Below are 114,395 nucleotides of genomic sequence, written 5' to 3'. Positions count from 1 at the left end.
AGCGCCTGCGGGAAGAGATGTTGGCCAAGATTGCTGCCGGCGAGTGGACGCCCGGTGCGCCCATTCCGACCGAAGCGGAGCTGACCAAGCTCTATGGCGTGGCCATTGGCACGGTGCGCAAGGCGGTGGATACGCTGGTCAACGAAGGCTTGCTACTGCGCAGCCAGGGTCGCGGCACTTTCGTGCGGCGCCCCAACTTCGATGCCTCGCTGGCGCGCTTTTTCCGCCAGGTGGATGCCAGCGGTGGGCGCGAACTGCCAACCAGCCGGATCCTGTCCAAAACGCTGCAAAAGCCGTCGCAACGGGTAGCGAAGGCACTCGGGTTGGGCGAGGGTGAGCAGGTCGTGCATATGGAGCGCTTGCGCACGGTCGAAGGCCGCACGCTGTTTCATGAGGAAATCTGGCTGCCTGCCACGCGCTTCGGCGCGCTGATGGCGTTCGATTCCGAGCAGTTCGGCCCGCTGCTCTATCCGTTGTACGAGCAACAGTGCGGGCAGTGCATCGCCTCGGCCAAGGAGACCCTCACCGTTGGCGCTGCCGACACCACCATGGCGAAAACCCTCGCTATCGATGAGGGTGCTCCGATGGTGATCATCGAGCGCACGGCACTGGGCTACGATCGATCCGCGCTGGAGTATCGAATCTCCCGTGCGGCGGCCGAGGGGTTCCGCTATCAGATCGATATTTCCTGAATGGCAACCGGAGGCAGGGCCGATCGGCTATGCGGACTGTCCTGCGGCGCTTCGGCGCATTGGCCCTGCAAGCGGCCCGTAGCTGCCGCGCGCCTCGGGTACTAGAGCTGAGCGCCAACCGCGGTTTTATCGATCACCGACCAAACCTGCCGGATTTTCTCGTTGTGGAATTCGTAGAACACGTTTTCGCTGAAGGCGACCCTCTTGCCGTTGACCGGAAAGCCGAACAGCGTGCCTGTTGGCGTGCAATCGAACAGTAGCCGGCACGCCACGCGAGGCGGCTCGGCTACCAGCAGATCCACGTTGAAACGCAGATCCGGAATCGCCCGGAAGTCGTCCTCAAGCATTCTGCGATACCCGTTCAGCCCGACTGGTTGACCGTTGTACTGCACCTCGTCATCGACGAAACGGCCCAGCTCCGGCCAGTTCTGACTATTCAGACAGGCGATATAGCTGCGGTAGCGATCGGTGAGCTCGGCGCCGGTCATGGTTGCCCTCCAGGTTTCGTAGTGCGGCAGGCATGCAGGCTAGCCGCCCAGCCCGTAACCTCCCACGGGCTGGGTCTCGAAGCGCTCGCCGAAACCGCTGATGAGCGGCTTGCCGCGTGAAATGGCTTGCTGAACCGAGGGCAATGACAAAGAGGCCTGATGGCTGTGTTGGCTGTCCCACACCTCGGTCACCCAGATGGCATCAGGATCGGTCGGGTCTTGCGCTACCACATAGCTCAGGCAACCCGGCATGCCGCTGATACCCTCGATGAGAATGGCGATCAGCGCGTCACGCTGACCTGACACAACGTTAATCTTTGCTATCAGACCGTACATGGTTGTGGTTTCTTCACTGATGAACGAACGACTGAGCCTAGCAGAGCAGCTGCATTGGTCGGGGGCGTAGGGTGGAAAACGGCGAAGCCTTTTCCACGCGTCATTTCCAGCCCATCCCATCGCATGACGCAGGCGGCGAGCCGGCAGCTCCTGCGCCGATGTGGCGGGACAGCTCGCCACGTCGGGACGGACCTGCCAATCACTCGGCCTTGACCAGCCGCTCGACCGCGCGACGGGCCAACGGCGTGACCAGCAGCACCGCAGGAAAGGCGAACAGCCAGGCGGCCAGCCATGCGCTGATCCAGAGCCCGAAAAAGCCGGGCACCGGACCTGTCGCGCGCAGTGTCGAGATGCCGGATACCATCAGCGACATGAACCCGGAGAGCAGCAGGGCGAACAGCAGCGGGGCGTATCGACGGGCGATCATGGGCGTGCCTCCTGTTTCGCGGTGACTGACACCTGGCCGTGCAGGCGCAACAACGTTTCGGCAAAGTACTGTCCGAACATCCGCGCCGTCTTGATATCGCCCGGCGCGAAGGCATCGGCTGACGACTGCTTGTCCGCCTGAGCCATCAGCCCGGACCAGGAGCCCAGGCGATTGGCAGCCTCGTCATAAGGCACACCCTGATGCTGCTCCGGCAGGATCGGGTTACCCACCCAGAGCATCCCGTGCTGCATGCAGAAGGTGAACATCGACAGCAGTGTCGACTGCTTGTCACCGGCCGGTAGCGACGACACGGTGAAGCCAGCGGCCAACTTGCCGCGTAGCTGCTGCGTGCGCCACAGCGGTCCGGTGGCATCCATGAACGCCTTGACCGGTGCGGATACCCCGCCCAGGTACGTTGGCGAGCCGAGAATGAAACCGTCGAACGGCAGCACGGCGTCCGGCTCGGTGACAAGCGCTCCGGCCTCGAGCAGCTGTGCTTCGATACCGGGCACCTGGCCGATGCCTTCGACGATCGTTCGGGCGATATGCGCGGTGTGCCCTTTGGCGCTGTGGTAGATGACGGCGATCTGTTTCATGGCGTGTTCTCCTGCGGTTGTGTGTGAAGTCGTAAAGGTGGTTCGTTCAGCTCAGCCAGCCGGCGAGCGCGACGGCGGTCAGGTACAGACCGAGTCCGAACACGCCGTGGTTGGCCAGGCTGCGCAGGCAGTTCTTCAGGGGCGTGGGTGTCCGGCGCGCAGCGAAGCCCGACCCCATGGCAGGCTGAATGACGAACAAGGGCACCATGACGGTGGCGAGCCCCAGAGCCAGCGCAGGCAGCGGGGTGGGTTCGAAGGCCCACGCGTTGCCTTGCAGGGCGAGCAGCAGCGCGGCGAAGGCGATGCCGGTGGCGTAATGCAACAGCCAGCCGAAGGCCAGCTCGCCTCTGATCGGCGACGACTTGGCGATTGCCGCGTGCCTCCACTGGCCGTGCAGCAGATGGCCGCCCCAGCGTCCGATGAAGGCGAAGTTGAGGGTCACCACCCCCAGGCGGTTGAGGAGCATCAACCACAGATCCATGACCGCGGTGGCGCCGATACCGAGGCCGCAGGCCAGCATGAGTGAGTGGGTCAGAGTTGCCATGGGAACCTCCCGCTGATTGACCGAATGGTGTTTCGGCGCGACTCTACAAGTTCAAGTGAACTTGAGGTCAAGGGGCTCGCTCATGGATATTTCCGATGTGGCCAGGCGTACCGGTTTACCGGCGTCGGCGCTGCGCTTCTACGAAGAAAAGGGGCTGATCACTTCGCTCGGCCGGCCGGGCGAGCGACGGCGTTTCGCGCCGCAGGTGCTCGATCAGTTGGCGTTGATCGCACTCGGCCAGTCGGCCGGGTTCACCCTCGAGGAAATCCGCGCGATGTTCGCGCCCAACGGCAAACCCGACATCGACCGATCGATGCTCGCGGCCAAGGCCGATGAACTGGACGCGACCATCAGACGCCTTCGCGCCATGAGCAAAGGCCTGCGCCACGCCGCTGCCTGCCCGGCGCCCAGCCACGCCGAATGCCCCACCTTCCAGCGATTGCTGAAAGCGGCGGTGCCGGGAACGCTCAAGCGAGGGCGCGCCAAGCGCGCCTAGGCTTGCCCAGGCAGGGTCATTCGGTGCGGAAAAGCGGGGCGGGCAGGGCTACGGGAGAACGCACCGGCCGGTGCCTGGTGGATCTACAGAAATGATCGCCTCAGGGGGTGTCATCCTCGGATTCGGGGCTGATATCGAAGTGCAGAACCTCCTCGCGAGCGCCCAGCTTGGTGTAAAGCGCCACGGCCGGTTCATCACCATGGTCGGCCTGGATAAAGATGACGTAGGCGCCCAATTCCCTGGCCGTGTGTTGTAGCGCCCGTATCAACGCCGTGGCGACGCCGAGGCGCCTGTGGGATTGCGCGACTGCCAGGTCGTAGACATAGATCTCGCGTCTCGGCTGCTCGAACTTTGGCAGCACGTAGGCGGCCAGCCCTCCGATGACGCGATCATCGACAAATGCGGCGAGCGCAACGAAGGTATCGCTCGACAGCAGATCCCCCAGATAGGGCGTCGAGGGCTGGTCCGCGGTATAGGTGGGTATGTCGTCGAAAGCCTGCCCGAACATGGACAGCATACTGCGCATGTGCGGCACGTCGGCCGAGGTAAGCCTGCGCACGTTGATGGCTTGGGTCATGTCGATCGTCCCATGTTGCCTGACGTTCAGGGTGCATGGTTTACGCAAAGGCGGGCCGATGGCAATCCCGCTTCGGCTCGGAACAGGTCTCGCACCGTTACCTGACGCTCTACAGCCTGATCGTCATGCCGTTCGTGGATATCGCACGCAAATTGTTGCCAGCCAAGCGACCACTGGCGGCAGCACGCAGGGCGCCTGAGGTTTGACGGCAGCGGATCAATAGGGTTTGCGCTCCGCGCCAAAGTCGGGGCCGGAGCGGGTGTTGTTGCCTTTGGCCAGGCGGTCATAGAGCACCACATTGACCGTCGCCGCCAGGTTCATGCAGCCGTTGGTGGGGACTACGTCTTCGCACCAGTCGCGGATCTCCTTGCTGAGCGAGCCATCTTCGGCGCCGAAGATGTACAGCGCACGGTCCGGGTGCGTGTATTCGGGAAGGGCGCGAGCACCCTCGACCAGCTCCACGGCGACCGGCACGCAACCGAGCGGCAGGATCTTGCGCAGGTCATCGATGTTGATCAGTGGAATGTCCTGATGGACCTTCTTGGTGTCGGTGATGAAATCCTTGGCGCGGTCGTAGCGGGTGCCGGTGTAGAACACCGAGGCGGCGCCATAGCAGCCTGCCGCACGCATGATCGCCCCCACGTTGGAGGGCGATTTCGGGTTGCTCAGGCCGATGCAGGCATATCGTTTGTTGCTCACAAGGGAGGACTCGTGCGGAAAATGCGCGAGTATACGGGACCGCCCCGTGGTCGGCGGCTCCGCAGTACTGGCTCCGATCAGGGGATGAGTTTGCTGGCGCGTAATGTCGAGAACACATTGAAGAACGCCTCGTCACTCGCCTGGTAGTCCACGAAGCCCAGCTTTCGGCTCTTCGACATGTCCGTCACGACCTCGATGGGCCGCCCCAGATCGGCATCGGTGTGCCACGGCGAGATGAGTTTGTCGATGTCCGCTTCGGCCAGGCCGAACTGCTTCGACAGATCTTTCCAGACATCCGCGTCGCCCGCCATCTGCTGTTCCAGCGGCGCAGGGCCGTCGAACGGTGCCGCTTCGATGCCGAACCACTCGGCAATGCGCGACCACATCCATTGCCAGCGGAACACGTCGCCATTGACGATATTGAACGCCTGGTTGGCGGCCGCCGGTGTGGTCGAGGCCCAGCGCAAATGTCTGGCGAGCTGGCCTGCATCGGTCATGTCGGTCAGGCTGTTCCACTGGACGTCCGAGCCCGGAAAGCGGAATGGTCGACCGGTGAAGCGGCAGATCGACGCGTATACAGCCAGCGTGGTCGCCATGTTCATTGCATTGCCGACCGCGACACCGGTGATGGTGTGTGGCCGGTGGATGCTCCAGCTGAAGCCGTCACGCTCTGCTGCTGCAAACACCTCATCTTCCTGGGCGTAATAGAAGTTTTCCACGTCCAGACGACCCTGCTCCTCACGAAACGGCGTTTGTGGCAGCGAGCCCTTGCCGTAGGCTTCGAACGGGCCGAGGTAATGCTTGAGGCCGGTGACCAGCGCGACATGGCGTACCGAGCCGGCAGGGCGGACCGCTTCGAGCACGTTGCGGACCATCTGTGCGTTGACGCGGATATTCTCCGCCTCGCTGGCTTGGCGCGCCCAGGTCGTCAGAAACACGTGGGTAGGCGCGACCGCGCTTAGCTGCGATGCCAGCGTCGACGGGTCCAGCAGGTCCGCGCTGATCGGCGTCACGCCCGCTTCGGCATTCGGCCGCCGCGCCAGTCCGGCAACCGCCCAGCCCTCGTTGACCAGCAGGCGCGACACCGCGCTGCCAACGATTCCACTCGCGCCGACCACCAGTGCTTGATTTGTCATGTTCAGACCCCCACAAAACGAAACAGGCCTGCACCTTACCCACTCGAAAATGCCGATCCAAGTCGGCACCAAATGGTAACCATCCCCCATGCAACCGGGCTCTGACGAAGAACAATGGCGCGAAGACTGCGCGCCGCGGCGCGTGCTTGAGATCTTCTCGACCAAGTGGACCAGCATGATTCTGCACACGCTGCAGGCGCGGCACGACGGCATCGCCCGAAGTGGCGCGCTGCATCGAAGCCTGCCGGGCATTTCCAAGAAGATGCTGGTGCAGACCCTACGCGACCTGGAGTCGAGCGGGCTGATCGAGCGACATACGCTCGATACGGTACCGCCCGCGGTGAGCTATGCGCTCTCGCCGCTGGGCAAGCTCATGGTCCAACCCATCGAGATGATCTACGAATGGGCGAGGCAGAACTCAGCCGCCCTCGATCAGTTGCAGCCGAGGCCGACGTCCCGCAGGCGTGGGTAGGCCTCGGTAAAGCTGCACCGGCTTGGAACAGCTGAGGCCCGATCTGCTCTCAAGGAGAACGACAACCCGGAGACAATTCATGTCACTGCCCTTGCTGATCCGTAGTGCACTCGCCCTGGCGGCGTCAGCCGTCTATATCGACCATCGCAGCCGCAAGAGCGAGGAAGATCATCCGCCGACAGGCCGCTTCGTGGAAGTGGACGTCGTGCGGCTGCACTACATCGAGAAAGGGCAGGGCCGGCCGCTGGTGATGTTGCACGGCAACAGCTCCATGGCCGCCGATTTCGAGCTCAGTGGCCTGGTGGACATGGCGGCAACGCGGTATCGGGTCATCGTGTTCGACCGCCCGGGCTACGGTTACAGCGAGCGACCAGAAGACCGATGCTGGACGGCGACCGAACAGGCCCGTCTTTTCAGTCAGGCCTTTGCGGCAGTCGGGGCCGAGCGGCCGCTAGTGCTTGGGCATTCCTGGGGCGCCATGGTGGCCGTTGCCCTTGCGCTGGATTTCCCCGAGGCCATAGCCGGGTTGGTGCTGGAGTCCGGTTACTACTATCCGAGTGTTCCGCTGGCGTTGCCCCCGTCAATTCCTGTCATTGGCAACGTGCTGCGCTACGGCGTTTCGCCGCTGGTAGGCCGAGCCCTGTGGCCGGTTCTCCTCCGGCGAGTATTCGCTCCGGCCCCGGTGCCAGAGCAGTTCCGAAACTTTCCGATCTGGCGGGCGCTGCGCCCCTCGCAGCTTCAGGCGAGCCTGGCGGAACTGGCACTGACCAACGCATCGGCCGAGGCACTGGGCAAGCGTTATGGGCAGCTGGCGGCGCCGACGCTGATCATCGCCGGGCGCGGAGATCGGCTGGTAAACACCGAAGCCCATTCGGTGCGCTTGCATGCCGAGGTGCCCCACACCGAGCTACGTATCATCGACGGCCAGGGTCATATGCTGCACCACACGCGGCCGGATGCGATCCTCGAGGCGATTGACCGGGTAGCGGAAAAGGTCGATGCGCAGCGCGATGCGTCTTCTGATGAAGGGAAGGGTGCCACGCCCTGAGGAGGGCCCCCACCACTCTGGGGCGGGGGCAAGCCATAGCCAGATCCGCCAGTGGTGTGCTGGCGGCCGTCGGGCAATCAAAGCTGTGCGCCAGCCGCACCGGCGTGTTGCGTGCGGCTGGCGTGACGGTTACGGCAGCGAGGCGTCGCTAGTCGAGTACCACGGCGTGGCCTTCAAGCGGATTGATGTTGCCTTTGATCAGCGACTCGGCCAGCGATTGTGCCGCTTCCAGACCGGCGTGCTCGTTGACTTGCATCCAGGGCTGCTGCGCATCGCTTACCCGAGCGATAAACGCGAGCTGCGCCTCGTTGAAGCGGCGGGTTACCTCGGCTGCGCCCCAGTCGGCGTTGCGTTTCTTGATCTGATAAGGCGCAAAATAGGGCTGTGGCTGAGGACCACTTAGTGCCTGGTCGGGTTCTGCATAGTCCTGGTTCTGTGCCGATCCGGCATAACAGTCATAGACCAGGGAAGCCTTGAAATGCGCGTGGACCTGCTGTCGAAGTGTGGCGCTGCCTGAGAAGTCCACGTAGAGCGTCGGTACGCTCGGGTCAAGCGAGCTGAGTTGGTCGTAGCTGAGCGCTTGGCGATAGCAGCCGAGGGTTTGTACGAAGTCGGTATTACCGGAGGAGGTCAGGCCGAGCACCTGCACGGGCGGGTTGTCTTGCAGGCAGAACGCCGTGCCGTACGCCGTCTTGCTCGATGCGCTGGACATCACAATCTGCCGCGCACCGAAGAAGGCGTTGTCCTCCAGAAAGTCCGCCAGCATGAACGAGGTGATGAACAACGGACGCAGCAGCATCTGGTAGTTCTCATTCTCGGCTCGATAGGCCGCATCGGTGCTGATGCGTTGGTACTGGTTATAAGCCGATGTCAGCTCCAGTCGATGCTCCGCACCGTCGTAGAAACCGCGTTCGGACACGCGCACCGGCTGCATGACAATGTGGCTGGCGATCGGCCAGAAGCCATAGAAGCGCTCGCTCTTCGCCAGGCCCTCGACGTTGCTTTCAACGATCTCCGCGAATCCCCACGCGGGCATGTGAAACCAGTCGGCGTCGCCGGTCGGGAAGAAGTCCCAGTAGCGCAGGTGAGGGGTTTCGCCGAACGCTGCGTAGGTGACGTTGTTCGTGGTCAGGGCCAGGCGGCTGATCCGCAGCAGGACTTCGCCGGGCTTCAGCTCAGGCATCGGCTGGGTCTGAATGCGGGTCTGTTCCATGTCTTTCTTGTTGTTTTGCAACTGGCGGATGAGGCTCATCAATGGCACCTTTGCTTGGTAGTCGAGTACACCGACTCTAGCCTTTCCGTTTTGCCGCCGGGTTCGGATTTCATGAGCAAACCATTGCCGAGCGCCAAGCCGCTCAAGCGGCCTACTCAAGCGCGCGCCAAGTTTACGGTGCAGGCGATTTACGACAGTTATGTTCGGATCTGGCAGCGAGATGGCTGGTCTCGCCTGACCACCCGCGCCGTTGCACTGGAAGCTGGCGTGGCCATCGGCACCCTTTATGACTACTTCCCCAGCAAGCAAGCGCTGCATTCGGGATACGTGCGCTATTGCATCGAGCAATTGCTGGAGGCGATCGACGAACAGGCAGTTAAGCCGACTGCGATTGCCTGGACCCTGCGCGTCCAGCGCATGGTGCGAACGCTTGCTGGCGTTGATTCCCATCTGCCCTGGTTTCACCCGGACATGCTCGAACTGGAAACACTGGTTGCCGAGCCCAAGCACCAGCGCCGGGTATACGAGGACCTGTTGGGCGCCTGGCAGCGAGTGATCGACGCGGCGACCGACCTCCCGGTAAAGCCGGACGCCGCAACCCTGGAGGCGCTGCACCTATCAGTCTGGGGTGGGCGCCGCTACGCCATGCTGGTGCAACTTGAGCCAGCGCGTATGGAGGACTGGGCTGGCTGCATGGAGCAGCTATGTCTGCGCACGCTGGAAGGCCCGAGCGGCTCGGCCGGATAGCTGTCAGTAATGACTGAAGGCAGTAAAGAAGTGGGCTGCGGCTCGCGCCCGAACCCCGGACCGAGTGTTGTCATCATGGCTTGCCTTGCGGACATTTAGCGCTGTTATCAGAACGGTGTTTCCCCGCTAGAGAAATGAGTCGGCGCGTTATGGACAGCCGGCCGTTTGGGCAGCCGCTCAAAACTACCGCCTCGCACCTGAAACCGCATCTCCTTGCCGAGCTAGCCGTTGCGGCCATCTTGCCTACCGCCAAACGCGACGCTCACTGGCAATTGGCCGTCGCTTTTCCGGCTAATGGCGCCGCTAGATAGCCCGTAAGCTCAATCGAAGCGCTTTTCGCATCCGGCTCCGTCAAGGCGGGCGAGTCTGGCCGCAGGTTACGCAACGCCCGGATCGCGAAGCGACATTGCCAGCCACCGAGGACACCAACGTGACTACGATTGCGACGCGTGCTTGTACATGGAAGACATTGGCTCTGGCGGTTTGCCTGGGGCTCGGCCTGAACACCGCAACGGCGGCGCCGAGGCTGGATTTTTCCAGTGAGTACAACGCCGGCTCCATTCACGTCGAAGGCGACAGCTTCTTCATCCAGCAGGTCGAGGAACTGGCAGGCGACGATGTGGACATCACGCTGCACATGGGTGGCAGCCTGGGCTACAAATCACCCGATCACTTCTACGCCGTGGCGGACAATGCGGTTCAGATCGCCGATACGCTGGCGGCGTTCTTCGGTGGGGTGGACCCGATCCTGCTGCTGTCGTCACTGCCGTTCATCGTCGACAACATCGACGAGGCCAAGGCCCTCTACGACATCGCGCGTCCGGAATATGAAAAGGTCTTCGCCAAGAACGATCAGATCCTGCTCTATTCCTCGCCGTGGCCGCCTACCGGCATCTGGGCCAAGAAGCCCGTCGTCTCTGCCGAGAGCCTGAAGAACCTGAAAATCCGCACCTTCGACCGCACTGGCACGCAGGTCTTCAAGGAGGCGGGCGCCGCGTCCATCAGCCTGGCCTGGGGCGATGTCGTTCCGCAGCTGGCCACCGGCGGCATCGAAGCGGTGTTGACCTCGGCCGACCTCGGTGCGGCTGCCAGCTTCTGGGAGCAGCAGAGCGACTTCAGCGGCGTGCAGTACGCCGTGCCGCTGAACATGGTGCACATGAACAAGGACGCCTTCGACGAGCTGTCCGAGAAGGCGCAGGCGGCGATCCTCGAGGCGGCCAAACGCACTGAGGCGCGCAACTGGGAGGCGGTGCGTAGCCGTGTCGCGGCCAACTACGAGACGCTCGCCGAGCACAAGGTGGCGATCCACGATCCGATCCCGGACGACTTCCGCGCGTTCCTCGGCAACGCCGCCAAGCCGGCGGTCGCCGAGTGGCTGGAGGACACCGGTGAGCGAGGCCAGCAGGTGATGTCCGCCTTCGAGGCCTGGAAGGCCAAGCAGTGATCCGAATCCTGGCGCGCCTGTCGGGCGGGCTCAACCGTCTCGGCGCGGGCATCAGCATGCTGATCATCGTCTACATGCTGGGCCATATCCTCGCCGAGGTGGTGTTGCGCCTGTTCAGCCAGTCCACCTACGTGCTGGATGAATTCATCGGCTACGCCGTGGCCGCGATGATCTTTCTCAGCCTGCCGTACGCGCTGGAACAGGGCGGGCTGATCCGCGTGTCGATTCTGCTTGAGCGCCTGGCGCCGCGTTGGCGCTGGCCGCTGGAGCTGGCCGCCACGCTGGCCACGCTGGCGGCGTTCGGGCTGGTGGCGGCCATCTGGTTCAAGGGCGTGCAGCGCAGCTATCAGCGCAATCTGATCAGCGACACCATGGCGCAGACGCCGCTGTGGATTCCCGAATCGGCCGTGCTGGTCGGCCTTTGCATGCTCTGCCTGACGTTGTTGGTGCGCGCACTGGTGATACTGCAACAGCGCGGCGACTATCGCGCCTAAGGAGCAAGCATGGAGATGATCGTAGTCGCGCTGGGCGTCGTCGCGATCCTGCTCACCACCCTGGCGCTCGGCGTCTGGGTATTCGCCGCGCTGGCCCTGGCGGCCATTCTTTCACTGTGGGGCTTCGGCGGCTTCTGGTTCGAACGCATTGGCCTGATGATGTCGAAAATCCTCTTTCGCGCCAGTAATAGCTGGGAACTCGCGGCGATTCCCTTGTTTATCCTCATGGGCGAGCTGATCTTCCGCTCGGACATTTCGGAGCGTTTGTTCCGCGGCCTGGCACCCCTGACGCGTTACCTGCCGGGCGGGCTGTTGCACACCAATGTGTTCGGCTCGACGCTGTTCGCTTCGGTATGTGGCTCCAGTGCGGCAACCACCGCCACGGTGGGCAAGATCACCACCCGTGAGCTGGCGAACCGCGGCTACAACCGCGACCTGTCGCTCGGCTCGCTGGCCGGCGCGGGCAGTCTCGGGCTGCTGATTCCGCCGTCGATCATCATGATCGTCTATGGCGTGCAGGCCGAGGTGTCCATCATCAAGCTGTTCATGGCGGGCCTGCTGCCCGGCCTGATGATGGCGGCGCTGTTTTCGGCATTCATCATCATCCGCTCCGTTGCCAACGCCAAGGTTGCGCCTCGCGAACCTCGCGGCGACACCAGTCTGCTCTCCGCGCTGGGCCTGCTGATGCCGATCCTGCTGCTGATCGGCCTGGTCATCGGGGCCATCTACAGCGGCATCGCGACCCCGTCGGAGTCGGCCGCCATCGGCGTCACGGCTTCGCTGGTGCTGCTGGCGGCCGAGCGGCAATTGAGCGTCGCGCTGATCCTCGATGCGCTCAAAGGTACGCTGCTGACCTCCGCCATGGTCTGTAGCCTGCTGGTGGCGGCGGCGATGCTGTCGGCGGCCATGGCTTACCTGCATTTGCCCCGCGAGCTGGCAGCCTGGATCGCCGCCCAACAGCTATCGCCGGTGCTGCTCCTGCTGGCCATCGCGCTGTTCTATGTCCTGCTGGGGATGTTCCTCGACGGCATTTCGCTGACCGTCATGAGCTTGCCGATCACCCTGCCGGTGATCGTAGCCGCCGGCTACGATCCGATCTGGTTCGGCGTGTTCCTGGTGATCATGGTTGAACTCGGGCAGATAACCCCGCCGGTGGGCTTCAACCTGTTCGTCATCCAGTCGCTGTCCGGCGAGCCGATAGGCCGCGTGGCGATGGCGGCGCTGCCATTCTTCCTGCTGATGTGCCTGGCCGCCGCGCTGATCACCGGCTGGCCGCAAATCGCGCTGTGGCTGCCAGAGGTGCTGAGCGGATGACGAGGGGGCGTGGCCTGCGTTTGCGCTACCTGGCCTGCTGAAATATCGAGTCGCGCCGCAAATGAACAAGGGCAGCTATAGCTGCCCTTGTTCATCCCCGAGAGAGCCTGGCTTCGAAGTAACGATCGCTATCGAACAGCGCCGCGACATTTTTACAACGCGTACGGTGCGGTCGGCTCAGCGCGCTGGATGGTCGCCGATGAACTTGCTGAGGAACTGCCGTGTGCGCTCGTGCTGCGGTGCGCCGAACAGCTGCCTGGCGTCGCCTTGTTCGACGATCACCCCGTCGTCGATGAAGATCGCCCTGTCTGCCACGTCGCGGGCGAAGCTCATCTCGTGGGTGACGATGACCATGGTGCGCTTTTCCTCGGCCAGGCCGCGAATCGTGGTGAGCACTTCGCCGACCAGTTCCGGATCGAGCGCCGAGGTTGGTTCGTCGAACAGGATCACGTCCGGCTGCATGGCCAGCGCGCGGGCAATCGCCACGCGCTGTTGTTGACCGCCGGAGAGGCGCTTGGGGTAGGCGTCTTCCTTGCCAACCAGGCCGACCTTAGCCAGCAAATCGCGGCCGCGCTCAACGGCCTGGCTGCGCGGCTCTTTCTTCACCTGCACGGGGCCCTCGATGACGTTCTCGAGGGCGGTGCGGTGGGGAAACAGGTTGAAGTTCTGGAACACGAAACCGACGTGCTGGCGCAGCTGGCGGATCAGTCCTTGCTGCGCCTTGAGCGGTTTATCGGCATCGATGTGAATCTCACCGACGCTGATCTGCCCGCCGCTGGGTTGTTCCAGCAGGTTGAGACAGCGCAGCAGGGTGGTCTTGCCCGAACCGCTGGGGCCGATGATCGCCAGCACTTCGCCGGAGGCTATGTCGAGGTCGATGCCCTTGAGCACCTCCTGGCCCTTGAAGGACTTTTTCAGGTTGCGCACGGAAATCATCAGGCGTCCTGCTCGTGGCGGTTGACCCGGTCTTCCAGGCGACCCTGGAAGTACGCCAGCACGCTGGCGAGCAACCAGTAGATCAGCGCGGCGGCCAGGTACATGGTGAATATCTCGAAGGTGCGTGCGGTGATCAGCTGCGCCTGGCGGAACAGCTCGGGCACCTGGATGGTGGCGGCCAGGGCGGTGTCCTTGACCAGCGAGATGAAGCTGTTGCCCAGCGGCGGCAGGGCGGTGCGTGCGGCCTGCGGCAGGATGGCCCGATACAGCGTCTGCGCGCGGCTCATGCCGATACTGGCGGCCGCTTCCCACTGGCCACGGTCGATGGACGCGATAGCCGCGCGCAGGATCTCGGCGGTGTAGGCCGCCATGTTCAACGAGAAGCCGATCAGCGCGGCCGGCAGCGGATCGAGCTGAATGCCCAGTTGCGGCAGGCCGTAATAGATCATGAACAGCTGCACCAGCAGCGGCGTGCCGCGAAAGAACGACACGTAGATCCGCGCCAGCCACTGCAACGGCCAGTAGCCGTACAGCCGCAGCAGGGCCAGGCCGAAGCCCAGCAGCAGGCCGAAGAACATGCCGCCCAGGCTCAGCACCACGGTCCACCACGCGCCCTTGAGCAGGAAGGGCAGTGAGTGCAGCACCAGCTGCAGGCTGCTGTCGATCATTGCGTGACGTCAGCCCCGAACCATTTCTCGGAAAGCTGTTTCAGCGTGCCGTCGGCGCGCAGCTTGGCAATGGCCTCGTCGATGGCGGCGAGCAGCTGCGGGTTGCCCTTGCGCAGGGCGATGCCGGACTCCTGGCGAGAGAAGGCGTCACCGGCCACGGCCAGGCGATTGCCGGTTTTCTCGACCATCTCGAAGGCGGCCAGACGGTCGACCAGAATCACGTCGATGCGGCCGACGTTGAGGTCCTGGAACTTGGTCGGGTCGTCGTCGTAGGTGCGGATATCCGCCTGTGGCACGTTCTCCTTGAGCCACTGCTCGTAGTTGGTGCCGAGGCCGACGCCGACCTTCTTGCCGGCCAGGTCAGCCGAACTCTTGATGCTGTCCGCATCGGCCTTGCGGGTGAGTGCCTGGATGCCGGAGACGGTGTAGGGCGTAGAGAAATCGTACTTCTGCTTGCGTTCCTCGGAGATGGTCACCTGGTTGATTACCACATCCAGACGCTTGGATTCCAAGGCGGCGAGGATGCCGTCCCACTTGGTCGGCTGGAACTCGGCCTTGACCCCCAACTCCTTGGCCAGGGCGTTGGCGAGGTCGACTTCGAAGCCGGTCAACTGACCGCTTTCGTCCTGATAGTTGAAGGGTGGGTAGGTGCCTTCCAGGCCGACCTTGAGGGTGCCGTTGGCCTTGATCTCATCCAGCAGATCGGCGGCGAACACCGGCGTGAACAGGCTGGCACCGAGCAGCAGACTCAGGGTGCCGAGCAGGAAACGACGACGCAGAGTGATGAATTTCATGGAAGGCCTCTAGGTGGGCGGGGAAGTCGGTCAACTCTAAGGGTTGATCTTTATTCAATAAAATAATTAGAAATTATCTTTACCTTAGTTAAAGAAATATGGCGTGCGTTCAGAGTGCCCATGGATGATAGGCGAATAGCGCCGGCGCACCACCGGTATGCAGGAACAGCAGCGGACCCCGGCCGGGGAAGGCGCCGCGGGCAATACCGTCGAGCAAGCCGGCGAAGGCCTTGCCGGTGTACACCGGGTCGAGCAGCACGCCTTCCTGTTCGGCGAGCAGGCGGATTGCGGCCAGGGTGCCGGCATTCGGCTCGCCGTAGCGCGGGGCGAAATACTGGTCCCACAGCTCGATGTGCAGCCCTGCCGGCACATCGACGCCGAGCAGCTCGGCGGTGCGTTGCAGCAGGCCTTCGACCTTGGGCCGCTGAGTCGCATCCGGGCGCGATACGGTGACCCCGATCACTCGGCTGTCCGGCCGCGCGGATTCCAGCGCCAGCGCCAGGCCGCTGTGGGTCCCGGCGCTGCCGGAGGCGAGCAGCACCGCGGCGAAATCCTCGCCGCTGCTGTGCATTTGCTCGGCCAGCTCCAGGCCGGCGCGCACATAGCCCAGGGCGCCGAGCGCATTGGAGCCGCCGATGGGCACCACGTAAGGTTTGCGTCCGGCGTTGCGCAGGCGCTCGGCGGCGGCCAGTAGCAGCTCGTCGGCGTTATCCAGGTCGGCGGCCATTTCGATGTCGCATCCGAACAGGTCGAGCAGCAGGCGGTTGCCGTTGGTGAGGTAATTACCCTCGGCAGTGTCCAGCGGATTTTCCAACAGCGCCAGGCAACCCAGACCAAGCCTGGCTGCCAGCGCTGCGGTCTGGCGTACATGGTTGGACTGGATGGCGCCGGCGGTGACCAGCACATCCGCGCCCTGGGCCAGGGCATCGGCGCCCAGGTACTCGAGCTTGCGCGCCTTGTTGCCGCCAAGGGCTAGCGGCGTGAGATCGTCGCGCTTGATCCAGATATCTCGACCCAAGTGACGTGACAGACGCGGTAGGTGTTCCAGCGGCGTGGCGGCGGCAATCAGTTCAAGGCGAGGGAAGTGGGCGAGGGCGTCGGTGAGCATAGGAGCAGGCTTCTGCGCAGAGATGTGTGATCACTGTAGAAGGCAATTCGGCGTTGCCACAAGCCGATAACCAGCGATACGGCATTTTTAGAAGGGCAGTTGGAGCAGAGAGATGACTGGCGTCTTCAGGCTGCACAATCTGGTCGTTTGTTGACGCTAATGGGAGCCAGTTTCGACCAGAAGCGGACAGCGGCCCGCCGGGATGCCAAGATTCGAATCTCCCTGACATCCGCGCTGAGGACTGAATGGCAATCGAGATCAGGTCAGCTGTCAAAGATGATGCCGAGGCCATAAGCGAAGTCATTATCGCCGCGTTAAGAGCCACGAACGCCAAGGATTATTCTCAGGCTGTCATCGAGCAGGTCGAGAAGAGTTTTTCGCCGAGCGCTGTCGCAGCGTTGATCGCTAAGCGCATGGTTTTTGTCGCGCTAGCAGACAACAGGATCGTTGGAACCGCTAGTCTCGATGGCCAGGTTGTCAGGACTGTATTTGTTCGGCCGCAGTTGCACGGACAGGGTATTGGCCGCCAACTCATGAACACTGTCGAACAAACAGCGAAGCGGCAAGGGGTCGAGATCTTGTCAGTTCCGTCTTCGGTTACAGCTGAGCGCTTCTATCAGAAGCTCGGCTACTCGGCTGTACGCGAGACCTTCCACGGCGAGGAACGGACGATCGTGATGGAGCGTCGCTTGATGGATTCTGACTGAGCGTAAGCACTGAACTAAACGCCCGCGGCCGGCTGTAACAGCGTTTCGATTCATCACCGATGCGTATTGCTACTTGGCTTATATATACGGGCTGACGTGGCCGCCAAGCCCTCTGAACTATGTACGTCATGATTTCAGTACGTTCGATAACAGCCGGCGACTGGTGCGACTATCGAAATATACGTCTACGTGCGCTTCGCGACTCGCCAGATGCCTTTGGAAGCACCTACGAGGCGGAGGCGGTGAGGAATGATGATGCCTGGGAGTCCCGCATCGCTGATGCGATCGCTTCGGGAACAAGCCGAATTTTAGTCGCCCTGAATCAGCAAGAACTGTGCGGACTGGTCTGGTGCAAGCTGTCGGCGTCAGATCCCGAAGCAGCCGATATATTTCAAATGTGGGTAGCCCCTACCTCAAGAGGCTCTGGTGCAGGCCGTGCCTTGCTCGAGGAGGCGCTTACGTGGGCCAGGGGCACCGGAGCCCGTCGTGTTCGACTGGATGTCGCCGCCTCTAACAGTCGTGCCATGCGTCTTTATAAGTCCTGTGGATTCCGCCCCGCGGGGCCATTGGAGCCGCTACGGGATGGATCCGATCTCGTGGTGCAGCCGATGGAATTGGTGTTTTAGTTTGTCCGCTTTTGCCGAAGGTGAGCGTCCTTGGCCATAAGCAGTCCAGCGCAGACGAATTCAAGCGCGATTCTGTATTGTGAAAGTACGATTAGTGGTGGTGCGAATTGGTTCAACGTTGGATTGACGTGATGCCGTACCAGCATAGATATTTAATCCTGAAGTCCCCACACTGATGTGCATTATGCGAATGCTTGCGCTTGGAATGCTGTTGCTCACACCCCTCGCTTTTGCCTGGGATGGCATCGATCAGGAAAGTGGTGCCGATATCGAGATTGATGCGGGAAACCTTGTCCGCGAAGGCGAAGCGATCGACTACTACGACTACAACTCAGGCAATTACCATTCCGGCAACGTCGAGTCGATGGAGAGCAACGGCGATGGTACCGTTGATGTAGAGGTCTACGACGAAACCAGCGGTGAATACCGTACGTTCGAGATGGATGAGGACTGACATTCAGCCCACCCTCATCACTTAAACATGAGAAGAGCAGATGCTTAGGCCGGGAGCCACTCTTCATTTCGAGCAACAGAAGTCTTGGCCATAACCAGTTCTTTGACGCGCTCCATTTCCGCTTCTTGTGCATCGGTCAAAGGGGAGAGCGGCTCGTTGATGGGATCTGTCCATGCCAGCTCACGTGTCGATGGGCGGAGCATGACATTCGTGAGGTTAGCGTCGACCACGCCATCTATAGAAGGCAGGCAGTTAGCAGCAAGCAACAGAGTCGTCAGTAGGGGGGCGAACTCTTCGTACACAGAGGTAGCGGCTTCGCAATCAGTCATGAACTGTGGGCGATCATGGGGCACCACATTTGACTCCCCATTGGTGAGCGAAAGCAGAACCTCATCGAGGCGAGTGCCCTGAGGACTCTCGGGGGCAATCGGTTCCAACCATTCGACCTGGGCCAGCCAGTAATAGAGTTCTTCATCCTCATCAAACGGAGCTATCGGGCCGAAGTCCTTGATCACATGCACCACCGAGGGATTGCCTTTGGCCGACTGCTCTGCAAGAAATACATGGCATTTACCATCGATACTGAGGCGATACAGATTGCCGTTACGCTGGAACAGCATCGCTGATGATCCATGCTTAAAGTACTCGGCGCCGCGAAGCGGCTCCTGGGACATCACATAGTCGAAGTAGGGGCCGGAAAAAAGCTGGGGCATGATGGCGTGATCCTTGTGTTTTTGTACCACCAGCGCCTTAAGCGCTGGTTAGGGTCGCGATGCGTTGTTGGAGGTTTTCCAGTTCATCGACAAAGCACGTTTCTCTATCCTTGAGTCGTTGAACACGGCACTGCGAAGGTTGCTTGCAGCCTTCTGTATTTGGGCTGCAGTTCTTACAGAAAAGCGCCTTTGCATCCTCGGTCTGTTCTTTGGCTATACGCAGCGCCATGCGCAAGGTGCGTCGCTTGAGCGACAGCACCAACACCAACGGCCAATTAAAGAAGTGGCGCATCACAACCAGCCCTTGTCGCGCAGGCCTGCAACCTTCGCGAGCAACTGGGCGCGAGCTGCATCGAGTTTGTCAGGATTGGTTTTGATGGAGAGGTCGGCGCGATCCTTCTTGCCGAGAAAGTAGTTGATGCGCTCCATGCTGGCCGGGGAGGGGTGCGGCAAGCCAGACAGAACCTGCTCACCCTTCACCAATCCTTTGCTCTGCAGGTGTTCGAATGCTGCGCTTACCTTCTCGCCCAAGGGGACAAAAAGGCAGTTCGCGCTCAATGCTTTCACCTCTTCTGCCAGATACGTATCGACCTGATGGCGCAGGGATGGGGCGGTCAGCATTTTGGGGGTGCCGTTGTAATTCCCACCGTTGATGAACACTGGGTAGCGCAAGGCCGAGGTGTAATGCACCAGGTGGATATGTGTGTCGAACAGGTGGGCGCAGCTGTTGATCCCTAGCAGGTCAGCAATACCGACCGAGTCGAGCAGGTTAATCAGGTTCTTGCGCATTGCACCGGCAAAGCTGGCCGTTTCCTTCGCCTTGCGCTTGGCTTCCTCGCTGGGGGTGCCGGCGTTGAGCAGGCGACGTGCCTCTTTCAGAGCCACCACCGCTTGATGCATGCCAGGCGTGATACCGCAGATGGTGATGCGAGCTTGCGTGTTGATATAGTCGAAGGGCGCGTAGAACGTCTGCAGGCTTCCTTCTGAGGACAGCAACAAGTCCTTGGGCAGCTCGGAACCGCTCAGGGCAACGGCGTTATTGGACAGCAGCGGCGTGAATTTTTCAAAAAGGCTCATGTTCATTCCTTGATTAGCGTTTGCGGTTTAGCAGGCGACGTTCAGCGGCGTGGGTGGGTACATCCCGCCGAGTGCGTTTATGGGATTTCGTTGGCTTAAGACGTGCGTCTCGGTAACCCGCCGTAATGACTACCTCTTCGGTGATCACTGCGTAGATGTTGCGACTGTGCAGGGCGAGCTCCAGATCGCTCGAGTCCACGTCTTTGAGCAACTGCAGATAGCTATCCCTGTCAAAATGGAACAGGCAAACTCCGCGATTGTGGCTTTCTTCGCCGTAGCAGAGCAGCCAATCCAACTGCTTGGAGCTGATCAGCCTTTCCTGGCAGCGTTGTTCGGCGTGTTTAGTGAGGATCATGGCGTCACCTCACACAAACTGAGTTGCTATGAACAGCCGGCGGCCATTCAGCCAACGCAGAGCTTCGTGCGAGTCGACGACAGTCCGAGCGCCTTTCTTGCTAGTCACTAGGCGATCTTCAACCTTGGGCTGTGCGGCATTGCGCACTGCTTTCTCAGTCATCCCGGCCAGGAAGGCGATGTCGTTGAGGGTCAGGTAGCCCTCGGCTGTATTTCGCAGGATCTCGGGTAGAGCGTTGTAGGCAACATCCTCATGAATGTCGCAGTCCAGTCTTGCTCTTACCGATGCAAGCTTGAACACCTGTTCCAACCTGAGAGGCAGAGAGTTCACGGAGTGAAACTCGGCATCCCAACGAGCCTGATTGATGAAGGATGCAAAATCCAACCAGTCATGATCTTCCAATTCGATGCCGCCTGACTTCAGCTGCCCATTAACTGCGTAGTCAAAGCAGCGCTCGGCGATGCTCAAGAAGCGTGTGGATCCATCCAGGACCCGATCGAGTTCATTTACATCGCACCTGTACTTCTCTGCTTCAGCTTCCAGATGGCCGCGGTAAGCCGCTGCGACCTCTTTCTCTAGGTCTGAGCGGAGAATCCTGAGATTGGGTGTTGCATAGTGGCAAAGCTGGTCTTCAAGTCGAATTGAAATTTCGTCGTCGATTTTTTCTTTGCTGCGCATGGCGAGCACTCCAGTGGGCGTGCTCACAGCATAGTGCCTAGAATATGATAATTTCAATAGAATATATGGTGTTCGCATAGGAATATTGCGAAGAGGTCAATTCAATGCCCAAGATGGCTTGCCGCCCCTAGTACGGTGACGGACGGATCAGTGCGATTAGAGCAGTCGAAGAACGCCAACAAGGTGCGAGTGATGAGCGTCGATATGGCGATTGACTGCGGCCCACAAGTCAACCCGGAACGTATTCGTGCGCAGCTCGAAGGTGGCGCCATCATGGGGCTGAGCATGGCGCTGAGTGGCGAGATCCCTTTTGGGAATGGGCGTGTAACCCAAAGCAACTTCCACGACTACGAAGTGCTGCCCCATAACGCATCTCCGCGAACGAGCCGTACCCATCTAGTTAACGACGACCACAACCTACCACCTAGTGGTGTAGGCGTACCCCCAGTGCCGCCAGTGGCACCGGCGCTATGCAATGTCATCTTTGCTGCAACCGGCAAACAGGTGCGTAGCTTGCCTGTGCGCACTGTGGGGTGAGTATTCTCTGATTGTGAGCATGAGGCAGGCTAAGAAAGTCACGCGCTGCTTGATCAGTCTTAGCTGAGGAGCTGAGACGAAAGGAGTCGACAAGCCACGTCAACGAAGGGCTGCTCTTGGCCGAAAGCAGACTATGCAATTCAACGATCCCACCTCCAGAAGCTGAAGGGTTTACACCGCCAGCCAGGTCCGAGCGCGGCGCTAACGCTGTCCCTTGGCTCTGCGCTCCGTGGTGGGGGTAGGGTGCTTATGTCTAATAGCGGCCCCGTATACAGCGCAGCTCGTCGGGTTTATAAATTCTCCGCGCTAGTTGGGCTCAACATTTGCTCCATCTACCGATAACGACAAGAAACCATCACTGCATTCCGCGTCCTGCGGTTGCAGCAGCAGGTCAACCCGGCCAGGTACGGTCGGTTTACTGACGACTCGCCTCTTTTGGATATCGATGCGATCGGAGCACTTCTATGTGCTGTGAGGGATCACTGCGCCCGTGCGAAACGTTATTCGCTCCACCGGATGCCGGCCGCAGGCCAGGCGTGACCTAGACCCGATCGCAGACGAATCAATGAAGCACCTGACCCCGACTAAGCTGACCCTTGCCCTCGTGACCGCGCTGAGCCTGACGGCTTGCTCGAGCATCGAGCCGCGTCCTTTCACCGAACAGGCGCTGGCCGAGCAGGGGCGCGCTGACCTCAGCACCGCCCAGGCGGATGTCGAGCCGATTGTCGGCGCGCTGTCGCTCGATCAGGCGCTGGCTCGCGCGCTCAAGTACAACCTCGATCGTCGTGCGCGGATGATGGAGCAGGCGCTGGCCTTCCAGCAGCTCGACGTGGCCCGCTACGACATGCTGCCCAAGCTGCTTGCACAAGCCGGCTACACCTCGCGCAACAACGACAAGATCAGCCAGAGCCGCAACGCCGAGGATGGCTCGCTCTCCGAATCGCGCTTCATCTCTCAGGAGCGTGACCACACCGTCAGCTCGCTGGGCCTGAGCTGGAACATGCTGGACCTCGGCATGGGCTACTACGGCGCGCGCCAACAGGCCGACCGGGTGCTGATCGCCAGCGAGAAACGCCGCAAGGCCATGCACCTGCTCATGCAGGACGTACGCACCGCCTTCTGGCGTGCTGTCAGCGCGCAGAAACTGCAGGCCGACGTGCATGCCGCGACCCTGATGGCCGAGGAAGCGCTCGCCGATGCGCGCCAGGCCGAGGCTGAGCGCCTGCGCAACCCGCTCGACTCGCTGCGCTACCAGCGTCAGGTGCTGGAAAACCTGCGCCTGCTCGAAGCCATCGAGCAGGAGCTGTCCACCGCGCAGACCGAGCTGGCGGCGCTGATCAACGCGCCGATCGGCCAACCGATTACCCTGGTCGAGCCCGAGTTCGCCCTCGATCGCGTAGCGCTCGAAGTGCCGGTCGCGACCATGGAAGAAGTCGCCATGACTGCCAATGCGGACGTGCGTGAGCAGCACTACAACGCCCGCATCGCCCGTGAAGAGACGCGCAAGACTCTGGTACGCCTGTTTCCGAGCCTGAACTTCAGCTATGGCGTGAACTACGACACCGACAGCTACCTGGTGAACCGCCAGTGGAACGAGGCCGGCGTGCAGCTCTCGTTCAACCTGTTCAACCTGCTCACCGGCCCGACGCAAATGAAGCTGGCCGAAGCCGGCGTCATGCTCGCCGACCAGCGGCGCGTCTCGGCGCAGATGGCCGTGCTCGCGCAGGTCCACCTGGCTCGCCAGCAGCTGCTCAACGCCCAGCACCAGTTCGAGCGCGCCGATGCCATCTGGCAGATCGACCACCGCATCAGCGAGCACATGGACAATCGCGAGGCGATCCAGGTACAGAGCAAGCTCGACCGCGTCGCCAACCAGACGACCGCCATTCTGAGTTTGCTGCGCCGATATCAGGCGCTGGCGCAAGCGCAGACCGCCGAGGCGCGGTTGCAGGCAACCCTGGGCGTGGAGCCGGAAATCGGCAGCGTCAGCGACCAGTCGCTCGGTGCCCTGACCAACTCGCTGACCGCCAGCCATGGTGGCTGGGATCAACTGGCCGCACGCGCAGCCAAGGACGGCTCGCAATGAAAACCTCGACCCTCATCGCCATGCTTGTCGCGATAGGCGCCGCGTCTGCGCAGGCACAAGAGGCGGCGGACGCACCTTCGCGTGCCGGCTTCGATCGCCAGGAGATCCGTGCCCAGCTGCTACCCCGCCAGTTCACTACCCTGGCCGCGGAAATCGGCGCCAAGGTCAACAAACTGACGGTGCCGGAGGGCGGCGCGTTCAAAGCCGGCCAGGCATTGGTCAGCTTCGATTGCAGCGTGCAGCAGGCCATGCTGCAAAAGGCCCGCGCGGAGCTGAACGCCGCCGAGGCCACCGACAAGGCGAACAAGCGCCTGGCCGAACTCAACTCGATCGGCCAGCTGGAAGTGGACCTCGGCCATGCCGGGCGCCAGAAGGCCGTCGCCGAAGTCGGTGCGCAGCAGGCGGTGCTCGGCAAGTGCACCATCGCCGCGCCCTTCGCCGGGCGCATCGCCGAGCAGAAAGTCCGTGAGCAGCAATTCGTCCAGCCCGGCCAGCCCTTGCTGGATATCCTCGACGACAGCGTGCTGGAACTCGAATTCCTGGTGCCCTCGGCCTGGCTCGTCTGGCTGCGTAATGGCCAGACCTTCGAAGTGGAAATCGATGAAACCGGCAAGCGTTACCCCGCACGCTTCGAACGCATTGGGGCGCGTATCGACCCGGTCAGCCAGTCGGTGAAGGTCGCCGCGGCCATTGATGGACGCTTCCCCGAACTGATAGCGGGCATGAGTGGCCGCGTCATGGTCAACGCACCGACGCTCTAACCGAACCCAACTGCATACCTGCACCCGAGCCGCCAGCACAGAGGTCCGCCATGGACGATCACCGCACACCGAGTCATAACGCCCGCCGCAGCCTGGTGGCACGCCGCCCTCAGCTCATGGCGCTCGAGCAACGTTTCGTTTTCGACGGTGCAGGTGCCGCTGAAGTCGCGGATGCCGTCACCAGCCCGGCGCATGCCGAACCGGCCGCTGCGCCGGAAAAACCGGCTGTGGTCGAGCGCGTCGATGTGCAATTGCCAGCGCCAGACGCGTCGGCAGCCGTCGAAGCGCCCAATCTGTTCCGGCCCGCGACGGGCGACGCCACCGTTCGTGAAGCCTCGCAGAAGGCCTCCGAGCAGATCCGCCAGTTCCTCGCGCAGGCCAGCGATGCGCAGCTGTTCGAGCTGTTCCACGGTGACCAGGCCGAGCCCGGCGAAGCCTGGGCCGCCGAGCTCGATAACCTGCGCACCGCGATCGGCAACGGCTCGCTGGAGATCGGTGTCAGCCTGCTGGACAACGCCGAGATCCAGGGCGCGCTGGCAGCCTACGCCGCGCAGGGCCCGGACGGCGAACCGGTGATCTACCTCAACCGCGACTGGCTCGGCGTGCTCGATGCCACGCAGTTCACGAAACTCCTGGTCGAGGAATACGGCCATCACCTCGATCATCTACTCAACCCGGGCGGCGACACGGCGGGCGATGAAGGGCAGCGCTTCGCCGCCGAGGTCAATGGCGACGACACCAGCGGGCTCGGGTTCGCCGCGGATGATGACCACGGCACGCTCGCGGTCGAAGGCCATTCGACGGATGTCGAATTCGCCACCCTGACCTTTGCCAATGCCTACAAGGTCAACACCGCTACCACCCCGGCGGGCAAAGAAGCCAACAGCCACGACTACATCAACACCTCGCTCGGCCAGGTGCAGGTCACCGACGCCACCAACAGCCGCTTCTTCAGTGGTAACGACGTCTCGGCCACGGCGCTGACCATTGGCGCGAACACCTACTACGGCTGGATCAGCCGACCGATCAAGAGCAACGGTGTGGTGCGCGGCTTCTATTTCTGGACCGACGCCGACTTCAACTCCCTTGCCGCCGCCCAGGCTGACGGCAACCAGGATGGCGACAGCAACGTCGCGGACAACCAGGGCTTCCTGCTGGTGGTCGACCAGGCCTGGTTCAACAGCGTCGGCTGGAAGAACCAGGCGCTGAACATCAAGAACGTGGGCTCCTCGTCCGACCGCGTCGATTCGGCGCTCAACAGCTTTGTCGGCGCTCCGGTAGCGCCCGCTGCCAACGCCGACGTCGCCAACGGCACGCCTGGCTCCGCAGGCGGCGCGGCGGTGGAGGCGGGCGGCATCAACAACGGCAGCGCTGGCAGCGCCGCCATTGGCAACGTGCTGACCAACGACACCTCCGGCGACAGCAAGACGGTGACCGCGGTAGGCGCTAGCGCTGCAAGCCAGACCGTGAGCGCGACCACGACGTCTGCCAACGGTACGGCGGTTAGCGGCCTCTACGGCACGCTGACCCTCGGCGCCGACGGCAGTTATCGCTATGTGGTGAACGACGCCAACGCGCAGGTCCAGGCGCTGCGCAGCGCCAGCGACACGCTGGTCGATACCTTTACCTATCGCATGACCGACGCCTCCGGCGCGACGGCCACCAACACGCTCAGCGTGACCATCCAGGGCGCCAACGACGCGCCGGTGGCAGGCAACGACTACAACGTGGCGAAGGAGTCGATTGCGACCTCGGGCCAGTACACCAGTACCGACACGAGCGGCAGCCTGGCGAAAGGCGATGTGCTGGCGAACGACACGGATGTGGATCGCGGTGATACGAAGACGATTGCAGACCTGACAGGCAGCGCCGTGGTCGGCGCCGTGAGCACGACGACAACCGCTGCAACGCTGGTCTTCACACCTGGCACTACCTTCAATCCGATCGGCAACGGCGACAAGGCTTGGCTTCTGGTCAACGGGACCTACCGTGCAATGTTCAGCAGCACCGGTGCCCAGATAACCGCAACCAGCGGCTATGACAGCACTGCACGAACCATTTCGCTAAGTGCAACGCCTGCAACCTATTACGACGGAGGCAGCCACGTTGCGATCGCCACCCTAGATGGGCAAAAGATCGGATTCAAAACCACCAACGACACGACAACCACCGGCACCAGCGCGATGAAGATCGGTGACGTCGCGACGTCGCAAAGTACCGGCACATCCACCATCACCTTGACGCCAAGCAGCACAACCGGGCTGATTGCGACGGGAATGCTTGTATCCGGCACCGGTGTCCAGGCTGATACCTACGTACAAAGCGTGACGTATGACGCTGCCGGCAAGCCTACGTCCATCGTGCTCAACAAGACCATGACCGGCTCGGCGAACACTACGCTGTCGTTCTACGCTGCGACCGGCACGACGCTCACCGGCCAGTACGGCTCGCTCTTGCTCAACGCCGACGGCAGTTACACCTACACGCCGACCGCCAACAACACTGCGCTCAGCGAGGGCCAGTCGGGCACCGAGCAGTTCCAGTACCAGATGCGCGATGCCAGCGGCGCGACCAGCAGCGCCACGCTGTTCATCACCGTCTACGGCTCGGGTAGCAACGACCCGGACGCCGTCGCCGACACCGCGCTGGCCACCGAAGCGGGCGGCACCGCCAACGCTACCGGCGCAGTCAATCCGACCGGCAACCTGCTGACCAACGACCGCAACGGCGCCAATCTGGTCGTCTTGGCCCGCGCTACCGACAGCAGCACCGGCACCGCCATCGGTACCAACACCGTGCTGGTCGGCCGCTACGGCACCCTGACGCTGAGCAGCAACGGCAGCTACAGCTATGTCGTCGACAACAGCAACCCCACCGTGCAGGCGCTGCGTGACAGCAGTGCCACGCTGAGCGACACCTTTCTCTACTCCGTCGAGAACGGCCAGACCGCCAACGGCGTGCGCCTGCAGGACACGGCCACCCTCACCGTGACGATCCGTGGCGCCAACGACGCCCCGGTCGCCGGCGACAGCAGCGCCAGCGCCCTCGAAGCCGGCGGCGTGAGCAACGGCACGGCCGGCTACAACCCGAGCGGTAACGTGCTCAATGCCGTGACCGACGTCGATGATGTCCGCAGTGAACTGCGCGTCACCGCCGTGCGCACCGGCGGTGTGGAAGGCAGCGGCAGCGCCGGCACGGTCGGCAGCGCACTGGCCGGCCAGTACGGCTCGCTGACCCTCAATGCCGACGGCAGCTGGACCTATACCGTCAATAACAACAACCCCACCGTCCAGGCGCTCAGCCTCGGGCAGACGCTGACCGAACGCTTCAACTACACAGTCACCGATCGCTCCGGCACCGGGCTGTCGGACATGGCCGTGCTGACCCTGACCATCGACGGCGCCGCTGACACCGTCGCGGTCAACAGCGTGTTCGTCAACGAAGCCTCGCCTTATGCCGTGTTTACTGTCAGCGGCAGCACCGGTGTGGCTGTCAGCCTGTCGCTCAGCGACAGCGCCGGCCTGCCCGCCAGCGATACCCGCGCCACCCTCGGCAGGGACCTGGGCACAACCCTGGAGTACTACAACGGCAGCGCCTGGGTGGGCTACACACCGGGCAGCCAGGTTGTCATCCCGAGTGGCGACAAGCTCCTGGTTCGCGTAGCGATCAAGCAGGACAACGTTCATGAAGGCAACGAATCCTTCACCCTGACTGCCACCACGGCGAGCGGCAGCAGCGTTGGCTTCGGCACTATCAACGATGAGGGCGAAGGCGACCGGTACACCGGCAGCAACACCAGCGGCACGCCGGACAGCGGTGGCAGCCTCGACGATGATCGGCCAACGCTGAGCGTGTCCAGCCCGGCATTGATCGAAGGCGACTACGCCGAATTTACGGTCAGCGTGGACAAGCCGAGCAGCACGCCGATCAGCTTCAGCCCAACCCTGGTGAGCGGCACCGCCACGGTTGGCACTGACACTGGCACCCAGCTCGAGTGGTTCGACGGCAACAACTGGTTGCCGGTAACCGGACCGGTCAGCATCGAGGCCGGCAACCTTACGGTGAGCCTGCGCATCGCCACGCTGGACGACAGCGTGGTCGAGCCCGACGAGACCTTCAGCCTGCGCACCGGCCCGGTCTCCGGCACCGTGACCAACCTCGGCGGCGCCGAGGGCACCGCGACCGTTATCGACAATGACGTTGCCGCGCCGAACAACCAGGCGCCAGTGGCCGTCAACGACAGCCTCATTGCCAACGAAGACACGCCGGTGACCTACACCGCCGCGCAGCTGCTGGGCAACGACAGCGATCCTGACCACAACCCCATCACCATCGCCTCGGTCAGTAACGGCACCGGTGGGAGCGTCGTGCTCAACCCGGACGGCACCGTCACCTTCATCCCCGATGCCAACTTCAACGGCATCGCGACCTTCACCTATACCGTCACCGATGGCAGCCTGACCTCCAACTCCGCCACGGTCACCGTGACCGTCGCCGCCGTGGCCGATCCGGCCGTGATCGGCGGTACCGACACCGATTCGGTCACTGAAGACCTGAACGTCAACGGCCTGGGCAACCTGACCACCGGCGGCACCCTGACCGTGACCGATCCGGACGCAGGCGAGGCGGGCTTCTCCGGCACCGTGACCCCGGCAAACGGCACCCTCGGCAGCCTGACCATCACCTCGACCGGCACCTGGACCTACAGCGTGCCGAACACACTCGTGCAGTACCTCAAGGCCGGCGAGACCAAGACCGAAACTTTCACCGTGCGCTCGATCGACGGCACCCAACACACGGTCACCGTCACCGTAAACGGCGTCAGCGATACCGCGCAGATCGGCGGTACCGACATCGGCTCCGTTACCGAAGACCTGAACGTCAACGGCCAGGGCAACCTGACCACTGGCGGCACCCTGACCGTGACCGATCCTGACGCGGGCGAGGCGGGCTTCTCCGGCACCGTCACGCCGGCAAACGGCACCCTCGGCACCTTGACCATCGCGCCGAACGGTACCTGGACCTATAGCGTGCCGAACACGCTGGTGCAATACCTCAAGGCCGGCGAGACCAAGACTGAGACCTTTATCGTCCAAAGCATCGACGGCACGCCGCACACCGTGACGGTGACCGTAAATGGCGTCAGCGACGTTGCGCAGATCGGCGGTGCCGGCACCGGTTCCGTTACCGAAGACCTGAACGTCAACGGCCAGGGCAACCTGACCATCGGCGGCACCTTGATCGTGACTGATCCGGATGCGGGCGAGGCGGGCTTCTCCGGCACCGTCAGGCCCGCAAACGGCACCCTCGGCACCTTGACCATCGCGCCGAACGGCACCTGGACCTACAGCGTGCCGAACACGCTCGTGCAGTACCTCAAGGCCGGCGAGACCAAGACCGAAGCCTTCACCGTGCGATCGATCGACGGCACCCAACACACGGTCACCGTCACCGTAAATGGCGTCAGCGACGTTGCACAGATCGGCGGCACCGACACCGGTTCGGTCACCGAAGACCTGAACGTCAACGGCCAGGGCAACCTGACCACTGGCGGCACCTTGACCGTGACTGATCCGGACGCAGGGGAGGCGGGCTTCACCGGCACCGTGACCCCGGCAAACGGCACCCTCGGCAGCCTGACCATCGCGCCGAACGGCACCTGGACCTACAGCGTGCCGAACACGCTGGTGCAGTACCTCAAGGCCGGCGAGACCAAGACCGAAACCTTCACTGTGCGCTCCGTCGACGGCACGCCGCACACGATCACCGTGACCATCGGTGGTGCCAACGATCCGGCCGTGTTCGCGCCCGGCGGGCAGCAAGGCTATGTTCAGGAGGACACCCAGCTCACCTCCCAAGGCCAGCTCAACGTGACCGATAGCGACCAGAACGAAGCGGTGATCGTGGCCCAGGCGGCTACGCGCGGGCTGTATGGCGAATTCAGCATTGATGCTGGGGGGACTTGGCGCTACGTGCTGGACAACGCCTCGCCGGGCGTGCAGGCGCTTGGCACCGCGGATCTGCGCACGGAGACGTTTGTCGTCACCAGCCGTGATGGCAGCACCAGCAGCGTGCGGATCACCGTGCAAGGGCTGGACGAGCCGCTCGCGCCAGCCCAGCCACCGGTGGAACCGCCACCAGTGGTCGTCACGCCGGCGCAGCCGACCGTTCCCACACCCGTCCCGACACCGGCCGCACCGGAGCCGGTCGTTGCACCCACGCCGATCGCCGCGCCCTTCGATTCCGCCATGACCGCGTCACCCCGGCCTGCGGACGATGTGGCCGCCAGCCCGATCACCGCGGCCATGCAACGGCTAATGGACCCGGCGCGCAGCTTCCATACGTTTGCCTTCAACGATCTCTACACCAGTAGCAGCGGCTTCCAGGTAGTCGTGATCGAAGCGCCTCAGCCGCGCCTGAGCCTCTATCGCGGCGTGAGCGACCAGTACGCCGATGCGGGCACCGAGACGAGCTTCGCCGTGCCCTACGACGCCTTTGCCCATAGCGACCCGAACGAGCGCATCATCCTGAGTGCCGGGCTCGCCAATGGCCAAGGCCTGCCGGGCTGGGTGCGCTTCGATGCGCAGAGCGGCAAGTTCGAGATCGAGGCGCCGGCGGGCTATCGCGGCGACCTGATGGTCAAGGTCGTGGCGCGTGACAGTCAGGGCCGCGAAGCCACCTTGCTGTTCCGCTTCACCGTCGGCGACCGCAAGGCGACCGAGCGCGGCGGTCGCGCCGGGTTGAGCGAGCAATTGCGGCAGGCTGGGCAGGGTGCAGGCCAGGCCCTGGAGCGCGCGATTTCCGCGGAAAAGCCAGCGCCGGCGCGCGGTAAGCAGGCCGGTTGATGGAAAAGTCACCCATCGCGGCCCTGATCGAGCTGGGGCGTAAGGCACGCGAAGCCGAGACGGCCAAGGAACTGCAGTTCCTGCTGGTCAATGACAGCCACAGCCTCGCGCCTTACCGGCAAGCCGCGCTGTGGCTGCGTGACGGCGGGGTGGCCTGTCTGTCGGGCGTGGTGCAAGTCGAGCGCAATGTGCCCTACACGATCTGGCTGAACGCCGTGGCCCGCCATCTGACCGAGACCGGCCACAGAGGACCGGTCGAGATCGCCAGCTTGCCCGAAGCGCTGGCGCGCGAGTGGGACCAATGGCTGCCCGGTGAAGCGCTGTGGCTGCCGCTGGAGACGGTCGGCGGTGTGCTTTTCGCGCGCGACTTGCCCTGGCGCGATGCCGACGTCGCGCTCCTTGGCGAGTGGGCTGCGATCTGGTCGCACAGCTGGCAGGCTCACACCGGTCACAACCGCCAGGGCCTGTTCCGCCGGCATCGGCCTCGCGCCGCCGCCCGGGCAAGCGGGTGGAAACGCCCCGCATTGCTCTGGCCGCTGGCGTTGGTACTGCTGGCACTGGTGCCGGTCCGCCTGACGGTACTGGCGCCGGGCGAGCTGGTGCCCGCCAACCCCGCGGTCATCCGCGCGCCGCTCGATGGCGTGATAGACGCCTTTCACGTGCAGCCCAACGAGCAGGTCCGTCAAGGGCAGCCGCTGTTCGGCTTCGACGAGGCGCTGATTCAGAGCCGCCTCGACGTGGCCCGCCAGGCGCTGGCCACGGCCGAAACCGAGTACCGTCAGACCGCCCAGCAGGCGCTGTCCGACCCGCGTTCGAAGGCGCAGCTGGCCGTGCTTACCGGCAAGATCGAGGAGAAGCGCGCCGATGTCGCCTATGGTGACGAGCAACTGGCGCGGGCGCGGGTACTGGCGCCGCGCGACGGAATCGCCCTGTTCGACGACCCGTCCGAATGGATCGGCCGCCCGGTTGCCATCGGCGAGCGGGTGATGCGCATCGCGGCCCCGCGCGACGTGGAAGTCGAAGCCTGGGTGCCGCTGGCCGACGCCATTCCGCTGGACGACGGCAGCGCCCTGGCGCTGCACCTGAACGCCACGCCGCTGGAACCGGTGCGCGCGACCCTTCGCTATTTTGCCCACGATGCGGTCGAGCGGCCGGACGGCAGCTTCGCCTATCGCGTCCGTGCGCGCCTGGCTGAGCCGACCGCACACCGTGTCGGCCTCAAGGGCACCGCGCGCTTCAGTGGGCGCTGGGTGCCGTTGGCCTATTGGGCGCTGCGCCGGCCGCTGGCCAGCCTGCGCGCCGCCACGGGCTGGTGAGCATGAGCTGGCCGCTGTTGCGCGAAGAGTTGGCGCTGCTGCCCGGGCCGGTGCTGGCCGATGGTCAGCCCAGCTGGACGCTGCACGACCCGACGCGCAACCGCTTCTTCAGCCTCGACTGGCTGACCTTCGAGATCCTGAGGCGTTGGTCCTATGCCGATGCCGAGACCATCGTCGACTCGATCGCTGCCGACTCGACCCTGCAACCGGAGCCCGACGACATCGAGCAGGTCGCCCGCTTCCTGCGCACCAATCAACTGGTGCAACTGGTGCCGGGGAACGCGAAGCAACTGGCCGAACGCGCGACAGTAGGCGAAGGCGGTCACTTGAAATGGCTGCTGCACCACTACCTGTTCTTCCGCGTACCGCTGCTGCGCCCCGATGCCTGGCTGGACCGCTGGCTACCGGTCGCCGAGCGCTTTCGTAGCCGTACCTTCGCGCTGCTGACCCTGATGGCGCTGTTGCTGGGCCTGACGCTGGTGGCGCGCCAGTGGGACGTCTTCACCACCTCGCTGGTCGACACCTTCACCCTGAGCGGCCTGTTCGCCTACGGCGTGGCGCTGATCCTGGTCAAGCTACTGCACGAACTCGGCCACGCGTTCACCGCCAAGCGCTTTGGCTGCCGCGTGCCGACCATGGGCGTCGCCTTTCTGGTGCTTTGGCCGATGGCCTATACCGACACCAACGAGACCTGGCGTCTGACCAGCCGCTGGCAGCGCCTGCGAGTGGCGGCGGCGGGAATCGTCACCGAGCTGGGAATTGCCGCCTGGGCCACCCTGGCTTGGGGCCTACTCCCTGACGGCGAGCTGCGTTCGGCCGCCTTTGTGCTCGCGACCACCAGCTGGATCGCAACGCTGGCGATCAACGCCAGCCCCTTCATGCGCTTCGACGGCTACTTCATCCTCTCCGACTGGCTGGACCTGCCCAACCTGCATGAGCGCAGCTTCGCCCTGGCACGCTGGCGACTGCGCGAGTGGCTGTTCGACCTGCGCGAGCCGTGCCCCGAACACTTCACCCCGGCGCGCCACCGGGGCCTGATCCTCTTCGCCTGGATCACCTGGCTGTATCGCCTGGTGGTCTTTCTCGGTATCGCCGTGCTGGTCTATCACTTTGCGGTGAAGGCTATCGGCATCGTCCTGTTCGCCGTCGAGATCTGCTGGTTCATCCTGATGCCCATACGAAACGAACTCCGCGAATGGAAGACGCGCTGGCCGACCATCCGCTCGCGCCGTCGCGGCCGCGTCAGCCTGGTCATCGCAGCGCTGGCCATCGGCCTGACGCTGGTGCCCTGGCCTGGACGGGTGACGGTCAGTGGGCTGCTGCATCCGGCCCAGGTGTGGCCGGTGCACGTGCCGGGCCCGGCCATGCTCGAAGCCCTGCCGCACCGGGAGGGCGACCGTGTCGCCGAGGGTGGGCCCATCGCGCAGCTCGCCTCGTCAGCGCTGGCCGTGCGCCGCGAAGCGGCTGCGGCCAAGGTCGAGCAGTTGCGCTGGTTGGCGGCCTCGGCTGGCTTCGGCAGCGAATCCCGTGCGCGCCTGCAAAGTGCCCAGGAAGAACTCGCCACCGCCCAGGAAGAACTTGCCGGCCTCGACGAGACGCTGGCGCGCTATCAACCGAGGGCACCTTTCAGCGGGCGGCTGCATGACATCGATCCGGACCTGCAGCCCGGCCAATGGCTGGCCGAAGGTGAGCGCATCGCGCTACTGGTAGGCGACAAGGGCTACGTGGTGGAAACCTTCCTCGACGAGGAGGCGGTCAAGCAGATCGCCGTGGGTGACAGCGCCGGTTTCATCGCCGATGGCGGCGAGGGCGGTCGCCTGGAACTGCAGGTGCGCCATATTGATGCTGATGCGACGCGCGTGTTGCCCAGCGGCATGCTCGCCGCACCGGCTGGCGGCCATGTGCTGGTGCGCCAGCGCCGCGACCAGCTGATCCCTGAACAGGGTGTGTACCGGGTGTCGCTGGCGGTGCAGGACGTACCGGCCACGCTGGCCGATCAGTCCTGGCGCGGCACGCTGGTCATCAAGGGGCGCTGGGAGGTGCCGGCGGCGCGCTACCTGCGCAGCGCGCTGGCCGTGCTGTTGCGCGAGGCGGGTTTCTAAGGGCGCCCGCGCCCGCGTGCTCTTACCTGCACGCCGGCGGCAGCGCCGCGGCCCTGCCACCGGCGCCGCTATGGGCCGTCAGTTGAACAGTGGGTTCTCGCGCAACCGCGTAACGGCCAGGTCGACGAAGGCTCGTACTTTAGCCGGTGCCTGGCGGCCTTCCGGGTACAACACATGGATCGGCAGCGGCGGTTCTTCGAATTCGCTGAGGACGATGTTCAGCTCGCCTTCGAGCAAGGCGGGGCCGATCTGGTAGGCCAGCACTCTCGTCAGGCCCCAGCCGGCTCTGGCGGTCGCGATCGCCGCTTCGTTGGTGTTGCACTGCAGCACAGGGTCGATGATGACGCGCTGGCCGTGCGCAAAGCGCCATTCCGGCGAGGCCCAGGCACTGCTGGAGGCGACGATGCGGTGCTGCTTGAGGTCGGCCGGTTCAGCGGGGGTGCCGTGGGTGTGCAGGTACTGCGGCGAGCCGCAGACGACGCGACGCACGGAACCGACCTGGATAGCGGTGAAGCCTGAATCGGGCAGGTGGCCGATGCGCACGGCGACGTCCATCCCCTCGTCGACGACGTTCACCGGCCGGTCGATGAAGAAGGTCCTGGCGTGCATGTTCGGATGGGCATCGAGGTATTCGGTCACGATGGGCAATACGTAGATCTGCCCGAACATCGCGGATGCGGTGATGGCCAAGGTGCCGGACGGCGCCTTGTAGTGTCCGGCCGCGGCAGACTCCGCTTCGGCGATGTCGCTCAGTATGCGGCGGCAGTCATCCAGATAGTGGCGTCCCGCTTCGGTGGTCTTGACCGAGCGGGTGGTGCGGACGAACAGGCGGGCGCCGATGAGTTCTTCCAACGTCGCTACGGTTCGCGTGACCGCCGGCGCGCTCATGTGCAGCTGGCGCGCCGTTTCCGCAAAGCTTTCGGTTTCTGCGACCTTCACGAACACCCGCATCGCCAACCAACGATCCATGCCTCGTCCTCTTTTCCGTCAGGCTAGCCTCACAGCAACGTCCGGAGCGACTGCCGGAGGCGCGCCATGATAGTCCGGACGCGTCCGTCTGTTCGCCATGAGCCTGGAAAAGATCCTGCACAGCGGCTGGCGCGGGTGAGCTTCTCGCAGGTGTCACGATCGCCGGCCTCCGACCGCTGTGGCGAGCGCCCTGAATGCCGGCTTGTCGAGATCGAGGCTTAAAAGCCGAAGTCGCTGAGGCCGGGATGGTCGTCTGGCCGGCGTCCGAGCGGCCAGCGGAATTTGCGCTCTGCTTCGGTGATCGGGAGTTCGTTGATGCTGGCGTGGCGCACGCGCATCAGCCCGTCCTCGGCGAACTCCCAGTTCTCGTTGCCATAGGCGCGAAACCAATGGCCGCTGTCGTCGTGATACTCGTAGGCGTAGCGGACAGCGATGCGATTCCCGGTGAACGCCCAGAGCTCCTTGATCAGGCGATAGTCGAGTTCACGGTTCCACTTGCGGGTAAGGAACGCCTCGGCCTCGGCCCGGTTCGTCACGAACTCCGCACGGTTTCGCCAACGGGTATCCGGCGTGTAGGCCAGCGCGACCTTGGCCGGATCGCGGCTGTTCCAGCCGTCTTCGGCAAGGCGCACCTTTTCGATGGCGGTCTGCTCGGTGAAGGGCGGTAGCGGAGGGCGGGACATGGCAAAACTCCTTGTGTGAACGGAAGGACGACTACGGTGGCAGCCGTTCCTTTACTGGATTCGCGGGCAATCGGCGGGTCAGCCGATAGTCCTATTCAAGCGGATCCGGCAGCGCTTTGCCGGACGCCAAATTATTCAGGACGCATCTAGGCATGTCGCGGCGCCTGTGGCAGGCGCCAGCGCGTCAGAGTGCGAGCTGGATGCGACGCGCCTCGTCGGGTTGCTGCTGGGCAGGCACGGCACAGCAGATCAGCACCTCATCGGCGCCGACCCGGGCCGTGGGCTGTTTCACATAGGTCACCGCGCCCTCGAGCAACCTCGTCCGACAGGTTCCGCAACTGCCTTCGCGGCAACCGAATTCGGGGTCGAGGCCACGCGCTTCGGCCAGTTCCAGCAGCGTGCCGGTTTCCGGCGTCCAGCGCGCCTCCTTCAGCGAATCGACGAAGGCCACCGGCACTGGCGTGGTTGCGGCGGGCAACCGAGCGGCCGCGGGCATACCGGCATCACGCGTGCGGGCTAGCGCCGCCGGTCCGAACGACTCGGCGTGAATGCGCTCATCGGCGATGCCGTAGCTGCGCAGGCCGTCGTAAATCGCCTGCGTAAACGGCGGAGGGCCGCACAGGTAGAACGCGTAGTCGTCGAAGGCGAGAAAGCGGCTGAGCAGCGCCATGTCGATGCGACCGCAAGCCTCATAGTCGATGCCCGCCCGAGCGTCACGGGTGTCGCTCAGCACGCGGACGAGTTTGACGGCGCCCTGGGCGGTGGCGATCAGGTCTGTCAGTTCCTGATCGAAGGCGCGGTCCTGCTTGGAACGAGCGGCATAGAACAGCGTGGCCGGGCGGAACCGCTGTTTGCGCAACCCTTCGTGGACCAGGTGGCGAAGCATCGCGAGCATCGGTGTGATGCCCACCCCGCCGGCGATCAGCACTGCCGGCCGAGCGTCCTGCGCATCCAGGGTGAAGTCACCCTCCGGCGCGCGGGCCTCGAGCGTGCTGCCCTCATGCAGGTGCTCGTGCAGGTAGCGGGACACCGTCCCCTCTCGTTTGACGCTGATCCGGTAGGTGCCATCGGATGGCGCAACCGACAGCGTGTAGGTACGGATGAGCGGCTTGGTCTGGCCGGGCAGCCGCACGCGGATAGGCAGGTGTTGGCCTGCCAGGTGTGGCAGCAGCCCGGCGCCGTCAGCCGGGACCAGGTGAAATGAGCGGATCGACGCGCTTTCCTCGGTCACCTGCGTCACCGTCAGGGTTCGCCACTGGTTCAAGCGCGAAGTGGCGCGCAGCCGCTCGTGCGCTTGTCGCCAGTCGCCGGTCATCAAGGTGCTATCGGACCAACCGCCATCCTCGAAGGCCCAGCGCAGCGCGAGGCCGGCAGGCCGGCGAACGATTTTCCGCGGGCGGAATGTCCACAGCCGCTCGGCGCCCTGAAACGCCGCGATTTCGGGTGAATCGAAAATCACTTCAGCCTCACCGGTCATCTGCAGCAGGTCTCCCGTCTCGAAGTCGACGAAAAGCAGCCCGGCCTTGGCGTTGAGCACGATGTTGCCAAGCGTGGAGAAGAACAGATTGCCGTCGAAGTCGGGAATCGTGAGCGTGCCGTCGTCGGAGACGCGGACGAAACCCGCGTTGCCGCCGCGATGGGAGACATCGACCTGACGGCGCTCCGCTCGGTCGGCGTACGAGGCCACGAAAAAGGCATCCGCCTGCTCGATCAGTGCGCGAGCGGGTGGGTCCAGCGTCACCAGCGTCTCGACGGGCCCCTCAAAGGGCGTCTCGGGATCGCGCTCAAAGGAGAAGCGGCGGAGCTGGATATAACGGGGGCAATTGCCAAAGCTCTGGTCTACCTCGACGCTGAAGCCTCGATCGGTGAGCGAAACAACGCCATTCATGCGGTTGCGACGACGCGTGTGCATCTCGATGCCTAACAGGCCGACCGGCGCGCCATCGACCAGGCCGCGACCCGCCGGGTCGTTGGAATCCGGCCGGGCCGCGATGTCGAGTGTCGTGCGCGTCGGCGAGGCCATGAAGCCCGGACGGCCGTCAAGAACCGTTGCCCAGGCGTCTCCCTCGGCGTCCACGCTGCCGAGCACGATGAACGGCAGCTGGCCGTAGAATGCGCGGTGCTGCTCGGGCATGAAGTCCCGTATGACACGTGCGCCGACCGCTTCCATGCGCTCCGCCACGCCGAGCTTTTCCTGGATGAGTTTCTCGCCCTCGTGCCAGACGGCGGTTGTAAGCGATGACTCGGACATGTCGTTCTCTCCGGGCGATGGAAGCGGGGTAGGTGCCTTGGGTCCGCTTACGCGGCCAGCCCAGCAGCGGTCTGGACGAAGGGCACGAAGCCAGGCAGGGCTTCGATACGGCGGAGGAAACGATTGACGGCGGGGTAGTCGGACAGCGCGACGTTGCCTTCCGGTGCGCGGGCGACGTAGCTGTAGATCGCGACGTCAGCGATCGTCGGATGATCGGCCGCCAACCAGTCGCGGCCGGCCAGGTGCTGTTCCAGCTGACCGAGCAGGGCATGGGCGCGGCCGATGACTTCCTCGGCATTGAAGCCTGCGCCAAACACGGTGACCAACCGGGCTGCTGCCGGTCCGTAGGCGACCTCGCCGGCCGCTACCGACAACCAGCGCTGAACGCGTGCCGCGCCCAGTGCATCTTCTGGCAGCCAGTCGCGGCGGCCCGCTTTCTTGGCGAGGTAGACGAGGATGGCGTTGGAATCGGCGAGGGCAATGCCGTCATCTTCCAGGGCCGGCACCTGGCCGAACGGGTTGATGGCCAGAAATTCAGGCTGCTTGTGTGCCCCGGCTTGGAGGTCGACCTCGACCAACTCATGTTCGAGGCCAAGCAGCGAGGCGAAAAGGACGACGCGGTGTGCATGACCGGACAGCGGATGGTGATGGATTTTCATGGTTCGGCTCCTGGGCTTGTCGGGCCGGGTGTATCCCGATCCGTGCCGCCAGTGTGTGGCTGAACGATTTTTTGATGAATATCCCTTCTGGGTACTTCTTTATTTCATGTCGCGGAATAATCGATGCGCTTGCGGACACGTCCGCCGGTGATTGGCGTTCCGGCGCGCACCCCGTTTTTGGCCTGGTAAAGACGCAGGATTGACGGGCGATTTCGCCGTGGCCCGGCTATGATGCGCGCCCCTCAACGCTCCCGCTCGATCAGCAGGTCATCATGCCCGGCAATGCCCTCTATACCGACCTGTCGGGTTATTACGACCTCATGTGCGCCGATATCGATTACCGGGCACAGAGCCACTGCATCCAGCGCTTGCAACAGCTGTTCGGCAACGGAGGCCGGCGGCACCTGGACCTCGCCTGCGGGACCGGGCCGCACGTGCGCCATTTCATCGATGCCGGCTTTGCCAGCGGTGGGCTCGACATCAACCAGCCGATGCTCGACCGCGCCGCGCTACGTTGCCCGGAAGCGCACTTCGCCGTGCAGGACATGTGCGGCTTCACGCTGGAGCGGCCGGTCGACCTGATCACCTGCTTTCTGTACTCGATCCACTACAGCGGCACCATCGAGCGCTTGAAAGCCTGCATCGCCAGCGTGCATGGGGCGCTGACGCCCGGTGGGTTGTTCTGTTTCAACGCCGTCGACAAGCACAGCATCGATAACCGCTCGTTCTTTTCGCACAGCGCCGGCCACGCCGATGGGCTGTTCAGCTTCAGCTCCGCCTGGTACTACGCGGGTGACGGCGAGCGGCAGTCGCTCAGGTTGCGTATCGAGCGGACCGTCGACGCGCAGAGCCAGGTCTGGCACGACGAGCATGCCATGGTGGCGGTGAGCTTTGCCGAGTTGACCGAGCTGCTGGCGCCGTACTTCGACGTCCATGTGCTCGAACATGATTACGAGCGGATCGTTGAGCGCAACAGCGCGTCCGGAAACGCGCTGTTCGTCTGCGTGAAGCGCTGAGGGGGCAGGGCGGGGTGGCCATTCCGGACGGACTGGCGCCCCGCTGAGGTAATCGACGAACACGACGTCTGAGGTTGTGATACCGAGCGAGGCGCCAGGCTGACGGCTCGCTCGGCGATGGCGCGAACGCCCTGGCGCGTCACTGCGTACGGAAGCGCCCGACCAACTGCCGGAGGGCGCTGCTGAGCTGACGCTGCTCCTGGGAGTAGGTTTCGACCTCCGAGGCCTGGCTGGACACCTGGGCAACCGCGTCGCTGATGGCGACCACGTTCCGGTTGATGTCCTCGGTCACCAGGTGTTGTTCCTCGGTGGCGGTGGCCACTTGCGTGGTCATGTCGCGGATCGTCTGAACGGCATTCTCGATGTCCTCGAACGCCCCCATCACATCGCCCGCCAGCTCGATGGCCTTGCTCGATTCGGTCAGGCTGTGATCCATGCTCGCCGTCACCTCACTGATGCGGCTGACCAGCAGGTTGAGGATCTTGTTGATCTCGCCGGTGGAATCCTGGGTGCGCTTGGCCAGGTTGCGCACTTCTTCCGCCACCACGGCGAAGCCGCGTCCCTGTTCACCGGCACGCGCGGCCTCGATGGCGGCGTTGAGTGCCAGCAGGTTGGTCTGTTCGGCGATCTGCTGGATGGTCGACAGGATGGTGTTGATGCTCACCGTTTCACGTTCGAGCTCGCGAATGACCTTGCTCGAACCTTGAATGCTGGCGCCCAGATCGTTCACCCCTGCGGTACTGCGGGCGATCACCTGCTTGCCGTTGCGGGTCGCCTCCAGACCCTGCGCGGAGATTTCTGCCGTCCTCACGCAGTTGTGCGCCACCTCGTTGGCCGCCGAGGCCATTTCGGTCACCGCGGTGACAATCTGTTCCACGGCGCTGGACTGGCTTTGCAGACTGTCCGACATGGCGGTGGTGCGTTCGTTGGTCTGGCTCGAGACGCTGTCGATGCTGACAGCGTTGTCCTTGATGACGGTAATCATCGATTGCGTCGACTCGATGAACTGGTTGAACCACTTGGCCAGTTCGCCGGTTTCGTCGCGCGCCAGTACGGGCAGCCGATGCGTCAGGTCACCTTCGCCCTGGGCGATGGTGCGCAGACCGTCCTTGACCAGGTTGATCGGGGTCACGATGCGGTTGGCGAAGATCACCCCGGCGACACCGAACAACACCACCAGCACGGCGCAAGCGACCAGCGTCAACCAGGCCAGCTTGTGGGCGCCGGCGAGAATCTCGTCGACCTGCATGAAACCGATGAATTTCCAGCCCAGAGTCGGCGAGGTGAAGACGTTGGCCAGGTAGTCGACGCCATCGATGTTCACCTCGATCACGCCGTTGTCTTTCTGGGCAATGGCCGAAAAGTAGTCACCCGACAGCTCGCTGAGCTTCTTGAAGTTGTTCTTGGGCTGGTGGCCGTCGACCAGCAAGGTGCCGCTGCCTTCCACCAGCATGAAGAAGCCGGTCTCGCCAAAGCGGATTTTTTGCACCATATCGGTCAGTGCCTTGAGCGACACATCGACCGCCACGACCCCGGCGAACTGGCCCGCCTTGTCTTTGAAGGCCTTGATCACGGATACGTAGACGGCGTCGTCCGGTTCCCAGTAATACCCATCGAGGCGTGTCAGCTGGAAATTGGCGTCTTTGCCCATGGTGTACCAGGGGCGCCCGCGCGGGTCCCAGTCACCGTAGTCGCCGGTGCCTGGCCATTCTGCGTAGCCGCCTTTGGTATCGCCCATGTAGACGTAGCCGAAGTTCGGGTTATTGTTACCGATACCGGAGAAGTAATCGAAGATGTCTTTTTCGCGGCCGCCATTGGCCGTGGCGACCGCGCCCGGTTTGCGGGGCGAGCCAGAATAGACGGTCAGCTCGCCGCTATCGGTGTCCCGGACGGCGGCGTAATCGGCCATCGCCGACACGGTGTGGTTGACCGACTCGAACAGCGTCACAAAGGTGTTGTTCACCAGTTGGACGTCCAGGTTGCTGCCCTCCTCGAACTGGACCTTGGCTTCCTCGGTCACGTTGCGGATGGTGAACAGCGCCACGACCAGCACAGGAACAAGGGTCGCGACCAGAAAGCTTGCTAGCAACTTGTGTTTTATTTTCATTGTTCAACGGCCTCTGGCCAGTTCATCAAGACGTCCACGCCAACCTGCGCTTCGTTCTTCGGGGAACCCACACGCAATCCGATGCGCTTCGCGGTCGCGTACGCAGGATCGAATCGATCACAGGCGAGCGGTGCTAGAAGCGTATCGGCAGGCCATCGTTATGGCTTGAGGGTCGGTCCCTGAGATTTGTGCAGCTGGCGAGATGCAATGCGGTCGGGGGCAGGCAGGTACGATGAGCCGCGGGTCAGCGAGCCTGACCGGGTGTGCCGGTAGGCCAGTTGCGCCTGAGTCGCTAGCGCTGCGCGGTGTCTGGCTTTTTCTTGCGCGGCCGCGGTGGTTTCGGAGCGGGCAGGGCGCTGGCGGTTTCGATCACCAGGCGGCGCAGGGCGTCGGGGTCGTCGAGCAGCTCGTCCGCCACGGGATAGTCCTTGGCGCCGGGGTAGGGCGGGCCCAGGGGCAGCTCCGGCGCAAGCGCGGTCGCCGCCTGGGAAGGTTTGATGAACAGGCTGTTGTCGCAGACGAAGGCGACCACTTTGCCATCCAGGTAGAGCGCGTACTCCCCGAACATCTTGCGGTAGGTCAGCCGGCTACCCAGGCCGATCTGCTCTGCCACGTAGTCCATGAAGTCTTTATCGCTGGCCATCGCGCCGTTCACCGTCTGTGAGGTTCATTCGAGCCGGGTGAAGCCTAGCACCCGATTGCACGGCATGAGGCGGCCGCCGGACAGTCTGCAGCATGGGCTCGGTCACTCCGTCCGCCAGCCGATCGGCAGTCGTCCGCGTGCCTTGGATCAATGCAGACGGGTGGCCGAGGCGTACGTCTGGGTCAGGTGCTGCGCCTGCTGGGCGAGTTCGTCGAGCAGGGCATCGCGCTGCGTCTCGGCCTCGCGCATGGCCTCGGCGCCGTGCTGCTTGAGCAGGTAGGCGTGGATCTGCCGGACCTCTTCGGACTGGAAAATCGGCTGCAGGTCCTGCACGGCCACGCCACCGCTGGAGGCATGGGGGCGAGTGTTCATCACCACTTGCGGACCCCGCGCCGCCAGCGGCATGAAGCCGAGCGCTTCGAAGTACGGCACCTTGCTGGCCACGCATGCCACTTCGGCATGGGGATACCGCGTCATCATCGCCTCGACCATGGCCCGGCCGATGCCCCGCCGGCGATGGCTCGTCTGCACGGCCAGGTAGACCAGCGCACAGGCCTGCGGGTCGTCCAGGTACGGCAGGTACAGCGCGAAACCCAGCAGACGAGCCGGGTCCTCGGCATCCAGCGCCATGATCAGTTCGGGCTTGCCCGGTTGCGCACCGTCCATGCTGTCCAGATAGCGGTGCACCTCGAAACCCACCACGTACTGGTACAGCTGATACAGCGGGTTGCTGGGCGGCAGCGAGACCGGGCTGATGTCGCTGAGGTAGTCCACCACCATCTGCAGCACCTGGCTCTTCATCGATTCCGGCGGCGGGGTGCACAGGTGGGAGAGGGTGAACATAGGGGCCTCCGGGGCGGTTCGGAAAAGGCGCCATTGTACCGACAGGGCTGCTGCACGCTGCGTCTTCGAGCGCTGCCTATCGCGGCCATAGGAACATTCGATGTTCTGCCGCCTACTAGCTGCAGTGCGCAAGAAAGCGCCACAATCGCAGCAATTTAACAACTTTTTGAGGATTTTAGCGGGGGAATCCGGCAACTATTAGGCGTTAGCGGTAATGCTAGTTTTGCTTCAGCGGCGCCCGACCGCGATCACGACCACTAATTTGAGGAATAGAACATGAGTGCTGAGTCTGGAGAAACCACTGGTGGCGGATGCCCGTTCGGTCATGGCGCCGGTGCACCGCGCAAACGTCCCGGTAACCGCGACTGGTGGCCGGAGGCGCTGAGCCTGACGGCACTGAATCAACATTCGCCGCGCTCCAACCCTTATGGCGGCGATTTCGACTACGCCGCGGCGTTCAGCGCACTCGATCTGGACGCCGTCATCGCCGACCTGCACCAGCTGATGACCGATTCGCAGGAGTGGTGGCCGGCGGACTTCGGCCACTATGGCGGCCTGTTCATCCGCATGGCCTGGCACAGCGCCGGCACCTATCGCATCACCGACGGCCGTGGCGGCGCCGGTGGCGGTCAGCAGCGTTTCGCGCCGCTCAACAGCTGGCCGGACAACGCCTCGCTGGACAAGGCCCGGCGCCTGCTGTGGCCGATCAAACAAAAATACGGGCGCAACCTCTCCTGGGCCGACCTGTTCGTGCTCACCGGCAACGTGGCGCTGGAATCCATGGGCCTCAAGACCTTTGGTTTCGCGGGCGGTCGCGCCGATACCTGGGAGCCGGAAGAGCTCTACTGGGGCCCCGAGGGTACCTGGCTGGGCGATGAGCGTTACAGCGGCGAACGCCAACTGCACCCGGGCCTGGGCGCGGTGCAGATGGGGCTGATCTATGTGAACCCCGAGGGCCCGAACGGCAAGCCGGACCCGAAGGCCTCGGCCATCGACATCCGCGAAACCTTCGCGCGCATGGCCATGAATGACTACGAAACCGTGGCATTGATCGCCGGCGGCCATACCTTCGGCAAGACCCACGGTGCAGGTGATCCCTCGCTGATGGGCCCGGAACCGGAAGGTGCCGTCATCGAAGACCAGGGCCTGGGCTGGCGCAGTCAGTTCAAGACCGGAATCGGTGCCGATGCCATCACCTCCGGCCTGGAAGTCATCTGGAGCCAGACGCCGACGCAGTGGTCCAACTACTTCTTCGAGAACCTGTTCAACTTCGAATGGGAGCTGACCAAGAGCCCGGCCGGCGCCTATCAATGGCAAGCCAAGAACGTGGGAGAGATCATTCCCGACCCGTTCGACCCCAGCAAGAAGCGCAAGCCGACCATGCTGACGTCGGACCTGGCCCTGCGCTTCGACCCCATTTACGAGCCGATCTCGCGGCACTTTCTGGAAAACCCGGACGAGTTCGCCGATGCCTTCGCCCGCGCCTGGTTCAAGCTGACCCACCGCGACATGGGCCCCATTGGCCGCTATCTCGGACCGCTGGTGCCGAAGGAAACCCTCATCTGGCAGGACCCGATTCCCGAGCGTGACCACCCGGTAATCGACGAGGCGGACATCGCCGCCCTCAAGCAGCAGCTGCTGGGCCTAGGCTTCTCGGTGCCTGAACTGGTCTCGGTGGCCTGGGCCTCCGCAGCGACCTACCGCGGCTCGGACAAGCGCGGCGGCGCCAATGGCGCACGCATCCGCTTCGCGCCGCAGAAGGACTGGGACATCAACAACCCGGCCTTGCTGGCCCGAGTGCTGGAGAAGCTCGAAGGTGTCCAGAATGCGTTCAACGGCGCGGCGACGGGAGGCAAGAAGGTCTCCATGGCGGACCTGATCGTGCTGGCCGGCTGCGCCGCCATCGAACAGGCCGCGCGCGATGGCGGTGTGAGCGTCAGCGTGCCTTTCACGCCAGGGCGGATGGACGCGCTGGAGGAGTGGACCGATGCGCAGTCCTTCGAAGCGCTGCGGCCGGTGGCCGACGGCTTTCGCAACTACTACCACGAGTCCCACTTCATGGCGCCTGAGGAAGCGCTGGTGGACAAGGCGCACCTGCTGCGCTTGAGCGCCCCGGAAATGACCGTCCTGGTCGGTGGCATGCGCGTGTTGGGCGCCAACGCCGGCGGCAGCCAGGAGGGCGTGTTCACCCATCGTGTGGGGACGCTGACCAATGACTTCTTCGTCAACCTGCTGGACATGAAGAACGAGTGGGTCGCCACCGAGCACAAGAACCGCTTCCAGGGTCTGGACCGCAAGACCCGCCAGCCCACCTGGACGGCTACCCGTGTCGACCTGATCTTCGGCTCCCAGTCGGAGCTGCGCGCCCAGGCCGAGGTGTACGGCATGGCCGATGGCAACGAGAAGTTCGTCCATGACTTCGTCAAAGCCTGGGACAAGGTGATGAACGCCGACCGGGTCGACATCGGCAAGCCGGCGGATGTCTTCAGCCAGAAGCTCTCGGCGTGAGACTGCGCGGCGGCGCCTTCGGGCGCCGCCGACGATGGCCGATCCAATCGTTTTTCAACACGCCCGACCGATTACGCACCGCTCCAATCAAGAACGTCTTTTCCACGCGTATTGCCCTTCGCCTGATTCATCATTCGGGGCCGCCCCCGCACCAGTCCCGGGAATACATTCCACCCGCTACGGCTCGATGATAACTGGACAGCTGTCGCAATCATCCCGCCTTGCAATATCACTCACCGATCTTGCTGCTAAAAGGCGCCTCGACTCTAATTAATTTAACAACTAAAGGTTTGCCTGCTAAGTCTGACTTCTCAGTTATTATCTCCATTTCCCCGACTTTAAGTATTGTGCTTGATTCAGTTAAATTACTTGGGAAAAAGGACTCCAGCCTAAAGCTTGATAAGTAAGGGCGAATAGTTTTTTCCATGCTTGGTTCTAATCCGTCCATTGATACGCGTTTTATGCTGCTCTTTAGGTCGATTAGTTGGGTTATAAGGTGATCGTTTTCTAAGCTCCACTTTCCTGTTGCGTTAACATGCCAGACTACGCTCATTTGTTTCGGTCTATCGACTTTCATGGATAAGTCGCCCGCGAAATTATAATTTCCGTTGGATAGATGTTGAGTTGTCCCGACTACCGTGACGTCGCCGCTAGGAGAACCCCAGCTGTAATCGCTGTACCAAATGCCCACTAGCTTTGCTCTTTCGAACTCTGATAATTTGTCACTTATTTGTATGCTTAACCAAAGAATGATGGAGCAAAGAGTCGCGACAGTCGTGATTACATAAATAGCAACGCCTCTTTTTTGATCGGACGAATACGTGCTCCATTCGGCTCGTGTGGGTATTAATAACATTTTCCTCATGGAGCGTACCTGCTAAGTGTTTGGTGAATAGTTGCTTGTCGATATCGCATAGAGCAGAGCTTCAAGGGTTTACTCACTTACTCATTTGAGAGGTTACGAGCATAAAGGGAACGGAATGATTTTCAACATCTCAATGAAGTGCTTTTTGCGGCTTGCACTTTTCAAGGATAGACCTGCAGCTTGGTATCACGGTCGAGGACAAAGGATGAGACCGTGATTTCCATCTGCTCTCGTTGGGGCGGGTCCTTGATGCTGGTAGCCGTAGACCACGTGGCGAGATAACGCTTGCCTGCCTCCAGTTCGATACCATTTGCGCCGAGGCCACACATACCGCCACCGGTACCCAGCTTATTCATAGATATCCAGCACCATTCAATCCTGTGCTTCCCAGATGTTAGGCGGACGGCCTGATAGCCTGAGAAATTCAACAAGGAATGCCGGCCGGCATCCGGTAAAGGCTTGCCATCAACTTGAACCGCCAGCAGCAACCGGTGAAATGGAATGCCTGCGGCGCGGTATTGCATGGTGTCGAAGTGGATGACTGGCGCATCGGCAGAGCCATTTGATAAATCCAGAATTTAGATCGCAGGGTCATCGACGTTGCCCCTATACGTTTTGTACTGATGGTTGGAACATCCTGAGGCGAAAGTCAGTAACATTGCTATTACTAGCCAACGAAGGTCCACTATTACATGCTCCATATAAGCAATCTGTTAAGTTAATTCAAGTAAGTTGCTTTCCAGGTCGCAGGGGAGGATGAGGATAAGGATTAGTCCCCTTTTTATGTTACGCTTTCGATTGGATCTTCGACGCTAACTTATTTGCATGCCATCCAAATGATAGGTTTAGCATTAAATAATGGATCAAAGTTACTGCGCCTATAATGACGAGCCACGTCAGTGTAGATAGCTTGGGAAGGATTCTTGTTATCTCAGTAAGCCCCTGTGGGCCTAAGGCAACGGAAATTAATATTGCGACGCCAGCTATCGACATGGCAATCGATGATAATAGGCAGCCTAATATTAACTTGTTTTTTTCTGCCTTATCTGGGGCTCTTTTGTTGATTGTTACAAATTGATTTGAGGTGATCATCGATGCGCCTATAAGCATTGCTATATTTGCTCCGGATCCAAGGTCAATGTCGAAGCCATGCGCAAGCGAGTTGAAAAAGATCATTAATATTGCATTTAGTAATGCAAACAAACCTACATATTTAGTAATTGATATTTCATTTTTCGATGTCATGGACGTCCTCGTATGGCATTTTTGAATGGGTAAGCGAAAATTCAGCTTTTGTAAGTTCAATTGCGAAGTGACCAGTAGGGGTGTGATAATGCTGGTGTGTGCCGCATTCAATCTGCCGTGAGTTTTAGCAGGCCGACTGCCAAAAGAAGCCAAGCCATACCGGCGAAGCATAGCCACCAGGCAATGACCATGCGCTGCTTGATGGAATGGGACAGGCTGCGAACTTCGCTTTCCAAAAGGTCTCCGCGTTTTATGTGTCCTTTGGGGAGCAATGCTACAGCTGCCAAACTGCTCGTTAGAATAAAACGGGAGTAAGACCGCTATTGCCCCAAAGCATTTCTGTCTTAGCACATATTCGCTGTTTGGGAAGGTGCGGAGAAGCATGTCGAGATTTCGGTATGCCATGAGAAGAATCATGAGCATGCCTGAGAAGCCGATTACGAACGGGGCCAGCATAAAAGCGAATGCCCACCAGGAATTCCAGAATTCCGTCATGGCTTAGTCTGCTCGTACAAGAATTCGCCCATCCACACCGCTTGCCGCGTCACCGGAGCCCCGCTGACCACAACCAGCCACAGCCGCCGTTTCATTCGCCAGCCCCCAGCATCGATATGTTCAACTTTCAGTTAGTTTGAGCAAGCCAACTGCCAAAAATAGCCATGCAAGACTAATCCCCAAAAGCCACGTCGACCAAAGCATTCGAGGTCTGAGATGCTTCGGAAAGTTCTCCACTTCATCAGGCTCAAGATCTCCACGGCGTACATAGAAGTTAGAAAGAAGCACTGCGCCAGTTATGGCGTTCACTTGCATATAGCGCGCAACGAATCCTGAGCCAGACCACATATTCAATTGGTTGCGGATGTGGCTGCTGTGAGGGAACGCTGCTTTCATATCGTCTAGGTCGTGATAAACCATGTAAATTGTGATGACTTGCCCTATTGCTCCGATTACGAAAGGGGCCAGCATAAAAGCGAATGCCCACCAGGAATTCCAGAATTCAGTCATGGCTTAGTCTGCTCGTACAAGAATTCGCCCATCCACTCTCCGCCTGTCTGGCCGCCTGCTCCGCCGACAACGGAAGCGCCCCCGACGACTACCAGACCGCATACAATGCCGCCTATACCGCCTGATCCCAAACCAATGGCAGCGCAGATAGGCCCTGCTGCCAAACGGCTAACCAGTGGTACAGCAACACCTCCACCACCCAGCGCCCCAGCAAAGCTACCCGTCTCCGTGAATCGAATCTTCTGGCACGCCTGAGTTTCGCCTGCCTGGCAAACCTCTCGGACTTTCAAGGCAGAGGCGGTACCGCCCAGCGCGATTCCGATATAGGTTTCGTTTCTCAGGTACTTAGCTGCCTTCGAAATCTGATCCATATGGGTGGCATAGCGGGGATCTGATCCGTGCGCCACGGCAATCTAATCTATCTGGCCTGACTCAACACCGCTGAGTTTCAGCAGGGCTACTCCGACCAGCAGCCAAGCAAAACCAACAAACAAAAGGCTGACCGAAATGACCATAAGCCGTTTGATTTCGGGCGGGAAGTTGCGAACCTCCTCAGGGTCAAGAGAGCCTTGTCGAACATGTATGTTTGGCCAGAGCACGAATCCGCTGGTGCTCCCAACCTGCATGAAACGCGATACGAAATCGAATCCTGCCCACAGGCGTTGATAGTTTTTCACCCCAAGGCTATTCGGAAACGCGGAGATAATTCGGTCATAATAACGGCGCGTGGTATAGGCCTGAACGGCCATACCAGAAAGCGCTGTAACAAAAGGGGCCATCAAAAAGGCTATCTGCAAATCCAGCGGCCAAGTTTCAAACCAAGCACTGAAATTCATCTCTGGCTCCTTTCATAAACTTTTTCTCCGACCAGGTCGCCAGCCCATCCACCGCCAGCTCCTCCGGCAGCCGAAGCCCCACCAACAACAACCAGACCGCAGACAATACCGCCAATGGAGCCGGAGGCCAGGCCTATAGCGCCGCAGACATAGGGCGCCGTAGCCATACCGATGCTCACCCCTGCTGATCCACCACCCAGCGCCCCAGCAAAGCTACCCGTCTCCGTGAATCGAATCTTCTGGCACGCCTGAGTTTCGCCTGCCTGGCAAACCTCTCGGACTTTCAAGGCAGAGGCGGTACCGCCCAGCGCGATTCCGATATAGGTTCCATTTCTCAGGTACTTAGCTGCCTTCGCAATCTGATCCATATGGGTGGCATAGCCGGGGATCTGGCCTGGTGCGCCGCCTCTGCTCCAGTGGTGCACCAGGCTGCGGGTGGAGATGCCGAGGTCCTGCCGCAGCGTCGGGTAGCTTCCCAGGCCCAGCTGCTTGCCGAGGAAGGTCGCTTTGAGTTGGTTGTCGAGCTGCCGGTACAACTGCTGTCGAGAGGTGAAGAACTGCTGGCTTTTCAAGTGGCCATGCGTGGCGAACTCGCGTTGGTGCAAGTATTCAATGTCGCGCATTGTGCTTTCGATCTGCTTAAGCCCTTTGCCCAGCACGTCGGTGCCAAGCCCCAACGAGCCGCTGGCGCCACCGACCACCGTTGCGATCTCGGTTTGGTGCTCGGCCATGAAGTTGGCTTCGGACTCGCTCAGTGGCTCCAGGGCAGTACGAACCTTGGCGGCCGCGGCCATCAGCTCTGCTTCTTCGCGCGAGCAGGCGGTGGGATTGATCAGATTACCCAGCACCATCATTTCTCCCGCCTTGAAGCCCTGAGCAAAGGTCGGATTTAATGATTTGATGCGGTTGACCAGATGACTGTGCGGCGTATCGGCAAACAACTTCGCGAGTACCTGCTCGCCGGACATGCTGCGCGGCACGATGTAGAAGCCGGGCGGCAGAGCCTCTGGGAGCTTGAGCATATCGGGTGGCGGCCAATCCGAAAGCTCTGGAGCGGCTTCGACTTTCAGCTCCCAGGCGGCAAAGGAGGCGCCGCCGTTACCCGGTTTGGTTTTCGGCAATTCGGCCTGACGGCTCCAGCCTTGGTCTGGCAGCCAACTGGAGTCGCGGCTGCCAGTGCTGTCCGCCTTCCAGCCGGTGTCCAGATCCCAGCCCTGATCGAACGGGTAGGCCGCGTCTTTGAGGGTGTCCGTTCCCATGAAAATCGTCCCTGTACTGTTGAATCAGGCGGCAGTCTACCCGCTCGAGGCCTCCACCCATTGGCGCTTGTTCACGAAACCTGTGCCTGAACGACGCCAGTGGCGTGTTGGGTGACGGACGACCTGGAACCAGCATCAAGTTCCGCCTGAAGCTCTGCCACCAGCGCATCGACCCCTCGTTGCGCCTGGGCCACCGAGACCGCCAGCACGTCACCTCCGGTCTCCTGACCTTCGATGGCGATCTGATGAAAGTGGCTGATGCCGATGAAACTGAGCGCCGTCACCAGATTCGGCTCGAGGTGGTTCATGTGCGCCATCTCCCCACCGGGGCCGAAGCCGATACCGCCGCGGGCGGTGAGGATGACCACATGCCGAGGCCGGTCCGCCAGCAAAGGCACGTAGGGATCAGGCAGCCTGGTTTCGTCGACCTCGACCGTCCGGCCAGGGCGCACGATCTGGTCGATCCAGGCCTTGAGGGCGGCCGGCATGCCGAAGTTGTACAGCGGCGTTCCGATGATCAGCACATCGGCTGCGATCAACTCATCGACCAGCAGATCGCTCTCAGCCAGCGCCTCGCGCATCCAGGGCTCACGATGTGCTTCCGGCGTGAAGGACGAGGCGATCCAGTCGTGGCTGGTGAACGAGGGCGGGTTCTGGCCGATGTCCCGGTAGGTCACGCTGTCCTGGGCGCGGCGGGCCAGCCACTGGCTGACGAAGCGGTGGGTGATATGACGGCTGTGGGAACCGTGCTCGTCCTTGCCGGCGAGGCCGGGGCGGGCGCTGGCGTCGAGGTGCAGAAGGTGCGTCATGGTGAGTCTCCTCTGTGACTGAATTCATCTGTCATTCGCGGTAGACCCAGACTAGGGTTAGGCTCTGTGGGCGACAAACGACCATTTTTTCCCGATACAGATGAGGAAAACTCAGCCATGGCGCATCGCTGGTTACCTTCGCTTTCCGCCCTGCGCGCCTTCGAAGCGGCCGCACGCCATGAGAGCGCCAAGCAGGCCGCCGAGGAGTTGAACGTCACCGCTACGGCCATCAGCCACCAGATTCGCTCGCTGGAAGAATCCCTCGGTGTGGCGCTGTTTGTGCGCAAACCCAGGCAGCTGGCACTCACCGCTCAAGGCCGTGAGCTACAACAGACGCTGGAGACGGCGTTCGACAGCATCCACTCAACCGTCGAACGCCTCAGTGCCGGGCCTTGCCGGCAGGCGATCACGCTCAGCACCACACCGGCCATTGCCGTGCGTTGGCTGGTGCCCTGGGTTTGCCTGCTGCGCGATTCCCATCCCGAGATCGATCTGCGCTTTCATACCTCGCACGAGCCGGTGGCGCTGGATGGGATCACGGCGGATATCGCCATCCGCTACGGCGACGGGCGCTGGCCGGGTCTGGTGGCGGAGAAGCTGATCGACAACACCTTCGTCCCCATCTGCAGCCCGCTTTTGGGCCTGCGCGACATCGCCGACCTGCCCAGGCATCCGCTGATCCACTTTCATGCCCGCGGTGCGGTCGCCGCTCCGATTCACTGGGCGTCGTGGCAGAAACTCGCCAACGTGCCGGGCCTGGATGTCAGTGCCGGGCTGGCCTTCTCCGACGAGACCCACGCCATCTCAGCCGCCATCGGCGCGCAGGGCGTGGCCTTGATGAGCCGCGAGTTGATCGAGGACGAGGTGAGGGCAGGGCGGTTGATGCAGCCATTCGGACCGGAGATGGCGGGCAAGCCGTTCCACCTCGTATACCCGGAGAGCCGCCGGGACGATCCGACGGTGCTGGCGGTGCGCGACTGGGTGATGGCGGTACCCGGCGGGTTGTGCGAGGCGACCGTCCGATACCGGCCGCGCCGGGCCGCGCCCCTTAAGGACCGGCCGTAGGGTGGAAAACGGCGAAGCCTTTTCCACGCGCATCTCCAGGCGACTTGCTAGCCCTCCAGCACACTAAATGCACAACGACGCGGTAGAAGACGCGGCGCGGTGTAATCGCGCCGCCCATGCATCAGGTTCGGCGTGGTACCGCCAGCTCGTTCTTCAGCCCGATGACGATGCTGACGCACATCAGCAGCAGGACGAAGGAGAACGGGAAGCCGGTGGTCACCACCATGGACTGCAAGGCTTTGAGGCCGCCCCCCAGCAGCAGGGCGATGGCGACGAGGCCTTCGAAAACGCACCAGAACACGCGCTGAGGAATCGGGCCGTCATCCTTGCCGCCGGAGGTGATGGTGTCGATGACCAGCGAGCCGCTGTCCGATGAGGTAATGAAGAAGACCGCCACCAGAACGATGCCCAGCAGGGACATCGCCTGGGTGAATGGCAGAACGTCGAACATGGCGAAGAGTTTTACCTCCAGCGCCGCATCCGCCACGGCGCGGTAGCCGTCATTGATGTACTGATCGAACGCGACGCCGGAGAAGATCGACATCCAGAGGATGCAGACGGCAGAGGGGACGATGAGCACGCAGATCATGAATTCGCGCACCGTGCGCCCACGGCTGACCCGGGCAATGAACATCCCCACGAAAGGCGACCAGGACACCCACCAGGCCCAGTAAAACGAGGACCAGCCTTGTGCGTAGTTCGCATCCTCGCGGGCGAAGGGCTGCGACAGCGCCGGTAGATAGGCGAAGTAGCTGACCACCGAGTCCGCGACTCGCTCCACGATCGCCCCCGTTGGACCAAACACGCACACGGCAATCAGCAGTGCGAACGCCATGATCATGTTGATTTCGGAGGCTTTCTTGACGCCGCCTTCCAGCCCGCGCAGGACAGAGACGGTTGCGATGCCGGTGATTACGGTGATCAACACGAGCTTCGTCGTGTCGGACACCGGAATGCCGTACAGGAAGAACAGGCCGGCGTTGATTTGTTCGGCGCCAAGCCCAAGGGAGGTCGCGAGCCCAAAGAGGGTCGCAAGCACCGCCAGTATGTCGATGGTATGGCCGACCCAGCCCCAGACCCGCTCTTTGAAGATGGGATAAAAGGTGGACCTGATCGCCAGCGGAAGGCCCTTGTTGAAGGCAAAGAGCGCCAACGCCAGCCCCACGACCGCATAAATCGCCCAGGCCTGCAGCCCCCAGTGGTAGAGCGTGGCGGCAAGGCCGAGTCTGGCAGAGCCTTCGACATCACCGGGCAAGCCACCGAGCGGCGCCCAGCTGTCGGGGCTGCCGGCATCCTGCGCGACGGAGCTGACGAAGTGCGTCATCGGTTCACCGACGCTCCAGAACAGGAGCCCGATGCCCATGCCGGCCGCAAACAGCATGCAAAGCCATGCCAGCAGCGAGAAGTCCGGTTTCGCATCAGGCCCACCGAGCCTGACCTTGCCGTAGGGCGAGAACGCCAGAGCAACGGCGAACACCAGGAAGATGTTGGAGGCCAGGATGAAAAGCCAGTCGAAGCGGACTGTCACCCAGTTCATCGCATCGGTGAAGAGGCCGGTTGCGAACTCGGGAAATGCGAGCGTGAAGATGACGAACACAATCGTCATCAGACCGGAGATCGCAAAAACAGGGTTGTGAATGTCGACCTCGAAAGGGCCGATGTTGGTGACCAGATTGTCCTGGCCGATCTGATAGTCGGTATCGATTAAATTTCCGCCCGCCGCCGGACTTCCGCTGGTGTCGGCCATTGCTTATCCTCCAAAGCTGGATTGAATCCATCCCTGGGCGTCCTGACCGCGGTTGCCTCCCACCCTTGGTATCCGTATTGACGAGTTTGGCGCCTGCCAAAGCCAATAGGTACTTCACACTTCTGGCAACCCTGGTCGTTGCCCCGCCTCCTCAGGCATCCGACCATGCTTCCATAGGATCCGCCTCAAGACGACTCTGATTACGACCGCAACGACTGTGACACCGTCAACTGTCACCGTAGTTGCAGCCTCTAGATGAGCAGGCGCTGACCTGTTTTGCGCCTGATGCTGGCGCCGGGCAGGTGTGGGACTGGTAGCGGAGCGGGGGAATGAGCCCTTCATTCACCCCTTGCTTCAGCGATCAGTCGAGCTGCGCGCGGTTCACTCAGGCCGGTAGCGCGGCGCGTGGGCGCAAGGTCAGGCTGGCATGCACCACCAGTGTTGCGATGACCAACGCGCCGCCGTAGAGCGTGGCGCTGGCGGGCGTCTCCTGCAGGAAATACCAGACCCACAGCGTACCCAGCACCGTTTCCAGCAGATAGAAGAGCGCCACTTCGGCGGAGGGCAGGTAGCGGGTCGCGTTATTGATCAACAGCGTGGCCAGCGGCATCTGGACCAGGCCCATGATCGCCAGGGCCCAGTAGCTGGTGGCGTCCAGGCCGAACGGCTCGGCTTGGGGCCAGGCGATCACCGCGGCGGCCAGCCCGCCGAGGGCAATGAGCGGCATCCGCTCGATGGCGGGATGGCGGCGTAGCAGCGTGAGGTTCGCGCCCACCGCCGCCGCGGACAACAGCGCATAGCCATTGCCGGCCAGATCGGTCGGGTTGAATGCCCCGGCGAACACCACCACGATCCCCAGCGCCGCCACAACGATCGCCAGCCAGGTGTGCAACGCCACCTGCTCGCGGAGGAAAAACCGCGTGAACAGGGCGGCGAACAGTGGCGACGTGGCAAGCACGACCACCACATTGGCGACCGTGGTATGGATGATTGCCAGCACGAAGAAGATCGAGATCAACGCCAGCAGCAAGGCCGAAAGGCCGCTGATCAACGGTTGCGCCCGGAGGCTGGCACGGCTCCTGGCAGTCAGCGAAAACGCACCCAGCGCCAGAAACATCAACAGGCCCCGCCAGAACACGATGCTCCAGCCATCCGCCTGCGCCAGGCGCACCAACAGGCCATCGAAGCTGAGTACGACGACGCCGCTCGTGACGAGCAACAAACCGCGCGCTTGATCGTTCATCTGGGGTCCTCGGCGTGTCGTTGATAGGGCGGCGTGTCTGGGCGAACCCTGTAAAAGCGCGCGCCAGACGCTTCCTCCGATGATGGCCTCCGGTCGCGCCGCTAACCTGCCCAGAAGCGGCCTGGGTGCTACGGTTCGCGACCCTTGGCTTCGTGGGGCGCTACAGGTGAGCCGGCCGGTATGGTAAGCGACCCATGGCGTGCTGCAGCAAACTACCGAACGGTCGAAGCACGTAGGGTGGAAAACGGCGAAGCCTTTTCCACGCGTCTGCTCGTACCCCTACAAGTCCCGACCAGCTTCGCCCCCGCACCAGCCACGCGGATAGACGCCAGCGCTTACCGCCCGGTGAAAGCTTGAATACGGCCAGTCGATGACCCGCTCCACCAGCCCGTGCTTGAGCGGATTCACATGCACGTAGTCGATGTGATGCCGGTAGTCCCGTTCATCCTGAATCAGATGTTCCCAGTAGCGCCGCTGCCAGATGCCACGCTCGCCGCGGGCGCGTTGGGTCGCGGTCAGGACCTCGGTTCTCGGCAGACGCCGGGCGAAGGCGAACTTGATGATCTTCCAGCGGAGGGCAAAATCGGCATCGCCTGCCGGGAGCGTCCACACGCAATGCATATGGTCGGGCAGCACGACCCAGGCGTCGATATGGAAAGGATGGCGCGAGCGAGTGGCACGCACCGTTTCGCGGAGCAGGTCGACATGCCGGACCAGCAGGTCGCTGCGGCGGTTGAGCAGGTTGACCGTAAAGAAATACGTAGCGCCCGGCACGCGGGCGCGGTGGTAGTGGGACATGGCGGCTCATCCTTGAGCGTTGTGTTGGCGGGAGTCCGTATCGGTGGATAAGCAAAGCGTTATCCACCCTACGCCATCTCAACCGCCCCCAACGCCGACGCATCGACGTTGCCGGAGGTAGGGTGGAAAACGGCGAAGCCTTTTCCACGCGTTACCTGGTGCTACCCCCTTCAGTCCCGGCGTTCCCTGGGCCATTTGCTGAAGGCAAACACCCAGAGGGCGATGACATTGACCACCGGGACAAACGTCAGCAGAGATCAGGCCCCGTTGAAGCCCGCCTTGGTCAGGATCTTCCACAAGGGAACGATGAAGACGATCACCATCACCAGTAATCCCCAGCCGTGCCACATGCCGTAGCCATACATGCCCATGTCCATTGCTGCCTCCTGTGACTCGCTGCGCATAAGGATGTATAGCCAGGCTAGCTCGCTCGTGGTGTGAGGCGATACCTTCTGGTCGGCAACGGGAATACGTGGTGGTTGTTGAGCGATGAACCAGCGCTCGGCAAATCCGTAGGGTGGAAAACGGCGGAGCCTTTTGCACGCGTTACGTCCAGCCTACCTCGCTAAGCCGAACGCCCCGCGTCATGGTTTGGCTGTGACAGGAGGCGCTGTGTTTTCGCCGCAAGCACCGCTGCCTGAATCGCGCTCAGTGTTTTCTTGCCCGCCGGGTATTCAAATACCTTGCTCTCAGCCAGCGTGTAAACGCGCTCGCCGTCGTTCAGCGTGATCTGCAGAAAAGCCAGGTGATCCGTCCAGGAGCGATAACGGCGCACCATGAACAGGCTGTGTTTGGAGGTAACCGAGCGAATGCGGGTCAAGGGGATCTGCCGGTGACCCTCGTCGCGAGTAATCACCAGCTCATCGTTATGGATAAACGCAGGGCCACATTTCTTGACCCGGACATACTCAACGGCAAAGCGGCCCCACATTATAAAAAGCACCGGCACAACCACCCATATCTCGGCAAGCTTCATGTCGGGCAATGCGAACACCAACATAACGCCGATGGTCACGAAAATGGCGAGCGTGACGAATCGGTAGAAATAGACGTTTTGGAATTCCATGAGGCTTAGAAAGCGGGTGTCCATACGCGGTTATTCCTCGAAGTCGTCTAAGAGCGCTGATGGGCTATGGAGGAATTTGAGCAGAGTAGGGCGCTGGCTGCGCTATCCAATCTTGAGAAATGTGGTCTGCCCCTCTGTTTCTCGCAGGTACACCTCGACTGACGTTCGGCCGCAGCTTTTGAATCGCCAATATGAAGGTATTGCGCCCCTCGGGCGCCTCACTCTCTTGACCAGGAAGAGAAAGTGACTCGCCGTGCAAGGCGAAACACGTGGATGGTGCCGGGTAACGTGTGGCGCAAGTGCGGGCGGGCAGGGGTAGGAAATTAATCTGTCCCTTTTTTCCCGGTCCCCTTTTCCAACCTGTCCAGAAAGCGGCCTGGGTGCTGCGGTTCGCGACCTTGACGGGTATGGCTCATGTTGGTGGCGCAGGGGAAAGCATGGCGAACCTGTAGATAGACTCCCGGAAAGTAAATCCGTCCCCTTTTTTTCCTCTCGCTCCTAAGCTATAGACCGCTTTGACTTTTGGAGTGAAGCTTTCCATCCACAAAACTAATGGTCATATAGATATATGTAGCAGTACCCCAAGTGTAAATTTTTATGCGGCCCGTCGAGCTGCTTTCCACTCCTGGGACTTTCACTATATCCAATACCTCTTGGTAGGTCATGCCCTGTTGGAGTAGTTGATACTGTTCTAGTGAAATATTTGGTTTGCTTTTCTTGATGTTCTCGGAATCTAGGGATAAGCCTCCAAAGTTAACAGTATTCCCATTGCCGGAGATAATAGGGCTGTTGTTGCCTTTGGTTGTTTGATCGCTGTTGGCTGTAAAGAGAGAAATGCAAGCGGCAATAGCAGCAACAATGCCTGAGACGAGCGATATTAATTTCAAGTGTTTCATTGGGTCTGCGCTTGGTTGGATTGGTGTAAATACTATGCTTTCTAGCATTAGGAAGTTGGAATTGAAAGCAAAGCAGCGAATTAATTTTTCTGTGGGCTGCAGATGTGAGCAAAGTCTGTCCCCTTTTCTGCGATGCTGGTGTGTCGCATTCATTTTGCCGTGAGCTTTAGCAGACTGACTGTCAAAAGTAGCCAAGTCATACCGACGAAGCATAGCCACCAAGCCATTACCATGCGATGTTTAATGAAGCGGGGTAAATTGCGAACTTCGCTCTCCAAAAGGTCTCCGCGGTTTATGTGACCTTTAGGGAATAACGCTACAGCTGCCAAACTGCTGGTTAAAATAAAGCGGGAGTAAAGGCCGCTATTACCCCAAAGCATCTTCTGTCTAATCACATATTCGCTGTTTGGAAACGTGTGGATAATCGTCTCGAGATTCCGGTATGCCATGACGAGAATCATGACCATGCCGGAGAACCCGATTGCGAAAGGGGCTAAAAGAAAGGTGATTTGAAGGTCTAAGGGCCAGGTTTCAAACCATGTGCTGAAGTTCAAGGCTTACTCCTCTCATAAATCTTCTCGCCCGCAAGTTCGCCAGCCCATCCGCCGCCGGCCCCGCCAGCAACCGAAGCCCCGCCAACCACTACCAGACCGCAGGCAACACCGCCTAGTCCGCCTGTTGCTACCCCGAGGGCGACACAAATCGAACCCGCTGCAGGACTAGCAATTGCCATAGCTAGCGCCCCACCACCCAGCGTCCCAGCAAAGTTACCCGTCTCGGTAAATCGAATCTTCTGACACGCCTGGGTTTCGCCTGCCTGACAAACCTGTTGGACTTCCAATGCAGAGGCGGTACCGCCCAAGGCGATACCGATATAGCTTCCATTTCTCAAGTACTTTGCCGCCTTGGCTATTTCATCCATATGGGTGGCGTAGCCAGGGATTTGGCCTGGCGCGCCGCCCTTGCTCCAATGGTGCACCAAGCTACGGGTGGAAATACCGAGATCCTGGCGCAGGGTTGGGTAATTGCCCAGGCCCAGCTGCTTGCCTAGGAAGGTCGCCTTCAGCTGATTGTCGAGCTGGCGGTACAGCTGCTGGCGGGACGTGAAGAATTGCTGGCTGCGTAGATGACCATGCGCTGCGAACTCGCGCTGATGAAGGTATTCGATATCGCGCAGTGTGCTCTCGATTTGCTTCAAACCGTTCCCGAGCACGTCGGTGCCGAGCCCAAGCGACCCGCTTGCGCCGCCGACCATCGAAGCGATTTCGGCTTGATGATCGGCCATGAAATTGGCTTCGCTCTCGCTCAATGGTTCCAGAGCTGTGCGCACCTTCGCTGCTGCTGCCATCAGGTCAGCTTCTTCGCGTGAGCAAGCGGCTGGATTGATCAAGTTACCGAGAACAAACATTTCTCCGGCTTTGAAACCCTTCGCGAAGGTTGGATTTAGCGCCTTGATGCGATTGACCATATGTTTGTGGGGCGCGTCGGCGAACAGCCTAGCAAGCACCTGCTCGCCGGACATGCTGCGCGGTACTCTGTAAAAGCCGGGCGGAAGGGCTTCGGGAAGCTTGAGCATATCGGGTGGGGGCCAGTCCGAAAGCTCTGGAGTGGTTTCGACCTTCTGCTCCCAAGCGGCAAAGGAGGCGCCGCCGTTACAGGGCTTGGTCTTCGGCAGCTCGGCCTGGCGGCCCCAGCCATGATCAGGTAGCCAACTTGAATCGCGGCTACCAGTGCTGTCAGGCTTCCAGCCGGTGTCCAGATCCCAGCCCTGATCGAACGGGTAGGTCGCGTCTTTAAGGGTGTCCGTCCCCATGAAAATCTTCCCTGTGCTGTTGAACCGGGCCGCAGTCTATCTGTTTGATGGCACTGGCTAACCGGCCCTTAATCACGAAATTGGGCTTGGGCACTGTCGGGGGGCTGCTAGATTTCAAATCGCGGCCCGCCTGCACCACTGGCGTTTCTTCCGGCACGGCGCTAATAGCACGGTGCGGATAAACGTCCAACGGAAAAACGAGCGGGCGGGGTGTAGAAAATAAATCTGTCCCCTTTGTCTTTCGGGGCTGGACGTCAGTGCCGGACCGGTCTTCTCCGACGAGACCCACGCCATCTCAGCCGCCATCGGCGCGCAGGGCGTGGCCTTGATGAGCCGTCAGTTGTTCGAGGGCGAGGTGAGGGCAGGGCGGCTGATGCAGCCGTTTGGGCCGGAGATGGAGGGGAAGCCGTTTCACCTCGTGTATCCGGAGAGTCGTCGGGATGATCCGACGGTGTGGGTGATGAAGGTGGCGGGTAAGGTATGTGAGTTGTGGGTATCCCATTAATCCTTGCTGATTTTTTATTCAAGTTAAGGTATTTCTGTCTTATCCCCCGCGCCCACGTGACCGTAGTCCACGTAACAGTCACCTGGGGCATAGCATCAATGATTGATGATATTCATCTGTGAGGCGTTTTTGAAAAAAGTAAAAGTTGACGGATCATCGGAAGTCGATCGGATTAATGGTGTCACAGAGTTCTTTTTCGATAAATCTTCTTATTTGATAAAGTTTGGCCCCCTGGCGATCGGGTTTCTCATATTTCTTATATATTTCTGCCAAAATAATTTTTTTCCTAGTTTTGATTTTTTTTCTCTTACTTCACTGCTGCTTGCTGCTTTTGTAATTGGATTGGCAGCTTATTTGGTTCTTGTTTTTGGTATTGCGGCCCCGGGTTTCTTTTGGTTTGATACTTTTGTGAAAGATCGGCAAGTGAGTGATGAGCTTGGGTACAGCAACCTTTGGCGTTCCGCTTGCAAAAGTCACCAAAACTTTAGAATGCTAGGTCGTGCATACTTTCTTCTGCCGCTGTTATTCTTTAATTTATTTTTTATCTGGGTGCTTACGGCAGACTATATCGGCAGCGGGTTAAAGGGGGTTGTGTCAATTGCAGTTCTTTTTTTCTTGACGATAATTTGCGCTGTAGAGATTAGAGTTGTATATGAGCTGAGTTTTGGTAGTTTAGTTAAGTATGTAGTGGTTACATTATTTTCGATTTTTATCTCTTGCTTCATTAACTTTCTAGTGGTACTTATAATTGTCAAGGCTCACGCTGAGTCGGCTGATGATTCTATTCAAATGCTTTTAGCTGTTGGTGTAACGATTGCGTTGTCGCTTGTTTTCTTTGTAAGTGCTATTTCTGGTTTAACAAGTCATAAATACACGGTTTTCTTTGGTGCCCTCTTTGCTATCTTGTTTAGCTTGATAGCGGGAGCCTGGGCTGTTCTTCCGAAAAATATTATAAGAATTCTGGGGGTTGGAAATTATGTTGCCGAGGAGGTGGTATTAGATAAAGATGCGTGCTCGGATTTCAAAGTTACATTTGAAGGAGTGGTTGGTGATGAGTGCGTAATAAGGAATGCAAAAATAATTTGGTCGTTAGGTGAGATGTATCGGCTGGAGCTGCCTGTTGTAGCGCCGCGTAAAGTTATAAGTATTCCAAGCGGTTCGGTTGCTGCTATAGCTACGCTAGAAGAAGAGTGAGTTAGAGCTTGATATAAGCCTTTTAAGCATTAGTGAAAGAGGCGCGCCCGTCCGAACAGTCGGCCCCGCTAAACAAATCAAAAGGTCTTACGCCTAAATCCGGCCGACGCTTCGCTACGGGTTCGTTACTCGCTTCGCTCGCCCTTCGGGCCAGCCTTCGGCTGTTACTTCGCTACGCTCCGTTTCACTCCATCGCCGTTGCAGGGGCACGCCGCGAAGGGCCATCCATGGCCCATCACGGCTCTCGCGGCATCCGTGCCGCTCAACCCCTTCCAGGATGATTCCGTTCACCCTCCTGAAAGGGGCGGTGGGTGTCGCCTGCCGATACGCGCAGAAGAAATAAATAATCCAAAGAACTCGCGGGCGACTCGGACTCCGATCCCCGTCAGGAGGCCGAGTGGAGGTGTTGCGTAGGGGGACGAGCCGCATGGGTGCGGCGAGAGGCTTAAAGGGCCAAGGATGGCCATTGTAAGTCGGCCCCCGGAGCAGTGCCGGAGCGAGGGAAGTCTGGCCGGAGGCCAGACCCGGATGTCGGGGAGGCTTTCTCTTGGCCGGAAGAGAAAAAGTGACTCGCCGTGCAAGGCGAAACCTGTCGGTGGGACCAAGGAAAGAGTGGCGGGGGACGCGGAACGGCGAGCCGGCCGCAGAAAATAAATCTGTCCCCTTTTTTAAGGCATTGTCGAACGAGTTCAAGGCTTATTAGCCCTTTTTGAAAACTCCAGAAAAGGTTGAATCTATCTGTACGGCTTTAGGTAGAGCAGGGCGTCAAGGTAATTTCTTTCTGCTTCCTAAAATAAATATGTTCCTTTTTTATTATCGAGCGTAGGGTGGAACGGCGGAGCCTTTCCCACGCGCCATTTCCAGGCTACCTCGCTCTCGACAACGGCATCGTCAACTGCGCATCACCTTGTTCCAGTCGATGTCGTGGCCTGCTGCCGCCAGTTCGCGAGCAAGGGCTTGCTTCCAACCGCTGCCACTGTCCATCTGTTCCCAAACGACGCCTGCAAAGTCACTAGGAATCTCTAGCGTGCCCCGCTTGAGGGCGCAGACCTTATCGCGACCCAGGCGGCCAATAAAGTAGCCCAGTTCCAGCAGAACGTTTTGTCTGGCCCGCGGTTCAAGATTTCCACCCTTCGCACAGCCTTCGTCATCGGGGGTGAGCAGGACCACGGCAAAGCCGACATCACCGTGCGCAATCACTTTTTCGATAACGGTACGTCCTTGATTAGCCTGCTCGTGCAGGATGATGGCTTCTAGCCCGATACGCTCCAAGAAGCGCGCCACTGTTTCGCGCGCCCCATCATCGTGGCCATGCACAATGAAGACTTTGCTGGAAAGAGGAGGCTTTAACACGGGTTGGGTGTTTCCTTTGGCTTGGACGTAATTTTTGAAGTCACGAACAAAAGGAATGATGAGTTGCCCAGTTAAAGAGTGGATGCCGGCGATAACCTTTTTTCCAGAATAGAAAAAGTGATGGCTGAAATTGATTGCATAGCGCGGGTTATCACCCAGCTTCTGGATGAGAAGTAAAGTCAATCCGAGCTCTTCCTTAGAATCATCTGGAAAGGCCAATTGGGCGCTTCCCACAAAGCTTCCGCCGGATTTTTCGCTTTCCTTGAGGAAGAGGTCCAGATCTAGCCCCTCTGTAAGCTCACTGGTGTAGGGCTCGAGCTCAGGGTGTCTCAACAATTGAGCGAGCTTTTTCAGCGGGCGTTCATATGTTTGAAGTTGAGAAGCCTGCAGATCAAGAACTGCGTTGTTGATTTCAGCAAAGAGGTCTTGAGTCATTATTCATCCTCTTCGACTTGAAGCCTAGCCTCGGCCGCTTTCTGAACAATATTCCCTCGATATGATTCTTTTATTTGGTCGATTAGCGGGCCTATGATCGGATTGGATGAGTATTGACCAACCCGACTATCGACCATTTGGCAAGCAGACTGAATTGCGGTCTCGATGCTTGCAGGGTCGTGCGGATCGAACTGGACGGTTCCTAACTCACCATCCAATTCGTCTAACGCACGCTGGGCTTGGTCCAACTCTCTTTGTAGCTTATTCAGTCCCTGGATCTCGAACATAAGACTCCCTCCAAATCAATCCCAGCTCAACGCCCCACCCGTCTGATACTCAATCACCCGCGTCTCAAAGAAGTTCTTCTCCTTCTTGAGGTCCATGATCTCGCTCATCCACGGGAACGGGTTGGTGGTGCCTGGGTACTCTTCCTTCAAACCAATCTGCGTCAGGCGACGGTTGGCGATGAACTTGAGGTAGTCCTCCATCATCGAGGCGTTCATGCCGAGGACGCCGCGGGGCATGGTGTCGCGGGCGTATTCGATTTCCAGTTGGGTACCCTGAAGGATCATCTGGGTCGCTTCGTCCTTCATGGCGGCGTCCCACAGGTGGGGGTTTTCGATCTTGATCTGGTTGATCACGTCGATGCCGAAGTTCAGGTGCATGGACTCGTCGCGCAGGATGTATTGGAACTGCTCGGCGGTGCCGGTCATCTTGTTGCGGCGGCCCATGGAGAGAATCTGGGTGAAGCCGCAGTAGAAGAATATGCCTTCCAGTACGCAGTAGTAGGCGATGAGGTTGCGCAGGAATTCCTTATCCGTCTCGACGGTGCCGGTCTGGAAGGTCGGGTCGGAGATGGAGCGGGTGTACTTGAGGCCCCAGGAGGCTTTCTTCGCGACGCTCGGGATCTCGTGGTACATGTTGAAGATCTCGCCTTCATCCATGCCCAGCGATTCGATGCAGTACTGGTAGGCGTGGGTGTGGATCGCCTCTTCGAAGGCCTGGCGCAGGATGTACTGGCGGCACTCGGGGTTGGTGATCAGGCGGTACACGGCCAGCACGAGGTTGTTGGCGACCAGGCTGTCGGCGGTGGAGAAGAAGCCGAGGTTGCGCTTGACGATGCGGCGCTCGTCCTCGGAGAGGCCGTCCGGGCTCTTCCACAGGGCGATGTCGGCGTTCATGTTCACTTCCTGCGGCATCCAGTGGTTGGCGCAACCATCCAGATACTTCTGCCAGGCCCAGTCGTACTTGAAGGGTACGAGCTGGTTGAGGTCGGCGCGGGCGTTGATCATCTGCTTGTCGCCGACGTGAACGCGGGCGGATTCGCCTTCGAGTTCGTCCAGGCCTTCCTGGATGTCGAGGTCGTTCAGGGCCTTCTTGGCACGGGCGACGGCAGCGGAGTCGTCAGAGGCAACGGCGCGGGCTTCTTCGACGGAGCCGGCGGCGTCCTGGTCGAGTTTGGCGGGGGCTTCGTTGCTGGCGGCAGCGGCCTGGGGGGCGGCCGGAGCGGCGGTGATGGTTTCTTCTTCGTCGAATTCGTCCCAGCTCAGCATGGCGGTTTCTCCTGATTGGGGACCGGCGCGGCCGGTCGGAAATGTTCTGGGCTTTTGTGTGTGCACGCAAAAGCGGGTGTTTGGTTGGGTCGGGGGTTGGGCCCGGCCTTTATGTTGTCTGGCGGGGTTGCCCCTCACCCTGGCCCTCTCCCGGGTGGGGCGAGGGGATGGTCGGGGGTTGGGTCCCGGCCTTTGTGTTGTTTGGTAGGTCGCCCCCTCACCCTAACCCTCTCCCCATAGGGGCGAGGGGACTGGATAAGTGTTGGCATCCGGTCCGTTGCTCAAGTTGCCAGCTGTGCCGGCTAGGCCTACTTGCAAGCAAGCGCTCGTCGCTACTGGGGGCCGGCCTGCCCGGCAACAACGCGCGGTCCGCCCTGGGGACCGCGACTTTCAACTACTTACTTATTGGCAGGCTTCGCAGTCTGGCTCATCGATTGCGCACGCTTTTGGCACTGGTGCCGGGCCGGCTGCCATTTCTGGTGCGGGCGCCGCCTTGGCCGGGGCGGCGCTCGGGCCGCTGTTGCCACCGCTGGACACGGCGTTGAGCTTGCCGGTGTTGACGGTGGACTTCTCGGTGCTGGTCGCGGCCAGGGCACGGAGGTAGTAGGTGGTTTTCAGGCCACGGTACCAGGCCATGCGGTAGGTCACGTCCAGCTTCTTGCCGCTGGCGCCGGCGATGTAGAGGTTCAGCGACTGGGCCTGGTCGATCCACTTCTGGCGGCGGCTGGCGGCGTCGACGATCCACTTGGTTTCCACTTCGAAGGCGGTCGCGTAGAGGTCTTTCAACTCCTGCGGGATGCGCTCGATCTGCTGTACCGAACCGTCGTAGTACTTGAGGTCGTTGATCATGACCGCGTCCCACAGGCCGCGCGCCTTGAGGTCGCGAACCAGGTAGGGGTTGATCACGGTGAATTCGCCCGAGAGGTTCGATTTCACGTACAGGTTCTGGTAGGTCGGCTCGATGGACTGCGATACGCCGGTGATGTTGGCGATGGTCGCGGTCGGCGCGATGGCCATGATGTTCGAGTTACGGATGCCGTTCTTGACGCGGGCACGGACCGGCGCCCAGTCCAGGGACTCGGACAGGTCGACGTCGATGTACTTCTGGCCACGCGCTTCGATGAGGATCTGCTGCGAGTCCAGCGGCAGGATGCCCTGGCTCCACAGCGAACCCTGGAAGCTCTCGTAGGCACCGCGCTCGTCGGCCAGGTCGCAGGAGGCCTGGATGGCGTAGTAGCTGACCGCTTCCATGGACTTGTCGGCGAAGTCGATGGCGGCATCGGAGCCGTAGGGGATGTGCTGCAGGTACAGCGCGTCCTGGAAGCCCATGATGCCCAGGCCCACCGGGCGGTGCTTGAAGTTGGAGTTCTGCGCCTGCGGCACGGAGTAATAGTTGATGTCGATGACGTTATCGAGCATCCGCACGGCGGTGCGCACGGTGCGCTCCAGCTTGGCGGTGTCGAGCTTGCCGTCGACGATGTGGCGCGGCAGGTTGATCGAGCCCAGGTTGCAGACGGCGATCTCGTCCTTGTTGGTGTTCAGCGTGATCTCGGTGCAGAGGTTGGAGCTGTGCACCACGCCGACGTGCTGCTGCGGGCTGCGCAGGTTGCACGGGTCCTTGAAGGTCAGCCATGGGTGGCCGGTTTCGAACAGCATGGACAGCATCTTGCGCCACAGGTCTTTGGCCTGCAGGGTCTTGTAGTTCTTGATCTTGCCGTATTCGATCAGGGCTTCGTAGTACTCGTAGCGTTCCTCGAAGGCCTTGCCGGTGAGGTCGTGCAGGTCGGGTACTTCGCTCGGCGAGAACAGGGTCCACTTGCCGTCGTCGAAGACGCGCTTCATGAACAGGTCCGGAATCCAGTTGGCGGTGTTCATGTCGTGGGTACGGCGACGGTCGTCACCGGTGTTTTTGCGCAGCTCGAGGAATTCCTCGATGTCCAGGTGCCAGGTTTCCAGGTAGGCGCAGACGGCGCCCTTGCGCTTGCCGCCCTGGTTGACCGCCACCGCGGTGTCGTTGACCACTTTGAGGAAGGGCACGACGCCCTGGGATTTGCCGTTGGTGCCCTTGATGTAGGCGCCCAGTGCACGCACCGGGGTCCAGTCGTTGCCCAGGCCGCCGGCGAACTTGGAGAGCAGGGCGTTATCGCGGATGGCGTCGTAGATGCCGCCCAGGTCGTCCGGCACGGTGGTCAGGTAGCAGGAGGACAGCTGCGGACGCAGGGTGCCGGCGTTGAACAGGGTCGGCGTGGAGGCCATGTAGTCGAAGGACGACAGCAGGTTGTAGAACTCGATGGCGCGGGCTTCACGCTGTTCTTCCTCGATGGCCAGGCCCATGGCGACGCGCATGAAGAAGATCTGCGGCAGCTCGAAGCGCACGCCGTCCTTGTGCAGGAAGTAGCGGTCGTAGAGGGTCTGCAGGCCGAGGTAGGTGAACTGCTGGTCCTGCTCGTGGTTGATCGCGGCGCCCAGCTTGGCCAGGTCGAATTCCTTCAGGCGCGGGTCGAGCAGTTCGAACTCGACGCCCTTTTCCACGTAGGCGGGCAGGGCCTTGGCGTAGAGGTCGGCCATTTCGTGATGGGTGGCCGACTCGGCGACTTCCAGGAAGCTCAGGGCTTCGGCGCGCAGGGTGTCCATCAGCAGGCGGGCAGTGACGTAGGAGTAGTTCGGCTCACGCTCGACCAGGGTACGGGCGGTCATCACCAGGGCGGTGTTGACGTCGGTCTGCTCGACGCCGTCGTAGAGGTTCTTCAGGGTTTCTTTCTGGATCAGCGCGCCATCGACTTCTTCGAGGCCTTCGCAGGCTTCGGTGATGATGGTGTTCAGGCGGCCCAGGTCCAGCGGCGACAGGCTGCCGTCGGCACGCTTGATGCGGATGCTCGGGTGGGCGTCGACCGGTGTCTCGATGGCGCCACGCTTGCGCTCCTGGCTGCGCGATTCGCGGTAGATCACGTAGTCGCGGGCAACCTTCTGCTCGCCGGAACGCATCAGGGCCAGTTCGACCTGGTCCTGGATTTCTTCGATGTGGATGGTGCCGCCGGAGGGCATGCGGCGCTTGAAGGTGGCGGTGACCTGCTCGGTCAGGCGCTGAACCGTGTCGTGGATGCGCGACGAGGCGGAGGCGTTGTTGCCTTCCACTGCGAGAAACGCCTTGGTGATGGCGACGGTGATCTTGTCATCGGTGTAGGGGACGACGGTACCGTTGCGCTTGATCACGCGCAGCTGGCCCGGCGCCGTGGCGGCCAGGTCCAGCGTGCTGTCGGCGTGTGGGTTCTCGCGAATGGACTCGTTTTGCATGGGGTCTCCGGATTCTCTCTGTCGCTACGCGTTAGGTGTCGGGCCGGCTTTGTGGGCGGCCTTTTCGGAATTGCCTGTTTCGTGTTGCATGAACCATGCCCCGGCGAACCGACTCATGGGTGACTCAAAACTGGAAACGATCCGGCACCCGGGGGCGGCGAATCGAATGTGCCGAAGCATAGTCAGGCGTTGTGAAGATCACAACCTCAAAACACAACATGTAGTGTGATGCACTTGGCGCATGCGCTACTGCTGGTCTTGAGCAAAATCAACGTTGAGCTGCGCAGTGTCGCGGTCTGCGGCGGCGATCTATCGCGCCAGGTGCGGGCGCGAGCCGGGTAAAAATCAGAGCGAATTATTTTGCTTGCTTTTTTCGGCGTTTGTGTCTGTTTGGCTTTTGACCCCCAACATATGGGGTAAAAGGCCGCTGGAGCGACACGATAGTGGCGGTTCGGGCACAGCGCAAGGCGCTCAAAATGAACAACCTGTGGATAAGATGTGGGTGAGCTGTGCGTGATAAGGACGCAGGCCGCGCCGCTTCGGGGCTACGCAAGGTTCGGATGAAATGCGCGTCCACCGGCACTTTCGGATGCCTGGCGGCGGGCGAGGCAAAACACTATATGTGGTGTTTTGTCAAAGGCGGATTCCTGACGTTTTTGCAGTGGACGGACGGTAACGCCTGAATAGTGGCCTTTTGCCGGGCCAGCGGGTGTGCGGGAGTCGGATCGGTGTGGCGAGGACGATATGGCGGAGGCGGCCGAGCCGTGACGTCCTGGCTCGACCCGCGACAGCAGCGCAAACGCCCTTGCCCGGCAGCATCGCACTCGAGCGGGGCAGGCGGAGCACGTCTGGCGCTGCCATCTGCCCGCGCCCTGACGCTACAATGCCGGCCGGTGTATCGGGAGGGCACGTGGTGGATCAAGAGTCTTGGAACATCCTCATTGTCGAAGATGACCAGCGGTTGGCTGAGCTGACCCGCGAGTATCTGGAAAGTAATGGCATGCAGGTCTCGATCGAGGCGAACGGTGCCTTGGCGGCCGAGCGCATCATCGCCGAGCGGCCGGATCTGGTCGTGCTGGACCTGATGCTGCCCGGCGAAGACGGGCTGTCGATCTGTCGCAAGGTGCGGGACCGCTACGATGGACCGATCCTGATGCTCACCGCCCGCGCCGATGACCTCGATCAGGTGCTCGGCCTGGAGATCGGCGCTGACGACTATGTCTGCAAGCCGGTCCGTCCGCGGCTGTTGCTGGCGCGCATCCGTGCCCTGCTGCGCCGTCGCGAGGGTGCCGAAGCCGCGCCCGCCGGCACGACCAAGCGCATCCAGTACGGCCCGCTGGTGGTCGACAACGCGCTGCGCGAGGCCTGGTTGCGCGGGGAGGGCATCGAGCTGACCGGGGCGGAATTCGATCTGCTTTGGCTGCTGGCGTCCAACCCGGGGCGGACGCTGTCGCGCGAGCAGATCTTCGCCGAACTGCGCGGCATCGAATACGACGGCCAGGATCGCTCCATCGATGTGCGCATCTCGCGCATCCGGCCGAAGATCGGCGACGACCCGGAACATCCCCGGCTGATCAAGACGGTGCGCGGCAAGGGTTACCTGTTCGTGTCCGAAGCGGCCGAAGCGCTGCAGTGAATTCGATCTTCCTGCGCATCTACGGCGGGGTGCTCGCCGTGCTGGTGCTGGTCGGGTTGCTGGGAGCCGGAGGGCTGCACCTGCTCAACGAGGTGCGTGCCGATCACCATCGCGAGGCGCTCGCCGCCGGCACCTTTCGCCTGATGGCGCACAACATGAGCAGCATGACGCCCATCGAGCGGCGCCAGGCGGCGAATCTCTGGGGCCGCCTGCTGGGCATCCCGCTGCGGGTGCGCACGCTGGATGACGTCAGTCTGGAAAGCCGCCTGGAGACCCGATTGCTGCGCGGGCAGGTGCTGGTCGAGCCGTTGCGACCGGGCAGCGTGACGATCTTTTCCCTGGTCAGCGCCAAGGACCGCCTGGTGCTGACCGGGGAGGTGGAACAGCTCAGCGAGCAGCTTGCGCGCGCCACCATCTATCTGCTGATCGACGAACTGATCCGCTACCCCGAAGCCGAACAACCCCAACGCCTGGCCGAGCTCAAGGCGGCCCGCGGCTTCGGTTATGAGCTGGAGCTGCTGACGCGTGACAGCGCCAGCCTCGATGACGACCAGCGCCGCCGCCTGGACGAAGGCGACACGGTGATGGCGCTGGTGGGCGGCGGCGAAGCGGTGCAGGTCTATGCGGCGGTGTCCGGCACCGGCTGGATCATGTCGCTGGGGCCGCTGTATCAGCTCAATCCCTATCCGCCCCAGTTGCTGGTGGTGATCGGCGTGCTCGGCCTGTCATTGATCGGGCTGACCGTCTACCTGCTGGTGCGGCAACTGGAGCAGCGCGTGCGCGGCGTCGAACGTGCCGCCACGCGGATTGCCGGCGGCAACCTCGAAACGCGCGTGCCGGATGCCGGCACCGATTCGGTCGGGCGTCTGGCCAAGGCTTTCAACGGCATGGCCATGCACCTGCAGCGCCTGCTGGCGGTACAGCGGGAGATGGTCAGTGCGGTCGCACACGAGCTGCGCACCCCGGTGGCGCGCCTGCGCTTCGGCCTGGAAATGGCCGCCGAAGCGCAGACGCCCGAGGCGCGCAGTCGCTACCTCGAGGGGATGGATAGCGACATCGACGACCTCGATCGGCTGGTCGACGAAATGCTCGTCTATACGCGACTGGAGCGCGGCTCGCCGGAGCTGACCTTTCAACGCGTGGACCTCGGCGCACTGGTGGATCAGGTGATCAGCGAACTGGCGCCGCTGCGTGCCGACGTGCATGTCGAGCGGGGTGCCTGCACGGTCGCAGTCGAGGGCGATAGCTTGGTCGAGGCCGAGCCGCGCTACTTGCGCCGGGCGCTGAGCAATCTGGTCACCAACGCCATGCGTCATGCCGACAAGCGGGTGCAGGTGAGTTTTGCCGTGGATGCCGAACGCGCCAGCCTGAGTGTCGACGATGACGGCCCCGGTGTGCCGGAGGAGGCGTGGGAAAAGGTCTTCACGCCCTTTCTGCGGCTGGACGACAGCCGCACGCGCGCCTCTGGCGGCCATGGGCTGGGGCTGTCCATCGTGCGGCGGATTTCCTACTGGCACGGCGGCCGCTCGCAGATCGGCCACAGCGAGCTGGGCGGTGCCCGCTTCAGCCTGGTCTGGCCGCGCAAGCAGACGGGGGCGCGGCTTCCGGCGCAGTGATCGGCCTATGCGCGGTACTGGCGTATGCAGCGAGGGGTTGCACCCATCCTACGGACGACCGCGCCATGCACGTAGGATGGGTGAAACCCATCAAGCCCCGACTAAAGCGTCCGTCGGGCTCAAACGCAGTTAGACCGGAACGCTGACCAGGCTCAGCACGTAGTCCTCGAACTGGGTGAACTGACCTTCCAGCTCGGTGCCGGTTTTCCATTCATCCGAGAGGTCGTTGAGCAGACGCAGGCGTGCGCGGCCGTCGGCACCCTGGTGGATCAGCTCCGCTTCCTGGAAATAGAAGCGCGTCTTGACCAGCGGATAGAGCGCCTTGAACAGGCTCTCCTTGATCGAGAAGGTCAGCGTCACGCGCAAGGCCCGCTGCGCCGCGTCAAGCTCGGCATAGCGTTGCAGCTCCCACGGCGTAAGGATTTCTTCCGCCAGCCGCTCGGCCCGCGCGGCGGGTAGCAGGCGCTCCACATCGAGCCCCAGCCCGCGCCATTGCTCGCTACGCGCCGCGACCACGGCGGCCCAACCCGCGCCATGGGTGATCGAGCCGACCACACCGCCGGGCCAGCAAGGCGAGCGGTCTTCGCCGACGGCGGGCAGGGCGGGTACGCCCGTGGTCTTGCGCAGGGCTTCATACGCGCAGATGCGCCCGGCGAGGAATTCGGCCTGGCGTTTGTTCACCGCCTTCATCGGTGCAAGGCCCCAGCGGACGAAGTCCTCGGGATCGAACCGGTCGGGGTCGAAGCGGGTGCTCAGCAACCGTACGCCGGGAAGGGCGACCGGTAGCGGCCAGTGGTCTTGCAGCGGTGCGCAACAGGCGGGATGTCGGGGAGAGCTATTCATGCCGGTCAGTGTGCCTCAGCGAGGTGGCAACGTGCAGGGGGTGTGCATCTTTGCTTCCATCTGTCCGCGAGCCAGCTCGCTTGTACGGCTATGGCTTCTGTAGGAGCGGGCTCTGCCCGCGACCGGAGGTCCGGTGTGCGCCGAGGCCGCGGGTCGCAGGCAGAGCCTGCTCCTACAGTAAATGTCGGAATAACCGAGCCACGATAGTTCGGCCGGCAATCGGCCATGCCTCAATAGCCCTGTTTTGCGAGCCAGCACGCCTGTACGGCTACGGCTTCTGTAGGAGCGGGCTCTGCCCGCGACAGGAGGTCCGGTGTGCGCCGAGGCCACGGGTCGCAGGCAGAGCCTGCTCCTACAGTAAACGTCGGGATAACCGAACCACGATAGTTCGGCCGGCAATCGGCCATGCGTCAATAGCCCTGTTTAGCGAGCCAGCTCGCCTGTACGGCTGTGCCTTTTGTAGGAGCGGGCTCTGCCCGCGAACGGAGGTCCGGTGTGTGCCGAGGTCTTGGGTCGCAGGCAGAGCCTGCTCCTACAGCAACCGTCGGAATAACCGAACCACGATAGTTCGGCCGGCAATCGGCCATGCCTCAATAGCCCTGTTTAGCGAGCCAGCACGCCTGTACGGCTACGGCTTCTGTAGGAGCGGGCTCTGCCCGCGACCGGAGGTCCGGTGTGCGCCGAGGCCGCGGGTCGCAGGCAGAGCCTGCTCCTACAGTGAACGTCGGAATAACCGAGCCACGATAGTTCGGCCGGCAATCGGCCATGCCTCAATAGCCCTGTTTTGCTAGCCAGCACGCCTGTACGGCTACGGCTTCTGTAGGAGCGGGCTCTGCCCGCGACCGGAGGTCCGGTGTGTGCCGAGGTCTTGGGTCGCAGGCAGAGCCTGCTCCTACAGCAACCGTCGGAATAACCGAACCACGATAGTTCGGCCGGCAATCGGCCATGCCTCAATAGCCCTGTTTAGCGAGCCAGCACGCCTGTACGGCTACGGCTTCTGTAGGAGCGGGCTCTGCCCGCGACCGGAGGTCCGGTGAGTGCCGAGGCCACGGGTCGCAGGCAGAGCCTGCTCCTACAGTAAACGTCGGAATAACCGAACCACGATAGTTCGGCCGGCAACCGGCCATGCCTCCTCAATAGCCCTGTTTTGCGAGCCAGCTCGCCTGTACGGCTACGGCTTCTGTAGGAGCGGGCTCTGCCCGCGACAGGAGGTCCGGTGTGTGCCGAGGCCTCGGGTCGCAGGCAGAGCCTGCTCCTACAGTAACCGTCGGAATAACCGAACCACGGTAGTTCGTCCGGCAATCGGCCACGCCTCAATAGCCCTGTTTTGCGAGCCGGCTCGCCTGTACGGCTGTGCCTTCTGTAGGAGCGGGCTCTGCCCACGACAGGAGGTCCGGTGTGTGCCGAGGTCTCGGGTCGCAGGCAGAGCCTGCTCCTACAGTAAACGTTGGAATAACCGAACCACGATAGTTCGGCCGGCAATCGGCCATGCGTCAATAGCCCTGTTTAGCGAGCCAGCTCGCCTGTACGGCTGTGCCTTTTGTAGGAGCGGGCTCTGCCCGCGAACGGAGGTCCGGCGTGCGCCGAGGCCACGGGTCGCAGGCAGAGCCTGCTCCTACAGCAACCGTCGGAATAACCGAACCACGATAGTTCGGCCGGCAATCGGCCATGCCTCAATAGCCCTGTTTTGCGAGCCAGCACGCCTGTACGGCTACGGCTTCTGTAGGAGCGGGCTCTGCCCGCGACCGCTGGGTCGGTGTGCGCCGAGGTCTTGGGTCGCAGGCAGAGCCTGCTCCTACAGTGAACGTGGCGGCGGGCGGATCAGTTGCCTTCCGGCCGTGCAAGGATTCTGGGCGCGGCTTCGATGATCTGTCGCGACAGGTTCTCCATGCGCGGCGACTGGACCTTCCAGGTGTGCCAGTACAGCGCGATATCCAGGGGCGCTTTGTCCGCCAGGTCGACCACCGTGCCTTGCGCCAGCGCCTCGTGCAGCAAGGCTTCCGGCACCATGCCATAGCCCAGTCCGTAGCGGATCGCCTGAAAGCGCGGTTCGGCGCCGGGGACGTAGTGGCAGGGGTAGGCACCCTCGGGCAGGCCCAGCTCGTGCAGCAGAAAAGACGAGGTGAGACGGTCCTTGCGGGTATAAGCGACCACGGGCGCCTGGCGTGCGGCATTGCGGTTCAGGCCGTTGGGGAAGTGCTGCTGGCGAAACGCCGCAGACGCCACCAGCCGGTAGCGCATGCTGCCCAGCGGGCTTGCCGTGCAGCCGCGCATGGGCTTGGGTTCGGTGCTGATGCAGCCGATCGCCAGGCCCGTCTCCAGCAGGCTGTAGGTGTGGTCCTGGTCCTCGACCGTCAGGTCCAGCAGCACCCGTTCGCGAATCAACACTTCGGCCAGGGCCGGAAAAAACCAGGTGCCGAGGCTGTCGACGTTGAGGGCGGCGACCACCACCAGCTCCGCGTCGCTGCGTTCGGCCAGATCCGCCATCAGGTCGGCTTCGAGCAAGGCGGCGCGCTTGAGGTATTGCAGCAAGCGCTGCCCGGTTTCAGTCGGGCGGCAGGGGCGGCTGCGGACCACCAGGGCATTCCCCAGGGCGCTTTCCAGGGCCCGCACGCGCTGCGAGATCGCTGGCGGCGTCAGGTGCAGACGCAGCGCCGCCTGCTCGAAGCTGCCGGTTTTGATGACTGCGCGAAAGGCTTCAGTCTGTTTGGGGTCGAGATTCAAGTCCTCGGTCCTCAGATTAAATAAATATTTGCATAGCCTAAATTTCTTAAATCACATCGATTTAACCGGAGTGTGCCCCATAATTGCGCGCCTTTCACTTGCCTACCCGTTGGAGTCCTCCCGTGACACTGCTGCACATTATCTACCTGATCGCCATCACGGCCGAAGCCATGTCCGGCGCCATCATGGGCATGCGCCGGGGCATGGACCTGTTCGGCATCTGCATGCTGGGCACCGTCACTGCGCTGGGCGGCGGCACGGCGCGTGATGTGTTGCTGGGGCATTACCCGATCAGCTGGATCGCTCATCCCGAGTACCTGGGTTTCACCGTCGGCGCGGCCATCGTCACCGCCCTGATCGCGCGGCACATGCATCACCTGCGGCAGGTGTTCCTGCTGGTCGACGGCCTGGGCCTGGTGGCCTTCACCGTCATTGGCTGCGGCGTGGCGATAGACATGGGCGCGCACCTGTCGATCGTCGTGTTGGCCGGCGTGATCACCGGGGTGTTCGGCGGGCTGCTGCGCGACATCCTCTGCAACCGGGTGCCGATGGTGCTGCGGCGCGAGCTGTATGCCACGGTGGCGCTGTTCACCGGGGTGCTCTACGTCAGCCTGCTGTGGCTGGGTGTCGGCAACTCCATCGCATCGCTCGCCACGCTCTGTGCCGGGTTCCTGTTCCGGGTGCTGGCGATGACCTTTCACTGGCAGCTTCCCCACTTCGAAGGGCGCGACATCCGCGGCCTGGACTGATCGGCCACAGCTGGCCGTTCTCACGAGGCGATTGTTCCCTTCCGGCAGCCGCCGGCTCTGGTAGGCAGATTCCAGCCCGGCTAGCCGCTACACTAGCGGCCTGGCAATCAGGGGAATGGATCCGTGCTCAAAGACCTGGGAATCAAGAGTCGCTTGCTGGTGCTGATACTGCTGCCCAGCACGGTGCTGGCCGTGGCGCTGGGTATCTACTTCACGTGGATGCAGTTGTCGGAGATGCGCCATCAGCTCGACGAGCGCGGCAAGCTCATCGCCGAACAGCTGGCCCCCCTGGCGGCGCCGGCCATGGCGCAGGGCTACGGCAAGCGCCTGCAGCGAATCCTCAACCAGGTGCTGGACCAGCCGGATGTGCGCGCGGTCTCGGTGCTCGACACCGAGCGCAATCAGCAGGCCCATGCCGGGCCGAACATGATCACCCCTTCGCCGCCCAGCGATCCCGAGGCGCTTACCCAGGTCAGCAGCGTCGACACCACGCGCATCCTCCTGCCGGTGCTGGGCAAGCACCTGAACCTGGCGGTGGACAACCCGAACGACGAGCTCCGCCAGATCGGCTGGCTGGAGCTGGAGTTGTCGCACCAGGGCACCTTGCTGCGTGGTTACCGCAGCCTGTTCACCAGCCTGCTGCTGATCGGGGCGGGCCTCATCATCACCGCGCTGCTGGCGCTGCGTATGAGTACGGCGATCAGCAAGCCGTTGCACAAGGTCAAGGTGGCGGTGGCGCAGCTCAAGGACGGCTACCTCGAAACACGTTTGCCCCCGCTCGGCAGCCATGAAATGGACGAAGTCGCGGCGGGCATCAACCGCATGGCCGAGGCGCTGCTCAGTGCCCGCGAGGAGTTGCAGCAGAGCATCGACCAGGCCACCGAGGACGTGCAGCAGAACCTCGAAACCATCGAAATCCAGAACATCGAGCTGGACCTGGCGCGTAAGGAAGCCCTGGAGGCCAGCCGCATCAAGTCCGAGTTCCTGGCCAACATGAGCCACGAAATCCGCACGCCGCTCAACGGCATCCTCGGCTTCACCCATCTGCTGCAGAAGAGCGATCTGACACCGCGTCAGCAGGATTACCTGTCGACCATCGAGAAGTCTGCCGACAGCCTGCTCGGGATCATCAACGAGATCCTCGACTTCTCCAAGATCGAGGCCGGCAAGCTGGTACTCGACAGCATCCCGTTCAACCTGCGCGATCTGATCGAGGACACCCTGACCATCCTCGGCCCAGCGGCGCATGCCAAGCACCTGGAACTGGTCAGCCTGATCTATCGCGACACGCCGCTGTCGCTGATCGGCGATCCGCTGCGCATCAAGCAGGTGCTGACCAACCTGGTGAGCAATGCCATCAAGTTCACCAACGAAGGCACCGTCGTCGTCCGGGCCATGGTCGAGGACGAGCGCGCCGACCGCGCGCAGCTGCGCATCAGCGTGCAAGACACCGGCATCGGCCTGACGGATCAGGACCTGCGCGCCTTGTTCCAGGCCTTCAGCCAGGCGGATAACTCGCTGTCACGCCAACCGGGCGGGACCGGGCTCGGGCTGGTGATCTCCAAGCGTTTGATCGAGCAGATGGGCGGCGAAATCGGCGTCGACAGCATTCCGGAGGAAGGCTCCGAGTTCTGGATCAGCCTGAGCCTGCCCAAAGCCCGTGACGACATCGAGGATCTGCCTCGCGCGGCCCTGCTGGGGCGTCGGGTCGGCTTGCTCGAGCAGCACCCGTTGGCGCGCCAAGCCTTGCAGCATCAGCTGGAAAGCTGCGGGCTGGAGGTGTTGCCGTTCGATTCGCTGGACCTGCTGCAAGGCGCTGTCGCCGGCGCGCAGGCGAGCGAGGGGCCCATCGAGATCGCGGTGCTCGGCGTGAGCCAGCGTGAAATCGCGCCACAGCAGTTGTGCCAGCGGCTGTGGGACTTCGAGGCGCTGGGCTGCAAGTGCATCGTGCTTTGCCCGACCAGTGAGCAGTCGCAATACCACGAAGCGCTGCCGGAATCCCATACCCATGCCCAGCTGCAAAGCAAGCCGGCTTGCACCCGCAAGTTGCAGCGCGTGCTGCTGGACCTGCTGCGACCGCCGCAGGCGCTGGGCGAGAGCCTTGCGCTACCCGAAACGCGGCCGCCGCGGGTGCTGTGTGTCGATGACAATCCGGCAAACCTGCTCCTGCTCGAAACCCTGCTCACCGACATGGGCGGTGACGTCGACGCGGTGAGCAGCGGCGCCGAGGCCCTGGAGGCGGTCAAGCATAAGTCCTTCGACCTGGTGTTCATGGATGTGCAGATGCCGGGCATGGACGGGCGCCAGACCACCGAGGCGATCCGCCAATGGGAAATCGAGAATGGCCAGCCGCCGATGCCGGTGATCGCGCTCACCGCCCATGCGCTGTCCAACGAAAAGCGTTCGCTGCTGCAGAGCGGGCTCGACGATTACCTGACCAAGCCGATCAGCGAGCGGCAACTGGCCCAGGTCATCTTGAAATGGACCGGGCTGCCACTGGCGCGAAGTTTCCTCGCCGCACCGGCCGAAGTGCTGTTGCCGGAGAACGACCTCAAGGTGCTGGACGCCGAAGAGGGGCTGCGTCTGGCCGCGGGCAAGGCCGATCTGGCGGCGGACATGCTGAGTATGCTGCTGGCGTCGCTGGAAGATGACCGGCAGATCATTCGCGAGGCGCGCCTGGCCAATGACCGTCAGGCGATGATCGATCGCGTGCACCGTTTGCATGGCGCCACGCGTTACTGCGGTGTTCCCCAGCTGCGGGCGGCCTGCGAGCGTAGCGAAACATTGCTCAAACAGAACCACCCGAGCGCCGCCCAGGCGATGGACGAGCTCGATAGCGCTATCGAACGTCTGGAAGTCGAGGCCCGCGTCGTCTAGCGCGACGTCGTCGACCCCTCATTCGGCCCGGGGTCGGGCCTCCTACAGAGGTGACGCAGGTCGTCGCTTTTGTGGGAGCCGCGCCCCCGCGGCGAATTCAGTTGCCGCGAAGACGAGGCCTGGGGCAATCCGGTCAGGGCTGCTCGACCTCATTCGGCCGAGGTCGGGTCTCCCACAGGGCGAGGGCTGAACGTCGCTCTTGTGGGAGCCGCGCCCCGCGGCGAATGGGTTCGGCGCGAACACGGGGTCTGGCGTGATCCGGTCAGGGCTGCTCAACATCATTCGGCCCGGGGTCGGGCCTCCTACATGAGGTGACGCAGGTCGTCGCTTTTGTGGGAGCCGCGCCCCCGCGGCGAATTCAGTTGCCGCGAAGACGAGGCCTGGGGCGATCCGGTCAGGCGTGCTCAACATCATTCGGCCCGAGGTCGGGCCTCCTACATGAGGTGACGCAGGAAGCCGCTTTTGTGGGAGCCGCGCCCCCGCGGCGAATGGGTTGGCGCGAACACGGGGTCTGGTGTGATCCGGTCAGGGCTGCTCGACCTCATTCGGCCCGAGGTCGGGCCTCCTACATGAGGTGACGCAGGAAGCCGCTTTTGTGGGAGCCGCGCCCCCGCGGCGAATGGGTTGGCGCGAACACGGGGTCTGGTGTGATCCGGTCAGGGCTGCTCGACCTCATTCGGCCCGGGGTCGGGCCTCCTACATGAGGTGACGCAGGAAGCCGCTTTTGTGGGAGCCGCGCCTCCGCGGCGAATGGGTTGGCGCGAACACGGGGTCTGGTGTGATCCGGTCAGGGCTGCTCGACCTCATTCGGCCCGGGGTCGGGCCTCCTACATGAGGTGACGCAGGAAGCCGCTTTTGTGGGAGCCGCGCCCCCGCGGCGAATGGGTTGGCGCGAACACGGGGTCTGGTGTGATCCGGTCAGGGCTGCTCGGCCTCATTCGGCCCGAGGTCGGGCCTCCTACATGAGGTGACGCAGGTCGTCGCTGTTGTGGGAGCCGCGCCCCCCGCGGCGAATTCAGTTGCCGCGAAGACGAGGCCTGGGGCGATCCGGTCAGGCGTGCTCAACATCATTCGGTCCGGGGTCGGGCCTCCTGCATGAGGTGACGCAGGAAGCCGCTTTTGGCTGGGGCTATTCGCCCATCACCACGCCTTCGCGTCTTGGGTCGGCGCCGCCGAACCAACCGCTGCTGGTGCGCTGTATCGCCTGCAATCCACTGGTCATCTCGACTTCGTTGACCTGATGCCCGCGCGCCTCAAGCGACTCCACAGTGGCTTCAGGGAAGCGGCCGGCTTCAAGCACCGTCGGTCCGTTGAAGCTGCCGAAATTCGGCAGATCGATGGCGCGCTGTGCATCCAGGCCCCAGCCATACATGCCCAGCAGGGTCTTGGCGGTGAAATGAATGATCGCCGCGCCGCCGGGCGAGCCGACGCTGGCCATCAACTGATCGCCCGCCGCATTGAAGACCAGGGTCGGGCTCATGCTGGAACGGGGCCGCTTGTTCGGCTCGACCCGGTTGGCCACCGGCATGCCCTGGGCGTCGCGCGGTTCGAAGGCGAAGTCGGTGAGCTCGTTGTTCAGCAGATAGCCGCCAGGCAAGCCGGTGCCACCGTCATTGAGCAGGCGCGAGCCGAAGGCCTGTTCGATGGTGGTGGTCATCGCCAGGGCGTTGCCTTGCGCGTCGACGATGCTGATATGGCTGGTGCCGTATTCCGGCTGTTCGCGCTGCGGGGCGAAGGCGACTGGCATCTCGCCTGGCTCGCCCGCTTCGGCCGTACCCATGCTGCGCGGGCCGATCAGCTCGGCGCGCTGCTTGAGGTACTTGGGCGCCAGCATGCTGTTCCAGGTGCGCCCCGGTACCGGGACGAAATCGGGATCGGCGATGTACTTGGCGCGGTCCGCGTAGGCCAGACGCGAGGCCTCGGTATAGCGATGCAGGAACTCCGCCGAGGGCACGCCCTGGTCCAGCGCGGGCAGCGGCGACAAGCGTTCGAGTATCCCGAGGATCTGCATCTGCGTGAGGTGCCCGGAGGAGGGTGGCGGAAATCCGCAGACCTGATAGCGCTGCTGCCACAGGTTGCACAGCGCATCGCGCTGGCGCGGCTGATAGACCTCGAGATCGCTCAGGGTCATGGTGCCCGCGTTGTCCTGTTCGTTGACCTGGCGCACCAGTGCCTGGGCGTTGGCGCCGCGGTAAAAGGCGTCACTGCCGCCGTCGGCAATGTTGCGCAGCAACTGGGCCAGGGCGGGGTTGCGCAGGCGATGGCCCACCGGCCACGGCGATCCGTCGGGCTGGTAATAGAAGGCCGCGGCGGGCGGGTTGTCACGCAGGGCCGGATCGCTCGCCAGCAGGCCATGCAGCCGCGGGCTGATTTCGAAACCCTCTTCGGCCAGTTGAATAGCCGGCTGCAGCAGGTCCCGCCATGGCAGTTTGCCGAACTGCCGGTGCGCCTGTTCGAGCATCTTGACGGTGCCCGGCACGCCTACCGAGCGCCCGCCGACAACGGCCTGCTGAAAGTCCATCGGCGTGCCGTCGGCCTTCATGAACAGGTTCTCGTCCACGGCGGCCGGGGCGGTTTCGCGACCGTCGAGTGCCGTCACGTGCTCACCATCCCAGTACAGCAGGAAGGCGCCGCCACCCAGCCCGCTGGACTGCGGCTCGACCAGACTCAGGACCATCTGCACGGCGACAGCCGCGTCCAGCGCACTGCCCCCGGCCTTGAGAATCCGGTAGCCCGCTTCGGTGGCCAGCGGATTGGCCGCCGCCACGGCGAAGTGCTCGGTCGCCCAACCGGGTTTGGCGGTGTAGCCACTGGAGGCTTCGGGCGCGGGCGGAATATGGCTGGCGGTGTCGGGTGTGGAGCAGGCGGTCAAGCCGGTGAGCAGAAAGGTGAAGACCAGTGCGAGCGGGCCGAGCGGCATGGGCGGGTTCCTTGTGGGCGCGAAATAGACGTCTTGCTTATAGACCTAGACTACTGATCACCATCTGCCAAGCTCGATCGCTACGCTTGATTCATTGTCGCGTTTCAGCGCCTGGGCTTCGATGCAGGTCGAGTGGTCTGCCCGTGCCTTGTCGTTGCCGGTATCATGTGCGCCTTCCAAATGCCGCTCGGTTCATCGACGCCATGACAATTCAGTACCCGACCATTGCCGATTGCGTCGGCAACACGCCCCTGGTTCGCTTGCAGCGTCTGCCGGGCGAAACCAGCAATACCATCCTGGTCAAGCTCGAGGGCAACAACCCCGCCGGCTCGGTGAAGGATCGCCCCGCACTGTCGATGATCGCCCGGGCCGAAGCGCGCGGCGACATCAAGCCCGGCGATACCCTGATCGAGGCCACCTCCGGCAACACCGGCATCGCATTGGCCATGGCCGCGGCGATCAAGGGCTACAAGTTCGTGTTGATCATGCCGGACAACTCCAGCGCCGAGCGCAAGGCCGCGATGACCGCCTACGGCGCCGAGCTGATTCTGGTGAGCAAGGAAGAGGGCATGGAGGGGGCTCGCGACCTGGCGGTGAAAATGGCGGCGGAAGGGCGCGGCAAGGTGCTCGACCAGTTCGCCAACGGCGACAATCCCGAGGCGCATTACAGCAGCACCGGCCCTGAGCTCTGGCAGCAGACCGCGGGCAGCATCACCCATTTTGTCAGCTCCATGGGCACCACCGGCACCATCATGGGTGTGTCGCGCTACCTCAAGGAGCAGAACCCGGACATCCAGATCATCGGCCTGCAGCCCATGGAGGGCGCCTCGATTCCCGGCATCCGCCGCTGGCCGCAGGAATATCTGCCGAAGATCTACCAGTCCGAGCGCGTCGACCGCATCGTCGACATGTCGCAGGACGAGGCCGAGCGCGTGATGCGCCGCCTGGCCCGCGAGGAAGGCATTTTCTGCGGCGTGTCCTCCGGCGGTGCGGTGGCCGCTGCGCTGCGGCTGTCGCAGGAAGTCGAAAACGCCGTCATCGTTGCGATCATCTGCGACCGTGGCGATCGCTATCTGTCGACGGGCGTGTATGACGAACCCAACTGACCAATTCATGCCTGTTCAAGGCGGTAGCCGCTAATGGCCAAACGCAGCGGTGGCTTGCGCTTCCAGCCCAGTGGTGGCGAGAAGAAGCCACAGATCCCGACCGGCAAGAAACAGCGGCTGGAGGTCGAGCGCCTGGCCAATGATGGACGTGGCATCGGCTTCGTCGAGGGGCGCACCTGGTTCGTCGAGGGCGCTTTGCCGGGCGAAACGGTCGAGGCGCGGGTGCTGGGCGCACGCAGCCAGGTCGTCGAAGCGCGTAGCGAGCGGGTGTTGACCGCCAGCCCGCAGCGCCGCGTCGAGCCCTGTCCGCATGCGCGGGTGTGCGGGGGCTGCAATCTGCAGCATCTGCCCGCGGTCGATCAGCTCGCCCTGAAACAGCGCAGCCTGTCCGAGCAGCTGTCGCGCCTGGCCAACGTCGAGCCGGCGAGTTGGGCGGCTCCGCTCAGCGGTCCCGAGTTCGGCTATCGTCGGCGCGCCCGGCTGGCGGTGCGTTGGGACCACAAGGCTCGCCGTCTGGACGTCGGTTTCCGGGCCAGTGCCAGCCAGGACATCGTCGCCATTCGTGAGTGCCCTGTGCTGGTACAGCCCTTGCAAGCGCTGTTGCCGGCATTGCTGGACGTGCTGCATGCCCTGGACAAGCCCCAGGCGATCGGTCACCTGGAACTGTTCAGCGGCACCGCCGAAGCGCTGCTGGTGCGCCACACGGCGGCATTGGCTGCAACGGATCTGCAGCGCCTCGCAGCCTTCGCCCAGGAGCAGGGCGTGCAGCTGTGGCTGCAGGGCGAGGGTGCACCGCAGCCGCTGGAGCCCGCTTATTCGCTGGGCTACCGGTTGCCGGCATGGGATCTGGAGTTGGCCTGGCGCCCCGGCGACTTCGTTCAGGTCAACGCGCCGGTAAACGAGGCAATGGTGGCCCAGGCGCTGGCGTGGCTGGCACCGCAGGCGGGCGAGCGAGTGCTGGACCTGTTTTGCGGGTTGGGGAATTTCAGCTTGCCCCTGGCGCGTCTTGGTGCACAGGTGGTGGCGGTGGAGGGCAGCGAGCAGATGGTCGAGCGTGCCCGCACCAATGCGGCGCATAACGGTCTGGTAGGGGCGCACTTTTATCAGGCGGACCTGTCGAAGCCGCTGGTCGAGGCGCAGTGGGCCCAGGGTGGCTTCGCCGCGGTTCTGCTCGATCCGCCGCGGGATGGGGCGCTGGAAATAGTGCGGCAGATGACGACTTTAGGCGCAAGGCGCGTGGTCTATGTTTCATGCAACCCTGCGACGCTGGCACGTGATGCGGCCGAGCTTGTCCGTCAGGGGTATCGACTCGAGCGGGCCGGCGTGCTGGATATGTTTCCGCAGACCGCACACGTCGAGGCGATGGCGCTGTTCGAGCGGCCGGCGTAGTACGGAATTCTTGGCAGGCGATAGGCCTGCGGTTCAACCGACCGGCTCCGAGAAAGCCGGCGTATGACGCAGACGATGCGTAGAAGGAAGGTAGATAGATGGTCCAGGTCAGAGCGCTTCAGCCGATCAATACCGACGGCAGTATCAATCTCGAAGGCTGGCTCGATCATGTGCTGGGGATGGACCCGGCACTCGACCGCGACGCACTCAAACAGGCCTGCGAGTTCGCCCGAGCGGCGGAGCAGCAGGCTAACGCGGCGCAGAATCTGTGGAGCGAAGGCACGTCCAGCTACCAGACAGGCCTGGAAATCGCCGAGATTCTGGCCGATCTCAAACTCGATCAGGACAGCCTGGTGGCCGCGGTGATCTACCGAGGCGTGCGCGAGGGCAAGATCCAGCTGGCCGAGGTGCATCAGCTGTTTGGCCCGGTGGTCGCCAAGCTGATCGAAGGGGTGCTGCGCATGGCCGCCATCAGCGCCAGCCTCAACCCACGCGAGTCGCTGGTGCTGGGCACCCAGACCCAGGTGGAAAACCTGCGCAAGATGCTGGTGGCGATGGTCGATGACGTGCGCGTCGCGCTGATCAAGCTGGCCGAGCGCACCTGTGCCATCCGTGCGGTGAAGAACGCCGACGACGACAAGCGCCATCGCGTGGCCCGCGAAGTCTTCGACATCTATGCGCCGCTGGCCCATCGCCTGGGCATCGGTCACATCAAATGGGAGCTGGAGGATTTGTCCTTCCGCTACCTCGAGCCCGAGCAGTACAAGCAGATCGCCCAGTTGCTGCACGAGCGGCGGCTGGACCGCGAGCAGTACATCCAGAACGTCGTGCAACAGCTCAAGGACGAACTGACCGCCACCGGCATCCATCCGGAAATCGACGGCCGTGCCAAGCACATCTATTCGATCTGGCGGAAAATGCAGAAGAAAGGTCTGCAGTTCAGCCAGATCTACGACGTTCGCGCCGTGCGCGTGCTGGTGCCGGAAATCCGCGACTGCTACACGGCGCTGGGTATCGTGCACACCCTGTGGAGGCACATTCCCAAGGAATTCGACGACTACATCGCCAACCCCAAGGAAAACGGCTACCGCTCGCTGCACACCGCCGTGTTGGGGCCGGAAGGCAAGGTGCTGGAAGTGCAGATCCGCACCCACGCCATGCACGAGGAAGCCGAACTGGGTGTTTGCGCGCATTGGCGCTACAAGGGCACCGACGTCAACTCCAGCTCCAACCACTATGAAGAGAAGATCGCCTGGCTGCGTCAGGTGCTCGAATGGCACGAAGAGCTGGGTGACATCGGCGGGCTGGCCGACCAGCTGCGCGTCGACATCGAGCCGGACCGCGTCTACGTGTTCACCCCGGACGGGCACGCCATCGACCTGCCCAAAGGCGCCACGCCGCTGGATTTCGCGTACCGCGTGCACACCGAAATCGGCCACAACTGCCGCGGCGCCAAGATCAACGGGCGCATCGTGCCGCTCAACTACAGCCTGCAGACCGGCGAGCAGGTCGAGATCATCACCAGCAAGCACGGCTCGCCCAGTCGCGACTGGCTGAACCCGAACCTCGGCTACATCACTACCTCGCGCTCGCGGGCGAAGATCGTCCACTGGTTCAAACTGCAGGCCCGCGACCAGAACGTCGCGGCCGGCAAGGCGCTGCTCGAGCGTGAGCTGGGGCGTCTCGACCTGCCACCGGTGGACTTCGACAAGCTGGCCGAAAAGGCCAACCTGAAGACCGCCGAAGACATGTTCGCCGCGCTCGGTGCCGGAGACCTGCGCCTGGCCCAGCTGGTCAACCATGCCCAGCAGCTGGTGGAGCCGGATGGTCATGCGGCCGATCAGCTCGAGCTGATCCCGCGTCGACCCACCAGCACCAAGCCGGGCAAGCGGGGCGATGTGCAGATCCAGGGCGTCGGCAACCTGCTGACGCAGATGGCCGGCTGCTGCCAGCCGCTGCCGGGCGACCCCATCGTTGGCTACATCACGCTGGGTCGTGGCGTCAGCATCCATCGCCAGGATTGCGCCTCGGTGCTGCAACTGGCCGGGCGCGAGCCGGAACGCATCATCCAGGTCAGCTGGGGGCCCATTCCGGAAAAAACCTACCCGGTTGACATCACCATCCGTGCCTACGACCGTTCCGGCCTGCTGCGCGATGTCTCGCAGATCCTGCTTAACGAGCGGATCAACGTGCTGGCCGTCAACACCCGCTCGAACAAGGAAGACAGCACCGCCCAGATGACGCTGACCATCGAGATACCCGGGCTGGACGCCCTGGGACGGCTGCTGAGCCGCATCTCTCAGTTGCCCAATATCATCGAAGCCAAACGCCAGCGCACCACCTGACCTACTGCGCTCGGCCATACGGCGTTGCAAGCCTGCTGAAAAATGCTCATTGGCAATAGCCAACTCCGCTTTTTCAGCAGGCTTGCGCCTTGTCTGGCCTTTGCTCGTGACGGTCAGGCCTGCAATGAATTCCGAGCTGCTGCGCTCGATCTGGCGTTGTTGAAGCCCAACCGAAAAATGCTCATTGGCAACAGCCAACTCCGCTTTTTCGGTTGGGCTTCGCCTAGCCAGCTCTTCGCTCGCGACGCTCGGCTCGCGGCCCGTCGCACGACGCTGATGGGCCGATCGTAGGGTGGATGTCGCTTTTTACATCCACCATGACCCTGTCGAGGCGGGACTGACGTCGTGATGGGCTGCTCGCGGTGGATGGGTGGAGCGTCATCCACCCTACAATGGCTCGGCTTCGCTCTATGGTCTTGATCGTGGAGGTCGGGGGGCGGTGCCGCGTTCGACATCTACCATGACCCTGTCGAGGCGGGACCGACATCGTGATGGGCTGTTCGCGGTGGATGGGTGGAGCGTCATCCACCCTACAATCGCTCGGCTTCGCTCTATGGTCTTGATCGAGGAGGTCGTGGGCGGTGCCGCGTTCGACATCTACCATGACCCTGTCGAGGCGGGACCGACATCGTGATGGGCTGTTCGCGGTGGATAGGTGAAGCGTCATCCACCCTACAATCGCTCGGCTTCGCTCTATGGTTTTGGATCGAGGAGGTCGTGGGCGGTGCCGCGTTCGACATCCACCATGACCCCATCGAGGCGGGACTGACATCGTGACGGGCGTTCGCGGTGGATGGATGGAGCGTCATCCACCCTACAATGGCTCGGCTTCGCTCTTCGGTTTTGATCGAGGAGGTCGTAGAGGTGCCGCGTTCGACATCCACCATGCCCCTATCGAGGCGGGACTGACGTCGTGATGGGCGGCGCCAGGTGGATGGGTGGAGCGTCATCCACCCTACAATGGGCGCTGCTTCAATCTCAGGCTTTCACCGAGGATTCCCATGTATCAACTCAACGACTTGCTGCACCTGATGGCCCGGCTGCGTGATCCGCAGCATGGCTGCCCGTGGGACTTGCAACAGGACTACGCCAGCATTGTGCCGCATACCCTCGAGGAAGCCTACGAAGTGGCAGATGCCATCGAGAGCGGTGACTTCGATCACCTGCCCGGCGAGTTGGGCGATCTGCTGTTTCAGGTCGTCTACTACAGCCAGCTGGCGAAGGAGGAGGGGCGTTTCGAGTTCGACGCGGTGGTCGACGGGATTACCCGCAAGCTGTTGCGTCGGCATCCGCATGTCTTTCCGGATGGCGACCTCTATGGCTCGCCCGAGCTGCCCCGGCTCGACGAGGCGCAGATCAAGCAGCGCTGGGAGGAGATCAAGGCTGAAGAGCGCGCCGAAAAAGCCGCCGCGCCGGAGCAGTTGTCGCTGCTCGACGATGTACCCAGCGCGCTGCCCGCCTTGAGCCGCGCCGCCAAGCTGCAGAAGCGCACGGCCCAGGTCGGCTTCGACTGGCCGGATGCACTGCCGGTGGTGGACAAGGTGCGCGAGGAGCTGGACGAAGTGCTCGAGGCCATGAGCGAGAACGATCCCGAGGCGATCGCCGAGGAGATTGGCGACCTGCTGTTCGTCGTGGTGAATCTGGCGCGGCACCTGAAGGTCGATCCGGAAAACGCCCTGCGCGCGGCCAACGGCAAGTTCGAACGTCGCTTCCGTTTCATCGAGCAAGCCTTGCGAGACAGCGGACGGGCCATCGAAAATTGCGACCTTGAAACACTCGACGCGCTGTGGGGCGAGGCCAAGAAAAGCGAGCGTTCAACGTCCTGCGGCTAGCCACGAGGGTGGATGTCGCTTTTCACATCCACCACAATGCGCCTCAGCGCCGTTACGCATGTTTACCTGCGCATTTTGAATTCATCACGAGACGAGCCGAACATGAGTCTTTCCCTTCGCGATCAGCTGCTCAAAGCCGGGCTGGTCAATGAGAAGCAGGCCAAGCAGGCCGGCAAGCAGCAGCAGAAACAGCAGCGTCTGGTCAAGAAAGGCCAGATCGAAAAGGACGACTCTCAGCGCGAAGCGGCGCTCAAGGCCCAGGCCGAGAAGCTGGCACGTGACCAGGAGCTGAACCGGCAGCAGCAGGAGAAGGCCGCGCAGAAGGCCCGCACCGCACAGATCAAGCAACTGATCGAAACCAGCCGCCTGCCCAAGCTGACCACCGAGGACTACTACAACTTCGTCGACGACAAGAAGGTCAAGCGTCTGTCGGTGAACAAACTGATGCGCGACAAGCTGTCCAGCGGCTCGCTGGCCATCGTCCGCCACGGTGGCGGTTACGAGGTCATCCCGCGCGAGGCAGCGCTGAAGATCCAGGAACGGGACCCGCGCCGCATCGTTCAGCTCAATACCCAGACCGAAGCCCCGGATGCCGACGATCCGTACGCCGCCTACCAGATTCCTGACGATCTGATGTGGTAAGCCCTTGCCGCCAGCTTGGTGGCAGCTACGTGCTACCGGTCATGAGTGCGCTCGCGCACCGGTAGCGCCGCGCAACTCGCGGGTGTGTTGCCATGCCCGACGGAAGGATGGATTTCTGCCGTCTGCCGGCGCTCTACTGCTATAGCCCATCCGGGCTTGTGGACCAGCAGGAGGACAGCGACATGGAAACCTATCCTTACGCGGACGAACTCGACACGTTCGGGGTGCAGGCCAACGGCGTACCGGGCGACCCGGAAGAACCCGGCGTGCCGGACCTGCCCAGCGAACCCGGCGAGCCTACCATTCCGGACCAGCCACCGCCGGCACCGGTGGCCTGACCGGCTAGCGCGGCGATACCTCGGATGCCCGAGCGAGCAGGTCGACCACCTGCTCATCCGGGGTCTGCTCGAAATTGCCGTAATGGCAGCCCACGCCAATGAATGGCTCCGGCATCGCCAGGCACACCAACTCGTCGACTTCCGCTTTCAGCATCTCGATCACGTCCCGTGGGCCGACCGGCACCGCCAGCACGACGCGGCTCGGCTTCGACTGCCTGAGTCCCTTGAGCGCCGCCCGCACCGTGGCACCGGTGGCGATGCCATCGTCGATCACGATGACGCAGCGCCCGGTGATCACCGGCGCCGGTCGCTCGCCGCAGTAACGATGCCGACGACGCTCCAGCTCGGTCAGCTGACGCTGCATTTCTTCTTCGAACCAGTTGGGCGGCGGTGCGATCTGGTTGAACAGCTCCTGGTTGATGACCCATTTGGGCTCGGCACCGTCAATCACCGCGCCCAGCGCCAACTCCTCGTTGCCCGGTGCGCCTATCTTGCGTACCAGCACCAGGTCCAGGGGCGCGCCGAGCCGCTGTGCCACTTCGAAGGCCACCGGCACGCCGCCGCGCGGCAACGCGAGCACCAGCGGGTCCTGGTCGGCCAGATGATTCAGCGCTTCGGCCAGCTCCAGGCCGGCATGGCTGCGGTCGCGAAACAAATGGGATTCAGGCATGAACGCGCGCATGACTCACTCTCCGAATGGGTAGGTATCCGGAACGATCTCGTCGTCGATCTTCTGAGGGCCGATCGGCGTCACCGCGGTGGTCTGCTCCAGCCAGATCAGGGCGTCGAATTGTTCGGACAAAATGGCCTGGAAATAGTGGCTCTGGCGCTCGGTGGCTGGCCTATAGATGACGCCGATGGCGCGCTCCAGACGCGGTCTGGCCAGGGCCTGGCGCAACGAGGCCGCGTTGCGCCAGCTGGTCAGCGACGCCGCGATGCCGGTACGCAGGAACAGATTCTCCCAGCTGTCCGGACGGGAAGGGCGGACCTGCTTGATCTGCATGGGCTCGTCCCAGTTGTCCGCCGCGGCCACTTCGCCGCGATCGGTGGCCATGCCGATGAGCACCGCGTCGCTGCCGAAGGCGGTCCGGCACAGTTCGCCGATATTGAATTCGCCGCCCCAGCCCATGGATGTCGAGGCCGCATTGCCGATGTGCGAGTTGTGCGCCCACACGATGGCCTTGGACTCGTCGCCTCGATGCTCCAGCAGCGCGCGCAGGGTGTCGAACATATGCCGGTCGCGCAGATTCCACGATTCGGCCGAGCCCTGGTACATGGCCCGGTAATACTGCTCGGCGGCCAGCACGACCCGGGCGTTGCGCTCGGCGTTGAAAAAGCTGCCGCCGTCGCGTTCCAGGTAGCGCAGCCGCTGATCGAGCAATGCGCGTAACTGTTCGACCACTTCGTCTTCGCAGGAGGGCTCGCCGAGCATCACCTTGTGGCCATAGACGGCCGGCTCCTCGTGCCAGGGGCTGAGGCAACCGTAGCGGCGCCGCGCGGCGCTGGCGGCCTGCGGATCGACCCGGTCCAGGTAATCCAGCACCTCACGAATCGAGGAACCGAGGCTGTAGACGTCCAGGCCGCGAAACTCGACGCGCTGCTCGGGCGGCAGGCCCTCGTTGTGACTGCGCAGCCAGCCGGCGAAGTCGGCGACTTCCTGGTTGCGCCACATCCAGGTCGGAAAACGTTTGAAACCTTCTTCCACCCAGCTTGGCGGCTGATGATGCCGCACATAACGATCGATCTTCGCGGCATCCGGCCAATCGGCCTCGGCGGCAATGATGTTGAACCCGTGGTGCTCGACCAGTCGTCGGGTGATCTGCGCCCGGGCGCGGTAGAACTCGGACGTGCCGTGGCTGGCCTCGCCGATCAGCACTACCCGCGCGTCGGCGAACTGGTCGAAGTGTTCGGCGAACAGCGGGTCGTCCAAGGCCGGCAACGGCGTGGCATGGTGGCGTAGGCGCTCGATCAGCTGTTCATCGGTGCTCTCGGTAGGGCGTTGGCGTGATCGAATCATGGCCGCGTCTCCTGGTCTCCTCTTACCGATGACCGACGCTGGATGGCCCTGTTCAGACCGTTCGGCAGGTCGTCCGAACAAGCGTAAGCGGCAGAACTGATCCCGACGGACTAGTCTCTAAGCAAGGCGACGTCAATATCGGTAAACGAATTTGCCGGAGGCGCTAGAACAAGGGGGGTAGCCATGACGACTTGGATCATCGCGTACAGTAAAGACGGCAACACATCCATCATCAGGACCGAATCCGAGCATCAGCCGGACATAGACGAGGCAGTAGCGCTGGTGACACAGAAGGCCGAGCAGGACTATGCCGGAGAGGAGGATGCCTACGAGCATGATCCGGACATCGAGGAAACGCCGGCAACCCGCCTAGCGGAGCGCTTCGGTATCACCGTCACCGGAATTTCCCAGGCCTGATCGCCGATCAGGCCACCTGCCACACTTCTCCCTCCCCAACCACGAACAGACGCCGACCCGGGTCGGCGTCGACTTCCAGCATGCCGGTGAAGCCGCCGAAGGCTGGCAACAGGCTCAGGCGTTCGCCGATGCAGAAGCAGGGCAGGCGCAACGACTGACGCCCGCGTCCGTTCAGGCGGAAGGCCGGATGGAGGTGGCCTGCCAGGACGTGGTGGGTGGGGTGTGGCTCGGGTTCGTGCTGCAGGGCGAATGGGCCGAGCAGCAGCGGTTCGGGGACGACCGTCATGCCGAGCGTTTCGGGCGGATCACCGGCCCGGCGATCATGGTTGCCACGGATAAGCGTGACAGCCAGCGCGGGGTGGTCGGCGCGCCAATCGTGCAGCCGAGCGAGAACAGCCGGTGTCTGGGATTCGGGGGCGTGCAGGAAGTCGCCGAGAAAAATCAGCTGGCGACAGCTGTAGCGCGCCAGCATCCGATCCAGCCGTAGCAGATTGCTTTGGGTCGTGCCGTGCGGCACCGGTTGGCCAAGGCGACGATAGGCGGCCGCTTTGCCGAAATGGATATCGGCCACCAGCAGCGCCTGTTGTTCCGGCCAGTAGATGGCTTTGTCGCCGAGCAGCCACAGCTCGGTCTGTTCCAGTTCGATGGCCAGGTGCGAAGTCATGGCGGCAGTGTATCCGCGTTGGGCTACGAGCCCAATCCTCTCCAACACGCCCTGGAGCAGCCTTTTGCATGCCCACGAAGCTTTATGTACGAGCAGGCTCTGCCTGCGACCCCGGCCGCTCAATCGTCACCTTCGGTCGCAGGTAGAACCTGCTCCTACATGAGCGGGCGCCGGTGTTTTTGCTTGGGCCACGACGCTTTTGTGTAGGAGCAGGCTCTGCCTGCGACCCTGGCGGCTCGACCATCACCCTCGGTCGCAGGTAGAACCTGCTCCTACATGGAGCGGGCGCCGGTGTTTTTGCTTGGGCCACGACGCTTTTGTGTAGGAGCAGGCTCTGCCTGCGACCCTGGCCGCTCAACCGCCACCCTCGGTCGCAGGTAGAACCTGCTCCTACATGAGCGGGCGCCGGTGTTTTTGCTCGGGCCACGACGCTTTGTGCAGGAGCGGGCTCTGCCTGCGACCCCGGCCGCTCAACCGTCACCTTCGGTCGCAGGTAGAACCTGCTCCTACATGGAGCGGGCGCCGGTGTTTTTGCTTGGGCCATGAAGCTTTTGTATAGGAGCAGGCTCTGCCTGCGACCCTGGCCGCTCAACCGCCACCCTCGGTCGCAGGTAGAACCTGCTCCTACATGGAGCGGGCGCCGGGGCTTTTCATGGGCCATGAAGCGTTTGTATAGGAGCAGGCTCTGCCTGCGATCAAGCTGCCGCGTCAGCGAGCGGCTTTCTTCTGGCGGGGCGTGCCGTCCTTGGTCACGCGGGGTTTGCGTTTCGGGCTGGTTTCTCGCTCGACCGCTATCCTGGCGTCCGCTTCCGGCTGGTAGCCACCGGGCCCGGCGGCCTTGTCCAGTTCGGCGACCATCCGGCGGATGCGGTCGGCCAGTTTTTCCGAGGTCATGCTTTCGCGGAAGCGCTCGACCATCAGCGGGAAGGCCAGCGGCGTGGTGCGTTTGACGACGTGCACGTCCAATTCTCGCTGCTGCAAGCGGCTCAACGTCTGCTCCAGCCGCTCGACTTCCAGCTCCTGGCGCAGTACCTCTTCTTCGGCCTGGGTCAGCAGCAGGTTGGCCGGATCGTACTGGCGGAAGACGTCGAAGAACAGTCCGCTGGAGGCTTGCAGCTGCCGTGCACTTTTCTGTGCGCCGGGGTAGCCGGAAAACACCAGCCCGGCGATGCGCGCAATCTCGCGAAAACGCCGGCGGGCCAGCTCTCCGGCGTTGAGGCTGGCCAGCACGTCGTGCAGCAGGTTGTCCTGGCTGAACAGCGCCGGTGTGAGCCACTGCAGCCAGTCCACTTCGGTCGCCGAGAGCAGCTCGAAGCCGTAGTCGTTCACGGCGATGGAAAAGGTCAGCGGCTGGCGCTGGCCCATGCGCCAGGCCAGCAGGCTGGCCAGCCCCAGATGCACGTGTCGACCTGCGAAGGGGTAGAGAAACAGGTGCCAGCCCTCGCGCGACTTCATCACCTCGGCCAGCAACGTGCTTTCCGTGGGCAACGTCGACCAGTCCAGCTGCACCCGTAACAGGGGCTCGACCAGTTGCATCTCCGCGCTCTCGAACTGGCCGCGTGAAGCGGCACCGAGCTGCTCGACCACCGCATCGGCCAGTTCGCTGGACAGCGGCATGCGACCGCCATTCCAGCGCGGCACGGCGGCTTTCTTGCCGGTGGCGCGGCTGACGTAAGCGGTCATGTTCTCGACCCGCACCAGCTCCAGCAGGCGTCCGCCGAAGAGAAAGTTGTCGCCGGGGCGCAAGCGAGCAATGAAGCCTTCCTCGATGCTGCCCAGCGAGCGGCCGCTACCTCCCTTGGCCCAGAATTTCACCGTCAGACTGGCGTCGCTGACGATGGTGCCGATGCTCATCCGATGGCGCAGCGCTACGCGGCGGCTCGGCACCTTCCACAGCCCGGTCTCGTCCGGCTCGACGCGCTGGTAGTCCGGGTAGGCCGTCAACGAATGCCCGCCATGTCGGACGAACGCCAGCGCCCACTCCCAGTGGTCAGCGGTGAGTTCGCGGTACGACCAGGCCTGGCGCACTTCGGCGAACAATTCGTCCGGCCGGAAGCCGCCGCCCAGCGCCATGCTGACCAGGTGCTGCACCAGCACGTCGAGGGGACGATGCGGGGCGCTGCGGGCTTCGATGCGGCGTTCGGCGATGGCCACCTGCGCTGCTGCGGCTTCCACTACTTCGAAACTGTGCGTCGGTACCAGCGTGACCCGTGATGTCCGTCCGGGTGCGTGACCGGAGCGACCGGCGCGCTGCATCAGGCGCGCCACGCCCTTCGGCGAGCCAATCTGCAGGACCCGCTCGACCGGCAGGAAGTCGACGCCGAGGTCGAGGCTCGAGGTGCAGACCACTGCCTTCAAGGCGCCTTGCTTGAGGCCCAGTTCCACCCAGTCGCGCACCTCGCGCGCCAGCGAGCCATGGTGCAGGGCGATGAGTCCGGCCCAGTCCGGGCGGGCGTCGAGAAGCGCCTGATACCAGATCTCGGACTGCGAACGGGTGTTGGTGAAGACCAGCGTGGTGGCGGCCGAATCGATCTCCTGGACGACCTGCGGCAGCATGCGCAGCCCCAGGTGGCCGGCCCAGGGGAAGCGCTCGATGCTCGGCGGCAGCAGGGTGTCGACGCGCAGATCCTTGTCGACCTTGCCTTGCACCAGCTTGCCGGTGCCCGGATGCAGCAGCACGTCGAGCGCGTGCGGTTGGTTGCCCAAGGTGGCCGAAAGCCCCCAGACGATCAGCTCCGGCATCCACTGACGCAGCCGGGCCAGCGCCAGTTGCAGTTGCACCCCACGCTTGTTGCCCAGCAACTCGTGCCACTCATCCACGACCAGCATGCGCAAGCCGGCGAACGCCTGGCGCGCGTCGGCGCGGGTCAGCAGCAGAGTGAGGCTTTCCGGCGTGGTGACCAGCGCACTGGGCAATCGCCGACCCTGGCGCGCCCGCTCGGCGCTGCTGGTGTCGCCGGTGCGCAGGCCGATGCTCCAGTTGATCTCCAGCTCATCCAGTGGGGCCTGCAGGGCGCGGGCCGTGTCGGCAGCCAGGGCGCGCATGGGGGTGATCCAGAGGACGGTGAGTGGGGCGGGTTTTTCCGAAGGCGGGACCGCCTTCGCGGGCGAGCCCGCTCCCACAGAGGCAAAGCGATTGAGAGCGCCCATCCAGACGGCGTAGGTTTTGCCCGAGCCGGTAGTGGCGTGGAGCAGGCCGGATTCACCCTGGTTGATCGCTTGCCAGACGTCGCGCTGAAAAGGGAAGGGTTGCCAACCGCGGGTGGCGAACCAGCGTTCAGCCAAGAGATCGTGGGTATTACTCATGGGCAGTACGGCCGGGTGGATAGGTCGATGTCACCAGGGAGCGCCCGATGCGGCGAGGCCACACAGTGCCGTGTGAACTAACTGACTCCCAGCGGCCCGCCTTCCCCCTCACCCCCAGCCCCTCTCCCTCAGGGAGAGGGGAGCGGTTACGTGCCCGGTCTGTCACTGCGTGAGCGATTGCTCTGCTTTCGCTCCCTCTCCCCTCGGGAGAGGGTTGGGGTGAGGGCGGTTTGCGTACGGAGCCCCGGGGCGTTTTGGTGACCGCCGAGACTGCTGTCTTGGCCAGATCAGTGCGCTCACTCGAACTAGCTGACTCCCAGCGGCCCGCCTTCCCCCTCACCCCCAGCCCCTCTCCCTCAGGGAGAGGGGAGCGGTTACGTGCCCGGTCCGTTACTGCGTGCGCGACTGCTCTGCTTTTGCTCCCTCTCCCTCCGGGAGAGGGCTGGGGTGAGGGCGGTTTGGGCACAGAGCCCCGGGTCGTTTTGGTGGCCGCCGAGACTGCTGCCTTGGCCAGATCAGTGCGCTCACTCGAACTAACTGACTCCCAGCGGCCCGCCTTCCTCCTCACCCCCAGCCCCTCTCCCTCAGGGAGAGGGGAGCGGTTACGTGCCCGGTCTGTCACTGCGTGCGCGATTGCTCTGCTTTCGCTCCCTCTCCCTCCGGGAGAGGGTTGGGGGGAGGGCGGTTTGTGTACGGAGCCCCGGGGCGTTTTGGTGACCGCCGAGACTGCTGTCTTGGCCAGATCAGTGCGCTCACTCGAACTAACTGACTCCCAGCGGCCTGCCTTCCCCCTCACCCCCAGCCCCTCTCCCTCAGGGAGAGGGGAGCGGTTACATGCCCGGTCTGCTACTGCCTGCGCGACTGCTCCGCTTCTGCTCCCTCTCCCTCCAGGAGAGGGTTGGGGTGAGGGCGGTTTGGGCACGGTGGTCGCCAGGTGGCTCAACCTCATCCCAGCAATTCCTTCAGCGTTTCCAACGTATCGGCTTCGTCCACCGGCTTGTCCAGACGCCAGCGCAGCATGCGCGGGAAGCGCACGGCGATGCCGCTCTTGTGGCGGCTGCTGGCGGCGATGCCTTCGAAACCGAGTTCGAACACCAGGGTCGGGGTCACGCTGCGCACGGGGCCAAATTTTTCCACGGTGGTCTTGCGCACGATGGCGTCGACCTTGCGCATTTCCTCGTCGGTGAGGCCGGAATAGGCCTTGGCGAAGGGCACCAGCTTGCGCTCCGGATCGCCCGGTTCTCCGTCCCAGACGGCGAAGGTGTAGTCGGTATAGAGGCTGGCGCGACGCCCGTGGCCGCGTTGCGCGTAGATCAGCACGGCATCGACCGAATACGGATCGATCTTCCACTTCCACCAGACGCCTACGTCCTTGGTCCGGCCGACGCCGTACTGGGCAGCGCGGGCCTTGATCATCATGCCCTCGACGCCACGCGCGCGTGACGCCTCGCGTTGTTGCGCGAGATCGTTCCAGTCGTTGCCGGTGACCAGCGGTGAAAGCATCAGTCGCGGGTTGGGGCATTGCCCGACCACCGTTTCGAGCTGTTGCCGGCGCTCGCGATGTTCACGTTGCCGCCAGTCGTCGCCCTGCCATTCCAGCAGGTCATAAGCGAGCACCGCGACGGGGGCGTCCTGCAGCACCTTGGCGGTCAGGTTCTTGCGGCCGATACGCTGCTGCAGCAAGGCGAAGGGCTGCACGCCGACGCGCTCGGTAGCTTCGGCGTCTTCGCCTTCCGGCTGTTCGAAGAGCGCTTCCGTCGACTCGCCGGGCGCGTGCTTCCAGACCAGGATTTCGCCATCGATCACGGTGCCGTCCGGCAAGCAGCCGGCCAGCTCGCAGAGTTCCGGAAAGCGCTCGCTGACCAGTTCTTCGCCGCGCGACCAGACCCAGATCTGCCCGTCACGCTTGACCAACTGGGCGCGGATGCCGTCCCACTTCCATTCGATGAACCAGTTTTCCGGTGCGCCGAGCAGGGTGTCGAATTCTTCAACAGGCGTCTGCAACGGATGGGCGAGAAAGAACGGGTAGGGCTGGCCGCCGCGCTGGGCGTGCTCGTGTTCGGACTCGTCGGCGATCAGCGCGCGGTAGCCCTCGGCGCTGGGGCGGTGCGACAGATCGGTATAGCCCACCAGCCGCTGCGCCACGCGCTTGGGGTCGAGGTCGACCAGCGAAGCCAGCGCGCGGGTGACCAGCAGCTTCGACACGCCGACGCGAAAGGCGCCGGTGATCAGTTTGATGCAGACCATCAGGCTCAGGCGGTCCAGCTGTTTCCAAAGCGCGGGCAATCGCTCGGCCAGCTCTTCCGGTGGCAAGCCGCGCAACGGCAGCAACTTGTCCTGCATCCACACGGCCAGCCCGTCGTCGGAGCTGTGCTCGGCTTCCGGCATCAGCAGCGAGATGGTTTCGGCCATGTCGCCGACCGCCTGGTAGCTTTCCTCGAACAACCATTCCGGCAGTTCAGAGGCCTGCATGGCGGTTTCCCGCAGTACGCGGGTCGGCACCAGCTGGCGCGGTCGACCTCCGGCCAGGAAATACACAGCCCAGGCTGCGTCGGCCGGATCGGCGTCGCGGAAGTAGTCGCGCATCGCCGCGAGTTTGGCGTTGCTTGAGGTTGTCGCGTCGAGGCGGCTGTAGAGGGTGGCGAAAGCCTTCATCGAGAGTCTCTGGCGACATAGCGTTGCTATTCAGACGCTCGGGACCATGAGGGGTTCGTGTCCGTTTCGCGACGACGACCGTCCGTTGCGCCTGCGCAGCGGGGTGCTGCTCGCGGCGATGCTGTGCCGACAGCCACCTGGAGCACTGTCATGTTAAAACATCCGCAAAGCAAATACCGTCCATTTCCCGCTGTTGAGCTGCCTGACCGCCAGTGGCCGGCGCGCACGCTGACGCGCGCTCCACGCTGGTGCTCCACTGACCTGCGTGACGGCAACCAGGCGCTGATCGAACCGATGAGCCCCGCGCGCAAGGCGGAGTTCTTCGAGCTGCTGGTCGCGCTGGGTTTCAAGGAAATCGAAGTGGCCTTCCCCTCGGCCTCGCAAACCGACTTCGACTTCGTCCGCCAGCTGATCGAGCAGCGCCGGATTCCCGCCGACGTCTGCATTCAGGTCATCACCCAGGCACGGGAAGACCTGATCGGGCGGACCTTCGATGCCTTGCGCGGGGCGCCGCAAGCCATCGTTCACCTCTACAACGCCACGGCGCCGCTGTTCCGCGAGGTGGTCTTCCGCCAGGACAAGGCCGCGACCATTGAGCTGGCGGTCAGCGGCACACGGCTGATCCGTCAACTCTGCGAGGAGCAACCGCAGACGCGCTGGACCTACGAGTACTCGCCGGAAACCTTCTGCTTCACCGAGCTGGAGTTTGCCCTGGAGATCTGCGAAGCGGTGGCCGATGTCTGGCAACCTGACCCGAGTCGCCCGCTGATCCTCAACCTCCCGGCAACCGTGGAGGTGTCGATGCCCAACGTCTACGCCGATCAGATCGAGTGGTTCTGCCGGCGATTCGGCACGCGCGAGGCGGTGACCATCAGCGTGCATCCGCACAACGACCGGGGTACCGGGGTGGCCTGTGCCGAACAGGCCCAGCTGGCTGGGGCGCAGCGGGTAGAAGGCTGCCTGTTCGGCAATGGCGAACGCACCGGCAACGTTGATCTGGTGACGCTGGCGATGAATCTCTACACCCAGGGTATCGATCCGGGGCTGGACTTCTCCGACATGAAGGAGGTGGTACGCCAGGTGGAGGCCTGCAACCAGCTGCCGGTGCATCCGCGCCATCCCTACGCGGGTGAGCTGGTGTTCACGGCCTTTTCCGGCTCGCACCAGGACGCCATCAAGAAGGGCTTCGCGGCCCAGGCCGAGCGCCGCGACGGGCGCTGGTGCGTGCCCTATCTGCCGCTGGACCCTGCCGACGTCGGTTGCAGCTATGAGGCGGTGATACGGGTCAACAGTCAGTCTGGCAAGGGCGGGGTCGCCTGGTTGCTGGAGCAAGATCACGGCCTGCGGCTGCCGCGTCGGTTGCAGATGGAGTTCAGTCGTATCGTCCAGCTGCAGGCTGACGAAACGGGACGGGAACAATCCTCGGCGCAACTTTGGCAGCTCTTCCGGCAGACCTATGGCTTGCACGGGCAGGCTGAGCTGAACCTGCTCGATTATCGAATCAGCGGATCTGGCGATGCCGATCGGTTGCACGTGTTTTCCGGGCAGGTGCGCCACCGCGACGAGGTCATTTCACTGCATGGTCAGGGCAACGGTGCGCTGTCCGCTGCGGTCGATGCGCTGCGAGGCGCCTTCGACCTGCATCTGGAGATCCTCGACTATCAGGAGCACAGCCTCGGCCGCGACACGGCCAGCCGTGCGGTGAGCTATGTCGAGTGCCGGGGTTCCGGGAAACGGCACTTGTTCGGCGTGGGCATCGATAGCGATGCCACGGCATGCGCGATACGAGCGCTGATCAGCGCCACCGCGCGGTTGCTGGCCTAGTCAGGCTCCGTGCCGTGCGCCGGTGTGGCGCCGAAATACTGGCTTGGCGGCACACCCAGGGTCCGTCGAAACATGGCGCTGAACGCGCTGGGGCTGTCATAGCCGAGATCCAGCGCCACCTCGATGATCGGATGCCCGGCCGCCAGCGCATCAAGGCCGGCAAGCAGCCGGGCTCGCTGCAACCATTGGCTGAAGCTCAGCCCGGTTTCGCGCTGGAACTGCCGTGTCAGCGTGCGTCCGCTGATGGACAGCTGCTCGGCGCTGCGCTGCAGGCTCCAGTCATCTGCCGGCCGGCCGCGGATGGCCCGGCACAGCCCGGCCAGAACCGGATCGATGGGCAACGGAACGTGGAGCGCGAGGATGGGCAGTACGCGCAGCTCATCCAGAATCAGCTCCATGATCCGCTCCTCTCGACCCCCCGGTGGGTAATCGGGCGCGATCTGCATGGCGGCGATGATCAACTGGCGCAGCAACGGCGTAATGTCCACCACGCGGCAGGCGGCCGGCAGGTCGGCTCGCGCCAGGCTGTCGACGAACAGGGTTCGCATGCGTACCTGCCCCGCGAGCTTCAGGTCGTGTTCCACGTGCGCTGGCAGCCAGACACCGCGGCCTGGGGGCACCACCCAGCTGCCCAGTGCGGTGTTCACCGTGACCACGCCGCTCAATGCATGAATCAGCTGGGCACGAGAGTGCCGGTGTGCCGGCACGCGCTCGCCATGGACGTAGTCCTGGGCAATGGCGCAAACCGGGCCGGTAAAAGGATCGTCGAACGGATCGTGGAGCATGGGACGGGCATCTCTTGGCGCGAGCGGCCATTGTGGCCCAGGGGCCTAGGCTCTGTACGAAAAGTTGTCGAGCGAAGGTCAGGCAAGGCGAAAACGCTCGAAGACGCGCAGTTTGCGCAGTGTAAATGAGCATTCTGACCGGGCTGGCGTACCAGAGCGATTTCAACGCAGCATCACCGAGCGCAGGCACTTTTCGTACAAAGCCTAGCGAGCTTCACCCGTTAAAGCGCCTTCGCTGGCATTCTCCGCTGGCAGGGCATCGTCCTCCTCACCGTATTCGGTCTCGAAGGCCTGGGCATCGAGGCCGCGCATTTCGCGCAGGTAGCGCACCAGTACCGGCACCGAACCGTGGGTGACCATCACCCGCTCGGCGCCGGTCTGTTCGATGGCCCAGAGCAGGCCGGGCCAGTCGGCGTGATCCGAGAGCACGAAGCCGCGATCAACGCCGCGCCTGCGTCGTGTGCCGCGCAGCATCATCCAGCCGCTGGCGAAGGCGTCGGCATAGTCGCCGAAGCGGCGCATCCAGGTGCTGCCGCCAGCCGAGGGCGGCGCGAGGATGATCGCTTGCTTCAAACGCGGATCGCCTTTTTTCAGGTCACCGGCGTAGACGGTCGGCGGCAGGTAGATGCCGCCCTCGCGGTAGACCTTGTTCAGCGGCTCCACCGCCCCGTGGACGACGATGGTGCCGATGCTCTCATCGAGCCCGTGGAGGATGCGCTGCGCCTTGCCGAAGGCATAGCAGAACAAGACGCTGGCGCGACCGGCTGCGGCGTTGGCGCGCCACCAGTCGTTGATCTCGCGGAACACCTCGGCCTGCGACGGCCACTTGTAGATCGGCAGGCCGAACGTCGATTCAGTGATGAAGGTGTGGCAGCGCACCGGCTCGAACGGCGCGCAAGTGCCGTCTGGCTCGACCTTGTAGTCGCCCGATGCAACCCAGACTTCGCCCTTGTATTCCAATCGCACCTGGGCCGAGCCGAGCACATGACCGGCCGGGTGGAAGCTGAGCCTGACGCCGTGATGCTCGATGGATTCGCCATAGGCCAGCGTCTGCAAGGGCATGTCGGCTGCGATGCGCGAGCGCAGGATGCCTTCGCTGTCGCGCGAGGCCAGATAGTGGCCCATGCCCCAGCGCGCATGGTCGCCGTGAGCGTGGGTGATGACGGCGCGGTCGACCGGCCGCCAGGGATCGATATAGAAATCACCGGGCGGGCAGTAGAGGCCTTCGGGGCGGGCAACGACGAGGTCCATGGATACAGGCACTTTGCGGGCTTGTAGGGTTGGAGCACGGCGCGGCGCTGCGAGTTCGCTTGGTGGAGCGGTAGGGTGGGCCTAGGCGGCTTGCGCTTCAGCCCACCGCCGTCTGGATGCGGGTCAATCCACCAGTTTCAGGTGCGAGGTATCCGGCGGGGGCACGTCGCTGGCGCGGCGCCGCTCGCTCATGTCGCTGCCTACCGGGGCCAGGCTGAACTGGGACAGGTCCACAGGCAGTGCTTCGGGTTCGGGGTGGGCATCCTGCAAATCCGCGCCCACCGGGGCGATACCGAAATCCGGTGCCTCGACATCGACAAAGGCGGCCATGTATTCATCGCGCGGGGCGACGCGCAGTGGCTTGAGCGGCGCACCGGCTGGCGAGGCTGCCGATTCTGCGGCTGGCTCCTGGGCAGGCGGCGGGGCGAGTTCGATTTCCTCGACTTCCACCGGCATCGGCCTGACCTCGGCGACGGCACCGGCGCGCGCCATGGCCTGGCGGTACTTCTCGACGCTGGCATGATCGAGGTCCTGCTTGATCACGATGCGCCGGCCGGAGAAAAGCACCGCGATTCGCTGGGCATCGGCCTGGAACAGACGAGCCAGGTTGGCCTCGACCTGCTCGAGCGTGGCGCCCGGGGCGAGCTCACCGGAAAAAGAGATCTCGTAGCGGCTCATGGTCTGGGTCCTTTATCTGGGCAGCGGCGATTCGCGGATCATAGTGGCTGCGGTGGGCGCTTGAAAGTCTGCGTCGATCGCGGCGTCACGCCTTCGACAACCCGTCCACACAAATGCCGGCGACCGAGGCAGTTGCTGTCCGGCGTCAGCTGCGCGACGCTGGACTGGGCGATAATGCGCGCCCGGCGCTTGCCAGCCCAACCCGCTATCCAAGGACCTCGAACATGGTGGTATTCGAAATCAAGCCCCTCGACCCTGAGGATTATCGACGCCAGACGCGGCGCAGCACGCTGGTGGTGGTGGCGACGTTCGCCGTGCTGGCAATGGGGTTGGCCACGCTGGCGGTCGCGCTGTTCGGCGAACCGGGCGCGGATAACCTGCGCTGGAACATTGCCGGTGTCGTGCTCGGGTTGCTGCTGACCGCCGCGCTGGTGCGCTTCGTCTACTGGAAACAGCCCTGGATGGCCTGCGCCGCCTACGGTTGGCGCCTCAAACGCAGCCTGATGAGCGTGACCAACCTCATGCACCACGTGACGGCAGGGGTGGCGGCGGGCGATCTCGATGCAATCAGGCTGCTGCGCTTCTACCACCTCGGTCTGACGCAGATGCATCAGCTCGATGGCAACAGCGCATCGCTTGGCGAAGCGAGAGGTGACATCGACCGGCACCGCGAGCTGATGGATGCACACGGGCTGGACCCGGATCAGACCGCGCTGGATGACGCCTGGCTCGCCTCCGTGAAGCGTTTCGCCGCGCTGAAATAGGCCGCCGCGGGTCCCGCGCGGCGGCGGTGCCCCCGCATGCACCGACAGCCGCGCGGAGCGCTCGCATATGACTGGTTGCCGGCGCGCGGAATATCCATACTCAGCAGCTGCGAAGCCGGCTATACCGGCATCGGTGGTTCGCCCAGCCTCAGGCCAAGGAATATCCAAACGATGAAACCGCTGTATCTGCTTGGCCTGATGGCCGGCCTGTCCCTGCAATCGGTTGCCGCCGAGCCGACATCCCCTTTGCTGGACGACAAACCGGCGTTTATCGCCAACCTCATCGACAAAATGACCCTGGACGAGAAGATCGGCCAGTTGCGCCTGATCAGCATCGGCGGCGACATGCCGCGCGAGCGCATCCTCGACGAGTTGGCTGCCGGTCGCATCGGCGGCACCTTCAATACCGTCACCCGACAGGACAACCGGCCAATGCAGGAAGCGGCGCTGCGCAGCCGACTGCAGATTCCGATCTTCTTCGCCTACGACGTGGTGCATGGGCACCGGACGATTTTCCCCATCGGCCTGGGCCTGGCGTCGACATGGAACCTGGAGACCATCGCCACCAGCGGTCGCGTACAAGGCATCGAGGCCAGCGCCGACGGGCTGGACATGACCTTCGCGCCGATGGTCGACATCTCCCGTGATCCCCGCTGGGGGCGCACGTCCGAAGGCTTCGGTGAGGACCCTTACCTGGTCTCGCAGATCGCCCGCACCATGGTCCATGCCTACCAGGGCAAGTCGCCGTCCGCGGCCGACAGCGTGACCGCCAGCGTCAAGCACTTCGCCCTGTATGGCGCCGTGGAGGGCGGGCGCGACTACAACGTGGTGGACATGAGCCCGATGCGCATGTACCAGGATTACCTGCCGCCTTATCACGCCGCCATCGAGGCGGGCGCCGGTGGCGTGATGGTGGCGCTGAACTCGATCAACGGCGTGCCGGCCAGCGCCAATACCTGGCTGCTGCAGGATCTGCTGCGCCGTGACTGGAATTTCAAAGGCGTTGCGCTCAGCGACCACGGCGCGATCAGCGAGCTGATTCGCCACGGCGTAGCCAAGGATGGGCGCGAGGCGGCGCGGTTGGCGATCAAGGCCGGCATCGACATGAGCATGGCCGACTCGCTGTACCTGCAGGAGCTGCCGGGCCTGGTGAAATCGGGCGAGGTGGATGAAGGGGAGATCGACGCCGCCGTGCGCGAGGTCCTCGGCGTGAAATACGACATGGGGCTGTTCCATGACCCGTTCCGCCGCATCGGTTCGGCGAAGGACGACCCCGCCGACGTCAATGCCGAGAGCCGCCTGCACCGCACCGCTGCCCGGGAAGTGGCGCGCCAGTCGCTGGTGCTGCTGGAAAACCGCGACCGCACCTTGCCTCTGGCCAAGCGCGGCACCATTGCGCTGGTCGGTCCGCTGGCCGATTCGCCGATCGACATGATGGGTAGCTGGTCCGCTGCCGGCGTGGCCAAGCAGTCCGTGACGCTGCGTCAGGGCATGCGCGATGCGCTGGGCTCGAACGCGGAGCTGCGCTATGCCCGGGGCGCCAATATCACCGATGACAAACACATGGTCGATTACCTGAACTTCCTCAACTGGGATAACCCGGAAGTGGTGCAGGACCCGCGTTCGCCAGAGGAGATGATTGCCGAAGCCGTGAAGGTGGCGGAGCAGGCCGATGTCATCGTCGCCGCGGTGGGCGAGTCGCGCGGCATGTCGCACGAGGCCTCCAGCCGCACCAGCCTGCAGATTCCCGAAAGCCAGCAGGCGCTGCTGAGGGCGCTGAAGAAGACCGGCAAACCGCTGGTGGTGGTGCTGATGAACGGCCGCCCGCTGGACCTGAACTGGGCCAAGGCCAACGCCGATGCGATCCTGGAAACCTGGTTCAGCGGCACCGAAGGCGGCCATGCCATTGCCGATGTGCTGTTCGGCGACTACAACCCCTCCGGCAAACTGCCGATATCCTTCCCGCGCTCGGTGGGGCAGATACCCACCTATTACAACCACCTGCGCGTCGGGCGGCCCTATGTCGAGGGCAAGCCGGGCAACTACACCTCGCAGTATTTCGAGGAACAAACCGGGCCGCTGTACCCCTTCGGCTATGGCTTGAGCTATAGCCAGTTCGAGTTGTCCGGGCTGCGGGTGTCGAGCCCGACCATGGCCCGCAACGCTGAGCTGGGCGTCAGCGTCACGCTGAAGAACGCCGGCCCGCGCGACGGTGCCACCGCCGTGCAGCTCTACCTGCGTGACGAGGTGGCCTCGGTTATCCGCCCGGTCAAGGAACTCAAGGCGTTTCGCAAGGTCGCCCTGAAAGCGGGCGAGGCGCGCGAGATCCGTTTCACGCTCAAGGAGGATGACCTCGCGTTCGTCAACGCACAGTTGCAACGGGTGGCCGAACCGGGCGAATTCGAGGTGCAGGTCGGGCTGGATTCGGAGGAGGTGGAACGCGCTCGCTTCACATTGCAGTGAGCGCTTTCGCAGGTTGTCGCTCAAGCCGTGCCAAAGCCCCAAAAAGCCCTCTACGAGTAGCTATCCGGCGCTTGTGCGGCATGGGATGATTCGCCGCTTCGCTTGATCACGCAGGGAATCATTTCCCGTTGCGGTAGACCAACGAGGGCAAACCTGGCCGCGAAGTGGCCAGCGGTAATCGTGATAGCTCAGGAGGCGATGTGTCACGTACCTTTCAATTCGAAACAGGCGCTCGCAGTGGTCGAGCGCTGCGAATGACGCTGAGTGTATGCCTGGGGCTGTTCGCCGGCTCCAGCTGGGCATTCAGCCTCGATGATGTGGCCGCCAAGGCGGAAAAACTGGCGGCGCAAAGCTACGAAGCGCCCAAGAGCAACCTGCCGCCGGTGTTTCGCAACATGGCGTTCGGTGACTATCAGCAGCTGCGTTTTCGCGGCGACAAGGCGCTGTGGCACGACGCGCCGACGCCGTTCGAGCTGCAGTTCTACCACCAGGGCATGCATTTCGACGTACCGGTGACGATCAACGAGATCACCAGCAAGGGCGTCGAGGAAATCCGCTACCAGCCCGACATGTTCGAGTTCGGCAACGTAGAGGTCGATCCTGCGGCACTGGAAAACCTGGGTTTCGCGGGTTTCAAGGTGCTGCATCCGCTGAACAAGGCGGACAAGGCCGACGAACTCATGACCCTGTTAGGTGCCAGCTATTTCCGAGTTATCGGCAAGGGCCAGGTGTATGGCCTGTCGGCACGAGGCCTGGCAATCGATACCGCGTTGCCTTCGGGTGAAGAGTTTCCGCGTTTCCGCGAGTTCTGGGTCGAACGGCCAGCGGCCGACCGGCGCAATCTGGTGATCTATGCGCTGCTCGATTCGCCACGGGCCACCGGCGCCTACCGACTGGTGGTCACGCCGGGCAAGGACAGCACCGTGGACGTGAAGGCGCGTGTCTACCTGCGTGAGCCGGTCGAGAAGCTTGGTATCGCTGCGCTCACCAGCATGTACCTGTTCGGCGCCAACCAGCCCAGCGACCTGCTCAACTACCGCCCGCAGCTGCATGACTCCGAAGGGCTGGCGATCCATACCGGCGCGGATGAGTGGATCTGGCGGCCGCTGAACAACCCCAAGCGACTGTCGATCAGCAGTTACAGCGTGGAAAATCCGCGTGGTTTCGGCCTGCTCCAGCGCACCCGGGACTTCGGCCGCTACGAAGACCTCGATGATCGCTACGACCTGCGTCCCAGTGGCTGGGTTGAGCCCAAGGGCGAATGGGGCAAGGGACGGGTCGAGCTGATCGAGATCCCCACACCGGACGAAACCAACGACAACATCGTCGCCTTCTGGGTGCCGGACCAGCGCCCTGAGCCCGGTCAGTCGTTGGACCTCGAATATCGCCTGCACTTCACCATGGACGAGCCGGCGCTGCACGATCCGGCGCTGGCCTGGGTCCAGCAGACACGTCTGTCCACCGGCGACGTCAAGCACTCGAACCTGATTCGCGAGCCGGACGGCAGCACTGCGCTGATCGTCGATTTCGTCGGGCCGAATCTCGCGGCGCTGCCGGATAACGCGCCGGTGAGCACCCGTGTCAGTGTCGACGAGAATGCCGAACTGGTGGAAAACAGCCTGCGCTATAACCCGGTGACCAAGGGCTGGCGTCTGACCTTGCGTTTGAAAGTGCGTGACCCGAAACGTCCTGTCGAGCTGCGCGCCGCGCTGGTGGATGGCGAAAAAACGCTCTCCGAAACCTGGAGCTATCAGATTCCGACCCATGAATAATCCAGTGGAGTCTTCGCTTACCGACGGCTATGTCGAGCAGCTGCCGATCGATGCCGAACAGCGCCAGGCGCTGGCCCGCGAGGTCGAGCAGGCGGGGGGCGACTTGCCGGAGGTGCATCGATTGCTGGCCCGCGAGGACCAGACAAGCGGCGAAGCCGAGGTCCAGGACGATGCGTTCCTGGCTTCGGTCCCCGCGCGGTTGAAGCTCGGCTGGGGCGACACGCTCGAACGTGCTGAGGCGCTGGCGAGTGACCACCAGGGACGCACCTGCATTCGCTCGACGCCGCCGATTGTGCGCACCCGGATGGTCCCGGAGCCATGGCACACCAACATCCTGCGGCTCAGTTGGTGGCGTTTTCTACGCAAGAAGAACCGCACCGTCGAGATGCCACCGCCCCAGCTGGTCGATCGCTCCGGCTGGCGCAAGGTCGCGGCGTTCCGGCGCACGACGTTGCTGGTCCTGATGCTGGTGCAGACGGTCATCGCGACCTGGCACATGAAATCGGTGCTGCCCTACCAGGGGTGGGCACTGGTGGATCTGCAGGAAGTGTTCGACCAGCCGCTGCAGGAATCGGCGCGGCAGATCCTCCCTTACGTGGTGCAGACCAGCATCCTCCTGCTGTTCGCGTTGTTGTTCTGCTGGGTCTCGGTAGGTTTCTGGACTGCGCTGATGGGCTTCTTCCAGCTACTCAAGGGCCATGACCGCTACAACATTTCCGCCACCACCCTGGGTGACGAGCCGATCCCGCGCGAGGCGCGCACGGCGTTGGTGATGCCGATTGCCAACGAAGACGTGCCGCGGGTATTCGCCGGGCTGCGCGCGACCTACGAGTCGCTCAAGGCGACCGGGCAGCTCGAGCATTTCGATATCTTCGTGCTCAGCGACAGCAACAACCCCGACACCTGCGTCGCCGAACAGAAGGCCTGGCTGGAGCTGTGCCGAGAGGTCGACGGCTTCGCCCATATCTTCTACCGGCGTCGTCGCCGTCGTGTGAAGCGCAAGAGCGGCAACATCGACGACTTCTGTCGTCGCTGGGGCAGCAGCTATCGCTACATGGTGGTGCTCGATGCCGACAGCGTGATGAGCGGCGATTGCCTGACCAGCCTGGTGCGGCTGATGGAAGCCAATCCTGGTGCCGGCATCATCCAGACCGCGCCAAAAGCCTCAGGCATGGATACGCTCTATGCGCGCATGCAGCAGTTCGCGACGCGCGTCTATGGTCCATTGTTCACCGCTGGGCTCAATTTCTGGCAGTTGGGCGAGTCGCATTACTGGGGCCATAACGCGATCATCCGGGTCAAACCCTTCATCGAGCATTGCGCACTGGCGCCGCTGCCGGGCAAGGGCGCCTTCGCCGGCGACATCCTGTCCCACGATTTCGTCGAGGCGGCGCTGATGCGCCGGGCCGGTTGGGGCGTGTGGATCGCCTACGATCTGCCGGGCAGTTATGAGGAGCTGCCGCCCAACCTGCTCGATGAGCTCAAGCGGGACCGTCGCTGGTGCCATGGCAACCTGATGAACTTCCGGTTGTTCCTGGTCAAGGGGATGCATACGGTGCACCGCTTCGTCTTCCTGACGGGCGTCATGTCCTACCTGTCGGCGCCGCTGTGGTTCACCTTCCTGGTGCTGTCCACCGGTCTGCTGGCGATCCATACCCTGATGGTGCCGGAGTACTTCCTGCAGCCGAACCAGCTGTACCCGCTGTGGCCGCAGTGGCATCCGCGCGAAGCCATCGCGCTGTTCTCGGCAACGCTGACCCTGTTGTTCCTGCCCAAACTGCTCAGCGTGCTGCTGATCTGGATTCAGGGCGCACAGGAATACGGCGGACGCATTCGCGTATTGCTGTCGATGCTGTTGGAAAGCCTGTTTTCCATGCTGGCGGCACCGGTGCGCATGCTGTTTCACACGATATTCGTGACCGCCGCGTTTCTCGGCTGGTCGGTGCAGTGGAATTCGCCTCAGCGTGCCGACAACGCCACGCCCTGGGGCGAAGCATTGCGGCGCCACGGCCCGCAGATGCTGCTGGGCGTGCTCTGGACAGCGTTGGTGGGCTGGCTCGATCCGGCCTTCCTCTGGTGGCTGGCGCCGATCGTGGTATCGCTGGTGCTTTCGGCTCCGGTGTCGGTACTCACCAGCCGTACCGGTCCGGGTCTGGCGGCGTTTCGCCGCAAGCTGTTCTTGATCCCTGAAGAGTTCAAGCCGCCCCAGGAGCTGGCCTCGACCGATCGCTACACCCGCGAGAATCAGGACAACGCCTTGCATGACGGCTTCCTCGCGGCGACGGTGGACCCGATCTACAACGCACTGGTCTGTGGCATGGCCCGGGCCCGTCACGCCAAGATCGTCGCTGGCGCGGAGCAACTGCGCGAGCAGCGAATGCAGCAGATCCTCGACGCCGGCCCCAACGGTGCCGCCGAAGCGGCGCGCTGGCGCTTGCTGAACGATCCGGACGGCATGGCGCGCCTGCACCAGCGAGTCTGGCAGGACGCTCGCTACCAGGCGTGGCGTGACGCCTACCACAAGCCCCCGCAGCAGGACGTTCGCTGATACCCACGGCCTCCGCCAGCAGGGCGCGCGTGCGCTAAAGGCAGGAAAAGCTCGCGGTCGAGACCGCTCCCACGATTGGCTTGATCATGAGGTCAATTGGGAGCGGCCTCGATGTGCGGGTCGCCGTGGGAGCGGTCTTGACCGCGAAAACCCATCTGCAGGCGCTGTGCGCAGCTGACTAAGGGAGCGACTGGGTTGATGACTGGCCCAGCGTTGCCCCGTCCGGGCACTAAAGGCTGGAAAGCTCGCGGTCGAGACCGCACCCACGATTGACTTGATCACGTAGAGCCCGTTGGCACCGGCCTTGATGAGGGGGCGCTGTGTGTGGGAGCGGTCTTGACCGCGAAAAACCCATCGGCAGGCGCTGCGGTACCTGACCAATGGAGGGCTGGGATCATGGCTGGCCCGGCGACTTGCCGGCCCGTTAGGGCACTAAACGCTGGAAAAACTCACGGTCGAGACCGCTCCTACGGTTGGCTTGAACGTGGAGTGCCCGTGGGAGCGGCCTGGACATGCAAGCTCCTACAATTGGCTGGATCACGCAGGCCCTGTGGCAGCGGCCTTGATAGGGGAGCGCCAACGGGTGGCCTAGTCCTGGGCGGCCTCGTGGGAGTGTTCGCTGCCGTCTGCATGATGATGTACGTGGGGGCTGTTTTGCGGTTTGGCCAGCTGTTGCCCGCCGGTGGGCTCCTGGCCCTTGGCGCCCGCGTCTTCGCCCGGGTGCGGATGAGCATCCGAGTGCGGCATCGATTCGCCGCCCCCGTGCTGGTGGCCGCCGCTGGTGGCTACCAGGGTCTGGTATTCCACCGCGGTCAGCGACGGTAGTTGTTCCAGTAGGGCGACCAATCCCCATATGTAGGGATCGGGCATGCTTTTGCCCCAGGCGGGCATGCCGGTGGATCGGATGCCGTGCTTGATGACCCAGAAGTCGCTGGCCGGGTCGTGCGCCCGGTTGGGGTTGGTGAGGTTGGGCGGCGATGGGTTGAGGTTCTGGCTCAGTTCCGTGCCCTCGATGCCGGGCGTAAGATGACATCCGGCGCACATGGCGTCGTAGTTGCCTGCACCGGTTCGGATCAATTGTGGATCGCGCAAGTCCGGCGTTTCGATGCCGTCGGCGCGGGTCGCGATGGAGCGTTCGCGGACGGTCTCCAGCAAGACGTGAACCGCTGGGAGATGCGGTCGGTCGGCGGCAATGTCGATCACGCCGGAATACACCACGCCCGCGCCGATCAGGATGATCGTGAAGGCGGCCAGCAACAAGGTCATCAGGGCTTTTAGCATGGGTCGGTCTGTTCTCAGAACCAGAATCGGACTCCCGCCACCAGGCGGGCCTCGTTTGCATCTTCACCGTCGGCATGGCGCAGATCGGCGCTGTTGCCGTAGGCGCGGTTCCAGCTTATGCCCACGTAGGGCGCGAATTGTCGGCTGAATTCGTAGCGCAGGCGCAGTCCCGCACCGACCTCGCTGAGGCCCGAGCCGACGCCCCGGGATTCGTCATTGCGCCCATGCAGGTTGATCTCGGCAGTGGGCTGCAGGACCCAGCGTTGAGTCAGCAGCATGTCGTACTCGGCCTCCAGACGTAGCGCGGTCTGACCGCGCTCGCCGATGAATGCCGTTACCTCCGTTTCCACCCCATACAGTGGCATTCCCTGCACACCGACAGCCGCCCAGGTCTGCGCCGGACCGGGTTCGAAATCCTGACGTAAACCGACGACGGTCTCCCACCAGGGGCTGACCGCATGGCTCCAGAGCAGTTGCAGCTCGGCCGCTTCGGTGTGGCCATTAGTGCGTTCGCCTTCGGAGCGCCAGGCCAGGCGGTCGATGTCTCCGCCAAGCCAGCCGGACAGGTCCCAGGCCAGGGCGCTGCCTTCGTCGGCGTCCTGCCATTCCAATCGATCGGCGAGGGCCATGAAGTGGGTCCCGCCCCGATGCATCTGGTGCGGCGGCAGCTCAGGGAACGCCGCCGCACGGTCCTCGTCGCGAATCGTCGGAACGGGCGAGCGGGTTTCCTCGCCGGGCGGAACACCCGTCGACGGCGGGTACGTGTCGCGGCCCTGGGAACCGTGACTCATATCGCCGTGGTCCATGGCTCCGTGAGTCATGGCTCCGTGATTCATAGCGCCGTGATCCATCGCCCCGTGGTCCATCTGGCCATGGTTCATCTGGCTGTGGTCCATTGGCGCACCATGACCGGCATGGTCCATGGCGTCCTGCGCCTGGCTTGTCGCCGCGGCCAGACTCAGGGCGATGGCAAGGGACAGCCGGCCGGACGCTCCGCAGAGGGCGTTCTCGGACGGCCTGTCAGTGATCATGCGGCTGGCCCTGCTCGGCTCCCTTGGGCATGTCCCGGTTCATCTGACCGTGGCCCATGTTGCCGTGATCCATCATGCCGTGATCCATGTGACCGTCGCCCATGTGTTCGTCATGCATCTGCATCATCTTGTCGTGATCCATGCCCTGCATCATGCCGCCTTGCTGCGGCTTGGGTTGCGTCGCATGCGGGTCGGCCTTGGCGTTCGGTACATTTTGCGGGTGATGCCCGTCGTGCTCGCTCTGCGCATGGGCGAGGCCCAGTTGCAGGGCGGCGAACAGCCCGAAGGCGAGCAGGGCGCTTTGCTTGAATGTGGTCATGGGGGTCTCCTTCATTCTTCTACGCGGACTTCACGGAACATTCCGACATCCATGTGCATCAGCATGTGGCAGTGGTAGGCCCAGCGGCCGAGGGCATCGGCAGTCACCCGATAGCTGCGTCTGGAGCCGGGGGGCATGTCGATGGTGTGCTTGCGCAGCTTGAAGTTGCCTTGTTCGTCCTCAAGATCGCTCCACATCCCGTGCAGATGGATGGGGTGGTGCATCATGGTGTCGTTGACCAGCACGAAGCGCACGCGCTCGCCGTATGCCAGCCGAATCGGCTCGGCGTCGGCAAAAGGAATGCCGTCGAACGACCAGGCGAAACGCTCCATGTGACCGGTCAGGTGCAGTTCGATGGTACGAGTCGGCTCGCGGCCGTCCGGGTCGGCGAAGGCGCTGCGCAGGTCGGCGTAGGTCAATACGCGACGGCCGTTGCCGCGCAGGCCGATGCCGGGAT

General features: G+C 62.9%; 95 protein-coding genes and 2 pseudogenes (2 of these 97 running past the window's edge). 39 read left to right on the top strand and 58 right to left on the bottom strand.

Annotation, left to right across the window (positions count from 1 at the left end; genetic code table 11):
• Positions 1 to 692, top strand: partial view of a GntR family transcriptional regulator gene (locus tag KVO92_RS06420; protein WP_217474784.1) — the 3' portion only. It extends 46 nt beyond the left edge of the window; 692 of the gene's 738 nt are visible here — the last part of the coding sequence; its start codon lies off the left edge, out of view; the stop codon is at positions 690 to 692.
• Between the two features lie 101 nt (positions 693 to 793).
• Here the strand turns inward: KVO92_RS06420 and KVO92_RS06415 are convergent, their stop codons facing one another.
• The 5 genes from KVO92_RS06415 to KVO92_RS06395 form a co-directional block, all read right to left on the bottom strand.
• Complete coding sequence (locus KVO92_RS06415) at positions 794 to 1,180, bottom strand: ester cyclase (protein ID WP_217474783.1); 387 nt, start codon at positions 1,178 to 1,180, stop codon at positions 794 to 796.
• Positions 1,181 to 1,219: 39 nt separating this feature from the next.
• Positions 1,220 to 1,516, bottom strand: coding sequence for a putative quinol monooxygenase (locus KVO92_RS06410; protein WP_254621294.1), 297 nt, complete (start codon positions 1,514 to 1,516; stop codon positions 1,220 to 1,222).
• 199 nt (positions 1,517 to 1,715) lie between these two features.
• A complete protein-coding gene (locus tag KVO92_RS06405; RefSeq protein ID WP_217474781.1) occupies positions 1,716 to 1,943 on the bottom strand; it encodes a DUF2798 domain-containing protein in 228 nt (75 codons plus the stop codon).
• On the bottom strand, positions 1,940 to 2,539 hold the full coding sequence (locus KVO92_RS06400) for a flavodoxin family protein (protein WP_217474780.1): 600 nt from the start codon (positions 2,537 to 2,539) through the stop codon (positions 1,940 to 1,942). The genes KVO92_RS06405 and KVO92_RS06400 overlap by 4 nt, the downstream gene beginning before the upstream one ends.
• A 46-nt stretch (positions 2,540 to 2,585) precedes the next feature.
• On the bottom strand, positions 2,586 to 3,083 hold the full coding sequence (locus KVO92_RS06395; protein ID WP_254621293.1) for a DUF2938 domain-containing protein: 498 nt from the start codon (positions 3,081 to 3,083) through the stop codon (positions 2,586 to 2,588).
• An 82-nt stretch (positions 3,084 to 3,165) separates the two neighbouring features.
• On the opposite strand from KVO92_RS06395, the gene KVO92_RS06390 reads away from it, so the two are divergent.
• The gene (locus tag KVO92_RS06390; RefSeq protein ID WP_217474779.1) at positions 3,166 to 3,579 is read left to right on the top strand and encodes a helix-turn-helix domain-containing protein; all 414 of its coding nucleotides are present in this window, start codon (positions 3,166 to 3,168) and stop codon (positions 3,577 to 3,579) included.
• 100 nt (positions 3,580 to 3,679) lie between these two features.
• Here the strand turns inward: KVO92_RS06390 and KVO92_RS06385 are convergent, their stop codons facing one another.
• Positions 3,680 to 4,156, bottom strand: coding sequence for an AAC(3)-I family aminoglycoside N-acetyltransferase (locus KVO92_RS06385; protein WP_217474778.1), 477 nt, complete (start codon positions 4,154 to 4,156; stop codon positions 3,680 to 3,682).
• Between the two features lie 65 nt (positions 4,157 to 4,221).
• On the opposite strand from KVO92_RS06385, the pseudogene KVO92_RS22615 reads away from it, so the two are divergent.
• Positions 4,222 to 4,362 (top strand): annotated as a pseudogene (locus tag KVO92_RS22615) (sterol desaturase family protein); the annotation flags it as partial.
• Positions 4,363 to 4,372: 10 nt separating this feature from the next.
• On the opposite strand, the gene KVO92_RS06380 reads toward KVO92_RS22615, so the two are convergent.
• Entirely contained in the window at positions 4,373 to 4,855 is a 483-nt protein-coding gene (locus KVO92_RS06380; RefSeq protein WP_217474777.1) for an RNA methyltransferase, read from the bottom strand.
• A 77-nt stretch (positions 4,856 to 4,932) separates the two neighbouring features.
• Entirely contained in the window at positions 4,933 to 5,991 is a 1,059-nt protein-coding gene (locus KVO92_RS06375; protein WP_217474776.1) for an SDR family oxidoreductase, read from the bottom strand.
• Between the two features lie 88 nt (positions 5,992 to 6,079).
• On the opposite strand from KVO92_RS06375, the gene KVO92_RS06370 reads away from it, so the two are divergent.
• On the top strand, positions 6,080 to 6,463 hold the full coding sequence (locus tag KVO92_RS06370; RefSeq protein WP_217474775.1) for a winged helix-turn-helix transcriptional regulator: 384 nt from the start codon (positions 6,080 to 6,082) through the stop codon (positions 6,461 to 6,463).
• Positions 6,464 to 6,542: 79 nt separating this feature from the next.
• Positions 6,543 to 7,511, top strand: coding sequence for an alpha/beta fold hydrolase (locus KVO92_RS06365; protein WP_217474774.1), 969 nt, complete (start codon positions 6,543 to 6,545; stop codon positions 7,509 to 7,511).
• A gap of 148 nt (positions 7,512 to 7,659) precedes the next feature.
• Here KVO92_RS06365 and KVO92_RS06360 read toward each other — a convergent pair whose 3' ends face one another.
• Positions 7,660 to 8,763: a DUF2855 family protein gene (locus KVO92_RS06360; protein ID WP_217474773.1), complete on the bottom strand. Its 1,104-nt coding sequence runs from the start codon at positions 8,761 to 8,763 to the stop codon at positions 7,660 to 7,662.
• Positions 8,764 to 8,835: 72 nt separating this feature from the next.
• Here KVO92_RS06360 and KVO92_RS06355 point away from each other — a divergent pair, with 72 nt between their 5' ends.
• The 4 genes from KVO92_RS06355 to KVO92_RS06340 all read left to right on the top strand — a co-directional run bounded on the left by KVO92_RS06355 (position 8,836) and on the right by KVO92_RS06340 (position 12,723).
• Positions 8,836 to 9,471: a TetR/AcrR family transcriptional regulator gene (locus tag KVO92_RS06355; RefSeq protein ID WP_241785118.1), complete on the top strand. Its 636-nt coding sequence runs from the start codon at positions 8,836 to 8,838 to the stop codon at positions 9,469 to 9,471.
• A gap of 430 nt (positions 9,472 to 9,901) precedes the next feature.
• Positions 9,902 to 10,915, top strand: a complete 1,014-nt coding sequence (locus KVO92_RS06350) for a TRAP transporter substrate-binding protein (RefSeq protein WP_217474772.1) — start codon at positions 9,902 to 9,904, stop codon at positions 10,913 to 10,915.
• On the top strand, positions 10,912 to 11,409 hold the full coding sequence (locus KVO92_RS06345) for a TRAP transporter small permease (RefSeq protein WP_217474771.1): 498 nt from the start codon (positions 10,912 to 10,914) through the stop codon (positions 11,407 to 11,409). The genes KVO92_RS06350 and KVO92_RS06345 overlap by 4 nt, the downstream gene beginning before the upstream one ends.
• A 9-nt stretch (positions 11,410 to 11,418) precedes the next feature.
• Positions 11,419 to 12,723, top strand: coding sequence for a TRAP transporter large permease (locus KVO92_RS06340; RefSeq protein WP_254621292.1), 1,305 nt, complete (start codon positions 11,419 to 11,421; stop codon positions 12,721 to 12,723).
• Positions 12,724 to 12,900: 177 nt separating this feature from the next.
• Here KVO92_RS06340 and tcyN read toward each other — a convergent pair whose 3' ends face one another.
• The 4 genes from tcyN to KVO92_RS06320 form a co-directional block, all read right to left on the bottom strand.
• On the bottom strand, positions 12,901 to 13,659 hold the full coding sequence (tcyN, locus tag KVO92_RS06335) for an L-cystine ABC transporter ATP-binding protein TcyN (RefSeq protein ID WP_217474770.1): 759 nt from the start codon (positions 13,657 to 13,659) through the stop codon (positions 12,901 to 12,903).
• Positions 13,659 to 14,327: a cystine ABC transporter permease gene (gene tcyL / locus KVO92_RS06330; protein WP_021207640.1), complete on the bottom strand. Its 669-nt coding sequence runs from the start codon at positions 14,325 to 14,327 to the stop codon at positions 13,659 to 13,661. The genes tcyN and tcyL overlap by 1 nt, the downstream gene beginning before the upstream one ends.
• Positions 14,324 to 15,121 carry a cystine ABC transporter substrate-binding protein gene (gene tcyJ, locus KVO92_RS06325; protein ID WP_217474769.1) on the bottom strand — a complete coding sequence of 266 codons (798 nt, stop codon included), beginning with the start codon at positions 15,119 to 15,121 and terminating at the stop codon, positions 14,324 to 14,326. The genes tcyL and tcyJ overlap by 4 nt, the downstream gene beginning before the upstream one ends.
• A gap of 109 nt (positions 15,122 to 15,230) precedes the next feature.
• Positions 15,231 to 16,229: a D-cysteine desulfhydrase gene (locus KVO92_RS06320; protein ID WP_217474768.1), complete on the bottom strand. Its 999-nt coding sequence runs from the start codon at positions 16,227 to 16,229 to the stop codon at positions 15,231 to 15,233.
• Between the two features lie 245 nt (positions 16,230 to 16,474).
• On the opposite strand from KVO92_RS06320, the gene KVO92_RS06315 reads away from it, so the two are divergent.
• The 3 genes from KVO92_RS06315 (at position 16,475) to KVO92_RS06305 (ending at position 18,016) form a co-directional block, all read left to right on the top strand.
• On the top strand, positions 16,475 to 16,936 hold the full coding sequence (locus tag KVO92_RS06315; RefSeq protein ID WP_217474767.1) for a GNAT family N-acetyltransferase: 462 nt from the start codon (positions 16,475 to 16,477) through the stop codon (positions 16,934 to 16,936).
• Positions 16,937 to 17,055: 119 nt separating this feature from the next.
• Entirely contained in the window at positions 17,056 to 17,562 is a 507-nt protein-coding gene (locus KVO92_RS06310) for a GNAT family N-acetyltransferase (RefSeq protein ID WP_336512607.1), read from the top strand.
• A gap of 205 nt (positions 17,563 to 17,767) precedes the next feature.
• Positions 17,768 to 18,016, top strand: coding sequence for a DUF5334 family protein (locus KVO92_RS06305; RefSeq protein WP_217474765.1), 249 nt, complete (start codon positions 17,768 to 17,770; stop codon positions 18,014 to 18,016).
• Between the two features lie 44 nt (positions 18,017 to 18,060).
• Here the strand turns inward: KVO92_RS06305 and KVO92_RS06300 are convergent, their stop codons facing one another.
• Genes KVO92_RS06300 through KVO92_RS06280 form a run of 5 tightly spaced genes read right to left on the bottom strand, consistent with a single transcriptional unit; the run spans position 18,061 to position 20,839 of the window.
• Positions 18,061 to 18,729, bottom strand: a complete 669-nt coding sequence (locus KVO92_RS06300) for a hypothetical protein (protein ID WP_217474764.1) — start codon at positions 18,727 to 18,729, stop codon at positions 18,061 to 18,063.
• A gap of 37 nt (positions 18,730 to 18,766) precedes the next feature.
• The gene (locus KVO92_RS06295) at positions 18,767 to 19,021 is read right to left on the bottom strand and encodes a hypothetical protein (RefSeq protein WP_217474763.1); all 255 of its coding nucleotides are present in this window, start codon (positions 19,019 to 19,021) and stop codon (positions 18,767 to 18,769) included.
• A complete protein-coding gene (locus tag KVO92_RS06290) occupies positions 19,021 to 19,806 on the bottom strand; it encodes a hypothetical protein (protein ID WP_217474762.1) in 786 nt (261 codons plus the stop codon). The genes KVO92_RS06295 and KVO92_RS06290 overlap by 1 nt, the downstream gene beginning before the upstream one ends.
• Positions 19,807 to 19,819: 13 nt before the next feature.
• Positions 19,820 to 20,161: a hypothetical protein gene (locus tag KVO92_RS06285; RefSeq protein WP_217474761.1), complete on the bottom strand. Its 342-nt coding sequence runs from the start codon at positions 20,159 to 20,161 to the stop codon at positions 19,820 to 19,822.
• Between the two features lie 9 nt (positions 20,162 to 20,170).
• A complete protein-coding gene (locus KVO92_RS06280) occupies positions 20,171 to 20,839 on the bottom strand; it encodes a hypothetical protein (protein ID WP_217474760.1) in 669 nt (222 codons plus the stop codon).
• Positions 20,840 to 20,974: 135 nt separating this feature from the next.
• On the opposite strand from KVO92_RS06280, the gene KVO92_RS06275 reads away from it, so the two are divergent.
• The 6 genes from KVO92_RS06275 to KVO92_RS06250 all read left to right on the top strand — a co-directional run bounded on the left by KVO92_RS06275 (position 20,975) and on the right by KVO92_RS06250 (position 34,486).
• Positions 20,975 to 21,376, top strand: coding sequence for a molybdopterin cofactor-binding domain-containing protein (locus KVO92_RS06275; protein WP_336512606.1), 402 nt, complete (start codon positions 20,975 to 20,977; stop codon positions 21,374 to 21,376).
• Positions 21,377 to 21,941: 565 nt separating this feature from the next.
• Positions 21,942 to 23,462, top strand: a complete 1,521-nt coding sequence (locus tag KVO92_RS06270) for a TolC family protein (RefSeq protein WP_217474759.1) — start codon at positions 21,942 to 21,944, stop codon at positions 23,460 to 23,462.
• The gene (locus KVO92_RS06265) at positions 23,459 to 24,223 is read left to right on the top strand and encodes an efflux RND transporter periplasmic adaptor subunit (RefSeq protein ID WP_217474758.1); all 765 of its coding nucleotides are present in this window, start codon (positions 23,459 to 23,461) and stop codon (positions 24,221 to 24,223) included. Before KVO92_RS06270 ends, KVO92_RS06265 begins: the two co-directional genes overlap by 4 nt.
• A gap of 50 nt (positions 24,224 to 24,273) precedes the next feature.
• Positions 24,274 to 31,068: a VCBS domain-containing protein gene (locus KVO92_RS06260; RefSeq protein WP_217474757.1), complete on the top strand. Its 6,795-nt coding sequence runs from the start codon at positions 24,274 to 24,276 to the stop codon at positions 31,066 to 31,068.
• Positions 31,068 to 32,384, top strand: coding sequence for an efflux RND transporter periplasmic adaptor subunit (locus KVO92_RS06255; RefSeq protein WP_217474756.1), 1,317 nt, complete (start codon positions 31,068 to 31,070; stop codon positions 32,382 to 32,384). Before KVO92_RS06260 ends, KVO92_RS06255 begins: the two co-directional genes overlap by 1 nt.
• A 2-nt stretch (positions 32,385 to 32,386) precedes the next feature.
• Positions 32,387 to 34,486, top strand: coding sequence for an HlyD family efflux transporter periplasmic adaptor subunit (locus KVO92_RS06250; RefSeq protein ID WP_217474755.1), 2,100 nt, complete (start codon positions 32,387 to 32,389; stop codon positions 34,484 to 34,486).
• Positions 34,487 to 34,564: 78 nt separating this feature from the next.
• Here the strand turns inward: KVO92_RS06250 and KVO92_RS06245 are convergent, their stop codons facing one another.
• The 4 genes from KVO92_RS06245 to KVO92_RS06230 form a co-directional block, all read right to left on the bottom strand.
• On the bottom strand, positions 34,565 to 35,455 hold the full coding sequence (locus tag KVO92_RS06245) for a LysR family transcriptional regulator (protein ID WP_217474754.1): 891 nt from the start codon (positions 35,453 to 35,455) through the stop codon (positions 34,565 to 34,567).
• Positions 35,456 to 35,673: 218 nt separating this feature from the next.
• Positions 35,674 to 36,138: a DUF1348 family protein gene (locus tag KVO92_RS06240; protein ID WP_217474753.1), complete on the bottom strand. Its 465-nt coding sequence runs from the start codon at positions 36,136 to 36,138 to the stop codon at positions 35,674 to 35,676.
• Between the two features lie 184 nt (positions 36,139 to 36,322).
• Positions 36,323 to 38,389, bottom strand: coding sequence for a pyridoxamine 5'-phosphate oxidase family protein (locus KVO92_RS06235; RefSeq protein WP_217474752.1), 2,067 nt, complete (start codon positions 38,387 to 38,389; stop codon positions 36,323 to 36,325).
• Positions 38,390 to 38,436: 47 nt separating this feature from the next.
• Positions 38,437 to 39,048 carry a glutathione S-transferase family protein gene (locus KVO92_RS06230; protein WP_217474751.1) on the bottom strand — a complete coding sequence of 204 codons (612 nt, stop codon included), beginning with the start codon at positions 39,046 to 39,048 and terminating at the stop codon, positions 38,437 to 38,439.
• Positions 39,049 to 39,320: 272 nt separating this feature from the next.
• On the opposite strand from KVO92_RS06230, the gene KVO92_RS06225 reads away from it, so the two are divergent.
• Positions 39,321 to 40,064, top strand: a complete 744-nt coding sequence (locus KVO92_RS06225) for a class I SAM-dependent DNA methyltransferase (protein ID WP_217474750.1) — start codon at positions 39,321 to 39,323, stop codon at positions 40,062 to 40,064.
• Between the two features lie 139 nt (positions 40,065 to 40,203).
• Here the strand turns inward: KVO92_RS06225 and KVO92_RS06220 are convergent, their stop codons facing one another.
• The 3 genes from KVO92_RS06220 to KVO92_RS06210 all read right to left on the bottom strand — a co-directional run bounded on the left by KVO92_RS06220 (position 40,204) and on the right by KVO92_RS06210 (position 43,657).
• On the bottom strand, positions 40,204 to 42,171 hold the full coding sequence (locus KVO92_RS06220) for a methyl-accepting chemotaxis protein (RefSeq protein WP_217474749.1): 1,968 nt from the start codon (positions 42,169 to 42,171) through the stop codon (positions 40,204 to 40,206).
• A gap of 292 nt (positions 42,172 to 42,463) precedes the next feature.
• Positions 42,464 to 42,814, bottom strand: a complete 351-nt coding sequence (locus KVO92_RS06215; protein ID WP_217474748.1) for a TfoX/Sxy family protein — start codon at positions 42,812 to 42,814, stop codon at positions 42,464 to 42,466.
• A gap of 147 nt (positions 42,815 to 42,961) precedes the next feature.
• Positions 42,962 to 43,657 carry a GNAT family N-acetyltransferase gene (locus KVO92_RS06210; RefSeq protein WP_217474747.1) on the bottom strand — a complete coding sequence of 232 codons (696 nt, stop codon included), beginning with the start codon at positions 43,655 to 43,657 and terminating at the stop codon, positions 42,962 to 42,964.
• Between the two features lie 276 nt (positions 43,658 to 43,933).
• Between KVO92_RS06210 and katG the strand changes: the two genes are divergently transcribed.
• A complete protein-coding gene (gene katG, locus KVO92_RS06205; RefSeq protein ID WP_217474746.1) occupies positions 43,934 to 46,165 on the top strand; it encodes a catalase/peroxidase HPI in 2,232 nt (743 codons plus the stop codon).
• 229 nt (positions 46,166 to 46,394) lie between these two features.
• Here katG and KVO92_RS06200 read toward each other — a convergent pair whose 3' ends face one another.
• From KVO92_RS06200 to KVO92_RS06170, 7 genes are all read right to left on the bottom strand, one after another.
• The gene (locus tag KVO92_RS06200) at positions 46,395 to 47,030 is read right to left on the bottom strand and encodes a hypothetical protein (protein WP_217474745.1); all 636 of its coding nucleotides are present in this window, start codon (positions 47,028 to 47,030) and stop codon (positions 46,395 to 46,397) included.
• Between the two features lie 161 nt (positions 47,031 to 47,191).
• Positions 47,192 to 47,554 (bottom strand): hypothetical protein, encoded by a 363-nt coding sequence (locus KVO92_RS06195; RefSeq protein ID WP_217474744.1) that lies wholly within the window; start codon positions 47,552 to 47,554, stop codon positions 47,192 to 47,194.
• A 262-nt stretch (positions 47,555 to 47,816) separates the two neighbouring features.
• Positions 47,817 to 48,770 carry an ABZJ_00895 family protein gene (locus tag KVO92_RS06190; RefSeq protein ID WP_217474743.1) on the bottom strand — a complete coding sequence of 318 codons (954 nt, stop codon included), beginning with the start codon at positions 48,768 to 48,770 and terminating at the stop codon, positions 47,817 to 47,819.
• Between the two features lie 120 nt (positions 48,771 to 48,890).
• Complete coding sequence (locus KVO92_RS06185; protein WP_217474742.1) at positions 48,891 to 49,280, bottom strand: hypothetical protein; 390 nt, start codon at positions 49,278 to 49,280, stop codon at positions 48,891 to 48,893.
• Between the two features lie 413 nt (positions 49,281 to 49,693).
• Complete coding sequence (locus KVO92_RS06180) at positions 49,694 to 50,116, bottom strand: hypothetical protein (protein ID WP_217474741.1); 423 nt, start codon at positions 50,114 to 50,116, stop codon at positions 49,694 to 49,696.
• Entirely contained in the window at positions 50,113 to 51,375 is a 1,263-nt protein-coding gene (locus tag KVO92_RS06175; protein ID WP_217474740.1) for a hypothetical protein, read from the bottom strand. The genes KVO92_RS06180 and KVO92_RS06175 overlap by 4 nt, the downstream gene beginning before the upstream one ends.
• 71 nt (positions 51,376 to 51,446) lie before the next feature.
• Complete coding sequence (locus KVO92_RS06170; RefSeq protein ID WP_217474739.1) at positions 51,447 to 52,184, bottom strand: FMN-dependent NADH-azoreductase; 738 nt, start codon at positions 52,182 to 52,184, stop codon at positions 51,447 to 51,449.
• Between the two features lie 117 nt (positions 52,185 to 52,301).
• On the opposite strand from KVO92_RS06170, the gene KVO92_RS06165 reads away from it, so the two are divergent.
• Positions 52,302 to 53,249 (top strand): LysR substrate-binding domain-containing protein, encoded by a 948-nt coding sequence (locus tag KVO92_RS06165; RefSeq protein ID WP_217474738.1) that lies wholly within the window; start codon positions 52,302 to 52,304, stop codon positions 53,247 to 53,249.
• A 121-nt stretch (positions 53,250 to 53,370) separates the two neighbouring features.
• On the opposite strand, the gene KVO92_RS06160 is transcribed toward KVO92_RS06165, so the two are convergent.
• From KVO92_RS06160 to KVO92_RS06130, 7 genes are all read right to left on the bottom strand, one after another.
• Positions 53,371 to 54,996 (bottom strand): BCCT family transporter, encoded by a 1,626-nt coding sequence (locus tag KVO92_RS06160; RefSeq protein WP_217474737.1) that lies wholly within the window; start codon positions 54,994 to 54,996, stop codon positions 53,371 to 53,373.
• Positions 54,997 to 55,381: 385 nt separating this feature from the next.
• Positions 55,382 to 56,239: a DMT family transporter gene (locus KVO92_RS06155; protein WP_217474736.1), complete on the bottom strand. Its 858-nt coding sequence runs from the start codon at positions 56,237 to 56,239 to the stop codon at positions 55,382 to 55,384.
• 279 nt (positions 56,240 to 56,518) lie between these two features.
• Positions 56,519 to 57,037 (bottom strand): REP-associated tyrosine transposase, encoded by a 519-nt coding sequence (locus KVO92_RS06150; protein ID WP_217474735.1) that lies wholly within the window; start codon positions 57,035 to 57,037, stop codon positions 56,519 to 56,521.
• 565 nt (positions 57,038 to 57,602) lie between these two features.
• Positions 57,603 to 58,127, bottom strand: coding sequence for a hypothetical protein (locus tag KVO92_RS06145; RefSeq protein ID WP_217474734.1), 525 nt, complete (start codon positions 58,125 to 58,127; stop codon positions 57,603 to 57,605).
• Between the two features lie 479 nt (positions 58,128 to 58,606).
• Positions 58,607 to 58,999: a hypothetical protein gene (locus KVO92_RS06140; protein ID WP_217474733.1), complete on the bottom strand. Its 393-nt coding sequence runs from the start codon at positions 58,997 to 58,999 to the stop codon at positions 58,607 to 58,609.
• A gap of 149 nt (positions 59,000 to 59,148) precedes the next feature.
• A complete protein-coding gene (locus tag KVO92_RS06135; RefSeq protein WP_217474732.1) occupies positions 59,149 to 59,553 on the bottom strand; it encodes a hypothetical protein in 405 nt (134 codons plus the stop codon).
• Positions 59,550 to 60,812, bottom strand: a complete 1,263-nt coding sequence (locus tag KVO92_RS06130; protein ID WP_217474731.1) for a hypothetical protein — start codon at positions 60,810 to 60,812, stop codon at positions 59,550 to 59,552. The genes KVO92_RS06135 and KVO92_RS06130 overlap by 4 nt, the downstream gene beginning before the upstream one ends.
• Positions 60,813 to 61,056: 244 nt before the next feature.
• Here KVO92_RS06130 and KVO92_RS22610 point away from each other — a divergent pair.
• Both KVO92_RS22610 and KVO92_RS06125 read left to right on the top strand, forming a co-directional pair.
• Positions 61,057 to 61,317, top strand: a pseudogene (locus tag KVO92_RS22610) (LysR family transcriptional regulator); the annotation flags it as partial.
• Positions 61,318 to 61,446: 129 nt separating this feature from the next.
• A complete protein-coding gene (locus KVO92_RS06125) occupies positions 61,447 to 62,511 on the top strand; it encodes a hypothetical protein (RefSeq protein ID WP_217474730.1) in 1,065 nt (354 codons plus the stop codon).
• A gap of 891 nt (positions 62,512 to 63,402) precedes the next feature.
• Here the strand turns inward: KVO92_RS06125 and KVO92_RS06120 are convergent.
• The 4 genes from KVO92_RS06120 to KVO92_RS06105 all read right to left on the bottom strand — a co-directional run bounded on the left by KVO92_RS06120 (position 63,403) and on the right by KVO92_RS06105 (position 69,146).
• A complete protein-coding gene (locus tag KVO92_RS06120; protein ID WP_217474729.1) occupies positions 63,403 to 64,299 on the bottom strand; it encodes a TIR domain-containing protein in 897 nt (298 codons plus the stop codon).
• Positions 64,299 to 64,586: a hypothetical protein gene (locus tag KVO92_RS06115; RefSeq protein WP_217474728.1), complete on the bottom strand. Its 288-nt coding sequence runs from the start codon at positions 64,584 to 64,586 to the stop codon at positions 64,299 to 64,301. Before KVO92_RS06115 ends, KVO92_RS06120 begins: the two co-directional genes overlap by 1 nt.
• Before the next feature lie 15 nt (positions 64,587 to 64,601).
• The gene (locus tag KVO92_RS06110; protein ID WP_217474727.1) at positions 64,602 to 65,852 is read right to left on the bottom strand and encodes a ribonucleotide-diphosphate reductase subunit beta; all 1,251 of its coding nucleotides are present in this window, start codon (positions 65,850 to 65,852) and stop codon (positions 64,602 to 64,604) included.
• Between the two features lie 402 nt (positions 65,853 to 66,254).
• The gene (locus tag KVO92_RS06105; RefSeq protein ID WP_217474726.1) at positions 66,255 to 69,146 is read right to left on the bottom strand and encodes a ribonucleoside-diphosphate reductase subunit alpha; all 2,892 of its coding nucleotides are present in this window, start codon (positions 69,144 to 69,146) and stop codon (positions 66,255 to 66,257) included.
• Positions 69,147 to 70,059: 913 nt separating this feature from the next.
• On the opposite strand from KVO92_RS06105, the gene KVO92_RS06100 reads away from it, so the two are divergent.
• On the top strand, positions 70,060 to 70,782 hold the full coding sequence (locus KVO92_RS06100; protein WP_217474725.1) for a winged helix-turn-helix domain-containing protein: 723 nt from the start codon (positions 70,060 to 70,062) through the stop codon (positions 70,780 to 70,782).
• Entirely contained in the window at positions 70,779 to 72,398 is a 1,620-nt protein-coding gene (locus KVO92_RS06095) for an ATP-binding protein (RefSeq protein WP_217474724.1), read from the top strand. The genes KVO92_RS06100 and KVO92_RS06095 overlap by 4 nt, the downstream gene beginning before the upstream one ends.
• A 129-nt stretch (positions 72,399 to 72,527) precedes the next feature.
• Here KVO92_RS06095 and KVO92_RS06090 read toward each other — a convergent pair whose 3' ends face one another.
• Complete coding sequence (locus KVO92_RS06090; RefSeq protein ID WP_217474723.1) at positions 72,528 to 73,241, bottom strand: 4'-phosphopantetheinyl transferase family protein; 714 nt, start codon at positions 73,239 to 73,241, stop codon at positions 72,528 to 72,530.
• Between the two features lie 1,821 nt (positions 73,242 to 75,062).
• The gene (locus tag KVO92_RS06085; protein ID WP_217474722.1) at positions 75,063 to 75,965 is read right to left on the bottom strand and encodes an HTH-type transcriptional regulator ArgP; all 903 of its coding nucleotides are present in this window, start codon (positions 75,963 to 75,965) and stop codon (positions 75,063 to 75,065) included.
• A gap of 122 nt (positions 75,966 to 76,087) precedes the next feature.
• On the opposite strand from KVO92_RS06085, the gene KVO92_RS06080 reads away from it, so the two are divergent.
• Positions 76,088 to 76,714 (top strand): trimeric intracellular cation channel family protein, encoded by a 627-nt coding sequence (locus KVO92_RS06080; protein ID WP_217474721.1) that lies wholly within the window; start codon positions 76,088 to 76,090, stop codon positions 76,712 to 76,714.
• Between the two features lie 123 nt (positions 76,715 to 76,837).
• Positions 76,838 to 79,591, top strand: a complete 2,754-nt coding sequence (locus tag KVO92_RS06075) for a response regulator (RefSeq protein ID WP_217474720.1) — start codon at positions 76,838 to 76,840, stop codon at positions 79,589 to 79,591.
• 1,129 nt (positions 79,592 to 80,720) lie between these two features.
• Here the strand turns inward: KVO92_RS06075 and ggt are convergent.
• Positions 80,721 to 82,511: a gamma-glutamyltransferase gene (ggt, locus tag KVO92_RS06070; protein ID WP_217474719.1), complete on the bottom strand. Its 1,791-nt coding sequence runs from the start codon at positions 82,509 to 82,511 to the stop codon at positions 80,721 to 80,723.
• A gap of 203 nt (positions 82,512 to 82,714) precedes the next feature.
• Between ggt and cysM the strand changes: the two genes are divergently transcribed.
• The 6 genes from cysM to KVO92_RS06040 all read left to right on the top strand — a co-directional run bounded on the left by cysM (position 82,715) and on the right by KVO92_RS06040 (position 90,163).
• Positions 82,715 to 83,617, top strand: coding sequence for a cysteine synthase CysM (gene cysM / locus KVO92_RS06065; protein WP_217474718.1), 903 nt, complete (start codon positions 82,715 to 82,717; stop codon positions 83,615 to 83,617).
• A gap of 33 nt (positions 83,618 to 83,650) precedes the next feature.
• Positions 83,651 to 85,006, top strand: a complete 1,356-nt coding sequence (gene rlmD, locus KVO92_RS06060) for a 23S rRNA (uracil(1939)-C(5))-methyltransferase RlmD (RefSeq protein ID WP_217474717.1) — start codon at positions 83,651 to 83,653, stop codon at positions 85,004 to 85,006.
• A gap of 98 nt (positions 85,007 to 85,104) precedes the next feature.
• Positions 85,105 to 87,351 (top strand): GTP diphosphokinase, encoded by a 2,247-nt coding sequence (relA, locus tag KVO92_RS06055; RefSeq protein WP_217474716.1) that lies wholly within the window; start codon positions 85,105 to 85,107, stop codon positions 87,349 to 87,351.
• Positions 87,352 to 88,352: 1,001 nt separating this feature from the next.
• On the top strand, positions 88,353 to 89,183 hold the full coding sequence (mazG, locus tag KVO92_RS06050; protein WP_217474715.1) for a nucleoside triphosphate pyrophosphohydrolase: 831 nt from the start codon (positions 88,353 to 88,355) through the stop codon (positions 89,181 to 89,183).
• 102 nt (positions 89,184 to 89,285) lie between these two features.
• Positions 89,286 to 89,825, top strand: a complete 540-nt coding sequence (locus KVO92_RS06045; RefSeq protein WP_021207675.1) for a DUF2058 domain-containing protein — start codon at positions 89,286 to 89,288, stop codon at positions 89,823 to 89,825.
• A gap of 92 nt (positions 89,826 to 89,917) precedes the next feature.
• Positions 89,918 to 90,163 (top strand): hypothetical protein, encoded by a 246-nt coding sequence (locus tag KVO92_RS06040; protein WP_217475459.1) that lies wholly within the window; start codon positions 89,918 to 89,920, stop codon positions 90,161 to 90,163.
• 4 nt (positions 90,164 to 90,167) lie between these two features.
• Here the strand turns inward: KVO92_RS06040 and KVO92_RS06035 are convergent, their stop codons facing one another.
• The gene (locus KVO92_RS06035; RefSeq protein WP_217474714.1) at positions 90,168 to 90,845 is read right to left on the bottom strand and encodes a phosphoribosyltransferase; all 678 of its coding nucleotides are present in this window, start codon (positions 90,843 to 90,845) and stop codon (positions 90,168 to 90,170) included.
• Between the two features lie 3 nt (positions 90,846 to 90,848).
• Complete coding sequence (locus KVO92_RS06030) at positions 90,849 to 92,180, bottom strand: erythromycin esterase family protein (protein ID WP_217474713.1); 1,332 nt, start codon at positions 92,178 to 92,180, stop codon at positions 90,849 to 90,851.
• A gap of 183 nt (positions 92,181 to 92,363) precedes the next feature.
• Between KVO92_RS06030 and KVO92_RS06025 the strand changes: the two genes are divergently transcribed.
• On the top strand, positions 92,364 to 92,597 hold the full coding sequence (locus KVO92_RS06025) for a hypothetical protein (RefSeq protein WP_217474712.1): 234 nt from the start codon (positions 92,364 to 92,366) through the stop codon (positions 92,595 to 92,597).
• Positions 92,598 to 92,604: 7 nt separating this feature from the next.
• On the opposite strand, the gene pdeM is transcribed toward KVO92_RS06025, so the two are convergent.
• From pdeM to KVO92_RS06010, 3 genes are all read right to left on the bottom strand, one after another.
• Complete coding sequence (pdeM, locus tag KVO92_RS06020; RefSeq protein ID WP_217474711.1) at positions 92,605 to 93,261, bottom strand: ligase-associated DNA damage response endonuclease PdeM; 657 nt, start codon at positions 93,259 to 93,261, stop codon at positions 92,605 to 92,607.
• Positions 93,262 to 93,969: 708 nt separating this feature from the next.
• Positions 93,970 to 96,567, bottom strand: a complete 2,598-nt coding sequence (locus KVO92_RS06015; RefSeq protein WP_217474710.1) for a ligase-associated DNA damage response DEXH box helicase — start codon at positions 96,565 to 96,567, stop codon at positions 93,970 to 93,972.
• Between the two features lie 945 nt (positions 96,568 to 97,512).
• On the bottom strand, positions 97,513 to 99,222 hold the full coding sequence (locus KVO92_RS06010) for an ATP-dependent DNA ligase (protein ID WP_217474709.1): 1,710 nt from the start codon (positions 99,220 to 99,222) through the stop codon (positions 97,513 to 97,515).
• Positions 99,223 to 99,372: 150 nt separating this feature from the next.
• Between KVO92_RS06010 and leuA the strand changes: the two genes are divergently transcribed.
• Positions 99,373 to 101,046 (top strand): 2-isopropylmalate synthase, encoded by a 1,674-nt coding sequence (leuA, locus tag KVO92_RS06005; protein ID WP_217474708.1) that lies wholly within the window; start codon positions 99,373 to 99,375, stop codon positions 101,044 to 101,046.
• Here leuA and KVO92_RS06000 read toward each other — a convergent pair.
• The 3 genes from KVO92_RS06000 to KVO92_RS05990 form a co-directional block, all read right to left on the bottom strand.
• Positions 101,043 to 101,831 (bottom strand): AraC family transcriptional regulator, encoded by a 789-nt coding sequence (locus KVO92_RS06000; protein WP_217474707.1) that lies wholly within the window; start codon positions 101,829 to 101,831, stop codon positions 101,043 to 101,045. The genes leuA and KVO92_RS06000 overlap by 4 nt on opposite strands.
• A gap of 204 nt (positions 101,832 to 102,035) precedes the next feature.
• Complete coding sequence (locus KVO92_RS05995; RefSeq protein ID WP_217474706.1) at positions 102,036 to 103,082, bottom strand: ligase-associated DNA damage response exonuclease; 1,047 nt, start codon at positions 103,080 to 103,082, stop codon at positions 102,036 to 102,038.
• Between the two features lie 123 nt (positions 103,083 to 103,205).
• Positions 103,206 to 103,760, bottom strand: a complete 555-nt coding sequence (locus tag KVO92_RS05990; RefSeq protein ID WP_217474705.1) for a hypothetical protein — start codon at positions 103,758 to 103,760, stop codon at positions 103,206 to 103,208.
• Positions 103,761 to 103,984: 224 nt separating this feature from the next.
• Here KVO92_RS05990 and KVO92_RS05985 point away from each other — a divergent pair, with 224 nt between their 5' ends.
• From KVO92_RS05985 to mdoH, 4 genes are all read left to right on the top strand, one after another.
• The gene (locus tag KVO92_RS05985; protein WP_217474704.1) at positions 103,985 to 104,524 is read left to right on the top strand and encodes a DUF3087 domain-containing protein; all 540 of its coding nucleotides are present in this window, start codon (positions 103,985 to 103,987) and stop codon (positions 104,522 to 104,524) included.
• A 171-nt stretch (positions 104,525 to 104,695) separates the two neighbouring features.
• Entirely contained in the window at positions 104,696 to 106,987 is a 2,292-nt protein-coding gene (gene bglX / locus KVO92_RS05980) for a beta-glucosidase BglX (RefSeq protein ID WP_217474703.1), read from the top strand.
• Between the two features lie 254 nt (positions 106,988 to 107,241).
• Positions 107,242 to 108,759, top strand: coding sequence for a glucan biosynthesis protein G (locus KVO92_RS05975; protein WP_217474702.1), 1,518 nt, complete (start codon positions 107,242 to 107,244; stop codon positions 108,757 to 108,759).
• Positions 108,752 to 111,307 (top strand): glucans biosynthesis glucosyltransferase MdoH, encoded by a 2,556-nt coding sequence (mdoH, locus tag KVO92_RS05970; RefSeq protein WP_217474701.1) that lies wholly within the window; start codon positions 108,752 to 108,754, stop codon positions 111,305 to 111,307. The genes KVO92_RS05975 and mdoH overlap by 8 nt, the downstream gene beginning before the upstream one ends.
• A gap of 588 nt (positions 111,308 to 111,895) precedes the next feature.
• On the opposite strand, the gene KVO92_RS05965 is transcribed toward mdoH, so the two are convergent.
• The 4 genes in view from KVO92_RS05965 to KVO92_RS05950 are tightly spaced (at most 14 nt apart) and all read right to left on the bottom strand, a layout consistent with a single transcriptional unit that may run on beyond the window.
• Positions 111,896 to 112,588 carry a c-type cytochrome gene (locus KVO92_RS05965; protein ID WP_217474700.1) on the bottom strand — a complete coding sequence of 231 codons (693 nt, stop codon included), beginning with the start codon at positions 112,586 to 112,588 and terminating at the stop codon, positions 111,896 to 111,898.
• Positions 112,589 to 112,602: 14 nt separating this feature from the next.
• Complete coding sequence (locus KVO92_RS05960; RefSeq protein WP_217474699.1) at positions 112,603 to 113,619, bottom strand: copper resistance protein B; 1,017 nt, start codon at positions 113,617 to 113,619, stop codon at positions 112,603 to 112,605.
• Positions 113,609 to 113,938 (bottom strand): hypothetical protein, encoded by a 330-nt coding sequence (locus KVO92_RS05955; RefSeq protein WP_217474698.1) that lies wholly within the window; start codon positions 113,936 to 113,938, stop codon positions 113,609 to 113,611. The genes KVO92_RS05960 and KVO92_RS05955 overlap by 11 nt, the downstream gene beginning before the upstream one ends.
• Before the next feature lie 11 nt (positions 113,939 to 113,949).
• Positions 113,950 to 114,395: the final stretch of a copper resistance system multicopper oxidase gene (locus tag KVO92_RS05950; protein ID WP_217474697.1), read on the bottom strand. Its footprint extends 1,402 nt past the window's final position; 446 of the gene's 1,848 nt are visible here — the last part of the coding sequence; its start codon lies beyond the right edge, outside the window; it ends in the stop codon at positions 113,950 to 113,952.

The organism is Stutzerimonas stutzeri, from assembly GCF_019090095.1.
GTDB classification, from domain to species: domain Bacteria; phylum Pseudomonadota; class Gammaproteobacteria; order Pseudomonadales; family Pseudomonadaceae; genus Stutzerimonas; species Stutzerimonas stutzeri_AN.
Note: the sequence above shows the minus strand (reverse complement) of the source record. Positions and strands in the feature narration are given on the sequence as shown.

What these genes read in the sequence shown, in the direction of transcription:
- KVO92_RS06340 (WP_254621292.1), top strand. Translation starts at nt 11,419, where the DNA reads ATGGAGATGATCGTAGTCGCGCTGGGCGTCGTCGCGATCCTGCTCACC.
- KVO92_RS06320 (WP_217474768.1), bottom strand. Translation starts at nt 16,229, where the DNA reads ATGCTCACCGACGCCCTCGCCCACTTCCCTCGCCTTGAACTGATTGCC.
- KVO92_RS06240 (WP_217474753.1), bottom strand. Translation starts at nt 36,138, where the DNA reads ATGTCCCGCCCTCCGCTACCGCCCTTCACCGAGCAGACCGCCATCGAA.
- ggt (WP_217474719.1), bottom strand. Translation starts at nt 82,511, where the DNA reads ATGCCGCTCGGCCCGCTCGCACTGGTCTTCACCTTTCTGCTCACCGGC.
- rlmD (WP_217474717.1), top strand. Translation starts at nt 83,651, where the DNA reads ATGGCCAAACGCAGCGGTGGCTTGCGCTTCCAGCCCAGTGGTGGCGAG.
- KVO92_RS06035 (WP_217474714.1), bottom strand. Translation starts at nt 90,845, where the DNA reads ATGCGCGCGTTCATGCCTGAATCCCATTTGTTTCGCGACCGCAGCCAT.
- KVO92_RS06210 (WP_217474747.1), bottom strand. Translation starts at nt 43,657, where the DNA reads ATGTTCACCCTCTCCCACCTGTGCACCCCGCCGCCGGAATCGATGAAG.
- KVO92_RS06140 (WP_217474733.1), bottom strand. Translation starts at nt 58,999, where the DNA reads ATGAAACACTTGAAATTAATATCGCTCGTCTCAGGCATTGTTGCTGCT.
- KVO92_RS06260 (WP_217474757.1), top strand. Translation starts at nt 24,274, where the DNA reads ATGGACGATCACCGCACACCGAGTCATAACGCCCGCCGCAGCCTGGTG.
- KVO92_RS06410 (WP_254621294.1), bottom strand. Translation starts at nt 1,516, where the DNA reads ATGTACGGTCTGATAGCAAAGATTAACGTTGTGTCAGGTCAGCGTGAC.
- KVO92_RS06025 (WP_217474712.1), top strand. Translation starts at nt 92,364, where the DNA reads ATGACGACTTGGATCATCGCGTACAGTAAAGACGGCAACACATCCATC.
- KVO92_RS06185 (WP_217474742.1), bottom strand. Translation starts at nt 49,280, where the DNA reads ATGACTGAATTCTGGAATTCCTGGTGGGCATTCGCTTTTATGCTGGCC.
- KVO92_RS06015 (WP_217474710.1), bottom strand. Translation starts at nt 96,567, where the DNA reads ATGAGTAATACCCACGATCTCTTGGCTGAACGCTGGTTCGCCACCCGC.
- KVO92_RS06115 (WP_217474728.1), bottom strand. Translation starts at nt 64,586, where the DNA reads ATGTTCGAGATCCAGGGACTGAATAAGCTACAAAGAGAGTTGGACCAA.
- KVO92_RS06385 (WP_217474778.1), bottom strand. Translation starts at nt 4,156, where the DNA reads ATGACCCAAGCCATCAACGTGCGCAGGCTTACCTCGGCCGACGTGCCG.
- KVO92_RS06395 (WP_254621293.1), bottom strand. Translation starts at nt 3,083, where the DNA reads ATGGCAACTCTGACCCACTCACTCATGCTGGCCTGCGGCCTCGGTATC.
- tcyN (WP_217474770.1), bottom strand. Translation starts at nt 13,659, where the DNA reads ATGATTTCCGTGCGCAACCTGAAAAAGTCCTTCAAGGGCCAGGAGGTG.
- relA (WP_217474716.1), top strand. Translation starts at nt 85,105, where the DNA reads ATGGTCCAGGTCAGAGCGCTTCAGCCGATCAATACCGACGGCAGTATC.
- KVO92_RS06190 (WP_217474743.1), bottom strand. Translation starts at nt 48,770, where the DNA reads ATGACGGAATTCTGGAATTCCTGGTGGGCATTCGCTTTTATGCTGGCC.
- KVO92_RS06175 (WP_217474740.1), bottom strand. Translation starts at nt 51,375, where the DNA reads ATGGGAACGGACACCCTCAAAGACGCGGCCTACCCGTTCGATCAGGGC.
- KVO92_RS06120 (WP_217474729.1), bottom strand. Translation starts at nt 64,299, where the DNA reads ATGACTCAAGACCTCTTTGCTGAAATCAACAACGCAGTTCTTGATCTG.
- tcyL (WP_021207640.1), bottom strand. Translation starts at nt 14,327, where the DNA reads ATGATCGACAGCAGCCTGCAGCTGGTGCTGCACTCACTGCCCTTCCTG.
- KVO92_RS06245 (WP_217474754.1), bottom strand. Translation starts at nt 35,455, where the DNA reads ATGGATCGTTGGTTGGCGATGCGGGTGTTCGTGAAGGTCGCAGAAACC.
- bglX (WP_217474703.1), top strand. Translation starts at nt 104,696, where the DNA reads ATGAAACCGCTGTATCTGCTTGGCCTGATGGCCGGCCTGTCCCTGCAA.
- KVO92_RS06040 (WP_217475459.1), top strand. Translation starts at nt 89,918, where the DNA reads ATGCCCGACGGAAGGATGGATTTCTGCCGTCTGCCGGCGCTCTACTGC.
- KVO92_RS06030 (WP_217474713.1), bottom strand. Translation starts at nt 92,180, where the DNA reads ATGATTCGATCACGCCAACGCCCTACCGAGAGCACCGATGAACAGCTG.
- KVO92_RS06265 (WP_217474758.1), top strand. Translation starts at nt 23,459, where the DNA reads ATGAAAACCTCGACCCTCATCGCCATGCTTGTCGCGATAGGCGCCGCG.
- KVO92_RS06010 (WP_217474709.1), bottom strand. Translation starts at nt 99,222, where the DNA reads ATGAAGGCTTTCGCCACCCTCTACAGCCGCCTCGACGCGACAACCTCA.
- KVO92_RS06090 (WP_217474723.1), bottom strand. Translation starts at nt 73,241, where the DNA reads ATGAATAGCTCTCCCCGACATCCCGCCTGTTGCGCACCGCTGCAAGAC.
- KVO92_RS05990 (WP_217474705.1), bottom strand. Translation starts at nt 103,760, where the DNA reads ATGAGCCGCTACGAGATCTCTTTTTCCGGTGAGCTCGCCCCGGGCGCC.
- KVO92_RS06165 (WP_217474738.1), top strand. Translation starts at nt 52,302, where the DNA reads ATGGCGCATCGCTGGTTACCTTCGCTTTCCGCCCTGCGCGCCTTCGAA.
- KVO92_RS06105 (WP_217474726.1), bottom strand. Translation starts at nt 69,146, where the DNA reads ATGCAAAACGAGTCCATTCGCGAGAACCCACACGCCGACAGCACGCTG.
- KVO92_RS06360 (WP_217474773.1), bottom strand. Translation starts at nt 8,763, where the DNA reads ATGAGCCTCATCCGCCAGTTGCAAAACAACAAGAAAGACATGGAACAG.
- KVO92_RS06000 (WP_217474707.1), bottom strand. Translation starts at nt 101,831, where the DNA reads ATGCTCCACGATCCGTTCGACGATCCTTTTACCGGCCCGGTTTGCGCC.
- KVO92_RS06195 (WP_217474744.1), bottom strand. Translation starts at nt 47,554, where the DNA reads ATGCAATACCGCGCCGCAGGCATTCCATTTCACCGGTTGCTGCTGGCG.
- KVO92_RS06400 (WP_217474780.1), bottom strand. Translation starts at nt 2,539, where the DNA reads ATGAAACAGATCGCCGTCATCTACCACAGCGCCAAAGGGCACACCGCG.
- KVO92_RS06295 (WP_217474763.1), bottom strand. Translation starts at nt 19,021, where the DNA reads ATGCGCCACTTCTTTAATTGGCCGTTGGTGTTGGTGCTGTCGCTCAAG.
- KVO92_RS06285 (WP_217474761.1), bottom strand. Translation starts at nt 20,161, where the DNA reads ATGATCCTCACTAAACACGCCGAACAACGCTGCCAGGAAAGGCTGATC.
- KVO92_RS06150 (WP_217474735.1), bottom strand. Translation starts at nt 57,037, where the DNA reads ATGTCCCACTACCACCGCGCCCGCGTGCCGGGCGCTACGTATTTCTTT.
- KVO92_RS06130 (WP_217474731.1), bottom strand. Translation starts at nt 60,812, where the DNA reads ATGGGGACGGACACCCTTAAAGACGCGACCTACCCGTTCGATCAGGGC.
- KVO92_RS06155 (WP_217474736.1), bottom strand. Translation starts at nt 56,239, where the DNA reads ATGAACGATCAAGCGCGCGGTTTGTTGCTCGTCACGAGCGGCGTCGTC.
- KVO92_RS05960 (WP_217474699.1), bottom strand. Translation starts at nt 113,619, where the DNA reads ATGATCACTGACAGGCCGTCCGAGAACGCCCTCTGCGGAGCGTCCGGC.
- KVO92_RS06045 (WP_021207675.1), top strand. Translation starts at nt 89,286, where the DNA reads ATGAGTCTTTCCCTTCGCGATCAGCTGCTCAAAGCCGGGCTGGTCAAT.
- KVO92_RS06365 (WP_217474774.1), top strand. Translation starts at nt 6,543, where the DNA reads ATGTCACTGCCCTTGCTGATCCGTAGTGCACTCGCCCTGGCGGCGTCA.
- KVO92_RS06170 (WP_217474739.1), bottom strand. Translation starts at nt 52,184, where the DNA reads ATGACGCACCTTCTGCACCTCGACGCCAGCGCCCGCCCCGGCCTCGCC.
- KVO92_RS06235 (WP_217474752.1), bottom strand. Translation starts at nt 38,389, where the DNA reads ATGTCCGAGTCATCGCTTACAACCGCCGTCTGGCACGAGGGCGAGAAA.
- KVO92_RS06215 (WP_217474748.1), bottom strand. Translation starts at nt 42,814, where the DNA reads ATGGCCAGCGATAAAGACTTCATGGACTACGTGGCAGAGCAGATCGGC.
- KVO92_RS06230 (WP_217474751.1), bottom strand. Translation starts at nt 39,048, where the DNA reads ATGAAAATCCATCACCATCCGCTGTCCGGTCATGCACACCGCGTCGTC.
- mazG (WP_217474715.1), top strand. Translation starts at nt 88,353, where the DNA reads ATGTATCAACTCAACGACTTGCTGCACCTGATGGCCCGGCTGCGTGAT.
- KVO92_RS06160 (WP_217474737.1), bottom strand. Translation starts at nt 54,996, where the DNA reads ATGGCCGACACCAGCGGAAGTCCGGCGGCGGGCGGAAATTTAATCGAT.
- KVO92_RS06180 (WP_217474741.1), bottom strand. Translation starts at nt 50,116, where the DNA reads ATGAATTTCAGTGCTTGGTTTGAAACTTGGCCGCTGGATTTGCAGATA.
- KVO92_RS06370 (WP_217474775.1), top strand. Translation starts at nt 6,080, where the DNA reads ATGCAACCGGGCTCTGACGAAGAACAATGGCGCGAAGACTGCGCGCCG.
- KVO92_RS05995 (WP_217474706.1), bottom strand. Translation starts at nt 103,082, where the DNA reads ATGGACCTCGTCGTTGCCCGCCCCGAAGGCCTCTACTGCCCGCCCGGT.
- KVO92_RS06315 (WP_217474767.1), top strand. Translation starts at nt 16,475, where the DNA reads ATGGCAATCGAGATCAGGTCAGCTGTCAAAGATGATGCCGAGGCCATA.
- KVO92_RS06375 (WP_217474776.1), bottom strand. Translation starts at nt 5,991, where the DNA reads ATGACAAATCAAGCACTGGTGGTCGGCGCGAGTGGAATCGTTGGCAGC.
- KVO92_RS06405 (WP_217474781.1), bottom strand. Translation starts at nt 1,943, where the DNA reads ATGATCGCCCGTCGATACGCCCCGCTGCTGTTCGCCCTGCTGCTCTCC.
- leuA (WP_217474708.1), top strand. Translation starts at nt 99,373, where the DNA reads ATGTTAAAACATCCGCAAAGCAAATACCGTCCATTTCCCGCTGTTGAG.
- KVO92_RS06270 (WP_217474759.1), top strand. Translation starts at nt 21,942, where the DNA reads ATGAAGCACCTGACCCCGACTAAGCTGACCCTTGCCCTCGTGACCGCG.
- KVO92_RS05965 (WP_217474700.1), bottom strand. Translation starts at nt 112,588, where the DNA reads ATGCTAAAAGCCCTGATGACCTTGTTGCTGGCCGCCTTCACGATCATC.
- KVO92_RS05955 (WP_217474698.1), bottom strand. Translation starts at nt 113,938, where the DNA reads ATGACCACATTCAAGCAAAGCGCCCTGCTCGCCTTCGGGCTGTTCGCC.
- KVO92_RS06225 (WP_217474750.1), top strand. Translation starts at nt 39,321, where the DNA reads ATGCCCGGCAATGCCCTCTATACCGACCTGTCGGGTTATTACGACCTC.
- KVO92_RS06280 (WP_217474760.1), bottom strand. Translation starts at nt 20,839, where the DNA reads ATGCGCAGCAAAGAAAAAATCGACGACGAAATTTCAATTCGACTTGAA.
- KVO92_RS05975 (WP_217474702.1), top strand. Translation starts at nt 107,242, where the DNA reads ATGACGCTGAGTGTATGCCTGGGGCTGTTCGCCGGCTCCAGCTGGGCA.
- KVO92_RS06250 (WP_217474755.1), top strand. Translation starts at nt 32,387, where the DNA reads ATGAGCTGGCCGCTGTTGCGCGAAGAGTTGGCGCTGCTGCCCGGGCCG.
- KVO92_RS06355 (WP_241785118.1), top strand. Translation starts at nt 8,836, where the DNA reads ATGAGCAAACCATTGCCGAGCGCCAAGCCGCTCAAGCGGCCTACTCAA.
- KVO92_RS06390 (WP_217474779.1), top strand. Translation starts at nt 3,166, where the DNA reads ATGGATATTTCCGATGTGGCCAGGCGTACCGGTTTACCGGCGTCGGCG.
- KVO92_RS06305 (WP_217474765.1), top strand. Translation starts at nt 17,768, where the DNA reads ATGCTGTTGCTCACACCCCTCGCTTTTGCCTGGGATGGCATCGATCAG.
- mdoH (WP_217474701.1), top strand. Translation starts at nt 108,752, where the DNA reads ATGAATAATCCAGTGGAGTCTTCGCTTACCGACGGCTATGTCGAGCAG.
- KVO92_RS06200 (WP_217474745.1), bottom strand. Translation starts at nt 47,030, where the DNA reads ATGAGGAAAATGTTATTAATACCCACACGAGCCGAATGGAGCACGTAT.
- KVO92_RS06110 (WP_217474727.1), bottom strand. Translation starts at nt 65,852, where the DNA reads ATGCTGAGCTGGGACGAATTCGACGAAGAAGAAACCATCACCGCCGCT.
- KVO92_RS06220 (WP_217474749.1), bottom strand. Translation starts at nt 42,171, where the DNA reads ATGAAAATAAAACACAAGTTGCTAGCAAGCTTTCTGGTCGCGACCCTT.
- KVO92_RS05985 (WP_217474704.1), top strand. Translation starts at nt 103,985, where the DNA reads ATGGTGGTATTCGAAATCAAGCCCCTCGACCCTGAGGATTATCGACGC.
- cysM (WP_217474718.1), top strand. Translation starts at nt 82,715, where the DNA reads ATGACAATTCAGTACCCGACCATTGCCGATTGCGTCGGCAACACGCCC.
- KVO92_RS06255 (WP_217474756.1), top strand. Translation starts at nt 31,068, where the DNA reads ATGGAAAAGTCACCCATCGCGGCCCTGATCGAGCTGGGGCGTAAGGCA.
- pdeM (WP_217474711.1), bottom strand. Translation starts at nt 93,261, where the DNA reads ATGACTTCGCACCTGGCCATCGAACTGGAACAGACCGAGCTGTGGCTG.
- KVO92_RS06290 (WP_217474762.1), bottom strand. Translation starts at nt 19,806, where the DNA reads ATGAGCCTTTTTGAAAAATTCACGCCGCTGCTGTCCAATAACGCCGTT.
- KVO92_RS06145 (WP_217474734.1), bottom strand. Translation starts at nt 58,127, where the DNA reads ATGGACACCCGCTTTCTAAGCCTCATGGAATTCCAAAACGTCTATTTC.
- KVO92_RS06310 (WP_336512607.1), top strand. Translation starts at nt 17,056, where the DNA reads ATGTACGTCATGATTTCAGTACGTTCGATAACAGCCGGCGACTGGTGC.
- KVO92_RS06300 (WP_217474764.1), bottom strand. Translation starts at nt 18,729, where the DNA reads ATGCCCCAGCTTTTTTCCGGCCCCTACTTCGACTATGTGATGTCCCAG.
- katG (WP_217474746.1), top strand. Translation starts at nt 43,934, where the DNA reads ATGAGTGCTGAGTCTGGAGAAACCACTGGTGGCGGATGCCCGTTCGGT.
- KVO92_RS06415 (WP_217474783.1), bottom strand. Translation starts at nt 1,180, where the DNA reads ATGACCGGCGCCGAGCTCACCGATCGCTACCGCAGCTATATCGCCTGT.
- tcyJ (WP_217474769.1), bottom strand. Translation starts at nt 15,121, where the DNA reads ATGAAATTCATCACTCTGCGTCGTCGTTTCCTGCTCGGCACCCTGAGT.